Annotated in this window: 109 protein-coding genes, 2 tRNA genes and 2 pseudogenes (1 of these 113 only partly in view); 39 read left to right on the top strand and 74 right to left on the bottom strand. The window is 62.4% G+C overall.

The window, feature by feature from the left end:
• From H5P29_RS32325 to H5P29_RS07520, 6 genes are all read right to left on the bottom strand, one after another.
• Positions 1-586, bottom strand: partial view of an ATP-binding cassette domain-containing protein gene (locus H5P29_RS32325; RefSeq protein ID WP_154386182.1) — the 5' portion only. Its footprint begins 1,451 nt before the window's first position; only the first 586 of its 2,037 coding nucleotides appear in the window; it begins with the start codon at positions 584-586; the stop codon falls past the left edge of the window.
• Entirely contained in the window at positions 586-2,181 is a 1,596-nt protein-coding gene (gene livM / locus H5P29_RS07540; protein ID WP_067956637.1) for a high-affinity branched-chain amino acid ABC transporter permease LivM, read from the bottom strand. Before livM ends, H5P29_RS32325 begins: the two co-directional genes overlap by 1 nt.
• A gap of 4 nt (positions 2,182-2,185) precedes the next feature.
• Positions 2,186-3,088: a branched-chain amino acid ABC transporter permease gene (locus H5P29_RS07535; RefSeq protein ID WP_154386183.1), complete on the bottom strand. Its 903-nt coding sequence runs from the start codon at positions 3,086-3,088 to the stop codon at positions 2,186-2,188.
• Between the two features lie 345 nt (positions 3,089-3,433).
• Positions 3,434-4,435 carry a 4-hydroxyproline epimerase gene (locus H5P29_RS07530; RefSeq protein ID WP_067956631.1) on the bottom strand — a complete coding sequence of 334 codons (1,002 nt, stop codon included), beginning with the start codon at positions 4,433-4,435 and terminating at the stop codon, positions 3,434-3,436.
• A 14-nt stretch (positions 4,436-4,449) separates the two neighbouring features.
• Positions 4,450-5,703 (bottom strand): FAD-binding oxidoreductase, encoded by a 1,254-nt coding sequence (locus tag H5P29_RS07525; protein ID WP_154386184.1) that lies wholly within the window; start codon positions 5,701-5,703, stop codon positions 4,450-4,452.
• 34 nt (positions 5,704-5,737) lie between these two features.
• Positions 5,738-6,631 carry a dihydrodipicolinate synthase family protein gene (locus H5P29_RS07520; RefSeq protein ID WP_067956627.1) on the bottom strand — a complete coding sequence of 298 codons (894 nt, stop codon included), beginning with the start codon at positions 6,629-6,631 and terminating at the stop codon, positions 5,738-5,740.
• Between the two features lie 115 nt (positions 6,632-6,746).
• Here H5P29_RS07520 and H5P29_RS07515 point away from each other — a divergent pair, with 115 nt between their 5' ends.
• On the top strand, positions 6,747-7,394 hold the full coding sequence (locus tag H5P29_RS07515) for a GntR family transcriptional regulator (RefSeq protein ID WP_154386185.1): 648 nt from the start codon (positions 6,747-6,749) through the stop codon (positions 7,392-7,394).
• Positions 7,395-7,408: 14 nt separating this feature from the next.
• On the opposite strand, the gene H5P29_RS07510 is transcribed toward H5P29_RS07515, so the two are convergent.
• Positions 7,409-7,729, bottom strand: a complete 321-nt coding sequence (locus H5P29_RS07510; protein ID WP_246670817.1) for a hypothetical protein — start codon at positions 7,727-7,729, stop codon at positions 7,409-7,411.
• A 160-nt stretch (positions 7,730-7,889) separates the two neighbouring features.
• The gene (locus tag H5P29_RS07505; protein ID WP_185910300.1) at positions 7,890-8,477 is read right to left on the bottom strand and encodes a hypothetical protein; all 588 of its coding nucleotides are present in this window, start codon (positions 8,475-8,477) and stop codon (positions 7,890-7,892) included.
• A gap of 85 nt (positions 8,478-8,562) precedes the next feature.
• Between H5P29_RS07505 and H5P29_RS07500 the strand changes: the two genes are divergently transcribed.
• Entirely contained in the window at positions 8,563-9,111 is a 549-nt protein-coding gene (locus H5P29_RS07500; protein WP_154386187.1) for a hypothetical protein, read from the top strand.
• A 1-nt stretch (position 9,112) separates the two neighbouring features.
• The gene (locus tag H5P29_RS07495) at positions 9,113-9,340 is read left to right on the top strand and encodes a helix-turn-helix transcriptional regulator (protein ID WP_154386188.1); all 228 of its coding nucleotides are present in this window, start codon (positions 9,113-9,115) and stop codon (positions 9,338-9,340) included.
• 85 nt (positions 9,341-9,425) lie between these two features.
• On the opposite strand, the gene H5P29_RS07490 is transcribed toward H5P29_RS07495, so the two are convergent.
• Positions 9,426-10,922, bottom strand: a complete 1,497-nt coding sequence (locus H5P29_RS07490; RefSeq protein ID WP_067956617.1) for a CoA-acylating methylmalonate-semialdehyde dehydrogenase — start codon at positions 10,920-10,922, stop codon at positions 9,426-9,428.
• A gap of 176 nt (positions 10,923-11,098) precedes the next feature.
• On the opposite strand from H5P29_RS07490, the gene H5P29_RS07485 reads away from it, so the two are divergent.
• From H5P29_RS07485 to H5P29_RS07475, 3 genes are all read left to right on the top strand, one after another.
• Positions 11,099-11,980 (top strand): LysR family transcriptional regulator, encoded by an 882-nt coding sequence (locus H5P29_RS07485; protein WP_154386189.1) that lies wholly within the window; start codon positions 11,099-11,101, stop codon positions 11,978-11,980.
• A gap of 84 nt (positions 11,981-12,064) precedes the next feature.
• Entirely contained in the window at positions 12,065-12,670 is a 606-nt protein-coding gene (locus tag H5P29_RS07480; protein ID WP_246340712.1) for a transcriptional regulator, read from the top strand.
• 4 nt (positions 12,671-12,674) lie between these two features.
• Complete coding sequence (locus tag H5P29_RS07475) at positions 12,675-13,073, top strand: VOC family protein (RefSeq protein WP_154386190.1); 399 nt, start codon at positions 12,675-12,677, stop codon at positions 13,071-13,073.
• 2 nt (positions 13,074-13,075) lie between these two features.
• Here the strand turns inward: H5P29_RS07475 and H5P29_RS07470 are convergent, their stop codons facing one another.
• The 10 genes from H5P29_RS07470 to H5P29_RS07425 all read right to left on the bottom strand — a co-directional run bounded on the left by H5P29_RS07470 (position 13,076) and on the right by H5P29_RS07425 (position 23,096).
• On the bottom strand, positions 13,076-14,329 hold the full coding sequence (locus H5P29_RS07470) for a D-amino acid dehydrogenase (RefSeq protein WP_154386191.1): 1,254 nt from the start codon (positions 14,327-14,329) through the stop codon (positions 13,076-13,078).
• 107 nt (positions 14,330-14,436) lie between these two features.
• On the bottom strand, positions 14,437-14,979 hold the full coding sequence (locus tag H5P29_RS07465) for a GreA/GreB family elongation factor (protein WP_185910299.1): 543 nt from the start codon (positions 14,977-14,979) through the stop codon (positions 14,437-14,439).
• A gap of 103 nt (positions 14,980-15,082) precedes the next feature.
• On the bottom strand, positions 15,083-15,499 hold the full coding sequence (rnk, locus tag H5P29_RS07460) for a nucleoside diphosphate kinase regulator (RefSeq protein WP_067956606.1): 417 nt from the start codon (positions 15,497-15,499) through the stop codon (positions 15,083-15,085).
• A gap of 310 nt (positions 15,500-15,809) precedes the next feature.
• On the bottom strand, positions 15,810-16,328 hold the full coding sequence (locus H5P29_RS07455) for an RNA pyrophosphohydrolase (RefSeq protein WP_067956604.1): 519 nt from the start codon (positions 16,326-16,328) through the stop codon (positions 15,810-15,812).
• A 6-nt stretch (positions 16,329-16,334) separates the two neighbouring features.
• A complete protein-coding gene (locus H5P29_RS07450; RefSeq protein ID WP_185910298.1) occupies positions 16,335-17,489 on the bottom strand; it encodes a divergent polysaccharide deacetylase family protein in 1,155 nt (384 codons plus the stop codon).
• 111 nt (positions 17,490-17,600) lie between these two features.
• Positions 17,601-18,929, bottom strand: a complete 1,329-nt coding sequence (locus H5P29_RS07445) for a S41 family peptidase (protein WP_154386194.1) — start codon at positions 18,927-18,929, stop codon at positions 17,601-17,603.
• Between the two features lies 1 nt (position 18,930).
• On the bottom strand, positions 18,931-20,250 hold the full coding sequence (locus H5P29_RS07440) for a murein hydrolase activator EnvC (RefSeq protein WP_154386195.1): 1,320 nt from the start codon (positions 20,248-20,250) through the stop codon (positions 18,931-18,933).
• Between the two features lie 568 nt (positions 20,251-20,818).
• On the bottom strand, positions 20,819-21,301 hold the full coding sequence (rlmH, locus tag H5P29_RS07435) for a 23S rRNA (pseudouridine(1915)-N(3))-methyltransferase RlmH (protein ID WP_067956598.1): 483 nt from the start codon (positions 21,299-21,301) through the stop codon (positions 20,819-20,821).
• A gap of 17 nt (positions 21,302-21,318) precedes the next feature.
• Positions 21,319-21,696: a ribosome silencing factor gene (rsfS, locus tag H5P29_RS07430; RefSeq protein ID WP_154386196.1), complete on the bottom strand. Its 378-nt coding sequence runs from the start codon at positions 21,694-21,696 to the stop codon at positions 21,319-21,321.
• A gap of 167 nt (positions 21,697-21,863) precedes the next feature.
• On the bottom strand, positions 21,864-23,096 hold the full coding sequence (locus H5P29_RS07425) for an MFS transporter (protein WP_246670818.1): 1,233 nt from the start codon (positions 23,094-23,096) through the stop codon (positions 21,864-21,866).
• A gap of 229 nt (positions 23,097-23,325) precedes the next feature.
• Between H5P29_RS07425 and H5P29_RS07420 the strand changes: the two genes are divergently transcribed.
• A complete protein-coding gene (locus H5P29_RS07420) occupies positions 23,326-24,156 on the top strand; it encodes an AraC family transcriptional regulator (protein WP_067966027.1) in 831 nt (276 codons plus the stop codon).
• Positions 24,157-24,199: 43 nt separating this feature from the next.
• On the opposite strand, the gene H5P29_RS07415 is transcribed toward H5P29_RS07420, so the two are convergent.
• From H5P29_RS07415 to obgE, 4 genes are all read right to left on the bottom strand, one after another.
• Positions 24,200-24,796, bottom strand: a complete 597-nt coding sequence (locus H5P29_RS07415) for a nicotinate-nucleotide adenylyltransferase (protein ID WP_067956595.1) — start codon at positions 24,794-24,796, stop codon at positions 24,200-24,202.
• A gap of 87 nt (positions 24,797-24,883) precedes the next feature.
• Positions 24,884-26,170 (bottom strand): glutamate-5-semialdehyde dehydrogenase, encoded by a 1,287-nt coding sequence (locus H5P29_RS07410; protein WP_154386199.1) that lies wholly within the window; start codon positions 26,168-26,170, stop codon positions 24,884-24,886.
• 3 nt (positions 26,171-26,173) lie between these two features.
• Entirely contained in the window at positions 26,174-27,322 is a 1,149-nt protein-coding gene (proB, locus tag H5P29_RS07405; protein ID WP_154386200.1) for a glutamate 5-kinase, read from the bottom strand.
• A 6-nt stretch (positions 27,323-27,328) separates the two neighbouring features.
• The gene (gene obgE / locus H5P29_RS07400) at positions 27,329-28,366 is read right to left on the bottom strand and encodes a GTPase ObgE (protein WP_067956589.1); all 1,038 of its coding nucleotides are present in this window, start codon (positions 28,364-28,366) and stop codon (positions 27,329-27,331) included.
• A gap of 114 nt (positions 28,367-28,480) precedes the next feature.
• On the opposite strand from obgE, the gene H5P29_RS07395 reads away from it, so the two are divergent.
• On the top strand, positions 28,481-29,341 hold the full coding sequence (locus H5P29_RS07395; RefSeq protein WP_154386201.1) for an endonuclease/exonuclease/phosphatase family protein: 861 nt from the start codon (positions 28,481-28,483) through the stop codon (positions 29,339-29,341).
• A 9-nt stretch (positions 29,342-29,350) separates the two neighbouring features.
• On the opposite strand, the gene H5P29_RS07390 is transcribed toward H5P29_RS07395, so the two are convergent.
• The 3 genes from H5P29_RS07390 to rplU form a co-directional block, all read right to left on the bottom strand.
• A complete protein-coding gene (locus H5P29_RS07390) occupies positions 29,351-29,938 on the bottom strand; it encodes a GNAT family N-acetyltransferase (RefSeq protein WP_067956586.1) in 588 nt (195 codons plus the stop codon).
• Between the two features lie 120 nt (positions 29,939-30,058).
• Complete coding sequence (gene rpmA, locus H5P29_RS07385) at positions 30,059-30,328, bottom strand: 50S ribosomal protein L27 (RefSeq protein WP_055974797.1); 270 nt, start codon at positions 30,326-30,328, stop codon at positions 30,059-30,061.
• A gap of 24 nt (positions 30,329-30,352) precedes the next feature.
• Entirely contained in the window at positions 30,353-30,784 is a 432-nt protein-coding gene (gene rplU / locus H5P29_RS07380) for a 50S ribosomal protein L21 (RefSeq protein ID WP_067956584.1), read from the bottom strand.
• 444 nt (positions 30,785-31,228) lie between these two features.
• On the opposite strand from rplU, the gene H5P29_RS07375 reads away from it, so the two are divergent.
• The 3 genes and pseudogenes from H5P29_RS07375 to H5P29_RS32915 all read left to right on the top strand — a co-directional run.
• Positions 31,229-31,318 (top strand) — tRNA-Ser (locus tag H5P29_RS07375).
• A 105-nt stretch (positions 31,319-31,423) separates the two neighbouring features.
• On the top strand, positions 31,424-31,954 hold the full coding sequence (locus H5P29_RS07370) for an NADAR family protein (protein WP_185910297.1): 531 nt from the start codon (positions 31,424-31,426) through the stop codon (positions 31,952-31,954).
• A gap of 198 nt (positions 31,955-32,152) precedes the next feature.
• A pseudogene (locus H5P29_RS32915) lies at positions 32,153-32,413 on the top strand (autotransporter outer membrane beta-barrel domain-containing protein); the annotation flags it as partial.
• Between the two features lie 294 nt (positions 32,414-32,707).
• Here H5P29_RS32915 and H5P29_RS07360 read toward each other — a convergent pair.
• From H5P29_RS07360 to rfbA, 7 genes are all read right to left on the bottom strand, one after another.
• A complete protein-coding gene (locus H5P29_RS07360) occupies positions 32,708-33,574 on the bottom strand; it encodes a D-amino-acid transaminase (protein WP_154386203.1) in 867 nt (288 codons plus the stop codon).
• Between the two features lie 90 nt (positions 33,575-33,664).
• Positions 33,665-34,921 (bottom strand): glycoside hydrolase family 99-like domain-containing protein, encoded by a 1,257-nt coding sequence (locus tag H5P29_RS07355; RefSeq protein ID WP_246787031.1) that lies wholly within the window; start codon positions 34,919-34,921, stop codon positions 33,665-33,667.
• On the bottom strand, positions 34,918-35,760 hold the full coding sequence (locus tag H5P29_RS07350) for a glycosyltransferase family 2 protein (RefSeq protein ID WP_067956572.1): 843 nt from the start codon (positions 35,758-35,760) through the stop codon (positions 34,918-34,920). The genes H5P29_RS07355 and H5P29_RS07350 overlap by 4 nt, the downstream gene beginning before the upstream one ends.
• A 217-nt stretch (positions 35,761-35,977) precedes the next feature.
• On the bottom strand, positions 35,978-36,862 hold the full coding sequence (rfbD, locus tag H5P29_RS07345; protein ID WP_185910296.1) for a dTDP-4-dehydrorhamnose reductase: 885 nt from the start codon (positions 36,860-36,862) through the stop codon (positions 35,978-35,980).
• Positions 36,859-37,938, bottom strand: a complete 1,080-nt coding sequence (rfbB, locus tag H5P29_RS07340; RefSeq protein WP_246787030.1) for a dTDP-glucose 4,6-dehydratase — start codon at positions 37,936-37,938, stop codon at positions 36,859-36,861. The genes rfbD and rfbB overlap by 4 nt, the downstream gene beginning before the upstream one ends.
• Positions 37,935-38,498 (bottom strand): dTDP-4-dehydrorhamnose 3,5-epimerase, encoded by a 564-nt coding sequence (gene rfbC / locus H5P29_RS07335; protein ID WP_154386206.1) that lies wholly within the window; start codon positions 38,496-38,498, stop codon positions 37,935-37,937. Before rfbC ends, rfbB begins: the two co-directional genes overlap by 4 nt.
• Positions 38,491-39,372, bottom strand: coding sequence for a glucose-1-phosphate thymidylyltransferase RfbA (rfbA, locus tag H5P29_RS07330; protein ID WP_185910295.1), 882 nt, complete (start codon positions 39,370-39,372; stop codon positions 38,491-38,493). The genes rfbC and rfbA overlap by 8 nt, the downstream gene beginning before the upstream one ends.
• A 274-nt stretch (positions 39,373-39,646) precedes the next feature.
• On the opposite strand from rfbA, the gene H5P29_RS07325 reads away from it, so the two are divergent.
• The 3 genes from H5P29_RS07325 to H5P29_RS07315 all read left to right on the top strand — a co-directional run bounded on the left by H5P29_RS07325 (position 39,647) and on the right by H5P29_RS07315 (position 41,892).
• Positions 39,647-40,240 (top strand): ankyrin repeat domain-containing protein, encoded by a 594-nt coding sequence (locus tag H5P29_RS07325; protein ID WP_210252527.1) that lies wholly within the window; start codon positions 39,647-39,649, stop codon positions 40,238-40,240.
• Between the two features lie 10 nt (positions 40,241-40,250).
• Positions 40,251-40,721, top strand: coding sequence for a nucleoside deaminase (locus H5P29_RS07320; protein ID WP_154386209.1), 471 nt, complete (start codon positions 40,251-40,253; stop codon positions 40,719-40,721).
• A 79-nt stretch (positions 40,722-40,800) separates the two neighbouring features.
• Positions 40,801-41,892 (top strand): CaiB/BaiF CoA-transferase family protein, encoded by a 1,092-nt coding sequence (locus H5P29_RS07315; protein ID WP_154386210.1) that lies wholly within the window; start codon positions 40,801-40,803, stop codon positions 41,890-41,892.
• 115 nt (positions 41,893-42,007) lie between these two features.
• Here H5P29_RS07315 and H5P29_RS07310 read toward each other — a convergent pair whose 3' ends face one another.
• From H5P29_RS07310 to H5P29_RS07285, 6 genes are all read right to left on the bottom strand, one after another.
• Positions 42,008-42,406 carry a F0F1 ATP synthase subunit epsilon gene (locus H5P29_RS07310; RefSeq protein ID WP_067956560.1) on the bottom strand — a complete coding sequence of 133 codons (399 nt, stop codon included), beginning with the start codon at positions 42,404-42,406 and terminating at the stop codon, positions 42,008-42,010.
• Between the two features lie 104 nt (positions 42,407-42,510).
• A complete protein-coding gene (gene atpD, locus H5P29_RS07305; RefSeq protein ID WP_067956557.1) occupies positions 42,511-44,058 on the bottom strand; it encodes a F0F1 ATP synthase subunit beta in 1,548 nt (515 codons plus the stop codon).
• A 64-nt stretch (positions 44,059-44,122) separates the two neighbouring features.
• Positions 44,123-45,007 (bottom strand): F0F1 ATP synthase subunit gamma, encoded by an 885-nt coding sequence (locus H5P29_RS07300; RefSeq protein ID WP_067956556.1) that lies wholly within the window; start codon positions 45,005-45,007, stop codon positions 44,123-44,125.
• Positions 45,008-45,023: 16 nt separating this feature from the next.
• Entirely contained in the window at positions 45,024-46,553 is a 1,530-nt protein-coding gene (gene atpA / locus H5P29_RS07295) for a F0F1 ATP synthase subunit alpha (protein ID WP_067956554.1), read from the bottom strand.
• Positions 46,553-47,113 (bottom strand): F0F1 ATP synthase subunit delta, encoded by a 561-nt coding sequence (locus H5P29_RS07290; protein WP_182574251.1) that lies wholly within the window; start codon positions 47,111-47,113, stop codon positions 46,553-46,555. Before H5P29_RS07290 ends, atpA begins: the two co-directional genes overlap by 1 nt.
• A 238-nt stretch (positions 47,114-47,351) precedes the next feature.
• A complete protein-coding gene (locus tag H5P29_RS07285; RefSeq protein ID WP_067956549.1) occupies positions 47,352-47,747 on the bottom strand; it encodes a DUF4345 family protein in 396 nt (131 codons plus the stop codon).
• Between the two features lie 127 nt (positions 47,748-47,874).
• Here H5P29_RS07285 and H5P29_RS07280 point away from each other — a divergent pair, with 127 nt between their 5' ends.
• Positions 47,875-48,393: a cyclopropane-fatty-acyl-phospholipid synthase family protein gene (locus H5P29_RS07280; protein ID WP_185910294.1), complete on the top strand. Its 519-nt coding sequence runs from the start codon at positions 47,875-47,877 to the stop codon at positions 48,391-48,393.
• Here the strand turns inward: H5P29_RS07280 and H5P29_RS07275 are convergent, their stop codons facing one another.
• Entirely contained in the window at positions 48,394-50,577 is a 2,184-nt protein-coding gene (locus tag H5P29_RS07275; protein WP_154386213.1) for a primosomal protein N', read from the bottom strand.
• A 90-nt stretch (positions 50,578-50,667) separates the two neighbouring features.
• On the opposite strand from H5P29_RS07275, the gene fsa reads away from it, so the two are divergent.
• Positions 50,668-51,321 (top strand): fructose-6-phosphate aldolase, encoded by a 654-nt coding sequence (gene fsa / locus H5P29_RS07270; RefSeq protein WP_067956544.1) that lies wholly within the window; start codon positions 50,668-50,670, stop codon positions 51,319-51,321.
• A 60-nt stretch (positions 51,322-51,381) separates the two neighbouring features.
• Here the strand turns inward: fsa and H5P29_RS07265 are convergent, their stop codons facing one another.
• Positions 51,382-51,819, bottom strand: a complete 438-nt coding sequence (locus H5P29_RS07265; RefSeq protein WP_067956542.1) for an Lrp/AsnC family transcriptional regulator — start codon at positions 51,817-51,819, stop codon at positions 51,382-51,384.
• A 133-nt stretch (positions 51,820-51,952) separates the two neighbouring features.
• Between H5P29_RS07265 and H5P29_RS07260 the strand changes: the two genes are divergently transcribed.
• Positions 51,953-52,843, top strand: coding sequence for a DMT family transporter (locus tag H5P29_RS07260; protein WP_154386214.1), 891 nt, complete (start codon positions 51,953-51,955; stop codon positions 52,841-52,843).
• A 7-nt stretch (positions 52,844-52,850) separates the two neighbouring features.
• On the opposite strand, the gene H5P29_RS07255 is transcribed toward H5P29_RS07260, so the two are convergent.
• From H5P29_RS07255 to leuS, 3 genes are read right to left on the bottom strand one after another with little or no spacing between them, the layout of a single operon-like run.
• On the bottom strand, positions 52,851-53,981 hold the full coding sequence (locus H5P29_RS07255; protein ID WP_154386215.1) for an AAA family ATPase: 1,131 nt from the start codon (positions 53,979-53,981) through the stop codon (positions 52,851-52,853).
• A gap of 24 nt (positions 53,982-54,005) precedes the next feature.
• Positions 54,006-54,569: an LPS assembly lipoprotein LptE gene (lptE, locus tag H5P29_RS07250; protein ID WP_154386216.1), complete on the bottom strand. Its 564-nt coding sequence runs from the start codon at positions 54,567-54,569 to the stop codon at positions 54,006-54,008.
• On the bottom strand, positions 54,556-57,186 hold the full coding sequence (gene leuS / locus H5P29_RS07245) for a leucine--tRNA ligase (RefSeq protein ID WP_154386217.1): 2,631 nt from the start codon (positions 57,184-57,186) through the stop codon (positions 54,556-54,558). Before leuS ends, lptE begins: the two co-directional genes overlap by 14 nt.
• A gap of 143 nt (positions 57,187-57,329) precedes the next feature.
• On the opposite strand from leuS, the gene H5P29_RS07240 reads away from it, so the two are divergent.
• A complete protein-coding gene (locus tag H5P29_RS07240; RefSeq protein WP_067956533.1) occupies positions 57,330-57,992 on the top strand; it encodes a YggS family pyridoxal phosphate-dependent enzyme in 663 nt (220 codons plus the stop codon).
• Between the two features lie 75 nt (positions 57,993-58,067).
• Here H5P29_RS07240 and H5P29_RS07235 read toward each other — a convergent pair whose 3' ends face one another.
• Positions 58,068-59,168, bottom strand: coding sequence for a branched-chain amino acid ABC transporter substrate-binding protein (locus tag H5P29_RS07235; protein ID WP_371818652.1), 1,101 nt, complete (start codon positions 59,166-59,168; stop codon positions 58,068-58,070).
• 205 nt (positions 59,169-59,373) lie between these two features.
• On the bottom strand, positions 59,374-59,649 hold the full coding sequence (locus H5P29_RS07230) for an usg protein (protein ID WP_067956529.1): 276 nt from the start codon (positions 59,647-59,649) through the stop codon (positions 59,374-59,376).
• 308 nt (positions 59,650-59,957) lie between these two features.
• Here H5P29_RS07230 and acs point away from each other — a divergent pair, with 308 nt between their 5' ends.
• The 4 genes from acs (at position 59,958) to H5P29_RS07210 (ending at position 63,754) form a co-directional block, all read left to right on the top strand.
• Positions 59,958-61,913, top strand: a complete 1,956-nt coding sequence (acs, locus tag H5P29_RS07225) for an acetate--CoA ligase (protein WP_067966021.1) — start codon at positions 59,958-59,960, stop codon at positions 61,911-61,913.
• 153 nt (positions 61,914-62,066) lie between these two features.
• Positions 62,067-62,891: a creatininase family protein gene (locus H5P29_RS07220; RefSeq protein ID WP_182576180.1), complete on the top strand. Its 825-nt coding sequence runs from the start codon at positions 62,067-62,069 to the stop codon at positions 62,889-62,891.
• Positions 62,892-62,994: 103 nt separating this feature from the next.
• The gene (locus tag H5P29_RS07215; RefSeq protein ID WP_154386241.1) at positions 62,995-63,411 is read left to right on the top strand and encodes a MerR family transcriptional regulator; all 417 of its coding nucleotides are present in this window, start codon (positions 62,995-62,997) and stop codon (positions 63,409-63,411) included.
• Positions 63,359-63,754: a carboxymuconolactone decarboxylase family protein gene (locus H5P29_RS07210; RefSeq protein ID WP_185910293.1), complete on the top strand. Its 396-nt coding sequence runs from the start codon at positions 63,359-63,361 to the stop codon at positions 63,752-63,754. Before H5P29_RS07215 ends, H5P29_RS07210 begins: the two co-directional genes overlap by 53 nt.
• 282 nt (positions 63,755-64,036) lie before the next feature.
• Here the strand turns inward: H5P29_RS07210 and H5P29_RS07205 are convergent, their stop codons facing one another.
• The 4 genes from H5P29_RS07205 to H5P29_RS07190 form a co-directional block, all read right to left on the bottom strand.
• Complete coding sequence (locus H5P29_RS07205; RefSeq protein WP_154386219.1) at positions 64,037-65,401, bottom strand: pilus assembly protein; 1,365 nt, start codon at positions 65,399-65,401, stop codon at positions 64,037-64,039.
• A gap of 251 nt (positions 65,402-65,652) precedes the next feature.
• Positions 65,653-66,099 (bottom strand): thermonuclease family protein, encoded by a 447-nt coding sequence (locus H5P29_RS07200; RefSeq protein ID WP_067956518.1) that lies wholly within the window; start codon positions 66,097-66,099, stop codon positions 65,653-65,655.
• A gap of 60 nt (positions 66,100-66,159) precedes the next feature.
• Positions 66,160-66,426, bottom strand: coding sequence for a PepSY domain-containing protein (locus H5P29_RS07195; RefSeq protein WP_154386220.1), 267 nt, complete (start codon positions 66,424-66,426; stop codon positions 66,160-66,162).
• Between the two features lie 89 nt (positions 66,427-66,515).
• The gene (locus tag H5P29_RS07190; protein WP_154386221.1) at positions 66,516-66,728 is read right to left on the bottom strand and encodes a DUF1674 domain-containing protein; all 213 of its coding nucleotides are present in this window, start codon (positions 66,726-66,728) and stop codon (positions 66,516-66,518) included.
• A gap of 106 nt (positions 66,729-66,834) precedes the next feature.
• Between H5P29_RS07190 and htpX the strand changes: the two genes are divergently transcribed.
• From htpX to purH, 4 genes are all read left to right on the top strand, one after another.
• Entirely contained in the window at positions 66,835-67,851 is a 1,017-nt protein-coding gene (htpX, locus tag H5P29_RS07185) for a zinc metalloprotease HtpX (RefSeq protein ID WP_067956513.1), read from the top strand.
• Positions 67,848-69,251 (top strand): RsmB/NOP family class I SAM-dependent RNA methyltransferase, encoded by a 1,404-nt coding sequence (locus H5P29_RS07180; RefSeq protein ID WP_246787029.1) that lies wholly within the window; start codon positions 67,848-67,850, stop codon positions 69,249-69,251. Before htpX ends, H5P29_RS07180 begins: the two co-directional genes overlap by 4 nt.
• 90 nt (positions 69,252-69,341) lie before the next feature.
• A complete protein-coding gene (locus H5P29_RS07175; protein WP_067956511.1) occupies positions 69,342-71,063 on the top strand; it encodes a heparinase II/III family protein in 1,722 nt (573 codons plus the stop codon).
• Positions 71,064-71,219: 156 nt separating this feature from the next.
• Positions 71,220-72,836: a bifunctional phosphoribosylaminoimidazolecarboxamide formyltransferase/IMP cyclohydrolase gene (purH, locus tag H5P29_RS07170; RefSeq protein ID WP_154386222.1), complete on the top strand. Its 1,617-nt coding sequence runs from the start codon at positions 71,220-71,222 to the stop codon at positions 72,834-72,836.
• A 190-nt stretch (positions 72,837-73,026) separates the two neighbouring features.
• On the opposite strand, the gene H5P29_RS07165 is transcribed toward purH, so the two are convergent.
• The 3 genes from H5P29_RS07165 to H5P29_RS07155 all read right to left on the bottom strand — a co-directional run bounded on the left by H5P29_RS07165 (position 73,027) and on the right by H5P29_RS07155 (position 80,111).
• The gene (locus H5P29_RS07165) at positions 73,027-74,406 is read right to left on the bottom strand and encodes an MFS transporter (protein ID WP_154386223.1); all 1,380 of its coding nucleotides are present in this window, start codon (positions 74,404-74,406) and stop codon (positions 73,027-73,029) included.
• 113 nt (positions 74,407-74,519) lie between these two features.
• Positions 74,520-79,310, bottom strand: a complete 4,791-nt coding sequence (locus H5P29_RS07160; protein WP_067956504.1) for an NAD-glutamate dehydrogenase — start codon at positions 79,308-79,310, stop codon at positions 74,520-74,522.
• Positions 79,311-79,499: 189 nt separating this feature from the next.
• Complete coding sequence (locus H5P29_RS07155; protein WP_067966014.1) at positions 79,500-80,111, bottom strand: LysE family translocator; 612 nt, start codon at positions 80,109-80,111, stop codon at positions 79,500-79,502.
• Positions 80,112-80,316: 205 nt separating this feature from the next.
• On the opposite strand from H5P29_RS07155, the gene H5P29_RS07150 reads away from it, so the two are divergent.
• The gene (locus tag H5P29_RS07150) at positions 80,317-80,631 is read left to right on the top strand and encodes a YciI family protein (protein WP_067956501.1); all 315 of its coding nucleotides are present in this window, start codon (positions 80,317-80,319) and stop codon (positions 80,629-80,631) included.
• Positions 80,632-80,706: 75 nt separating this feature from the next.
• Here the strand turns inward: H5P29_RS07150 and typA are convergent, their stop codons facing one another.
• The 3 genes from typA to H5P29_RS07135 all read right to left on the bottom strand — a co-directional run bounded on the left by typA (position 80,707) and on the right by H5P29_RS07135 (position 85,702).
• Entirely contained in the window at positions 80,707-82,536 is a 1,830-nt protein-coding gene (gene typA, locus H5P29_RS07145; protein ID WP_067956499.1) for a translational GTPase TypA, read from the bottom strand.
• 132 nt (positions 82,537-82,668) lie between these two features.
• Positions 82,669-83,628 (bottom strand): small ribosomal subunit Rsm22 family protein, encoded by a 960-nt coding sequence (locus tag H5P29_RS07140; protein ID WP_067956497.1) that lies wholly within the window; start codon positions 83,626-83,628, stop codon positions 82,669-82,671.
• A 19-nt stretch (positions 83,629-83,647) separates the two neighbouring features.
• Positions 83,648-85,702: a M3 family metallopeptidase gene (locus H5P29_RS07135; protein WP_154386224.1), complete on the bottom strand. Its 2,055-nt coding sequence runs from the start codon at positions 85,700-85,702 to the stop codon at positions 83,648-83,650.
• A 130-nt stretch (positions 85,703-85,832) separates the two neighbouring features.
• Here H5P29_RS07135 and H5P29_RS07130 point away from each other — a divergent pair, with 130 nt between their 5' ends.
• Together H5P29_RS07130 and H5P29_RS07125 are read left to right on the top strand one after the other, a co-directional pair.
• Positions 85,833-86,309, top strand: a complete 477-nt coding sequence (locus H5P29_RS07130; protein ID WP_067956493.1) for a MarR family winged helix-turn-helix transcriptional regulator — start codon at positions 85,833-85,835, stop codon at positions 86,307-86,309.
• Positions 86,306-87,562: a multidrug effflux MFS transporter gene (locus H5P29_RS07125; RefSeq protein ID WP_067956491.1), complete on the top strand. Its 1,257-nt coding sequence runs from the start codon at positions 86,306-86,308 to the stop codon at positions 87,560-87,562. The genes H5P29_RS07130 and H5P29_RS07125 overlap by 4 nt, the downstream gene beginning before the upstream one ends.
• A gap of 80 nt (positions 87,563-87,642) precedes the next feature.
• Here H5P29_RS07125 and H5P29_RS07120 read toward each other — a convergent pair whose 3' ends face one another.
• The 5 genes from H5P29_RS07120 to H5P29_RS07100 are packed head-to-tail and all read right to left on the bottom strand — an operon-like array spanning position 87,643 to position 90,223.
• Entirely contained in the window at positions 87,643-88,047 is a 405-nt protein-coding gene (locus tag H5P29_RS07120) for a nuclear transport factor 2 family protein (RefSeq protein ID WP_067956490.1), read from the bottom strand.
• Between the two features lie 43 nt (positions 88,048-88,090).
• Positions 88,091-88,843, bottom strand: coding sequence for a DUF429 domain-containing protein (locus H5P29_RS07115; protein ID WP_067956488.1), 753 nt, complete (start codon positions 88,841-88,843; stop codon positions 88,091-88,093).
• Positions 88,840-89,742, bottom strand: coding sequence for a pyridoxal kinase PdxY (pdxY, locus tag H5P29_RS07110; RefSeq protein WP_067956485.1), 903 nt, complete (start codon positions 89,740-89,742; stop codon positions 88,840-88,842). Before pdxY ends, H5P29_RS07115 begins: the two co-directional genes overlap by 4 nt.
• Positions 89,742-89,963: a hypothetical protein gene (locus H5P29_RS07105; protein WP_154386225.1), complete on the bottom strand. Its 222-nt coding sequence runs from the start codon at positions 89,961-89,963 to the stop codon at positions 89,742-89,744. Before H5P29_RS07105 ends, pdxY begins: the two co-directional genes overlap by 1 nt.
• A 2-nt stretch (positions 89,964-89,965) precedes the next feature.
• Complete coding sequence (locus H5P29_RS07100; protein WP_067956482.1) at positions 89,966-90,223, bottom strand: hypothetical protein; 258 nt, start codon at positions 90,221-90,223, stop codon at positions 89,966-89,968.
• A 101-nt stretch (positions 90,224-90,324) separates the two neighbouring features.
• On the opposite strand from H5P29_RS07100, the gene H5P29_RS07095 reads away from it, so the two are divergent.
• The 5 genes from H5P29_RS07095 (at position 90,325) to ppa (ending at position 93,923) form a co-directional block, all read left to right on the top strand.
• Complete coding sequence (locus H5P29_RS07095; protein ID WP_067956480.1) at positions 90,325-90,960, top strand: LemA family protein; 636 nt, start codon at positions 90,325-90,327, stop codon at positions 90,958-90,960.
• Positions 90,961-91,140: 180 nt separating this feature from the next.
• Positions 91,141-92,001, top strand: coding sequence for a YgcG family protein (locus H5P29_RS07090; RefSeq protein WP_067956478.1), 861 nt, complete (start codon positions 91,141-91,143; stop codon positions 91,999-92,001).
• 6 nt (positions 92,002-92,007) lie between these two features.
• Complete coding sequence (locus H5P29_RS07085; protein WP_067956476.1) at positions 92,008-92,646, top strand: TPM domain-containing protein; 639 nt, start codon at positions 92,008-92,010, stop codon at positions 92,644-92,646.
• A gap of 129 nt (positions 92,647-92,775) precedes the next feature.
• Entirely contained in the window at positions 92,776-93,282 is a 507-nt protein-coding gene (locus H5P29_RS07080; RefSeq protein WP_067956474.1) for a GNAT family N-acetyltransferase, read from the top strand.
• 104 nt (positions 93,283-93,386) lie between these two features.
• Positions 93,387-93,923 carry an inorganic diphosphatase gene (gene ppa / locus H5P29_RS07075; protein WP_067956472.1) on the top strand — a complete coding sequence of 179 codons (537 nt, stop codon included), beginning with the start codon at positions 93,387-93,389 and terminating at the stop codon, positions 93,921-93,923.
• 57 nt (positions 93,924-93,980) lie between these two features.
• Here the strand turns inward: ppa and H5P29_RS07070 are convergent, their stop codons facing one another.
• The 3 genes from H5P29_RS07070 to H5P29_RS07060 form a co-directional block, all read right to left on the bottom strand.
• Entirely contained in the window at positions 93,981-94,589 is a 609-nt protein-coding gene (locus H5P29_RS07070) for a hypothetical protein (RefSeq protein ID WP_067956470.1), read from the bottom strand.
• Between the two features lie 95 nt (positions 94,590-94,684).
• A complete protein-coding gene (locus H5P29_RS07065) occupies positions 94,685-94,999 on the bottom strand; it encodes a DUF167 family protein (protein ID WP_067956468.1) in 315 nt (104 codons plus the stop codon).
• Between the two features lie 9 nt (positions 95,000-95,008).
• Complete coding sequence (locus H5P29_RS07060) at positions 95,009-95,299, bottom strand: YggT family protein (protein ID WP_067966013.1); 291 nt, start codon at positions 95,297-95,299, stop codon at positions 95,009-95,011.
• Between the two features lie 176 nt (positions 95,300-95,475).
• Between H5P29_RS07060 and H5P29_RS07055 the strand changes: the two genes are divergently transcribed.
• Positions 95,476-95,551 (top strand) — tRNA-Ala (locus H5P29_RS07055).
• Between the two features lie 242 nt (positions 95,552-95,793).
• On the opposite strand, the gene H5P29_RS07050 is transcribed toward H5P29_RS07055, so the two are convergent.
• From H5P29_RS07050 to H5P29_RS07035, 4 genes are all read right to left on the bottom strand, one after another.
• On the bottom strand, positions 95,794-97,581 hold the full coding sequence (locus H5P29_RS07050; RefSeq protein WP_154386227.1) for a recombinase family protein: 1,788 nt from the start codon (positions 97,579-97,581) through the stop codon (positions 95,794-95,796).
• Entirely contained in the window at positions 97,578-98,150 is a 573-nt protein-coding gene (locus tag H5P29_RS07045) for a DUF2924 domain-containing protein (RefSeq protein WP_154386228.1), read from the bottom strand. Before H5P29_RS07045 ends, H5P29_RS07050 begins: the two co-directional genes overlap by 4 nt.
• A gap of 5 nt (positions 98,151-98,155) precedes the next feature.
• Positions 98,156-98,596 (bottom strand): DUF3489 domain-containing protein, encoded by a 441-nt coding sequence (locus H5P29_RS32495; protein ID WP_246670821.1) that lies wholly within the window; start codon positions 98,594-98,596, stop codon positions 98,156-98,158.
• 166 nt (positions 98,597-98,762) lie between these two features.
• Positions 98,763-99,029 (bottom strand): hypothetical protein, encoded by a 267-nt coding sequence (locus H5P29_RS07035; RefSeq protein WP_154386229.1) that lies wholly within the window; start codon positions 99,027-99,029, stop codon positions 98,763-98,765.
• A gap of 315 nt (positions 99,030-99,344) precedes the next feature.
• On the opposite strand from H5P29_RS07035, the pseudogene H5P29_RS07030 reads away from it, so the two are divergent.
• Both H5P29_RS07030 and H5P29_RS07025 read left to right on the top strand, forming a co-directional pair.
• Positions 99,345-99,812, top strand: a pseudogene (locus H5P29_RS07030) (MucR family transcriptional regulator).
• A 370-nt stretch (positions 99,813-100,182) separates the two neighbouring features.
• Entirely contained in the window at positions 100,183-101,433 is a 1,251-nt protein-coding gene (locus H5P29_RS07025) for a Shedu immune nuclease family protein (RefSeq protein ID WP_154386230.1), read from the top strand.
• A gap of 380 nt (positions 101,434-101,813) precedes the next feature.
• On the opposite strand, the gene H5P29_RS07020 is transcribed toward H5P29_RS07025, so the two are convergent.
• From H5P29_RS07020 to H5P29_RS07005, 4 genes are all read right to left on the bottom strand, one after another.
• Positions 101,814-102,521, bottom strand: coding sequence for a hypothetical protein (locus H5P29_RS07020; protein WP_154386231.1), 708 nt, complete (start codon positions 102,519-102,521; stop codon positions 101,814-101,816).
• A gap of 326 nt (positions 102,522-102,847) precedes the next feature.
• Positions 102,848-103,660 (bottom strand): competence protein CoiA, encoded by an 813-nt coding sequence (locus H5P29_RS07015; protein WP_185910291.1) that lies wholly within the window; start codon positions 103,658-103,660, stop codon positions 102,848-102,850.
• 22 nt (positions 103,661-103,682) lie between these two features.
• Positions 103,683-104,858 carry a hypothetical protein gene (locus tag H5P29_RS07010; protein ID WP_154386232.1) on the bottom strand — a complete coding sequence of 392 codons (1,176 nt, stop codon included), beginning with the start codon at positions 104,856-104,858 and terminating at the stop codon, positions 103,683-103,685.
• 7 nt (positions 104,859-104,865) lie between these two features.
• A complete protein-coding gene (locus H5P29_RS07005; protein WP_185910290.1) occupies positions 104,866-105,870 on the bottom strand; it encodes a nucleoid-associated protein in 1,005 nt (334 codons plus the stop codon).
• 727 nt (positions 105,871-106,597) lie between these two features.
• Here H5P29_RS07005 and H5P29_RS07000 point away from each other — a divergent pair.
• A complete protein-coding gene (locus H5P29_RS07000; RefSeq protein WP_185910289.1) occupies positions 106,598-110,026 on the top strand; it encodes an AAA domain-containing protein in 3,429 nt (1,142 codons plus the stop codon).
• Positions 110,010-111,791 (top strand): phospholipase D-like domain-containing protein, encoded by a 1,782-nt coding sequence (locus tag H5P29_RS06995; RefSeq protein ID WP_154386235.1) that lies wholly within the window; start codon positions 110,010-110,012, stop codon positions 111,789-111,791. Before H5P29_RS07000 ends, H5P29_RS06995 begins: the two co-directional genes overlap by 17 nt.
• A 201-nt stretch (positions 111,792-111,992) precedes the next feature.
• On the opposite strand, the gene H5P29_RS06990 is transcribed toward H5P29_RS06995, so the two are convergent.
• Positions 111,993-113,207, bottom strand: coding sequence for a trypsin-like peptidase domain-containing protein (locus tag H5P29_RS06990; protein WP_185910288.1), 1,215 nt, complete (start codon positions 113,205-113,207; stop codon positions 111,993-111,995).
• Between the two features lie 54 nt (positions 113,208-113,261).
• Positions 113,262-113,999 (bottom strand): thermonuclease family protein, encoded by a 738-nt coding sequence (locus H5P29_RS06985; RefSeq protein ID WP_281406763.1) that lies wholly within the window; start codon positions 113,997-113,999, stop codon positions 113,262-113,264.
• Positions 114,000-114,162 lie beyond the last annotated feature (163 nt).

Genomic DNA, 114,162 nt, shown 5'->3' with positions numbered 1-114,162 from the left:
CCGGTTCGTCGAGGCAAAGCAGCTCTGGTCCGGTACACATGGCGCGCGCAATCTCGAGGCGGCGTTGTGCGCCATAGGGAAGGTCGCCCGCCGGATCGTCGGCACGGTCGAGCAGTTCGGCCTTTTCGAGCCAATGCTTGGCAAGCTCGACTGATTCAGCCGACGCCCTGCGGTAGCCGCCAAGGCCGACCAGGCCCATGACGGTAAATCCGGAGGCCTTCATCAGCTTGTTGTGCTGGGCAACCAGAAGATTCTCGAGCAGCGTCATGCCCGAAAACAGCCGGATGTTCTGGAAGGTACGCGCGACCTTGGCCTTGGCCGTGATCTGGAAGTCCGGCATGCGCTCGAGCAGGAATTCCCCGCCTTCGCGGCCGTTGAACCGGATCATGCCTTCGGTCGGCTTGTAGAAGCCCGTAATGCAGTTGAAGACCGTGGTCTTGCCGGCACCGTTCGGGCCGATCAGCGCGGTGATTTCGCCGCGCTTGGCCTCAAAGGACAGGTCGCCGATGGCGACAAGGCCACCGAATTTCATCGACAGATGCTCGACCTGCAGGATCGGCTTGCTCATGGATGCGCTCGCGTTCATCAGCCGTGTCCTTCCTTGGTGAAGGAACTGGAGACAGCTTTTCGTTCATGCAGGAAGGCCGTGGGTTCGCGGCTGCCGACGAAACCTCGCGGCTTCCACAGCATCACGATGACCATCGCCATGCCAAACAGCAGCATGCGGTAAAGCTCAGGCGTGAAGTCCGGCCCGAAAACGTGCTTGAGGAACTCCATCTCGCGCAGGATCTCGGTGCCGCCGATCATCACCGCGGCCGCGACCGCGATGCCGACCAGCGACCCCATGCCGCCGAGCACCACGATAGCCAGGATGATCGCCGATTCCAGGAAGACGAAGGATTCAGGCGACACGAAGCCCTGGCGCGCGGCGAAGAACGAGCCGGCGAAACCGCCGAACATGGCGCCTGTCGCAAAGGCGGTGAGCTTGGTGGTGGTGGTGTTGATGCCGAGCGAACGGCAGGCGATCTCGTCCTCGCGCAGCGCTTCCCAGGCGCGGCCGACCGGCATGCGGCGCAGGCGTATGGTGACGAAGGCAGTCAGCAGCGCCAGGCCAAGGATGAGGTAGTAGAGGAAGATCTTGTAGTAGGCGCCGGACTGGGCGATGCCGAGCACCTTGGCGATGTAGTTGGGATCGGAGACGTTGAACGACATCAGCCCGAAGAAGCTGACCTTCGGGATGCCGGAGATGCCGGCAGCACCGTTGGTGACTTCGCGCCAGTTGATCAACACGAGGCGGATGATCTCACCGAAGGCGAGCGTGACGATCGCCAGATAGTCGCCTCGAAGCCGCAGAACCGGGAAGCCGAGGATGACGCCCCAGAAGGCGGCCATGATGCCGGCCACCGGCAGCAGGATCCAGAACGACCAGCCGAGCTGCGTTGCCAAAAGCGCGTAGGCATAGGCGCCGACGGCGTAGAAAGCGACGTAGCCGAGATCGAGCAGCCCGGCGAGACCGACGACGATGTTCAGGCCCCAGGCCAGCATGACGTAGATCAGGATCTGGATGCCGAAATTGTCGACCCACTTGAGCGAACCCTGGAAGCCGCCAGCCATCGAACCCGTCAAGAGCGCCAGGATCAGGACGACAACGATTGGATAGGCGATCAGGACGCCGACGCCGAGGGCCGAAAAGTGGTTATGGATGAAGGCGCGGAAGTAGAACAGCACCGAGGCCAGCGCATAGATGATCGCCAGCGCGCGGAAGAAGCGCAGGTAACCAGCCAGGCCGGAACCGAAAATCCCGTCAAGCGAGCCGGCGAACAACAGAAGCACCGCCGCGACGACCAGCGCCCCAATGAAGTAGGGCAAGCGGAAGAACCGCGTCGCCACGCTGTCTGGCAGCAGCCCGCTGGCGACATCGACGATCTTCTGTCGCGCCATGAATGGCTGCGCATAGGCGACGTAGAGGAAGCGGCCGAGCATGACCAGACCGACGACGATGGTAAGCAGGCCCCAGCGCGGAACGAGGACCAGTTCGTTGCTGATGTTCTGGTCGGTCTTGAGGCCGATGAAGAGGAAGAAAAGGCCAAACGCGATGATACCCGCATAGAAGGCCTCGCGAAGGCCGTGCTGCAATGGGCTGGCGGTCTCTTCGCGTGAAGCTTGGGCGATATTGGCCATGTTGTCAGACCTTCTCGACTTCGGGCCGGCCAAGGATGCCGGAGGGCAGGAAGATGAGCACGATGGCGAGGATCGAGAACGCTGCAACGTCCTTGTAGTCGATCGAGAAGTAGGCCGACCACATGCTTTCGATGAAGCCGATCATCAGGCCGCCAATGACAGCTCCCGGCAACGAGCCGATGCCGCCAAGCACCGCCGCCGTGAAGGCTTTGACCCCGGGCACGAAACCGTCGGAGAAGGCAACGACACCGTAATACATGAGGAACAGGGTACCGGCGACGGCGGCAAGGGCTGCACCCATGATGAAGGTGATGGAGATGGTGCGGTCGACGTCGATGCCGAGCAAAGCTGCCATCTTGCGGTCCTGCTCGCAGGCACGCTGGGCGCGGCCGAGCGAGGTCTTGTTGACGAGGTACCAGAACAAAGCGAGCAGCAGGGCGGTGACCACGACGATGATGATCTGCTTCAGCGAAATCGAGATGCCGCCGACATCGTAGACCTGGCTGACCATTGGCGGGATCGGCTTGTTGCGCGGACCCTGGGTGACCTGAACGAAATTGGACAGCGCGATCGACATGCCGATGGCGGTGATCAGCGGCGCCAGGCGGAACGATCCGCGCAGCGGCCGGTAGGCCACCTTTTCGATCGTCCAGTTGTAGAGGCTGGTCAGGAGCATCGCCACGACCATCATGATCAGCAGGGCGATGACGACCGGCACCGAATAGAACATGGCGCCCAGGATCAGGAACACGATCAGGGCTGTAAACGCCCCGAGCATGAAGATGTCGCCATGGGCGAAATTGATCATGCCGATGATGCCGTAGACCATCGTATAGCCGATCGCGATCAGGCCATAGATGGACCCCAGCGTCAGCCCATTGACCAGCTGCTGGACGAAATATTGCATATGGATGCGGCTCCCCTGGAATGTCGCGCGATGCACGCATTCCTTTTGATATTTCCCCTAGTCCTAAAGTTTCGAGCCTGGATTGCAACGTGATTCTTCAACCCGTTGCGGCTTGCCGGACAGCGTTTTCCGCCGCCTCTGTTTTTTGTTGTCCAGGCCCTGGACTATCGCGAAACCTATCATTGGCTCAACGCAATGTCTTTGCCGTTTCCGGTGATTTTGCGCGCCATGATCGAAGAATGTAGCGCCAAGATACGTAACAGCAACAGGTTCTTGCGTCTTGCCGATGGTCTCTTTCCTATGAATGTCTAGACATATTGGCTGCTCCAGCTCCCTGCCATACGACTATTTGACTATGAACCCATGCGCGAACGGATCGCGATCGTCGATGAAGATGGTGTTCAATCCGGTCATCCGCGCCCACCCCCCGATCGAGGGAATGATCGCCTTCTTGCCGGCCACTTCGACCTCGCGCTCGACCCGCCCCTTGAACAGCGAACCGATGATCGATTCGTGCACGAAATCGTCACCCGCCCTGAGCTTGTCCTTGCCGTGAAGCTGCGCCATGCGCGCCGAGGTGCCGGTGCCGCAAGGCGAGCGGTCGATCGCCTTGTCGCCATAGAAGACCGCGTTGCGGGCATGCGCTTCGGCATGCTTCGGCGCACCCGTCCACAGCATGTGCGACAGCCGGTCGATGCCGGGATTTTCAGGATGCACAAACTGGTATTTTTCGTTCAGCCGCTGCCGCACGACAGGGCTCCAGGCGATGAAATCGCCGGCGGTGTAGTCGGCCATGTCGCGGTAGTTTTCCTGCGGCTCGACGATGGCGTAGAAATTTCCGCCATAAGCGACGTCGACCCTGATCTCGCCGAGTACAGGGCATTCGACCGAAAGCCCTTCGGCATAAAGGAAGGACGGCACGTTGGTGATGCGCACTTCCTCGACATAATCGCCGACCTGCCTGTACTCGGCAATCACGAGGCCGGCCGGCGTGTCGAGGCGCAGCGTGCCCGGCGTCTTCGGCTTGATCAGCCCGTGCTCGATCGCCATCGTCACCGTGCCGATCGTGCCGTGGCCGCACATCGGCAGGCAGCCCGACGTCTCGATGAACAGGATGGCGACATCGCAATCCTCGCGCGTCGGCGGATAGAGGATCGAGCCCGACATCACGTCATGGCCGCGCGGCTCGAACATCAGCCCGGTGCGGATCCAGTCGTATTCGGCAAGGAAATGCGCCCGACGTTCCATCATCGTCGCGCCTTCGAGGCGGGGGCCACCGCCCGCCACCAGCCGCACCGGATTGCCGCAGGTGTGGCCGTCGATACAGAAAAAGGAGTGGCGCGCCATGATGATACCTTGCGTCAGAAACGTTGGGCGGAAAAGGGGGTGAGATCGATCGCCGACTTTTGACCCAGCATGCGCTCGCGCACCAGCCGGCCGGTGGCCGCCGCCTGGGTGAGGCCAAGGTGACCATGGCCGAAAGCGTAGTGGACGCCGGCTTGGCTGCGCGAGCCGCCAATGACCGGCAGCGAATCGGGCAGCGACGGGCGGAAGCCCATCCATTCGCGCCCGCCCGAAGTATCGAGACCCGGTAGGAACTTGCGCGCCTTCTCCAGCATCGCCTTCGACCGCGCATAGTTCGGCGCCCGCGAGATGCCGCCCAGCTCGACAGCGCCGCCGACGCGCAGGCCGGTGGCAAGCGGCGTGATGACGAAGCCATGGCCGGAGAAGATCAGCTGTCGCTTGACGTCGAAAGCACTGGTGGGGAGCGTCGTGTTGTAGCCGCGCTCGGTTTCGAGCGGGATGACGTCGCCGAGCTGACGGGCGAGCAGATGCGACCAGGCTCCGGCAGCGATCAGCACCTGGCGGGCGAACAGCGTGCGGCCTTGCTTGAGCTGGATCAGGATGCGGTCACCAGCCGGCCGGACAAGCCCGACATCGCCCTTGACGAAGGAAGCGCCGCTGACCTCGGCATGACGCCAGATCGCCTTGCCGAGATCCTTCGGGTCGGACACCGTCTTCCAGCCGGGCACGAAGGTGCCACGCGTGAAGCGGTCGGCCAGCCCGGGCTGATAGTTTGCGAGTTCGTGCTTTTCGAGATGCCGGTAGGCGATGCCGAAGCGGTCACGCGCCGCCCAGCTCGGCAATGCCGCCTTGAACTCCGCCTCACGCTCGTAGAGTTCAAGCGAACCGTCCTCGCGCAGCATCGAGCCGGTACCCGAGCGCGCCATCAGCGACGCCCACTCCTGCTCGGCGAGCTTCATCAGCCCGGCCTGCGCGGCAAGGCTCGCCTCATAGTTGGCGGGCGCCCCGGCACGCCAGAAGCGGAAGAGCCATGGCGCAAGCTTGGGCAGGTAGGCAGGTGGAATGGTCAGCGGGCCAAGCGGGTCGGCCAGCCATTTCGGTACGTTGCGCATCATGCCCTTGTGCGCAAGCGGCAGGACATCGGAGAACGCAAACGCCCCGGCATTGCCGGAGCTGGTTTCCTCGCAGACGCCGGTGCGGTCAAAGACCGTCACCTTGCGCCCGGCCTCGGCGAGATAGGCAGCCGCCACGATGCCGACGATGCCGGCGCCGATGATGGCAATGTCGATCTCGTCGACCGCTGCACTCATGCCTTGCTCCCCTCCGAGCCCTGCCCTTACCAGATCAGAACGAAGGCAGTTTGGGGCGGACTTCCAGGGCGTCCTTGATGATCTTCTCGACCGCGTTGCGGCGCTCGCCCGACAATGGCTTGCGCGGCATGCGCACACGATCGTGGGAGCCGATCGCCAGCACCTCGGCAAGCTTGATGTTCTGGACCAGATAGGTCGAGACGTCGAGGTCGAGCAGCGGGCGGAACCAGCGGTAGATGGCGAGCGCCTCTTCGCGCCGGCCCTGCTTCATCAGCTGGTAGATGGCGACAGTCTCGCGCGGGAAGGCGACGACGAGGCCTGCAACCCAACCGATTGCGCCGACCGAAAGAGCCTCGAAGGCGAGGTTGTCGACGCCGGTGAACAGGTCGTAGCGGTTGCCCAGGCGGTTGATGATCTCGGTCGAGCGGCGGATGTCGTCGGACGATTCCTTTACCGCGACGAAGCGCGTGTCGGACGCCAGTTCCTCCATCTGGTCGACGGTGACGTCGACGCGGTAGGCGAGGCGGTTGGAGTAGATCATGACCGGCAGGTCGCCGGCTTCGGCCACGGCGCGAAGGGCCGCCACCGTCTCTTCCGGGTTGGTGTGGTAGATCGGGCTCGGCACCACCATCAGGCCGGACGCGCCTTCCCTAGAGGCGCGCTTGGCGATGGCCGCCGCCTCGCGGGTGCCGGCCTCGTTGACCGTCAGCAGCACCGGCTTGCCGGCGGCGACCTTCTGGGCGGTCTTCAGCACTTCGATCTTTTCGTCATGCGAGAGCATCGGGCCCTCGCCGAGCGAGCCGGCGACGATCAGGCCGTCACATCCGGCCTCCATCTGCAGCGCGAAGCAGCGCTCCATTTCGGCATGATCGAGGCGATCGTCCGCCGTGAATTTGGTGGTGACTGCTGGGATGACTCCGGCCCACATGGCGCTTTCTCCATCTGATATATCAGTGATATATGACTAGGCGACCAACATTGTCAATTGGCAATCGCATCTGATATATCAAAAATATATCATTGCGCTTTCAAGAGATTCGGTCATGCAAGCTGAGAAACTGGAACCGGCTGCGACACGGGCCTACCACGAGCTCGAACGGCTCATCGTCACCCTCGAGCTCGCCCCTGGGACCATTGCCACCGAAGGTTCTCTGATCGACAGGCTTGGCCTTGGCCGCACGCCGGTGCGCGAGGCGATCCAGCGCCTGGCCTGGGAAGGACTGGTCGAGATCAGGCCGCGCGCCGGCCTGGCGATTGCGCCGCTGCACCCCGGCGACTGGCTGCGCGTGCTCGACGCGCGCCGCGGCATCGAGGTCGTGCTCGCTCGCTCGGCGGCGCGCTTCGTCACCCGCGATGCCGCCAACCAGTTCCATGCCGCAGCCCTTGCGATGCAGAAAGCAGTGATCGCAGCCGACGTGCTCGGCTTCCTCGCGGCCGACAAGGCGCTCGACGAGGCGCTCGCCCTTGCCGCCGACAACGATTTCGCCGCCCGCCTCGCGGCACCTCTGCAGACCCACAGCCGGCGTTTCTGGTTCCGCTATCAGCGTGACACCGGCCTCGCCGCGTCCGCAGAACACCACGTCGCGCTGATCCGCTCGATCCTTGAGCACGACGAGGAAAGTGCAGCGCAGGAAGCCGAGCGGCTGATGGCGATGCTGCGCGCCCACGCCGAGGCGGCAGCGTCGCGGTAAGGCCGCATGATCGATCAATGCCTCGGTTCGGCTTCCCTGACCTCGTCAACGGCGCTCTCCCAGCCGTCGCCGGCGGCGAGCACACAGCTGCGGCCTCTGACATCCGACAACAGCACGGTCCAGGTGCCATCGTCGGAGATGTAGATTTCGACGATGGCCGCGTCGCTGGCGACGCCGTAACCAAGGCGCCGCTCGTGAAAACTGTCCGTCAGGCCGGCCACGATCGCGTCATGGTCGCTGCAGAACAGCTCTGCAACTGCCGGGGTGGCCGGCAGCATCAGCGCCAAGCCGACGGCCGCCAGCCCGCTTGTGTGGAATGCGGGCACGAGCGCCATTCGACACCTCCTTGCCGCCGCATCTGTGCGGGAAGGTAACGACCCATCTTAACACGAAGGGCCAGTGGAAGCCCCGGAAGCATTGGGCCTTCCGTCATTCCGTCCAGGCCCTCGCACCCGGGGCATATTGCTGCACACCGCCGCAACAAGCGGCGGCACGTCAGCCCTGTCGGGGATCACACAATGGCAGCTTTGCGATGGCGTCGTCCGTCAGCAGTTTTCTCAGGTTTACCGACGACACCAGGAAGTACTGTTCGTCCGCCTGGCTGCGCATGAAAATCTCTGCCGCGAGCGCGCCGGGGTTGATGGCACCGTCGCGGCATCCACCCTTGATCGTCACGGATATGCTGCCCTTGCCGTCCTTCCGGCCGGTCGCCTTGAAAGCGCGCGCCTTGGCCTGCGCGGCGGCGAGCCGGGCCAGGTCCGCCTGCGCGACGCGAGCGACCTGGATCCTTTCGAAGGAAGGGCTGGCCGACACGCCCGGCGCATTGTCGCCTGATACGATTTCGAGCGGCAAGGCCTCGTTGACCGGTCCATAAGGTGCCGGCGCCTCCATCGCGAAATGCAGCACGACATCGCCGGTGCGCAGCTTGAGCGGAACAGGCATGACGGCTGCGACGCTCATCTGCTCCGGCGCGATCTCTAGAGGATCAAGGGCTGCGAGCCTGGTCAGCGCCATCGGATTGAGCAAAGCGCAGGCAGACAGCGTCAACAGCGAGGCCAGCCCTGCAATCGAACGTCCACGCACCGACATAATGCCTCCATATGGTTGTTTGACAGCACTGACTTATTGTTTTACGATAATTTTTGCAAACAGAATTTGAGAGGCCGAAATGGAGACTGCCCGCGAGCGCGCCCGTTTGCTGAGCCGGCGCATGGAAAAGCTCATCCTCGTGCTGATGGCCATTCTCGGCCTGTTCGCCCTCTACGGGCTGGTACTGGCCTGGTCCGACCCGACCTGGATCGGCACGTTCGTGATCGAAAGGCTGGCACTTCCGAGGCCGCCGCTGCTCTCGACCTCGACGATGCTGTTGCTGGCAGCGGCATTTCTCGCACAGGCCGGATTGCTCGGATGGGCGCTGCAGACGCTGCGGGCGGCGTTCCGCGAGATCGGCCTGCATGACATCGTCGGCGCAGAAAGCGCGCGCCTGATGCGCCTGTCAGGCGTGGCTTTTCTGACCAACGCGATCGCCATGGCGTTGGCCCCGCCGCTGGTCTCGCTCATCGTCAGCCTCGACATGCCGGCCGGCCAGCGGTTCCTGGCGATCAGCTTCGGCACGCACGAACTGCTGGCCCTGATCCTGTCGGGCATACTGATCGTCTTTGGCCACCTCCTTGCGGTGGCCGCCGAGGTCGACGACGACAACAAGCGGTTCGTCTGACATGCCGGTCATCGTCAATCTCGACGTCATGCTGGCGCGCCGCAAGATGCGTTCCAAGGAACTCGCCGCCAAGATCGGCATCACTGAGCAGAACCTGTCGCTGCTGAAGTCCGGCAAGGTGCGCGGTGTCAGGTTTTCGACGCTCGCCCGCATCTGCGCCGAGCTCGATTGCCAGCCGGGCGACCTGCTGGAGTACCAGCCGGGACCGGAAGAAGAGGACGAAACGTAAAACGGGCGCCCAATGGGCGCCCGTTCATTTTCCCGCTAGAAACGGTCAGTTCATCGTCGGGATGATGAACTCCACGCCGTTGGGCTTAGTTCATCGTCGGAATGACGAACTCCGCACCGTCCTTGACGCCCGACGGCCAGCGCGAGGTCACCGTCTTGGTCTTGGTGTAGAAGCGGAACGCATCCGGACCGTGCTGGTTGAGGTCACCGAAGGACGAAGCCTTCCAGCCGCCGAAGGTGTAGTAGGCGATCGGAACCGGGATCGGCACGTTGATACCGACCATGCCGACCTGGACGCGTGAAGCGAAATCGCGGGCGGCGTCGCCGTCGCGGGTGAAGATCGCCACGCCGTTGCCCATCTCGTGGTCGTTGGCCAGCTTGATGGCGTTCTCGTAGGTCGGCGCGCGCACCACCGAGAGAACCGGGCCGAAGATCTCTTCCTTATAGATGCGCATATCGGCGGTCACATGGTCGAACAGACAGCCGCCCATATAGAAACCGTTCTCGTAGCCCTGCATCTTGAAGCCGCGGCCGTCGACGACGAGCTTGGCGCCTTCCTTGACGCCGATGTCGACGTAACCCTTGATGCGCTCCAGCGCCTCACGGGTGACGACCGGGCCGAAGTCGGCGGACGAGTCGGTCGACGGGCCGACCTTCAGGCTCTCGACGCGCGGGACCAGCTTTTCCATCAGCCGTTCGGCGGTGTCGTGGCCGACGGGAACGGCCACCGAGATCGCCATGCAGCGCTCGCCGGCCGAGCCGTAGCCGGCGCCGATCAGCGCGTCGACGGTCTGGTCCATGTCGGCGTCGGGCATGATGATCATGTGATTCTTGGCGCCGCCGAAGCACTGCACGCGCTTGCCGTTGGCGCAGCCCCGGCTGTAGATGTACTGGGCGATCGGCGTCGAGCCGACGAAGCCGACGGCCTTGATGTCGGGATCGTCGAGGATCGCGTCGACAACCGTCTTGTCGCCGTTGACGACGTTGAGGATGCCTGCCGGAAGGCCGGCTTCGAGGAACAGTTCGGCGATGCGCAACGGCACGCCCGGGTCGCGCTCTGACGGCTTCAGGATGAAGGCGTTGCCGCAAGCAATCGCCGGCGCGATCTTCCACAGCGGGATCATCGCCGGGAAGTTGAACGGGGTGATGCCGGCGACGACGCCGAGCGCCTGGCGCATCGAGTAGACGTCGATGCCGGGGCCGGCGCCGTCGGTGAACTCGCCCTTCATCATGTGTGGAGCGCCAATACAGACTTCGACAACTTCAAGGCCGCGCTGGATGTCACCCTTGGCGTCGGCAATGGTCTTGCCATGCTCGCGCGCCAGAAGCTCGGCCAGCGAGTCGTATTCCTTGTGCACCAGCTCCAGGAACTTCATCAGCACGCGGACGCGGCGCTGCGGATTGGTGGCCGCCCAGGCAGGCTGTGCTGCCTTGGCATTCTCGACGGCGGCGCGCAGTTCCTGCGCCGAGGCGAGTGCCACCGTGGCGCGTACCGAACCGTCCATCGGCTGCAGCACGTCCTGCTTGCGCCCGCTGGTGCCGGCGACATGCTTGCCGCCGATGAAATGACCGTAATCGACCATTGCTTCTCTCCCAATTCTTTGTTGATGGCTCATTGTCCCGCTTAACGCGCGCCTTTGCAACGCGAGGGTGAACGCAACCGTTGTGCAGAAAATAATGTCCGACGGGAGCTTGAATGCGATTTCATGCATAGTAGGGTGCACGGATCGTAGCCCTTCGCCCGAGGTCGGAACCACCGATGAACTGGGATGACGTCCGCATCTTCCTCGCCGTCGCGCGCACCGGCCAAATCCTCGGTGCGGCACGGCGGCTCGAGCTCAACCACGCAACCGTATCTCGGCGCGTGGCAGCCCTCGAAGAGGCGCTGAAGACAAAACTCTTCCGCCGGCTGACCACCGGCAGCGAACTGACGCCCGCCGGCGAGCGCTTCCTCGAAGTCGCCGAGCGCATGGAAGCCGACATGCTGACTGCCCGCGCCGAAATTTCGGGCGAAGGCGACGAAGTGTCGGGCACGGTGCGCATCGGCGCGCCTGACGGATTCGGCGTTGCCTTCCTGGCGCAACGCCTGGGCACGCTGACCGCCCAGCACGCCGACCTGCGCATCCAGCTCGTTCCGGTCCCAAGGACATTTTCACTGTCGCGGCGCGAGGCAGACATCGCCATCACCACCGAGCGGCCGAGCGAAGGCCGACTGGTGGCGGCAAAGCTTGTCGACTATTCGCTCGGCCTGTTTGCTTCCCGCGCCTATGTCGAACAATACGGCCTCCCCACCTCGCGCCCCGAGCTTTCGGCCCACCGCCTGATCGGCTACGTACCCGACCTCGTGGTCAGCTCATCGCTCGACTACGCCGCCGAGTTCAGCCCGTCATGGGAGTCCGCCTTCTCGATTTCGTCCGCGCTCGGGCAGGTCGAGGCGGTGCGCTCAGGCGCTGGCATCGGCATACTGCACACCTTCATTGCCCGCAGGATTGCCGACATCGTGCCGGTAACGGCGATCCCGCCAATCCGCCGCGCCTACTGGCTTGTCTATCACGAGTCCGTCCGGCCTTTGCGCCGCATCCAGACGGTGGCGGGCTTCATCACCAAAGCTGTGGAACGCGAGCGGGCGCTGTTCATCTGAACAGCCTTCCGACAAGCTCACACATCCGCTAACGTCGGTACTCCAACCGAGGAAACCGATTTGCTGCCCCGTCCCTACGCAGAATTGCTGCGCAAGGCCCGGCGCGCCACGAGGCGCGCCGATGAGGCCGAAGATCTGTTACAGACGGTTCTGGTCGCGGCGGTCGAGGCGGGGCGCACCGACCTGTCGAATGTCGAGAACCGGCGCTGGCTTGAAGGCGCATTGCGACGCCGCGCCGCCTTCGACGCGCGTTCGGCAGTTCGGCGCAGAAAACGAGAACAACCTTTCGCAGCCATCAGCTGCGAGCCAAAGCCCCAAGAAGCCTTGCCGGTCAGGTTCGTCGCGACCTTGCCCCCTGGCTTGCGCACGACGACGCTGCTGGCGCTGACAGGCCATACGCGGCAGGAAATCGCCTGGCTGCAGCACCTCGCCGATCCGGCCTTGCGGCAGCGCATCGCAGAAATCCGGCGGCGCTGGTTGGCCTATGGCGGTGGCTCCTTTGGGGAAATTCCGGGCCTGACCGGCACTCTTGCCTTCGGCAGCATCAGGCGTTCCCTGCTCGCTTTGGCCAGGCAACCGGGCGCCCTGCTCGCCAGCCACGACCCCGACGGGCACCTTTTTGTCGTCGGCACCTCACAAAACCCGGCGGCACGGCAACTCAACAGGCGTGCAACCGACCTCACGGAGTGACCATATGTTCGGCAAAAGCAAACTCGGTAACATCTGCTACTACGTCTCGAACATCGACAAGACCGAAGCCTTCTATCGCGATGTCATGGGTCTCGAGGTCCAGCGCATGGAAGGCGACGCCGACACCGGCGGCGACTGGCTGCTCGCCAATACCGCCAATGGCGTCGACCTGATCTTCTTTGCGATGGAGTCCCGGCCCGGCAACTCACCGATCATCGTCTTCGAGATCGCCGACGGCGGCATCGATGACATCGTGTCGACGCTGGCCGACAATGGCGTGACCATCGTCACCCCGGTGAGCCACGCGCCGGGCGGATGGTCATCCGAATTCACCGATCCCGACGGCCACGTCATCTCGATTTACCAATCGGCGGAGGCGCCGCGCTCGCTGAAGGTGGCCTGACGTCAGGCCCAAAAGCGCTCAGGGCCAAGGCCGCTGATATCGATCTCCGGCTCGCGGCCGGAGATCATGTCGGCAAGGATTTTCGCCGAACCGCAGGCCATGGTCCAGCCTAGCATACCGTGGCCCGCGTTGACGTAGAGGTTCGGCAGCTTGGTCCGTCCCAGAACCGGCGGACCGTCAGGCGTCATCGAACGCAAGCCGCACCAAAAGCGCCCTTCGCGCAGATCGCCGGCATCCGGAAACAGCTCGCTTAGCGCACGCTCGAGCGGCACCCGACGCTGCTCGTGCAGGGTCAGATCGAAGCCCGAAATCTCCACGGTGCCGCCGATGCGGATGCGGTCGCCAAGCCGTGTGACCGCGACCGTGCCGGCAACATCGATAACACTCGAGGCAGGCGCTGCATCGACGTCGGCGATCGGCACCGTCAGCGAATAGCCCTTCAGCGGATAGAGCGGCAGGCGCTGGTGCAGCTTACGCATGAAGCGTTCGGAATAGCTGCCCGCCGCCAGAACGAACGCGTCGGCGTCCTCATGGCCGTTGACCGTGACGCGCTGAACTTTCCCGGCCCAGGCATCGATCGAAAAGACCTTCTGCCCGAACTTGAACACCACACCGCGCGCGGCGCACAACTCGACCAGGCGCTCGGTAAACAAGCTGCAATCACCGGTCTCGTCGTCAGGCAGGCGCAGGCCGCCAGATAAGCTGTGGCGCGAGCGAACAAGACCGGGCTCCACTTCAACGCATCCCGCCGCATCGAGAATTTCGTACGGCACCTCGAGCCTGTCGAGCACGGCGACATCCGCAGCGATGCCGTCGAGTTGTTCCTGGGTGCGAAACAGTTGCAGCGTGCCATGACTGAGCTCGTCATAGGCGATGCCGGTGCCTTCGCGCAGCACCCGCAACATGTCGCGGCTGTATTCGGCGAGCGGCACCATCAGCGACTTGTTCGCCTGGTAGCGCTCGGCCGTGCAATTGCGCAGCACCCGGGCCAGCCACATCCACATCTTGGGGTCGAATTTCGGCCGGAAGGAAAAGGAGTCATCCTTCATGGCGAGCCATTTCAGCGCCTTGAGCGGCAAGCCAGGTGTTGCCAGAGGCGAGGCACAGCCGGAGGCAATCTCGCCCGAATTGGCATAGCTGGCTTCTTGCGCCGGCCCCTTCTGGCGGTCGTAGACGACCACCTCGTGGCCGGCCTCGGCAAGATAGTAGGCAGTCGTCACCCCGATGACGCCGCCGCCGACGACTATGACCTTCATTGCGCCCCCAGATACAGGCTCCGACATATCAGGTCGATTTCGGAGCGTGCATATTCCCGATTTGCGGCTGCTTCGAGCACTCTCCGAAGCGCGGCAGACGGCGCCGGTCAGGCCGCAGACGGGCCCGGATCATCGCCATTTGTCGAGATGTGCCGGATTTTTCGCGGCACGCCAAGAGCTTGCGGCTCATCGGCGCTGAACACCAGCACTGGAAAGCGGCGTTCAGATGGGTCGGGACGAAGGTCCGGCGTCGCGATGCCCGGCCGCGCCGCCTCGGGCTGGTAGTGAATCTCGTCGACGCAGATGGTCTCGGTTGCACCGCGGCCGCAGTCGATCGATATCGACTGGCCCTTGCGCAGGCCGAGCAGGGCAAGCCCGCGCGGCACGGTGATCGGGATGATCTGCCCGACCATGCCGTCCATCGGCCCATGCGCCACGATCCGGGTATGCGGCGCGCCACCATCGACGCTGAAGGTGACGCGGCTGTTCAGCGTCACCACGTCGGCGTCGGCCTCATTCGAAAACACGACCTGGGCCGAAGCGAGCTTCCGGCGCAACAGCGCCACCAGCGGACCGCCCGACCAGGCGAGGCGGTCGAGCATCGTCTTGACGATGGCAAAATCCTTGGTCGTCAGCTGACATTTGGACATGGCTTGTCTCCGCAAGCACCGGGTGTTGCCCGGCATGCAGCGCCAAGGCGTCAAGGTGGACGCGCAGGCGGGATTTCAGGAGTGGGCTGGCAGGAGCGCGCCGTCAGTTGGCGTCCGCACGGGGCGCTTCGACGGTCACGATCTCCAGTTCGAGACGGCGCCCGTCGCGCGATGTCCAGGCAACTGACTGACCTTCGCGGAGACCGATCAGCGCTGCACCCACCGGTGTCAGGATCGAGACCTTGCCTTCGGCGATGTCGGCCTTGCCGGGATAGACCAGCGTCACCGTCTTGACCTCGCCGTCGCCGCCGCGGAACGTCACGGTCGAGCCCATGCGCACGACATTGGCCGGGATGCGGCTAAGCGGCTTGATCTTGGCGCGCTCCATTTCGGCGAGCAGTTCCTCGGCGATTCCAGGTAGACGTTCGAGGCTGGATTCGGCGAGGCCGGTCAGCCTGGCATGATCGTTTTCGCTCACCACGATCTCATGTTCGCGGCGCTGCTTGATGTTCTGGCGCAATGGATACTCCACGGATTCTCGTCCGGCCGTGGCGGAAACGCTCACGACCGGTCCGTCCGCGCAAAAGCGGACGTGCCCAAATGTTCAGACCGTTCCGCCCAGCGGCCCGGTGCTCATGATTTCATGCATTGAAAAGTGCCCCGCAGGCTCGGACGTCGCACAGCGACCGAGCCGGGGCTAGGATCCCGCGATGGGGCAGACCCGGAACAAGGCAAAGCTGCCAATATGAGCGTAAGTGCACATGGCCGGAGGGTCGCCGACCCCGCCCTGCTTGTCAAGGGCGGCCGGCCAGATGCTATCCGGCCAAGTATTATCCGGCCAGGTGCCTGAACGCCGCCACGACCTCGTCATAGACCTTGCGCTTGAACGGCACGATCAGTTCCGGCAGCTCGAACATCGGCTTCCACGCCCAGCGGTCGAATTCGGCCGAATGGCCGCCCGGCGGCGGGTTGATGGCGATCTCGCTTTCCTCGCCCTCGAAGCGGAAGGCGAACCATTTCTGCGTCTGGCCGCGATATTTGCCCTTGAGGGCGATGCCGAGCAGATGCGGCGGCAGGTCGTAGTTGATCCAGTCGGGCGCCTCTGCAAGCAGGCTGACGCTGCGCATGCCGGTCTCTTCATAAAGCTCGCGGAGTGCGGCCGGATACGGATCTTCACCCTTGTCGATGCCGCCTTGCGGCATCTGCCACAACTGGTCGGTATCAGACAGTTCGCTGTCCGGCTCGGCGATGCGGTGGCCGGCCCAGACCATCCCCCTCGCATTCAGCACCATGATGCCGACGCAAGGACGGTAGGGCAGATCTGCGGGCGCTTTCAGGGTCTTCGACATCAAGTCCTATCCTCGTTCGGGGTCGCTCGCGACAGCCGAGATCGGCACGATCTCGATGCCGCGCTTGCGTGCCTCGCTTGCCCACGAGGCCACGGCGTCGACGGTGACGTCGAATGCATTGCCGGTGCCGATGGCAAAGCCCTTTGCGCGCGCCGTCCGCTCCAGCTCGTCGAGCTTGTCGAGGATCGCGCCGCGATCCTGAACGCCGTCGATGATGGCATCACCAGCAGCAAACGGCACGCCGTTCTTCAACGCTGTCTCAGGTGCGAGGCTTCGTGCCGATGTGCCGTCGTCGACATAACCGATGCCACGCTTGCCGAGCTCGGCCATCATCACGCCCATCGCCTCGGGGTTCGTCGAGAAGCGCGCCCCCATGTAGTTCATCACGGCGGTGTAGTTTGTCGTCCGCGACAGCGTCCAGCGCAGGTTCTTGAGGATCTCGTCGGCACCGGCCTCGACGGTCAGCGTGTTGCGACCGGGATTGATGTTGGGAAAATCGAACGGCTCGAGCGGCACCTGCATGACGATCTCGTGGCCCTCGCGCCGCGCCGCCTGCATCCATCGGCCAAGGCTGTTGCCCTGCGGCGCGAAACCGAGCGTGATCTCCGGCGGCAGCTTGCCGATCGCCGTCTGGGTTCCGGTCTGCGACAGTCCGAGCCCGCCGATCACGATCGCCACCCGCGCGCCACGCGCACCGGACCAGGCCCGGGCATAGACGTCGAACGGACGGCGCCCGTCGGCGGCGCGGATCGGCAACGGCCCGGCGGGGCTGGCCTCGATCAGTGCCTTCTCCGGCAAATGGGCGACGCGCACATTCTGCCCGACGGCAGAGGGATCGCGGACGACGACGGCACCACCCTCGCTCTCTGGCGGGTTGACGCGGATGATCTGCGGGCCGCCGCTCGGCGTCTGTGCCGGCTTCGGTTTGGCCACGGGTTGTGCGGGCGCCGCGGCAACCACCTCGGGCGTAACCACCGCAACGACTTCAGGCGTGCGATAAGGCTTCTGGCGAAAGGCGATCGACGCCGACGCCGCCACCAATGCCAGGACGCACAGGCCGGCAAGCAGCGGCCCCTTGCGCAGCCAGGCAGAGCGCTTGCCAGTCGGACGGCGCGGCGCCTGTCCAAGCGGACGGTCGATTTCCTTTTCGATCTGCACCACGCCGTGCCCTGTGGCCGAAGCCAGCCTCCCCGAATCAAACTGCCGGAACCTTGCGGTCCCGGCAGCATGGCATTGTCACGTAAAGCAGGCCAGCGCTTCGCCGGTCGCCCCTTACTGCTGGTTCATCACGGCCTTGTCGGGGTTGGGCGGGAAGGCCGGATCGGTCTTCTGTCCACGCAACAGCTCCAGTGCGTAATTGAGCTGCAAGTCGTCCTTCGGCTCCGGCGGCACATAGGCTGCCGAGCCCGAACCCTTGTCGCTTTCCTCGGCCCCCTTGATATGGCCCTTGAGTTCGGACTCGCCACGGGTCACGTCGCGGCCCTGCAGGTCTGCCGGCAGCGGCTGGTCGACCTTGATGTCGGGCGTGATACCCTTGCCCTGGATCGACTTGCCTGACGGCGTGTAATAAAGCGCCGTCGTCAGCCTGAGCGCGCCGTTCTCGGCCAGCGGGATGATGGTCTGCACCGAACCCTTGCCGAAGGACTGCGTGCCCACCACGGTGGCGCGGCGCAGATCCTGCAACGCGCCAGCCACGATTTCCGAAGCACTCGCCGAACCGCCATTGATCAGGACGATCAGCGGCTTGCCGTCGATGTCGTCGCCGGGACGCGAGTCGAAGCGGGTGATGTCCTTCGGATCGCGGCCGCGGGTCGAAACGATCTCGCCGCGGTCGAGGAAGGTGTCGGAAACGCTGACCGCCTGGTCGAGCAGGCCGCCCGGGTTGAGGCGCAGGTCGAGCACATAACCCTTCAACTTGTCCGCCGGGATCTGCTTCTTGATCGTCGTGATCGCGTTTTGCAGGTCGTCGAAGGTCTTTTCGGTGAAGGAGGTGACCTTCAGGTAGCCGACATCGTTGTCGACGCGGAACTTGACCGCCTTGACCTTAATGACGTCGCGCATGATCGACAGCTCGATCGGCTTGTCGGCGCCTTCGCGCAGGATCGTCAGCTTGATCGGGGTGTTGATCAGGCCGCGCATCTTTTCGACGGCGTCGTTCAGCGTCAGGCCGCGAACTTCCTCGCCATCGATCTTGGAAATGTAATCGCCGGCCAGCACGCCTGCCTTGGCGGCGGGCGTGTCGTCGATCGGGGTGATGACCTTGACCAGCTCGTTCTCCATCGTCACCTCGATGCCGAGGCCGCCGAATTCGCCCTTGGTCTGGACACGCATGTCCTTGGCCGCTTCAGCGTTGAGATATGACGAATGCGGATCGAGCGAGGTCAGCATGCCGTTGATGGCGTTCTCGATCAGCGACTTTTCGTCCGGCGGGGTCACATACTGACCGCGCACGCGTTCGAAGATGTCGCCGAAGATGGCGAGCTGGCGGTAGGTTTCGGAACCCGCCGCATTCGCTGTCGAGCCGGGCGCACCGTACACCAGGCTCATCGCGGAGCCTCCCATCAGCGCCCCGGCAAGCAGAAGCGACAGTTTACGCATCATTTCATGTCCTTCCAGAGGTGCGGTCCGCCCACCACGGGGTCGGATCGACGGGTTTTCCATCCTTGCGGAACTCGACATAGAGTTCCGGCGTCGCATTTGCATTGTCCGAGGCTGAGGTGCTCGCCACCCTCGCCTCTCCCATCGCACCGATCGGCTCGCCTGCTAGTACGGACTGACCCGGCGCGACGCTGATTCTGCTCATCCCCGCCAAGACGACATGATAGCCGTCGCCGGCGTTGAGGATCAAGAGTTGACCATAGGAGCGGAAAGGCCCCGCATAAAGAACGCTTCCATCCGCCGGAGCGGTGACGATGGCGCCCGATTGTGTCGCAACCATGTCCCCAAGCATGGTGCCGCCGATGCCATCGTCGGCGCCGAAGCGGCGTTTGATACGCCCGGCGACCGGTAGCGCCACCTGCCCCTGGAGCAAGGAAAATGGAGCGGAAGCAACAAGTTGGTTGGCTTCCGGCACCACCGGAACGACCGGTTCGTTTGCTGCCTTGGCTGCCTCCGCGGCAGCCTTTCGAGAGGCCTCTGCGTCGGCGGCCTTCTTCGCCGCCTGCTTGTCGAGCGAGGCGATCAAATCTTTGAGACTTTCGGCTCGCGCTGCGAGTTCGACTGAATTTTTCGTCTCTTCGGCAAGCGCTGTCTCGGATTCCGAGCGTAGCCGGTTCTTGGCTTCGAGCAGCAGGTCCAGTCGCGCCTTTTCGCCGGCCTGCGCCGTCATCGCGGTTGTCAGGCGGTCACGTTCCGCCTCGATCGAGGCCACAACCCGTGACAGCTCCTTGAGGTCGGCCATCAGAATCTCGGTCTCGGAGCGCAGCTCAGGCACCACGGCGCCGAGAAGGATGGCGCTGCGGATCGACGACAGCGCGTCTTCCGGCTTGACCAGGATCGCCGGCGGCGGATTGAGGCCCATGCGCTGCAACGCGCCAAGCACCTCCGCCAGCACGCCGCGGCGCATGTTGAGCGAGGTGCGGATGCCCGCCTCCTGCTCTTTCAGCCCTTCGACCTTGCCGGCGATATCTTCGATGTCTTGGGCGAGCTTGCGCTCAGTCTTTGCCGACTGGATCAGCGCCGCGGTGATCGAGGCGTGATCCTTCTTCACCTGGGCAATCTCGGCCGCCAGCTTTTCGCGCCGCTCGGCTGAAACCTCGATGACGCGCGACAGGTTCTCGAGTTCGGACCGCGTACGGTCCGGGTCCGGCAAGGGCGGGCCTACCTGGGCCAATGCGGCTCCGCAGGCGAGCGCGATCCAGCCTGCGGCGACGATGCCGCGGCATGGTTGGAGCCACGACTTCACTGGGGAATTCCGCGCCATGCGATGATCCGGTTGTATGCTTGCGACCTTAGCGGCGGCATCGTTAACGAACCATCAACCATGTTCACCGGGCACGACCGCGGGCGGACTTTTGCCCAGCCATTTTGTCAAATTCCGGACGCTGCCATTATTTTCCTGTTCGAATTTGTATAGTGGACGCGATACGCCTTGTCGGAGAACCCACATCACAAGACCAAAGAGGTTCCTCTCACTGGCATGTATCTGCTCGGCACTTATCGCAGCGACGGATGCGTTGACCATCGAGAGCCGCGCCATAGGCGACGTATATTCGCTCTACGAATACTTGTCTGGTCAGGACCTTACCGGGGCAGCCCAAGAAAAGCTCGCAGCCTTGGCGTGCCGGAAAAGGACGACGCCGCCTTTGTACTTCGGCACCAGCGTTTTCTGCTGCAATATGCAGACCTTGTGCGGTAATCCAAACGAGCACGTGGTCTACTATTCCCGAACCAGAGGCGCATACATGGTGCCGGATCCATTTGCTGAACGGTTCGCCAGATCCTGCCCGGAAATGCTAACTGACAAGGCGCTTGCCGACATGTCAGCCCATTCACGCGCGATGATAGGGATGCCCTGAAAGAATGGTCGCCGCGCGATAGAGTTGCTCGCCAAGCATGATGCGGACCATCTGGTGCGGCCAGGTCGCGGCACCGAACGAAATCAGCATCTGGGCTTCGTTGCGCAGCGCCTCGTCGTGGCCGTCAGGACCGCCAATGGCAATCATCACGCCGCGCTGGCCGCCGTCGCGCAGCGACGACATCTTGTCGGCAAATTGCTGCGAGGAGAGATTCTTGCCGCGTTCGTCGAGCAGGATGAGTGCGGTTCCCGGCGCCATCTGGGCGCGCAGCCTATCGGCTTCTTCGCGCCGCCGCTCATCAACGGTCTGGGCACGGCTTTCTGCGATCTCGGTAACTCCGGAAAAATCGAGGCCGAGCGGGCCGCCGCTTTTCGAGAACCGATCGAGATAGCGGTCGGCGAGTTCCTTCTCGGGGCCGGCTTTCATCCGGCCCACGGCATGTACCCAGACTTTCATCCCTGGCGTCTAGCGGCTCAATGAACCGTTTCTTCCTCGAGATCCGGCGCCTGCCACATCTTTTCGATGTTGTAGAACTCGCGGATTTCGGGCCGGAAGACATGGACGATGATATCGCCTGAATCGATGAGGACCCAGTCGGCACCTGACAGCCCCTCGACGCGGGCGGCGCCGAGACCGGCATCCTTCAGCGCTGTGAGGAGATGATCGGCAACCGCCGCGACATGACGGTGCGATCGACCCGAGGCGATGACCATGTAGTCGCCGAGGCTCGATTTCCCCTGAATGTCGATGGAGACGATGTTTTCGGCCTTGGAGTCTTCCAGACTGTCAAGGACTGTCTTGAGGGCGCGGGCAACGGCGTCGAATTCGCCTACCCCGGCCGGCGAAGGCATGACTTCCGCCTTCTTCCGAAGTGCTGTTCTCAGTGTCTTTCCTTTCCGACAGGAACAACCAAATCACCCTGAACTCGGGCGACACCATTTAGATAGGCAGAGTTAGGCTACAGTTTCAAGACAGCGACAACAAGTTGATCGTCCCGGCAGCCCTCGCGCCAGGGTTCCTATGGCTCGGTCGACGGCGGCAGCTGGGCCGACATCGGCGCAAAGCTGCCAGCATCGGCCTCCGGCACCGCCGGACTGATACGCAGGCGCCAGAGCACGAAAGCGGTGAACAACGCCGCGATGGCAGTGGCGACATACATGAAAGCCTGGGTTCCGTAGAAAGCCGTCAGCAAGGTGCCGAGGCCGGGAACGATGAAGCCCGACAGCGACCAGGCAAACAGCATGCTGCTCGACAGTGCCACGAGGTCGTCCTTGTGGGCGCGGTCGCTGGCATGCGCGCTCGACAGCGAGTAGATCGATTCGCTGGTGCCGCTCCACACGACATAGATCGCGACCATCAGCGGCAGGGCACTGCCGTCGAAACGGTTTGCCGCAATCCCGGCGATCACCACCAGGAGCCCCGCCGCCACCAGCACATAGCGCCGGTCGGTTCGATCGGAGATCCAGCCCAGCGGGATCTGGAACAGGAGCGTACCGAGGGGCATGGCAAACAACAGCGTCGCCACCTCCTGCTGGCTGAAACCGCTCGCCGTGGCGTGGATCGGCGCGAAGCCGGCGATCATCATCGACAGACCACCAACCGCAAGCATACCGGCGACGCCGACGGGAGAGATCCGCCACGCCCGCGCCAGCGCCACAGAGGCCGCCAGCGGTGGCGGCGGCTGCCGCAGCCGGGTCAGCCCGACGGGCAGGATCGAGATGGCGGCGGAGGCCACGCAAAGCAACGGCGCCTGCGCGGTTGCGATGTCGACGAAGCGCAGCAGGAACGAACCGATACCGAGGCCGACGACATAAGCGACGTAGAAGATCGCCATGACCCGGCCGCGTATGTCGTTGCCGACGGCGTCGTTAAGCCAGCTCTGCGCGACGATGAACAAGCCGCAGATGGCAAAGCCATAAAGCGCCCGAGCGGCGATCCAGACGAAGGGGAACGTGCCCGCAGCGACGGCAACGTTGGACAGCACGATCAGGGCGGAAAACACCATGTAGGCACGGGCATGGCCGACACGGCGCACCAGCGCTCCGGTGAGCAGGCAGCCGGCAAGGCCGCCCGCCGACAGGCCGGTCAGCATCGTGCCCGCCCAGGTCGGCCCATAGCCCGCGGCCCCCAGGCTGACAGGGATGTAGCCGAACATCAGGCCGTTGCCGACGGCGAGCAGCGCCATCGCCAGGATCACACCGGCAACGGCGATCGCCGGCGTGTGGTCGCCCTCTTCGACTTCGCTGATCATCCCGTGCCGTTGTTCCATGCAGCCAGTTTCGCGGCTGCGATACATTGGCGCCGCTGCATTTGCGACATCGGCCGTGCAGGTTCAGCCAATAGTCCGGACTGGATCAAGACGGGCCGACCGGCGTTATTGCCATCGACATCGGCGCAAAAAAGCGCTGTGCAGCAAGCACGATCAAATGGACTTCCCCGCAAGCAGGCATATCGGGGTCGTCCTCATGCCGGAAACAACAATGACCCCTGTTCAGAAAGCCATCTGGTACATCGAGAGCCACTACCTCAAGGACATCGGCCTCGATGACATCGCCGCCGCTGGCGGGGTCTCGCGTTTTCACATGTCGCGCGCCTTCGCTGCCGCCACCGGCCAATCGGTCACGGGCTATATCAGGGCCCGCCGCCTGATCGATGCCGCGCTGGCGCTGGCCAAGGGCGCGCCCGACATTCTGGCGGTCGCGCTCGACGCCGGTTACGGCTCGCATGAGGCGTTCACCCGGGCCTTCCGCGATCGCTTTGGGCAGACGCCCGAGGAGGTGCGCGCCAATGGCTCCGTTTCACAGACCCAATGCCTGGAGCTTCTCAAAATGGACGAGACCTTCGTCGAAAATCTCGCCCCGTCGCGCTTCGTCGATGGCGGCCCCCTGCTCATAGCCGGCTTCGGCCAGCGCTACACCAGCGAAACGAGCCTGGCGATCCCGTCGCTGTGGCAGCGCTTCGGCCCGCATTTTGGCAGCGTGCCCGGCCAGAAGAACCATGTCGGCTATGGCGTCTGCTGCAATTTCGACGACGACAGTTTCGAGTACATCGCCGGCGTCGAGGTCAAGGATTTCGCCGACCTGACCTCGGAGTACACCCGTCTGCGCATCCCGCCGCAGCGCTATGCGGTGTTTGCCACCACCGACCACATTTCGATGATCCGTCGCATCACCCACACGGTGTGGAGTAAGTGGCTGCCGACATCGGGGCATGAAGCCGCAGACGGTCCCAATTTCGAGCTCTACCCGGAGAGCTTCGACCCGGCGACGGGCAATGGCGGCTACGAGATCTGGATCCCGATCAAAGGCTGACGCAATTCCAGGAAAACTGTACCGCGGTTTTCCGTCCGGACGGCTAGGACTTGCCCTTGGCCGTCCCGTTCCTCAGCGCCGTCGACGACAGCAGGGAACGGGGTCCGTGGATGAAGGTCCAGGCAGGGGCCTTCATCCGCGCCAGCAGCGGCGCGTCGCCCTCGTCGACACGTGCATAGTCGAAGGTCTTGGCGACCACAGACGACAGGAATGACAGCGTCGCCCCCGGCCGGTCGATGACGGCGATCGGGAAGGTCGTCGCGATCTGCCGCCAGCGCTGCCAGCGATGGAAATCGCGCAGATTGTCGGCGCCCATGATCCAGACAAAATCGACGCCCGGGTTGCGCGCCTTGATCAGCGCCAGCGTGTCGGCGGTGTAGCGCACATTGTGGCTCGCCTCGAAGGCGGTGACCTTGATGCGCGGGTTTTCCGCGATCTGCTCGGACAGTTCGATGCGTCTGGCCAGCGGCGCCAGCTCGCGTGTGCTTTTCAGCGGATTGCCTGGGGTGACCATCCACCACAGCTGGTCGAGTTGCAGCCGGCGCATGGCGATTTCAGCGACGAGGCCATGGCCGGCATGCGGCGGGTTGAACGACCCGCCGAACAGCCCGACCTGCATGCCTTTCATGGCATGCGGCATGCGAAGGTACTTTTGGGAAACTGGCGGCTCCGAAGGCAACAGCAACTTTAGGCCCCCTGAGCCGTCACACCAGCCCGATGCTTTCCGTCACGGCCGAAGCTGGCCGTTGCCGCGCACACGGTATTTGAACGAGGTCAGTTGCTCGACGCCGACCGGTCCGCGCGCATGCATCTTGCCGGTGGCGATGCCGATCTCCGCACCCATGCCGAACTCCCCGCCGTCGGCGAACTGGGTTGAGGCGTTGTGCAGCAGGATCGCCGAATCGATCTCGTTGAAGAAACGTTCGACGGCCTTCGCATCCTCGGCAACGATCGCCTCGGTGTGGTGTGAGGAGAACGTCTCGATATGCTCGATGGCGCCGGCGACCCCGTCGACAAGCTTCACCGAGATGATGGCGTCGAGATATTCGGTCACCCAGTCGGCATCGGTCGCCGGCTTGGCGTCGGCAAAGGCCGTGACCACATCCGCGTCGGCATGAATTTCACAGCCTGCCTTGCGCAGCGCTTCGAGCACCGGAATCAGATGTGTCGCCGCAACTGCGCGATCAACGAGCAAGGTCTCTGCCGCGCCGCAGATGCCGGTGCGGCGCATCTTGGCGTTGACTGCGATCGCCACTGCCATGTCGAGCTTGGCCGATTTGTCGATGTAGAGATGGCAGATGCCCTCGAGATGGGCGAATACCGGCACTCGCGCCTCGGTCTGAACGCGTTCGACAAGGCTCTTGCCGCCGCGCGGGATGATGACGTCGAGATTGCCCGACAGGCCCTTCAGCATTTCGCCGACGGCGGCACGGTCGGCCACCGGCACCAACTGGATCGCGTCCTCGGGCAGGTTGGCCGACTTCAGTCCCTCGGCGAGGCAAGAATGAATCGCCAGCGACGAGTTGAGCGAATCCGAGCCGCCGCGCAGGATAACGGGGTTGCCGGCCTTGAGGCACAGCGCACCGGCATCCGCCGTGACATTGGGACGGCTTTCATAGATCACGCCGATGACGCCGAGCGGGGTGCGCACGCGCTCGATATGCAGGCCATTGGGGCGGTCCCATTCGGCAATCACTTCGCCGACCGGGTCCCTGAGATCGGCAATGGCGCGGATGCCGTCGGCCATGTCGCGGATTCGGCCCGACGTCAGCTTCAAACGATCCATGAACGAACCGCTGAGACCGGCTTCTTCCCCGTTCTTCACGTCGATGGCGTTGGCTTCGAGGATCTCGTGCTCGCGATGCAGGATGGCTTCGGCCATGCCGATGAGGGCAGCATGCTTGCGTTCGGCGGAGGCGACAGCGAGTGGGCGGGCGGCGGCACGAGCCTTGCGGCCGATATCAGCCATCAGCCGCGCCGTATCCTCATGGGACTTCTCATGCGCCTTCAGCATGTCCTACCCTTCCGCTTGCACCGCAACCTTGTCCGTATGGCTGACCACGAGGTCGTCACGATGGATCATCGCCGAGCGTGCCTCGTAGCCAAGAACGGTTTCGATCTCCGCCGTCTTCAGTCCAGCGATCCTTACGGCATCCGCAGCGTCATAGGCAACCAGCCCGCGCGCGATCTCGCGCCCCTCGGGCGACAGAATCGCCACCGTGTCGCCGCGTGAGAAATTGCCGCTGACAAGCTTCACACCGGCCGGCAGCAGCGACTTGCCCGACAGCAGCGCACCGACGGCACCCGCATCGACGGTCAGCCGTCCTGCCGGCTCGAGCTGGCCGGCGATCCAGGTCTTGTAGCCCTTCACCGGATTGCCGCTCGGCCGAAACAGGGTGGAGCGTTCGCCGCGTTCGATCGCCATCAGCGGCGACAGCCGCGTGCCGGCGGTGATGATCATCGCCGTGCCGGCCGCAGTGGCGATCTTGCCGGCGTCGATCTTCGTCCGCATGCCGCCGCGCGACAGTTCGGAGGCAGCTCCCCCGGCCATCGCCTCGATATCAGGCGTGATGCGGTCGACGACCGGAATGAATTTGGCATTCGGGTCGCTTGCCGGCGGGGCGGTGTAGAGCCCGTCGATGTCGGACAGCAGCACCAAAAGATCAGATCCCATCATCGTCGCCACACGCGCCGCCAGGCGATCATTGTCGCCATAGCGGATTTCGCTCGTCGCCACCGTGTCGTTTTCGTTGATGACCGGCACAGCATCCATCTTGAGCAGCGTCGATATGGTGGCGCGCGCGTTCAGATAGCGCCGGCGCTCCTCGGTGTCGCCGAGCGTGACCAGAATCTGGCCCGACTTCAGCCCCTTGCGGCCGAGCTCTTCCGCCCAGGCGCCCGACAACGCGATCTGGCCGACGGCCGCGGCGGCCTGACTCTCTTCCAGCTTCAAGGCGCGCTTGCCGAGACCGAGGATGGTGCGGCCAAGCGCGATCGCGCCCGACGAGACGACCAGCACGTCGGCGCCGCCTTCGGCGAGCGTTGCGATGTCGTCGGCCATCGAGGCCAGCCATTCGCGCTTGAGACCGGTCGAGCGGTCGACAAGCAGCGCCGAGCCGATCTTGACTGTGATGCGCTTGTAGCTTCGAAGCGTAGGGATCGTCATGGCAGTCTACTTCGTCCAGCGCGCGTCGGAGGGCGCCACCTCGCCGCTTGCCTGACGTGCCTCTTCGACCACGCTCATCAGCGCGCGCAGCGTCTCCTCGACGCCCTCGCGCGTCGCCGCCGACAGGAGGATAGGCGCGCGCCCAGCCGCGCGTTTCAACGATGCCATCTTCTTCTTGCGTTCATCTGGATCGAGCGTATCAGCCTGGGAAAGTGCGACCACTTCGAACTTCTCGTCGAGACCGTGGCCATAGGCCTCAAGCTCGCGGCGCACCGTTTTGTAGGCCTTGGCAGGGCTTTCTTCCCGCGCCGAGACCAGATGCAGCAGCACGCGCGTGCGCTCGACATGGCCAAGGAAACGGTCGCCGATGCCAACACCTTCATGCGCGCCCTCGATCAGACCGGGAATGTCGGCGATGACGAACTCGCGGGCGTCGATGCGGGCCACGCCCAGGCCCGGATGCAGCGTGGTGAAGGGATAGTCGGCAATCTTCGGCTTTGCCGCCGTGACCGAGGCAAGGAAGGTCGACTTGCCGGCATTGGGCAGGCCGACGAGGCCGGCATCGGCGATCAGCTTGAGCCTGAGCCAGACCCACATCTCCTGGCCTTCGAGGCCGGGATTGGCTCGCCGCGGCGCCTGGTTGGTCGAGGTCTTGAAATGCTGGTTGCCGAAACCGCCATTGCCGCCCTTGGCGAGCAGATAACGCTGGCCGACCTGGGTCAGGTCGCAAATCAGCGTCTCGTTGTCTTCTTCATAGACCTGCGTGCCGACCGGGACCTTGAGCGTGATATCGGCCCCCTTGGCGCCGGTCATGTTGCGGCCCATGCCGTGAATGCCGGTCTGCGCCTTGAAATGCTGCTGGTAACGATAGTCGATCAGCGTGTTGAGACCATCGACGACCTCGAGCCAGACGTCGCCACCGCGGCCGCCATCGCCACCGTCGGGGCCGCCGAATTCGATGAACTTTTCGCGCCGGAACGACACTGCACCCGCGCCACCGTTGCCGGAGCGGATGTAAACCTTGGCCTGATCGAGAAATTTCATCGGACTCTTCGTCTTCTGCTGCTATTTCGTTGTTTCAGCGCACTTGCCATAGCGCAAGGCGCGGCGAAGGGCGAGAGCGGATTGGGCCGCGAAGCCCGTATCGAAAGGACGTAGATGAAACTGGTCACCTACAACACCCAGTATGGCGTCGGCCGCGACGCGCGCTACGACCTCGACCGCATTGCCCGCGCCGTCGACGGCGCCGACATCGTGTCGCTGCAGGAGGTGACCCGCAACTTCATGCGCAACGACATGGCCGACATGGTCGACGGCCTTGCCCGCCTGCTGCCCGACTACTTCCATGTCTACGGCGTCGCCATGGACATCGACTTCGGCATGCTCGGCACCGACGGCAAGCCCGCCAACAAGCGGCTGCAGTTCGGCAACATGGTGCTGTCGCGCTGGCCCATCGTCGCGTCGCGCAACCTGCTCCTGCCGCGCAGCAAACGCCTCAGCCGCGGCAACCTGCAGCGCTCGGCGCTGGAAGCGCTTGTTATGGCACCGTCGGGTCCGCTGCGTGTCTACTCCGTACACACCGACCACGTCAGCCAGGAGGAGCGCATCGCCCAGATCCGTCACCTCAAGGAACGGGTCTACGCCTTTGCCGCAGAAGGCGGCGTCCTCACCGGTGCTGCCGAATACGGTTTCCCCGAGCTCCCCAGCCCCGAGGAATTCGTTCTCATGGGCGACTTCAACATGGTGCCGGGCTCGCCCGAACATCTCGTCATGACCGGCGTGCCCGACCCGGTGGAAGGTCCACAGATCGTCGCCCATCACCCTGTCGACGCCTATACGCTGGCGGGCGGAGTTCCGGATGGGTCGGTCTCCTGGACCGACACGACCCATCCGGAAAAAACCCGCCTCATCGACTACGTCTTCGTTCAGGCCAACATGGCCGCCAAGGTCAAATCCGTCCGCATCGACAGCGATGCGGCAGGTTCCGACCACCAGCCGGTGTGGGTCGAGCTGGCCTGAGCCGTCCGCCTAGAACCGCGCCCACGACCTGAGGCTCGCCCAGGTCTTGCGGTCGAGCCGGTAACGCTCGACAGGGACCTGGCCGGCGACGATCGAGTTCAGCATGCCCTGGCCGGCATACTGGAAGCCGCACTTGTGGATGACCCGCCGCGACGCCGGGTTGATGACCCGGCACGAGACGTTGAGCACGGCAACATCGGTTGCCCGGAAGGCGAGATCGACGAGCGCATGCGCGGCCTCGGTGGCATAGCCCGACTTCCAGTAGGGTTCACCGATCCAGTAGCCGAGCTCTAGCCCGCGGTCGGTGACGTTTAGCCCGGCCGAACCGACGAAGGCACCGGTGTCGGCGATGGTGATGGCATAAACCACCCCGCCGCGCCTGCTACGCGCCATCGACAGGAAGGCTCGCGCCTCGGCCTCGCCGTAGGGATGCGGCATCCGCGACAACATCTCGGCGATGTGGCGGTTGTCGGCCAGCTGCACCAGCTCGGGGATGTCGTCCTCGTGCGGTGGCCGCAGGACCAGGCGCTCGGTCAGCAATATCGGACAGTCGATCGACAGCCTTTCGTCTTCGCTGTCTTCCTTCTCGGCAACCATGTGAAATCCTCCAGGAAAATGAAAAAGGGGAGATGGAAACCCATCTCCCCTGATCCTTTTCCTGGCTTGGCCAGACACCGGTTCCCGAGATGGGGCGCCGGTGTTGTAGTGCGGAACCGGCTACTCCGCGGCCTTGAGAATCGGATTCACCGATACGTAGGTTCGGCCATTGGCTTTTTTGTTGAAGGTCACGGCGCCGGCTTCGAGCGCAAAAAGGGTGTGATCCTTGCCCATGCCGACGTTGACGCCGGGATGCCAGGTGGTGCCGCGTTGACGAACGATAATGTTGCCCGGAATCACGGACTCGCTACCGAACTTCTTGACGCCAAGGCGCTTCGACTCTGAATCGCGACCGTTGCGCGACGAACCGCCAGCTTTCTTATGTGCCATGGATGTTCTCCTTCAGCGCTCTGATTACTCTGATTCCGCGACGGCTGCAGCCTTTTTCGGCGCTGCCTTCTTCGCGGGCTTTTCTGCAGCTGCATCAGCTGCGGCTTCGGCCTTCACTGCCGCCTTCTTCGAAGGCTTCGCACCGCCGGTCAGGATCTCGGAGATCCGGACAGTGGTGTGGTGCTGGCGGTGACCGCGGGCGCGACGCGAGTTCTGGCGGCGACGCTTCTTGAAGGCGATGACGGTCTTGTTGCGGCCGTGCTCGACCACCTCAGCCGTCACCACTGCGCCCGCGACGAAGGGCGCGCCGATCTCGGCGTTTTCACCTTCGCCAACGGCGAGCACTTCAACGAATTCCACGGTGTCGCCGGCGGCGCCGACGAGCTTCTCAACCTTGATCACATCATTGGCGGCAACGCGATACTGCTTACCGCCCGTTTTGATGACTGCGAACATTTTGTGCCTTTCGCTGTTCGGTCGGCCTTTTCGGCCGTCTTTTTGTCAGTCGTTACGGGTTCATGACAAACGGCGCAGAGGACCCTCCACGCCGATTGCAGGGGTCCCGTAACCGAAGGTTGCCATGAAGTCAAGGCGAACACCTTGGCAAAGCTGCGCTTTCGAGCCCGGCCAGGCCTCCCGTGCAGACGCGAGCCTCACGCAGTCCAGTCCCGGATACAGGCTTCAGCTCAAGCGAACAACTGCCGAGGCGACGCCCGCATAACCCAAACGCCCGTGAAGCCAGTCTCTCTGACCGAGATTTTCCACCGGGCTGACGCAGCGTCCATCTGGCTAAATCGGCTCAATGAAAAAGATACGCCAACTCGGTCACATTTGGCCTTGTGCGACAGGCCATGAGCCGTTATCTACTGCGCCGCGCCGGCAACGGCCGATCACGACCGCGGAGAGGTGGCAGAGTGGTCGAATGCACCGCACTCGAAATGCGGCATGGGTGCAAGCCCATCGGGGGTTCGAATCCCTCCCTCTCCGCCAGACACCGCCGCTTCTACGCTTAAAGCCCTAAATATCTTGAGGCCGCAACGGCGGCTTCCTGCCTTCATTGCCGATGTTCGGCATTGCTGCTTTAGAGTGCAGATTATGGTTCATGATCGCGCCCACCTTGAGACAGCGTTCCGTGCCAAGGCACGCCTGAAGTTCCTTTTCTTCTGGGGGCACCAGCCTGCAAAAGATGGACGGATAACTGCCTCACGCTTCAGCCAGTGGTGGTCTGCGGCCTTTGAGGTGGCCAGCATCCGCTATCCCACGGCTGAGAAGGCGCGGCTGTTTGGCGACCAAGAAGCGGTGCAGCACGTCCTTAAGGCGCGAAGTCCCAAGCAGGCAAAGCAGATCGGTCGCGAGGTGCGCGGTTTTGATGAGGCGCGTTGGGATGGAGAGAAGCGCCGCATCGTCACTGAAGGAAGCTTCGCAAAGTTCTCCCAAAACAAGGCGCTCGGGGCATTTCTGCTGTCTACCGGCAATCAGATTCTAGTTGAAGCAAGCCCGGTGGACCGCGTGTGGGGCATCGGCTTGGCCGCTGATGACAAGCGAGCAGCCAATCCACTCCTGTGGCGTGGCGACAATTTGCTCGGCTTCGCGCTCATGAACGTGCGAGACCGCATTAGAGTCTGATACCGCCTTATAGCCCTGATCTGTATGTCCGCTAACCACTCCGCTGTAGATCTACTCGACCGATATTACTCTCCAGCTGTCTTCATTTGGATCCCAGCGTGTGCAGCGGCGGAAGGTTTGCGGATGACATAAAGATCCTGGTGTTCCCACCAACCGGCAGATTCGTAGGTTAGGTACTCAGCGCCGGAAAGTTGCGCGATTTGCCCATCGACAAAACCCTTCGCCAATCTCGCCTCCGTCAATCTCCACACGGATGGCTTTGCCGAACAGGGCGGCGCTGCGGCTCTCACCGTCGCAAGGGATTCGACCGACGTCACCTTCACCACCGTCGGGTTGCGCGCCTCGACCGCATTTACAGTGGCCGGCATAGAAACCAGGGCACGCGGCATGCTCGGCTGGCGCCACGCTTTCGGCAACATGTTTCCCTCGTCAGTCAATGCCTTTGGCTACTCCAGCGCTTTCTCTGTCGCGGGGGCACCGATCGCCAGAGACAGCGCCATTGCCGAGGCCGGCTCGACTTCGACATCTCCGCGGCTGCAAGCGTCGGCCTTGCCTATCATGGCCAACTGGCATCCGACGCACAGCATCACAGCTTCAAGGCAAACCTTGCGGTGCGGTTCTAGCCGTCTTCATGCACGCCATGCCGACCATGGACGACTACCAGGACCTGAAGATGGTCGTGTATCTTCGGCAGCCGCGACGGCGTTTGCCGGCCCAGCTGGCTACGGGCCCGGATGGGTCAGCCCTTGCCCGTCAGCGTGCGCTCGCGCGCGCATGGTCGATATAGATCTCGCGCAGCCGCGTGACGACTGGTCCCGGCTTGCCGTCGCCGATCGGCTTGCCATCGATGCGGGTCACCGGCATGACGAAGGTCGAAGCGCTGGTGATGAAGGCTTCGGCAGCAGCCTGGGCTTCCTCGACGGTAAAGCGGCGTTGCTCGAGCGTCAGGCCGCCCTCCTCGGCCAACTGGACAAGCGCCTGCCGCGTACAGCCGGGCAGCGTGCGCTGGCTGTTGGCGGGTGACACGATCTTGCCGTCATGGGTAACGATATAGGCGGTCGACGACGCACCTTCGGAGACATGACCGTCCTCGACCATCCACGCCTCGTCGCAGCCCTCCGCCTTGGCCTCGCGCTTGGCCAGGACCTGCGGCAGCAGGGACACGCTCTTGATGTCGCGCCTTGCCCAACGCAGGTCGGCCAGCGTCTTGACGGCAATGCCGGTCCTTGCTGCGGCAACATCGACAAGCACCTTCGCCTGCGTCAACAGCAGGAGTGTCGGCTCCAGCTCCTCGCCGAACAGGAAGTTCCGCTCTTCGGCGCCCCGCGTCAGTTGCAGGTAGACAAGCCCTTCCTGCAGACCGTTGCGCTCGATTAGACCGTGCTCGATCTCTTCGATGGCAGCGGTGGTGATGGGCAGGCGCAAGCCAAGTTCACGGGCCGAGCGCTCCAGACGCGCCATGTGCAGGTCGCTGTCGACTAGCTTGCCGTCGAGAACCGCCGTCACCTCGTAGATGCCGTCGGCAAACAGGAAGCCGCGATCGAAGATCGACAGTTTGGCCTCAGCGGCCGGCAGGTAGCTGCCATTCAGCCAGACGATGCGGTCTTGTCCACCGGCCATAGGTACTCTCCAATGCAAGTGAGATGTCAGCGCGCCTTGTACAGGCCCAGCGCCCCGATGGAAATTGCCTTATGCGAGACGGCGCCGCTGTCACTTATGGTTCCGAAGGGCTTCCGCGCAGGCCTCGAGATAGGCGTAACCATATCTCAGGTCGGGTTCGAGATACGCCCCCTCGCCCCACTCGTTCCAGGCATTGATGAAGACAAGGCGCTCGTTTGCAGGATTGGCCTGCGCGCGCTCCATCGCGTCCCCGAGCCATTGCTCGAAGAGATCGGGCGTCGAGCCATGGTAGATCTGGGCAGACGTCGGACGGCGCGCGCTGTTGTCCCATGACGGCATGACGCCGGGATGGACGACGCCTGCCTCGACCGACTTCACCTTTTCCGCTGCCACCACATCGGCGTAGCGTCGAATACGACCGCTGTCCCGGAAGCGTGAGACGGACAAGCTGCTTTCGATACTCGGCGTGCGGATGTTGTGCGGCGGAAACTCGGACAGCGCATCGAAGCCGTGGTCGCGATGCGCACTGAAATCAAAGGCATTCGTCGCGATCAGGTAGATCCCAGGATATCCGAGCTTGGTCATCTCTGCGCGCCAGCGTGCGATGGTGGCTTTCATGTCCGGGAAGAGGCTCGCGCGATAGACGGTGAAAACCGGCTTGCCGTCGATTTTCAGATAGCGGGGATCGCGGAAATATTTGTCGAGGCCGCGAATGACCGCGATGTCGTCCTCCGCCGAATGCCGCTGCGCCAGAAGCACGTCCTGCTCGCGCCCGGACCAGCGTCGCGACCAGGTTTCGTTGGCCCAGCACAGGGAGAATGGCAGGTCGAGATCGGCGGTTGCCAGATAATGGTCCAGCGGACCTTCCAGCAGACGCCGACCACCAAACCAGTAGAAATGAAAACAGAAGGCTGAGATGCCGTAGAGCTTGGCCAGTTCGACCTGCCGGCGCATGACTTCAGGCAACCGCAGGTCATAATAGCCCAGTTCTCCCGGCAGCCGCGGCTGGTAGTGACCTTCGAAGACAGGGAACGCGCGCGCAACGTTGCGCCATTCGGTGAAGCCGCTCCCCCACCACTCGTCGTTCTCCGCCGTCGGATGAAACTGCGGCAAGTAGTACGCCACCAGGCGGACGTCGGTCGCGGCCGGCTTTTCGCTTGCTATCGGCTTATAGTCACCGGCCGGATAATGGCCAAGGAGATTGCGGACCTGTGTCTCGTGTAGCCGGTCCGACGGCTGTGACCTCGCCAGCCATCGGGACGGCTGCGCGATCCGCCGCAACTTTCCCCAGACTCTGCGCAAGAAGGATGGCCTTTCACGCCACGGGGCGCCTGACAGAGCGTTCACTGGCGCTTCCCGAAACTGCCCATAGGGCCGCCATTCAATCCGTTTGCAAATCCCAGAAGCTTGGAGCGTCGCGCACTGGAGAACAGCACATGCGGCCACAGCAGCTTCAGCCATGTACGGAAACGTTCGGCAGGTACGTCAAGCGGCATCTGGTGCTTGTTCATGACATAGACCAGCGACCGGCCCATCGCTTCACCCTTGACGCGGCCCGACTCGACCGACCGCGCGCTGGAGCGGCCTTCCGCATGGTCGACGGCAGCACCTGCAGCAAGCCGCAGCTCGACACCGACCCGCAGCAGCCGCACGCTGAGGTCGTCGTCCTCGTGGAACAGGAAGATGTTCTGGTCGAAGCCGCCAACCTGCTCGAAATGCTTGCGCCTGATGAAGATGCAGGCGCCATGCAGGACCGGGATGGCGCAATCATGGTTGGGTGGCGCCCCGTGCCAAAAGTCGGACGCCGGCAGCAGTCGCGACCACCGTCTGAAGCGCCGGCGCGAGCCCGAATAGAAACGCGGATTGAAGGCGGCGTCGGGATGGGCAGCGGCTGCAGCAACAAGCGCCTCTATCGCGCCCGCCTCGAAGCGAAGGTCAGGATTGGCAAGCAGCAGGAATGGCGCATTGCCGGCGGCCGCGCCGACATTGCAGGCGCTGCCGTAGCCGACATTTTCCTCGATCTCGATGACCTTCGCCCCGGCAGCCTCGGCAAGCGTCACGGAGTCGTCGACGCTGGCGTTGTCGACGACAACAACGTTTGCACAACTCGGAACAGTCGCCAAAAACACTGGCAAGACCGAGCCGCTGTTGTGGGTAACGACGATCAGATCCACTTCCGGTTTCATAAAGTCGTCCGCATCAACTTGACTTAACGTAAATGTCGACTCCTACCCAAAGCAGTGAGCTTTTCCTCGTCTCGCATCTATGCAGCGAAACGGCTGTCCGGACAACATTTGTACAATCACAGCTTCTTTCCGCCGTAGCAATCGGGTGATCAACCAAACGGGAACCTTCCGGCAACGGGCAACTGGCGTTCGCTTTCGAAAGCGCTCAGGGTCAGATTCACCTGTTTGCAGATCCGACCAGTTCCGTGACCAGGCCCGCGACCCGCTCTCGCCACTCGCCGGCACGGTAGCCGAAATCGCGGGCAAAGGCGTCCGAGCTCAGTTGCGAATTCGCCGGCCGCGCGGCCTTTGCTGGCCATTGCTCACTGCCGACAGGTTCTGCAAGCGCGGATGGTCCGCCGAGCGACGCACTGACAGCAAAGACGTGAGTGGCCAGCTCAAACCAATTGGCGCGGCCCTGGCCGGCGAGATGGTAGAGACCGTGCGGAAAGCCGCCTCGCTTGTGCCACGAGGCAGCTGCCGCCAGCAAGCCGTCGGCGAGATCACGGGCCTCCGTCGGATTGCCGAACTGGTCGGCCACGACCTGCAGCCTGTCGCGTGTCGCCGCGAGCGTGAGCATCGTCTTGACGAAATTGCGGGCATGGCGGCTGACGACCCAGGCCGTGCGCACCACCAGGTGGTCCGGATTGCCGGCACGGACGGCTTCCTCGCCCGCCAGCTTGCTGCGGCCATAGACCGTCTGCGGGTTGGGCATGTCCGTCTCTGAGTAAGGCTGCGCCGCCTTGCCATCAAACACGTAGTCCGTCGAAACCTGGACGATCGGGATGCCCGCAAGCCTGGTCAGTCGAGCCAATTCCGCCGGCGCCTCGGCATTGATGCGAAATGCGCGCTGGGGTTCGTCTTCCTGCTGATCGACGCCGGTGTGCGCGGCGGCATTGATGACCATATCAGGCGCGACCGATTTCAGGACCGGGGCAAAAGTCGCGAAATCTTCAAGGTCGAGGTCAGGCCGACCGACAAGGACGATATTTGCTTTTCCCTTGGCGCGCTCGGCAAGCGAGAGCGCCAATTGGCCGGATGTTCCGGTAACCAGAATCTTCACTTGGCAGCGACCAGTCCCTGGCGGGTTCCGTCGAAGCGCTGCTCGCGGATCGGGCGCCACCACCAGCCATTGGCGAGATACCAGTCGACGGTCCGGGCGAGGCCGGTCTCAAAGGTTTCCAGCGGCGTCCAGCCCAGTTCCTGCTCGCTCTTGGTCGGATCGATCGCATAGCGCCGGTCATGTCCGGGCCGGTCGGTAACATAGGTGATGAGGTCGAGATGCGAGCGGCCGCCATTGCGGGGGCGGCGTGCATCAAGCAGGGCACAGATGGCTTCGACAACTTCGAGATTGGTGCGTTCGGCACGTCCGCCGATGTTGTAGCTCTCACCAATCCGCCCCCCGGTCATGACCGCTTCGAGTGCCCTGGCGTGATCCTCGACGAACAGCCAGTCACGGATGTTTGCGCCTTTGCCATAGACCGGCAGCGGCTGCTCATCCAACGCGTTGGCGATGACCAGCGGGATCAGCTTTTCCGGGAAGTGGTAGGGCCCGTAGTTGTTCGAACAGTTGGAAAGGACAACCGGCAATCCGTAGGTCTCGTGCCAGGCGCGCACGAAGTGATCGGACGCCGCCTTCGATGCCGAATAAGGCGACGACGGCTTGTAGGGCGAGTCCTCGGTGAAGACGCCGGAATCGAAAGGCAGGTCGCCGAACACCTCGTCGGTCGAGACGTGATGGAAGCGGAAGCGCTTGCGTGCCTCCTCCCCAAGGCTGCGCCAGTGGTCGAGCACGGCCTGCAGCAGGCTCGCCGTGCCAACGACATTGGTGGTGACGAAGGCCATAGGCCCGTCGATCGATCGGTCGACGTGGCTTTCTGCCGCCAGGTGCATGACGAGATCGACGGCTTCGTCTGCGAGAATCTTGCGCACCTTGTCGGTGTCGCAGATGTCGGCCTTCCGGAAGACATAGTTCGGATTGCCATCGAGATCACGCAGCGACGTCAGATTGCCGGCATAGGTCAGTTTGTCCAGGTTAACGACGCGGTACTTGCCGCTTGCCACCAGATGCCGGCAGACGGCCGAGCCGATGAAACCGGCGCCACCGGTGACCAGCACAGTTTGAGGGACGTTTTTCACGGGTAGACAAATCCGGTTTCGACATCAGTCAGCAAGGGGGCGGCAGCATCCTTGTCCGACAGGATCAGCTCTTGTGCGGCTACCGGCCAGTCGATCGCGATGTCGGGGTCATCGAAGCGGATCGAACGGTCATGCGGCTGCGAATAGGGTGCCGACACCTTGTAGGCAACTTCGGTGTCGGGCTCGAGCGTAACAAAGCCATGCGCGAAGCCCTTGGGCACCAATATCTGATTCCATTCTTTGGCGGAAACCGTCAGCCCCACCCATTTGCCGAAGGTCGGCGAGCCCACGCGAATGTCGATGGCGACGTCGTAGATCGATCCGCGCAGGACCCGCACCAGCTTGTCCTGTGCAAAGGGCGGCTTCTGGAAATGCAGCCCCCGCAACACGCCGCGCTCCCGCGACAGCGAGTGATTGTCCTGCACGAAATCGACGGCGATGCCTGCCTGGGCAAGCTTCCCAGCATTCCAGGTCTCGGAAAAGAAACCGCGTGCGTCATCGAACCTGGGGACGCGTATTTCGCAAACGCCGTCCAGGCCGAGCTTGCTCACCTCAACCATGACTGATTTCCCAGACTCGGCGCTCGAGATAGCGGGCATAGTCGGTCTTGCCGAGCTCGGCGGCACGGCGCAACACGTCCTCTTCGCTGACCCAGCCGAGTTCGAAGCCGATCTCTTCCGGGCACATGATCTTGATGCCCTGGCGATGCTCGATGGTGCGCACGAAGGACGACGCCTCGTGGAGGCTGTCATGAGTGCCGGTATCGAGCCAGGCGTAGCCCCTGCCCAGGCGGACGACATGCAACGTATCGCGCTCGAGATAGGTGCGGTTGACGTCGGTGATCTCCAGTTCGCCACGCGCCGATGGCTTGATCGACGAGGCAATTTCGACCACCGAATTGTCGTAGAAATAGAGACCTGTCACCGCCCAGTTCGAGCGCGGCTGCGCAGGCTTTTCTTCGATCGACAGGGCACGCTGGGTCTCCCGGTCGAATGACACGACGCCATAACGCTGCGGATCCTCGACATGGTAGGCAAAGACCGAAGCGCCGCTCTCGCGGGCAACGGCTGCCCGACAGCGCTCCGACAGGCCGTCGCCATAGAAGATGTTGTCGCCAAGTATAAGCGCCACCGGGCTGTTGCCGATGAACTCGCGTCCGATGATGAACGCTTCGGCCAAGCCGTTGGGAGAAGGTTGGACGGCATAGGAAAACGACACGCCAAACGCCGAGCCGTCGCCGAGCAACTGCTGGAACTGCGGCAGATCGCGCGGCGTCGAGATGATAAGGATGTCCTGAATACCCGCCAGCATGAGAACGCCGAGCGGATAATAGATCATCGGCTTATCATATATCGGAAGTATCTGCTTCGATACTGCAAGTGTTGCAGGGTAGAGTCGCGTGCCACTACCGCCCGCAAGTATAATTCCCTTCACGGTACATCCCTGGTGTCGTTGCCTTCTGACCCCCGTCCCGGCTGACAAACCGCAATAGACCGTATGGGACGCACAAACAAGACATCACCTTCGTCTGCCACAATCACGAACAGATTTGGTTTCAGAAGGTAAAACTTGCGGAGCGGAACCCGCTATCCAGCCGCTCGGCCACACGTATCGAAAGATTAGGAACATGAACCGCCTATTGCTCAAGATCGCCTCTGTCCTGGCATTCGCCGCCATGGCATGGATTGCACCAGCCGCAGGAGAAAACATGCTCGAACGTGAATTGCATGCAAGCGCGAGCAAGGGTGACGCGACAGCTGTCCGCGACCTGCTTGCAAAGGGCGCCAGCATCGACGCACGCGACGACAGCGGCCGCACCGCACTTCTGCTCGCCACCCACGGCAACCAGATCGAAGCTGCCAGGGTGCTGATCGACGCAGGCGCCGACGTCAACGCCAAGGATGCCATCAATGACAGCCCGTATCTTTATGCCGGCGCACGCGGACACCTCGAGATCCTGAAGATGACGCTGGCCCACGGCGCCGATCTCAAGAGCATCAACCGCTATGGCGGCACCGCCCTGATCCCGGCCGCCGAACGCGGTCATGTCGAAACCGTGCGCACGCTGATCGAGGCCGGTGTCGAGGTCGACCACGTCAACAAGCTCAACTGGACGGCTCTGCTGGAGGCGATCGTACTCGGCGATGGCGGTCCCCGCCACGTCGCGATCGTCAAGTTGCTCGTCGACGCCGGTGCTGACGTCAACCTTGCCGACGGCGACGGCGTAACGCCGCTGCAGAACGCACGCAAGCACGGCTTCACCGAGATCGAGAAGGTCCTGGTTGCCGCCGGCGCCCGCTGAGGAGGCCGAATTGGACAAGTCGAGTGAGTTCCTTTGCCAGGCAATCGAGCTGGCGCGCGCGAACATTTCGAGAGGTAGCCGTCCTTTTGGAGCGGTTGTGGTCAGGAACGGAGAGGTCGTCGCCAGTGGCGTCAATGAAGTGCTCTCGTCCAATGATCCGACTGCCCATGCCGAAATGTCGGCCATCCGGGCGGCAAGTCAGGCCCTGGCCTCGCCACGGCTCGACGGTTGCACAGTCTATGCAAGCGGCCATCCTTGCCCGATGTGCATGGGCGCGATGCGCATGGCCGGCATAACCGAAGTCGCATATGCATATTCGAATGACGACGGCGCGCCCTATGGCCTGTCGACGGCAGCTGTCTATGCCGACCTGGCGCGGCCAGCGACCGAACAGACGATGAAAGTCGCATATCTCCCGGTGCGCCCGCGGGACCACCAGCATCTTTACGCCGAGTGGCAGGCTGCACAGTCCCAATCCTAGGCTCTTCACCCCAATCCGGCCGGAAGGTTTCACAAGCCCCTCCGCCAGCCTCTCGTTTTCGCCACAAGGAGTGCGGACCATGACCAAACCGGCAACCGGCCCGCTTGCCGGGCTTCGCGTCGTCGAATTCGTCGGTCTCGGACCTGCACCCTTCGCCGCCATGCAGTTCGCGGACATGGGGGCCGACGTCATCCGCATCGCGCGCCCGGAGGCCACGCCAAAAATTCCCGATCCGATTTCGGGACGCGGGCGTCCAACCGTGGAGGCCGATCTCAAGGATCCCGTCCAGGCCGAGATGGTTCGCACACTCTGCGACAGTGCCGACGCCCTTATCGAAGGGTTCCGGCCGGCTGTCATGGAACGGCTGGGGTTGGGACCTGATGTCCTGCTGGAACGCAATCCGCGTCTCGTCTACGGCCGCATGACGGGGTGGGGGCAGACAGGTCCGCTGGCAACCCATGCGGGCCACGACATCAACTATATTGCCATATCAGGCGCGCTCGCGGCGATAGGCCCCGCCGGCCATCCCGTGCCGCCGCTCAACCTCGTCGGCGACTTCGGCGGCGGCGCCATGTTCCTCGTCTCCGGCATGCTCGCGGCCCTGCTGTCGGCGCAGCGTACAGGCACCGGGCAAGTCGTCGATGCTGCCATTTGCGACGGCACCGTCCAACTGATGACCATGGCTTACGACCTGGCCTCCGCCGGCCAGTGGCAGCCCCAGCGCGCAGCCAATCTGCTCGACGGCGGCGCGCCCTACTACTGCACCTATGAATGCGCAGACGGCAGGCATATCGCCATCGGTCCGATCGAACCGCAGTTCTTCGAACTGTTCCGCCAGGCCATCGGGCTGGACGACACCGCCCACGCCCTGCGCGCCGACCGGCGCAATTGGCCAGCACTGAAAGACGAGATCGCAGCGCTGATCATCAGACGCCCAAGCTCCGAATGGCTGGCTCTGCTGGAACACTCCGACGCCTGCGTTTCACCGGTGCTCGACCTTCACGAGGCGGCGCAACATCCTCATCTCATCGCCCGGAAAAGCTTTGTTCAACTGAACGGGCTGACACAACCAGCTCCGACCCCGCGCTTTTCCGGCACGCCGACCGAGGCGCGCGCCCGACCTCGAGAGGTGCTGCCGCTGGCCGAGGCGGTCAGGGCGTGGAGCGGCTAACTCCAGCTCGCGAGCTCTCCACCCCAGCCGACAGACCCCCAAAATGCAAAAAGCCGCCGGTGGAGCCGACGGCTTGAGCAATTCTGTCGAACGTGCCTGACCCGGCGAGAAATCCTCAGATCGCGGCTTCCAGGGTCGAAAGGTGGTTGAGATAGGCTTCCGCCTTGGTGCGGGCCTGGTCTTCCTTGGCGTCGGCGACGTCCTCGCGTGCGTCCTGGATGCGCCGCAGCAGTTCGGCGCGGTCGATGTCCTTCACCGGCGTCGCCGATTCGGCAAGCAGCGTGCAGCCTGCCGGGACGATGTCGGCGAAACCGCCAAACACGACGTAGCGCTCTTCCTTGCCGCCAACGGCCTTCACCGTCACGACGCCCGGCTTGATCGTGGTCATGACAGGCGCATGGTTGGCCATGACAGTCATTTCGCCTTCCGCACCGGGAATGACGACGGACTCGACCTGCTCCGAAACGAGCAGACGCTCGGGCGAGACCAGTTCGAATTTGAATGCTTCAGCCATGGTGTCTCACAAATGCTTGGACGGAGTTCCGAGCAGACCTGCCCGCAACTGGGCAGTCATCGGTGCAACAGCGCGGACCATGGGCCCGCGCTGCGGCGTTATGATTATGCCGCTTCCGCAGCCAGGCGCTGGGCCTTCTCGATCGCCATGTCGATACCGCCGACCATGTAGAAGGCAGCTTCCGGCAGGTGATCGTACTCGCCGTCAACCAGGCCCTTGAAGCTCTTGATGGTGTCTTCGAGCGGAACCAGCTGGCCGGGCGAGCCGGTGAACACTTCAGCGACGAAGAACGGCTGCGACAGGAAGCGCTCGATCTTGCGGGCGCGGGCGACCGTGACCTTGTCCTCTTCCGACAGCTCGTCCATGCCCAGGATGGCGATGATGTCCTGCAGCGACTTATAGCGCTGGAGGATTTCCTGGACGCGACGGGCGACGGAATAGTGCTCTTCGCCGACGATCAGCGGATCGAGCATGCGCGAGGTCGAGTCGAGCGGATCCACGGCCGGGTAGATACCCTTTTCCGAGATCGCGCGGTTGAGAACCGTCGTCGCGTCAAGGTGCGCGAACGAGGTTGCCGGCGCCGGATCGGTCAAGTCGTCGGCGGGGACGTAAATCGCCTGCACCGAAGTGATCGAGCCCTTGTTGGTGGTGGTGATGCGTTCCTGCATCGCACCCATATCGGTCGACAGCGTCGGCTGATAGCCCACGGCCGAAGGAATACGGCCGAGCAGAGCCGACACTTCCGAACCCGCCTGGGTGAAGCGGAAGATGTTGTCGACGAAGAACAGCACGTCCTGGCCCTGGTCGCGGAAGTGCTCGGCGATGGTCAGGCCCGACAGGGCGACGCGGGCGCGCGCACCGGGCGGCTCGTTCATCTGGCCGAACACCAGGGCGCACTTCGAACCTTCGGTCGAGCCGTTGTTCTCGTGCGGGTCCTTGTTAACGCCCGACTCGATCATTTCGTGATACAGATCGTTGCCTTCGCGGGTGCGCTCGCCGACGCCGGCGAACACCGAGTAGCCACCGTGCGCCTTGGCGACGTTGTTGATCAGTTCCTGGATCAGAACGGTCTTGCCGACGCCGGCGCCGCCGAACAGGCCGATCTTGCCGCCGCGAGCATAAGGAGCCAGCAGATCGACGACCTTGATGCCGGTGACCAGGATCTGTGCTTCGGTCGACTGGTCGACATAGGCAGGCGCTTCCTGGTGGATGGCGCGCTTGGACTTGGTCTTGACCGGGCCGGCTTCGTCGACCGGCTCGCCGATGACGTTCATGATGCGGCCGAGCGTCTCGTCGCCAACCGGAACCATGATCGGCGAACCGGTGTCACGGACGGCCTGGCCACGAACGAGGCCTTCCGAAATGTCCATGGCGATGCAGCGGACGGTGTTTTCGCCCAGGTGCTGTGCCACTTCGAGGATAAGGCGGTTGTCGCCATTCATCGTCTCGAGCGCGTTCAGGATCGGCGGCAGTTCGCCGTCGAACTGCACGTCGACGACAGCGCCGATGACCTGCGAGACGCGGCCCGCGCCGGAGGCGACGACCGCCGACTTTTCGACCTTGGCAGCGGCCGCCTTGGCAGGCGCCGCCTTCTTTGCTGCGGGGGCCTTTTCCGCCGCCGGAGCGGCTTTCGGAGTAGCTGCTTTAGCCATCGTTTAACCTCTGTGTCCGTTCGTTGTTTCACGCGGACCCGCCTTGCGGCGAGCCATCACGTGGCTAGAGCGCTTCGGCGCCCGAAATAATCTCGATCAGTTCCTTGGTGATCTGGGCCTGACGCTGGCGGTTGTACGTGATCGTCAGCTTGTTGATCATGTCGCCTGCGTTGCGCGTGGCATTGTCCATCGCGCTCATCTTGGCACCCATCTCGCCGGCAGCATTTTCCAGCAGCGCCCGGAAAATCTGCACCGAGATGTTGCGCGGAATGAGATCGCCGAGGATTTCGCCCGGCTCCGGCTCGTATTCGTAGACCGCACCGCCGCTGGTCGCGGCATCGGCGCCGGCCGAAGGAGCGGCGGCAGGAATGACCTGCTGCGCGGTCGGAACCTGGCTGATCACCGACTTGAACTCGGAGTAGAACAGCGTGCAGACATCGAAGCCGCCCTGGTTGAACAGGGTGATCACCTTCTTGGCGATCATGTCGGCATGGACGAAGCCAACCTGCTTGGCGTCGCGCAGTTCGACGCGGTCGATGATCAGCGAGGCGAAGTCGCGACGCAGGACATCGTAGCCCTTCTTGCCGACGGTGATGATCTTGACCGTCTTGCCCTGGCCCTGGAGCTTGCGGACATGGTCGCGAGCCAGACGCGAAATCTGGCTGTTGAAGCCGCCGCACAGGCCGCGCTCGGCCGTGCAGACGACGAGCAGATGCACGTCGTCCTTGCCGGTGCCGGTCATCAGCGCCGGAGCATCGCCACCGCCACCGACAGCCTGGGCGATATTCGCGAGAACCGCACCCATGCGCTGCGAGTAGGGACGCGCGGCTTCCGCAGCTTCCTGGGCGCGACGCAGCTTCGCCGCGGCGACCATCTGCATCGCCTTGGTGATCTTCTGCGTCGCCTTGACCGAGGCGATACGGTTGCGGAGGTCTTTTAGCGAGGCCATGCCTTATCCGTCAGTGTCAGGCGAAGTTTTTCGCGAAAGCGTCGATGTGCCCCTTGAGCTTGCCGCGGAGATCGTCGCTAAGCGCCTTCTCCGTACGGATGCCGTCGAGAACGTCTTTGCCTTCCGAGCGCATGTAAGCCAGCAGGCCCTGCTCGAACTTGCCGACCTGGTTGAGGGCCAGCTTGTCGAGATAGCCGTTGACGCCGGCGAAGATCACCGCCACCTGCTCTTCGGTCTTGAGCGGCGAGAACTGCGGCTGCTTGAGCAGCTCGGTCAGGCGCGCACCGCGGTTGAGCAGACGCTGGGTGGCCGCGTCGAGGTCGGAACCGAACTGCGCGAAGGCAGCCATTTCGCGGTACTGCGCGAGCTCGCCCTTGATCGAGCCTGCAACCTGCTTCATCGCCTTGATCTGGGCCGACGAGCCGACGCGCGACACCGACAGACCGACGTTCACGGCAGGACGGATGCCCTGGAAGAACAGATTGGTCTCGAGGAAGATCTGGCCGTCGGTGATCGAGATCACGTTGGTCGGGATGTAGGCCGAGACGTCGTTGGCCTGCGTTTCGATGACCGGCAGAGCGGTCAGCGAGCCGGCGCCGTTTTCGTCGTTCAGCTTGGCCGAACGCTCAAGCAGGCGCGAGTGCAGGTAGAAGACGTCGCCCGGGTAAGCTTCACGGCCCGGCGGGCGGCGCAGCAGCAGCGACATCTGGCGATAGGCGACGGCCTGCTTGGACAGATCGTCATAAGCGATCAGGGCATGCTTGCCGTTGTCGCGGAAGTATTCGCCCATGGCGCAGCCGGCGAACGGAGCCAGGAACTGCATCGGGGCCGGATCGGAGGCGGTGGCGGCGATGATGATCGAATATTCGAGCGCGCCGCGCTCTTCGAGCACCTTCACGAACTGCGCGACGGTCGAGCGCTTCTGGCCGACGGCGACGTAGACGCAGTAGAGCTTTTCCTTCTCCGGACCAGCGACGTGGATCGCCTTCTGGTTCAGGATGGTGTCGAGAATGATGGCGGTCTTGCCGGTCTGACGGTCACCGATGACCAGTTCGCGCTGACCGCGGCCGACCGGGATCAGGGCGTCGATGGCCTTGAGGCCGGTCGACATCGGCTCATGCACCGACTTGCGGGGGATGATGCCGGGCGCCTTGACGTCGACGCGGCGACGCTCCTTCGCCTTGATCGGGCCCTTGCCGTCGATCGGGTTGCCGAGCGCGTCGACGACGCGGCCGAGCAGCTCCGGACCGACCGGGACGTCGACGATCGCGCCGGTACGCTTGACGGTGTCGCCTTCCTTGATGTCGCGGTCGGCACCGAAGATGACGACGCCGACGTTGTCGCTTTCAAGGTTCAGCGCCATGCCGCGGATGCCGCCCGGGAACTCGACCATTTCGCCCGCCTGGACGTTGTCGAGACCGTAGACGCGGGCGATACCGTCACCCACTGACAGAACCTGACCGACTTCGGTAACTTCGGCTTCCTTGCCGAAATTCTTGATCTGGTCTTTCAGAATTGCGGAAATTTCCGCGGCGCGGATGTCCATCAGCCGACCTCTTTCAGTGCAAGCTTGAGCGAATTGAGTTTGGTTTTGAGCGACGTATCGATCTGGCGCGAGCCCATCTTCACGATCAGGCCGCCGAGCAGCGAAGGATCGACCGCGACCGAGATCGCCACGTCCTTGCCGGCGACACTCTTCAGCGCCGACTTGAGTTCCGTTTCCTGCGCCGCGGTCAACGCATGCGCCGAAGTCACCTCTGCCGAGGTCTCGCCACGATGCTCGGCGGCGATCTGGCGGAACGCCTTGATCATGCCGGGCAGTGCGAACAGGCGGCGATTGCGCGCCACGAGGCGGAGGAAATTGCCGGCCAGGCCGGTGATCTTGGCCTTGTCGGCGATCGCCGAGATGGCCCTTTCCTGATCTTCGCCGGAGAACACCGGGCTCTTGATCAGGCGATCCAGATCAGCACTGCCGTCAAGCAGCACCGCGAAACGACCGAGGTCGGCTTCTACCTTTGCAACAGCGCCTGCTTCGAGTGCGAGATCGAACAACGATCCCGCATAGCGCTCAGCAACACCGGAGATTGGCGAGGAAGATTGGGTCACGGACCGTCTTTTCTCTTGTCTGACAGGCCGCAAGATTGTTGGCGCGAGTGTGAGACTCTAGCTAAATCTTTGACCTTACTGCGTTTTTTGACCCCGGAGCTCGCGACAGCCGCATCCCCCCGGCCGAAAGTCGATTGCCGTCTAGCACAGGCTTTTGAGGACCGCAACACGTCCTCTAACAGGCTTTTGAGGCACTATTGTCGCATCTTGCGCATCGGAGCTGTGGCTTGACGGCGATTCACGGCCAGAAGCCGAAAACAAACCCAAGGGGTAGGGCCGCCAGCGCCAGTTCGACAACGATCGCCACCCAATTGTATGGGGTGTTGGCACCGTCCGACATCATGGCGACGATCCGGCCGAAGGCCGTGAACAGCCACGACACGCCGAGCGCCATGTAAAGCAATGGCTGGGCTAGCAGAATCGCGCACAGCCCAACCCCGAGGAAGAAGCCTGCCATAGTGGCGCGGCCCTGGGCGATGGCTTCCGGATTGTCCGGCCTTGCCTGCAGCCTGAGCAGGCGGAAGGCGATTCTCGGGGCAAAGAACAGGATGACGCCGAACAGCAGCGTGACCGCCGCCGAGCTCCACGCCAGCCACTCGCCCTGGCTCGCCGGCCACGGAAATGCGAACTCCATATTTCCCCTCCGGTCAGGCCTCGAATCCACAGGGATCATATCCGACGGTGTGTCGAGCGCCAGAGCGCAACTGGTGTGAACGGCCGAAACAAGTATGCTGCGGTCGGCGGGCCTGATGGAGGGGACCATGGCCATACCGGCGCGAATAGTCTGGGCGATCAGTCACCTCGGCATTCAGCCAAGCGACAGGCTGCTGGAAATCGGCTGCGGGCGGGGCATCGCCATGGCTGAAATCACGCCGCTGCTGACCGATGGTCACATTACCGGGCTCGATCGCTCGGACAGCGCCGTAAGCTCCGCCGACGAGAGAAACCGCGCGGCGATATCGGCCGGCAAGGCAGCGTTGGCGCAGGGGGCACTCGCGGATTGGAGCGGTGGCGGTCGGCACTTCGACAAGATCTTCGCCATCAACGTCAACCTGTTCTGGCTGGAGGCGGCGCGCGAACTCAAGCTGATCCGGTCGCTGCTCGCCCCGGAGGGCAAACTGTACCTGTTCTTCGAGCCGCCAAGCGCCGGCCAGATCTCAGCTATCGCGCACGCCATCGAGGTGCGCCTCAAGGCGGGCGGCTATGTGCTGGAAAAAACCATGTACGGCCCTGCAGCGACGCCGCCGCTGCTCGGCATGATCACCCGGCCCATGACCTGATCACAGGAAACTCTGCGGATCGATGTCGACCTGCACGCGCACCGATCCGCGCAGCTTGGGCCCGGCGGCAAGCAGCGCGCGGATGTAGCCCTGTATGTCGGCCTTCCTGTCGGCCTGGACCAGCAAACGGAAGCGATGGCGGCCGCCGATGAGCGCCAGCGGCGCCTCCGCTGGCCCGAGCACATGGACATCCTGCGCCACCTGGGCTGCGCGGCGCAGACCACGCGCATGGCTCTCGGCCTCGGGCCGCGTTGCCGCGCTGACGATGATGCCGGCGAGCCGGCCGTAGGGAGGCAGGGCGGAACGCTCGCGCTCGGCGATCTCACGATCGTAGAAGGCCTCCGAATCGCCCGAGACAATCGCCCGCATGACCGGATGGTCGGGCTGGAAGGTCTGCAGCAGGCCAAGGCTCTTCTTGCCGGTGCGCCCTGCCCGGCCGGTCACCTGCGACAACAGCTGATAGGTCCTCTCGGCGGCACGCGGGTCGCCATTCGCGAGGCCAAGATCGGCGTCGACCACGCCGACCAGCGTCATGTTCGGAAAGTTGTGCCCCTTGGCGACGAGCTGGGTACCGATGACGATATCGGCTTCGCCATTGGCGATCGCCTCCAGTTCCAGCCTGAGCCGTTTCACGCCGCCCAGCATGTCCGAGGACAGCACGATGGTACGCGCGTCGGGGAAATGCGAAACCACTTCCTCGGCAATGCGTTCGACGCCCGGCCCGCAGGCGACGAGATGATCGAAGGTGCCGCATTCCGGGCAGGCCTCGGGCCGCTTCTCGTTGTGGCCGCAATGGTGGCAGACCAACTGGCCACGAAAGCGATGCTCGACCAGCCAGGCCGAACAGACCGGGCAGCCGAAGCGGTGACCGCAGACCCGGCAGAGCGTCAGCGGCGCATAACCGCGCCGGTTGAGGAACAGCAGCGACTGCTCCTGCCGGCCAAGGGTTTCGCGCATCTTGCCGAGCAGCACCGGCGACAGGAAGCCGCCGCGCGCCGGTGGCGAGCGCCGCATGTCGACCGTCGCCAGCTGTGGCAGCGCCGCCTCGGCGAAACGGGCTGAAAGCACCGAACGCGCATACTTGCCCTGCTCGGCGTTGACCCGGCTCTCAACCGACGGCGTGGCTGACGCCAGCACGACAGGAAAGCCGCCGATATGGCCCCGCACCACCGCCATGTCGCGGGCATTGTAGAAGACGCGGTCCTCCTGCTTGTAAGCAGGGTCATGTTCTTCGTCGACGACGATCAGCCCGAGATTGTTGAACGGCAGGAACAGGGCCGAGCGGGCGCCAGCCACCACCCGCACGCCACCCTCGGCGACCTGGCGCCAGACGCGCTCGCGCATCCGCGGCGGCAGGTCCGAATGCCACTCGGCGGGCTTGGTGCCAAATCGGTTCTGGAAGCGCTCGAGGAAGGCCTGCGTCAGCGCGATTTCAGGCAGCAGGATCAGCACCTGCTTGCCTTTGTCGAGCGCCGCCGCCACCGCTTCGAAATAGACTTCCGTCTTGCCCGAGCCGGTGACGCCGTCGATCAGCGTGACCGCAAATTTGTCGGCCTCGACCTGGGCGCGCAAGCTTGCCGCGGTTGCCTCCTGGTCATTGGTGAGCTCTGCGCTGGTGTAGGACGTATCGGGCGGCGCCACCACCGGGCGCGGCGGGATCATCACCGTCTCGAATACGCCTTGCGCCCTCAACCCGTCGATGACGGTGGAGGAAACGCCGGCAGCATGCGCCAGGCCCGAGCGCGTCCAGGCTATGCCGTCATTGGCCATTTCGAGCACACGGGCGCGCGCCGCAGTCATTCGGTCGGGCTCGCCGTCGCTGCGCTTGAGCCCTTCCGTCCAGGGCTCCGGATCGAAGGCCTCGGGCGCGCGCAGGATCATTCGCGCCACCATGCCGGGCGGCGACAGGGTGTAGTGGGCGATCCAGTCGACCAGCCGGCGCATCTCGTCATTGACGGGGGGACAATCGAAGACATGCGCAATCGGCCTGAGCTTCTTCGGATCGACCGCTTCGACCGGTCCGTCCCAGACAATGCCTGCCACCTCGCGCGGGCCGAGCGGCACGCGCACGATCGAGCCGGGCACCACCTGCATGCCGTCGGGAACGGCATAGGAGTAGGCGCGCTCGGCCGGCATCGGCACCAGCACGGGGGCGGCCCTGGTTCTTGGCGAATCGGCGGTCATGACGCGTGACCTTGCCCCGAACTTGGTTTAGAGCAAAGGCCGACATGTGCGGTGTGCCTGAGGCACCCTTCCATCACCAAGGAGACAGTTATGAAGTTTTTCGTCGACACCGCCGACGTGAAGGACATCCGCGAGCTCAACGAGCTCGGCCTTCTCGACGGCGTCACCACCAATCCGTCGCTGATCCTCAAATCCGGCCGCAACATCGCCGAAGTCACCAAGGAAATCTGCGACATCGTCGAAGGCCCGGTCTCGGCCGAAGTCGCTGCCACCGAATATGCCGAGATGATGAAGGAAGCGGCGGTGCTGTCGAAGATCGCCGACAACATCTGCATCAAGGTGCCGCTGACGCTGGACGGGCTCAAGGCCTGCCGCGCGCTGACCTCGGAGGGCCGCATGGTCAACGTCACGCTGTGCTTCTCCGCCAACCAGGCCCTGCTCGCCGCCAAGGCCGGTGCCACCTTCATTTCGCCCTTCATCGGCCGTCTCGACGACATGGCCGTCGACGGCATGGAGCTGATCGCCGAGATCCGCCACATCTATGACAATTACGGCTTCGACACCGAGATCCTGGCCGCTTCGATCCGCTCGACGGAGCACGTCAAGCGCGCCGCCCTGATCGGCGCCGACGTCGCCACCATCCCGCCGGCAACGCTGAAGGCACTGGTCAAGCACCCGCTGACCGACAAGGGCCTCGAGATGTTCCTGGCCGACTGGGCCAAGACCGGCCAGAAGATCGGCTGATCTTCCAGCCAGAACGACGAAAGCCGGCGCCATCAGCGCCGGCTTTTTTGTGTCTGCTGCTCAGAGAAGCGGCGGCAGCCTGCGCTTGACCGGCTGCGCCTTGACGATCGAGCTGCTGGTTTCCGCCTTGTCGGCGATGCGGTCAAGGATCGTGTCGAGCTCGTCGATGGAGCGGATGTGCAGCCGCCCGACGAAGCAGTCGTCGCCAGTCACCTTGTCGCATTCGGAGAATTGCGGGATCTGCTGGATCAGGTCCTGCACCACATGCAGCTTGCCCGGTAGCGGCCGGATGCGGACGATGGCCTGCAGCGTGTAGCCAAGCGCCGCCGGGTCGACATCGACAGTAAAGCCGCGGATGACGCCACGCTCCTCCAGCCGCTTCAGCCGTTCCGATGCGCTCGGGGACGACAGCCCGACCCTCTGGGCCAGTTCCTTCAGGGAAATCCTGGCGTCCTCGACCAGGGTTTCGACCATGCGCCGGTCGATGTCATCAAGCATTTTTCACCTCAAAGGCAAAATCATTCATCAACCTTACATTATCAGGGAGAACCGAGAAAGCGTCTCTTCAATGCCATGTTTTTCCGCCCTGCGACCGCGCAGAATGTGCCCAGCCTAACAAGGGAGCAGGGACATGTCGGACAAGATGCGCGGAACCGTCGAAATGACCGCCGCCATGGTGATTTCGGGAACGATCGGGCTGTTCGTCGTCCTGTCCGGCCAGCCGGTGATGGATGTGGTGTTCTGGCGCTGCGCCTTCGGCGCCATCACCCTGCTGATCGTCTGCGCCGCACTCGGCCTGTTCAGGCCCGAGGTGATGACGCGCCGCCAGATTGGCTGGGCCGCGGCCGGCGGTGTCGCTATAGTCTCCAACTGGATCCTGCTGTTCGCGGCCTTCCCGCGCGCCTCGATCTCGATCGCGACCGCCGTCTACAACACCCAGCCCTTCATGCTGGTGGCGCTCGGGGCAACGTTGTTCGGCGAGCGGCTGACGCTGACCAAGCTGAGCTGGCTCGGCATCGCCTTTGGCGGCATGCTTTTGATCGTCCAGTCCAAGCCGGACGCCGGCGCCGTCGGCACCGACTATCTCTCCGGCATCCTGCTGGCGCTGGGTGCTGCCTTCTTCTACGCCATCGCGGCGATCATCACCAAGAAGCTCAAGGGTGTGCCGCCGCATCTGATTGCGCTGATCCAGGTGACCGTCGGCATCCTCATGCTCGCGCCCTTCGCCAACTCCGCCGCGCTTCCGGTCGACGCGAAGACCTGGACGCTGCTTGTCGCGGTCGGCGTCGTCCATACCGGCGTGATGTACATCCTGCTCTACGGCGCGATCCAGAAGCTGCCGACGAACCTCGTGGGGGCGCTGTCCTTCATCTATCCAGTCGTTGCGATCCTGGCCGACTTCCTGGCCTTTGGCCATCGTCTGCAGCCGCTGCAGCTGCTTGGCGCCGCAGCGATCCTGATCGCCGCCGCCGGGATGACGCTCGGCTGGACGTTGGTGAAGCGGCGCGTTGCGCGTGCCTGAGCCGGCATCAATCGTCGTCGGGCATCTGCCCTGTCGCGCGCATGCCTTCGATCGTCGTCGCACCTTCATTGCGCACCACCGTCAGCGCCCGCGACCCGGTGCGGTCTCGGATCAGGTCGGCAAGCTCGCGCGAATGTGTCACCACCCACACCTGCGTGCGCTCGGCGGCCCGCGCGACCATGTCGGCGAGTGCCGGCATCATGCGCGGATGCAGGCTCGACTCGGGCTCGTTGAGCGCAATGAGTTTCGGTAGCCTGTAGGACAAAAGCGCACCCGCCAGCGCCAGGAAGCGGGTCTGGCCGTCCGACAGTTCCTGCGGCCTGAACACACGCTGCGGGAATTCGGGCAACACCAGCCCGAATGTCGCGGTTTCTCCCGGCACGGGCACGTCGAGTTTTGCACCGCCAAGCGCATCGGCGATACAGCGGTCGAGATCGACGGTGTCCTCGCGGATATGCCTCAGCGTTGCAAAGACGGCCGCCAGATTTGCCCCGTCCTCGTCGAGCATGGGCGACGTCGTTGCAAGTGCTGCCCGCCGCACCGGCGAATCCGTGTCCGTTCGGAAGCCGTGATAGAATCGCCAGCCGGCAACGGCGGCGCGCATGTCGCCAACCTCGGGATAGCGGCCAGCGCCGCCGAGCAGAGCCAGCGCGGTTTCTGAGTTCAGGACACGTTCGGGGTGCTCGAACCGGCGACCGTCTCCGTCGCGGGCAAAAATGGCCTGCCCCTTGCGCGACATCATCTCGACCGGTCGACGTCCTGCCTCGATGGTCAGGCTCTCTTCCTTGACGTGCGGTTCAAAGGCGAAACCCGCCGACAGCGGCGGCGGCAGACCGATCTCTACCTTGTAGGCATAGCACACGGCCGTCTCGTCATCGACGAATTGAGCGTCGATGATCACGCGGGCCGGCTGCCCGATGCGGCGAGTGCCCGACCACAGGGCTGAGTTCATGCCGCCCTCGCCGGCGATCTCGCGCGCCAGCGTTCCCTCGGCGGACGCCTTGATGAGCTGCAGCGCCCGATAGAGATTGGACTTGCCGACACCGTTCTCGCCGACGAAAATCGAGACTTGGCCGATGTCGAGCCGGATCGATCGCAGCGATCGATAGCCTGCGGCCGAAAAGGATGTCAGCCGCATCGACCCATCCCTTTGAAGAGGGCGTCAGCCCTTGGACATGTCCTGGGCGATGGCCAGCCTGAGCAGTTCGGCCAGTTCGCGCGCCGCACGGTTTTCGGCATCACGCTGCGCCCGCAGCGTGGCGAACTCCTGGCGCGGCCGGTCGAACGACGCCGAGACGTTGCGCTTGCCCGAAGCGATACGCTTGCCGGTCTTGATATCGGTGATGATATAGGTGCCGGTCAGGGTCATCGTGCCGGTGGTGGGCTCGTCGTCCTTGGTGGTCACGGCGGCGAGCAGCGCCGATTCGCTCAACGCTGTGACCGCCAGATCCATCGTGTATGGCGCCGCTGCTTGCTGGCCGGCACCGCCATTGAACATGAAGATCAGATGGTTGCGGACTTCCTGGCCATAGCGGGTGTTGACCGGCTTGATGTTGATCGAGGCCAGTTGTGTCGCCGTGCCGGCCTCGACACCCGCCTGTGCCGGACCGTCCGAATAAAGCGGGCGCACGGTGCAGGCAGATGCCAGTGCAAGCGTGGCAACCAAAGCCAGACGCGCAGCAACACGCAACGAACGGGCAGAATTCCGCGCCTCAGGCAACGACATTGACGATCCTCTGCGGCACAACAATCACCTTGCGCGGCGACTTCCCATCCAGCGCCTTCTGCACTGCTTCCAGTGCCAGCGCCGCTTTTTCGACGGTCAATTGATCTGCGTCGCGGGCGATTGTCAAATCAGCTCTTTTCTTGCCGTTGATCTGGACCGGATAAGTGATTTCGTTGTCGACGACGAGTGCTGCATCGAACTTTGGCCACGGACGATCGGCAACCAGGCCATCGCCCTGCAGCGCTGCCCAGCACTCTTCGGCCAGATGCGGCATCATCGGCGCGATCATCACGATCAGGATGTCGACAGCCTCGCGCAGCGCCGAGACCATCTCGGCCGAAGCCTTGCCGGCGGCAGCGTCGGCAAGCGGCCCCTGCAGCGTGTTGGTCAGCTCGTAGATGCGCGCAACGGCCTTGTTGAAGGCGAGCTTGCCGATGTCCTCGCCGACCGACTTCAGCGCCTTGTGCGCCGCCTTCGAGACGGCCGCCGCATCGCCTTCGCCGGCTGCCCTGGCTTCCGCTTGGGCCAGCACCTCCGCCGATTCGGACACCAGGCGCCAGACGCGTTGCACGAAACGATGCGCGCCCTCGACGCCGGCCTCGGTCCACACCACGTCACGTTCGGGCGGCGAATCGCTGAGCACGAACCAGCGCGCAGTGTCGGCGCCATAGCTCGCGATGATGTCGTCGGGGTCGACAACGTTCTTCTTCGACTTCGACATCTTCTCGATCGAGCCGATCTCCACCGGCTCGCCGGTCGCAATCAGCGTCGCCCGCCGCTTGCCGTCGGTCTCCTCGATCTTGACGTCGCTTGGCGAAACCCACTCGCCGTTCGGGCCGCTGCCGAGACGGTAGGTCTCATGCACGACCATGCCTTGCGTGAACAGGCCCTTGAAGGGTTCGGACAGGTCGAGGTGGCCGGCCTTGCTCATCGCGCGGGTGAAGAAGCGCGAATAGAGCAAGTGCAGGATCGCATGCTCGATGCCGCCGATATACTGATCGACCGGCAGCCACTCATTGGCGGCCTTCGGATCGGTCGGTTCGTTTTCCCAAGGTGCGGTGAAGCGCGCGAAATACCATGACGAATCGACAAACGTGTCCATCGTGTCGGTCTCGCGGCGTGCCGCCTTGCCGCATTGCGGGCAGTTGACGTGGCGCCAGGTCGGGTGACGGTCGAGCGGATTGCCCGGACGGTCGAACTCGACGTCGTCGGGCAGCCTGACAGGCAGATCGGCCTTCGGCACCGGCACGACACCGCAATCCTCGCAGTGGATCATCGGGATCGGGCAGCCCCAGTAGCGCTGGCGCGAAATGCCCCAGTCGCGCAGGCGGAACTGCACCTTGCGCTCGCCCATCGGGCGATTGCCGATCGAGATCTGCTCGAGACGGGTGGCAACGTCGTTGAACGCCGCCTCCGGCTTCATGCCGTCGAGGAAGCGCGAATTGATCATCACGCCATCGTCGGTATAGGCCTCCTCAGTGATCTGGAAGGTCGCGGCATCGCCGCCCTCCGGCATCACGACAGGAACCACCGGCAGGCCATACTTGTTGGCGAAATCGAGGTCGCGCTGGTCGCCCGAAGGGCAGCCGAAGATGGCGCCCGTACCGTAGTCCATCAGCACGAAATTGGCGACATAGACCGGCAGCGTCCAGCTCGGGTCGAACGGATGGACGACGCGGATGCCGGTGTCCATGCCCTTCTTCTCGGCCGTTTCAAGCGCTGCAACCGACGTACCCATGCGGCGCACGTCGTCCATGAAGGCGGCGAGCTCAGGCTTGCTCTCGGCGGCCTTCCTGGCCAGCGGATGGTCGGCCGAGATCGCCATGAAGGAGGCGCCGAAGATCGTGTCCGGACGCGTCGTGTAGACTTCCAGTTCGTTCTCACCCGCAGGTGCGGTACCGGCGGCCAGCGGCCAGCGGATCAGCAGGCCCTCCGAACGGCCGATCCAGTTGCGCTGCATCAGCTTGACCTTCTCGGGCCACTCGTCGAGGCCGTCGAGCGCGTCCGACAGGTCCTGTGCAAAATCGGTGATCTTGAAAAACCACTGCGTCAGTTCACGCTGTTCGACCAGTGCGCCGGAACGCCAGCCGCGTCCGTCGATGACCTGCTCGTTGGCGAGCACGGTCATGTCCTCGGGATCCCAGTTGACCTTGGACGACTTGCGGGTGACCAGTCCCTTCTCGACGAAGTCGATGAACAGCATCTGCTGGCGGTGGTAATAGTCGACGTCGCAGGTGGCGAACTCACGGCTCCAGTCGAGCGACAGGCCCATCGACTTCAGCTGCGTGCGCATCGTCGCGATGTTCTGGTAGGTCCAGTCCTTGGGATGGACCTTGTTCTTCATCGCAGCGTTTTCCGCTGGCATGCCGAAGGCATCCCAGCCCATCGGATGGAGCACGTTGTAGCCCATGGCGCGGCGGAAGCGCGCGACGACGTCGCCCATCGCGTAGTTGCGGACGTGGCCGACATGGATGCGCCCCGACGGATAGGGGAACATTTCCAGCACGTAGTATTTCGGCCGGGGATCGTCGTTGTCGGTCTCGAAGAGCTTTGCCTCGCCCCAGGCCTTCTGCCATTTGGGTTCGGACGCGCGCGGATTGTATCGTTCGGTTGCCATCGGATGTTTTTCACTTAAAAGCGTGCATGGACCGGGGCGAAAACCCGCGGTTCAGGAAATCGTTGCCGGGTGTTCATCATGGATTCCCGGACCCGTCAACTCCGGCAGGCTGGAGGCGGGCAAAAAGCAGCAGGGCCAGCGGCATGGAAAAGTCGGTCGAACAGCTCACTCTGGTGAAGCATAAGATAGGTGCGGCCGAGCGCGAGGCCAACAGGCCAGAGGGCTCGACAGTGCTGGTGGCGGTCTCCAAGACCTTCGATGCCGAGCACATCCGCCCCGTCATCGAGGCCGGACAGCGCGTCTTCGGCGAAAACCGCGTCCAGGAAGCGCAAGGCAAGTGGCCGCAGCTGAAGGCGGAGATTTCCGACATCGAGCTTCATCTGATCGGCCCGCTGCAATCCAACAAGGCCAAGGAGGCGGTCGCCCTGTTCGACGTCATCGAGACTGTCGACCGCGAGAAGATTGCCGCCGAGCTCGCCCGGGAAATCGAGAAGCAGGGCCGGTCGCCGAACCTCTACGTCCAGGTCAACACCGGCTCCGAACCGCAAAAGGCTGGCATCGAGCCACGCGAAGCGGTCGCCTTCGTCAAGCGCTGCCGCGAGGTCCACAACCTCGCCATCGAAGGCCTGATGTGCATCCCGCCGGCTGACGAAAACCCCGGCCCGCATTTTGCCCTGCTGGAAAAACTGGCGCGCGAAGCCGATGTCGCGAAGCTTTCGATGGGCATGTCGGGCGACTACGAACTTGCGATTGCATTCGGCGCCACCAGCGTGCGGGTCGGCTCGGCGATCTTCGGCACCCGCTGAGATGCCAGCAGCCACGAACACAAAAGGCCGGGATCTGCTGCATCCCGGCCTTTTCGTTTCTACCTAGCCCGGAAGTTACTCCGCGGCGACGATCTTGCCGCCTTCCCACTTGAACAGCGAGAAGCTCGGCGAAGTCAGGTCGCCGGTTTCGCCATAAGTAAGGTTGCCGATGGCGGTGGAGATCGGCTCGCCCGACTTGAGCGCGGCGGCAACAGCTGCGGCGTCGTCGGCCTTGCCGGCCTTTTCGATGCCGGCCTTCAGCACCTCGACGGCAGCATAGGCGTTGAGGGTGAACGCCTCGGCGGGAATGCCCTTGTCGGTCAGAACCTTGACCGCCTCGGCCGAGGCCGGGTTCTTCAGTGCGTCGGTCGCATTGGTGAACAGCGTGCCGGCAGCGGCTTCGTTGCCGATCGCCCAGAACTCGGTGTTCGACAGGCCTTCGCCGCCGATGATGACGGCGTTGACGCCACCGTCCTTCAGCTGGCGCGCCAGAAGGCCACCCTCGGGGTGATAGCCGCCGAAGTAGATGACGTCGGCATTGTCGGCCTTGAGACGGGTGATCAGTGCCGAAAGGTCCTTTTCGCCCGGGTTGAGCGAGTTCTGCTGCACTTCGGTCAGACCGCCGGCATTGATCGCCTTCTTGAAGGCTTCGGCCAGGCCCTTGCCGTAGGTGCCCTTGTCGTCGATCACGGCGACGCGCTTGTCCTTCATGTTCTTGAGCACGTAGGCAGCGGCAACTTCGGCCTGCTGGTCGTCACGGCCGCAGGTGCGCAGCACGTTGGTCAGGCCGCGTGCGGTCAGGTCCGGCGCGGTTGCCGTCGGCGTCACCATCAGGATGCCGTTTTCGGCAAAGACGTCCGAAGCCGGGATCGCAACGCCCGAAGTCACCGGGCCAACGACATATTTCACGCCTTCGCCAACCAGCAGGTTGGCAGCCGAGACGCCCTGCTTTGGATCGCCGGCATCGTCGGCAAGCTTCAGCACGATCTTCTCGCCCAGGATGCCACCCTTTTCATTGATGACATCGACGGCGGCCTGGGCGCCGTTCTTGACCTGGTCGCCATAGGCGGCGACCGGACCGGTCAGCGGGGCGACGAGGCCGATGGTGATGTCGGCATGCGCGGCGGAGCCGAAGGCCATCAGCGCGGCGAGCGAGACGCCCGCAAGGATCTTCATGTTCATCGTAGTTCTCCCTTATACCCGCCGATCTCAAGGATTCGACGGGAACTCTGGAGGGCGGGATAGCGGCCCGGGGAGCGTCCTGCAATCGGCCCAGCGCCGCAAAAGCCGCAATTGATTTGTGCCAGAACCTTGCGCAGGCGACCGTCATCGCGTGAAAAATCGCTGTCGATCAAAGAGATAGGCGAACCGACGGGAAGGCTCAGTGCAGCAGCACGAACTCGCCGTCGACCTTGCGCCATTCGTTGGGCGCGATCAGCTTGCGGTGGGTGTAGTGCACCGAGTGCAGCGGGCCTTCGAGCTTTGTCCGCCAGAACTCGATGAAGCCGAACAGGACGGGAAATTTCGGCGCCAGGTCGTAGTCCTGCCAGATGAATGTCTGCAGCACATGTGGGTGGTCGGGCAGGTGATAGAGGATTTCGGCCGTGGTCAGGCCGTAGCCCTTGAGCATCAGTTCCAGTTCAGAAGCGTCGCGCATGCTGGCCTTCCGTATCGAACAGCTCCTCCACGGCCAAAGTCTGCGCCGCGATGGTTAACCGTCTGCTAAAACAACGGAATGCGCATATGATAGTTCCAAGAAATCAGCACTTTAGCACTCGACCTCAGCCATTGCTGATAGCTATATAGCGGCGGCGATTTGCCGCTACGGAAAGACCACAGCCAAATCCAAGGTCTAATATTGTGAGGCGGCGCGAATTGCTAATAATGCGCGCCAACGCGGCTCCAACGCCGCCGTCCGCCGGCCGCAAGGAGCCGTCGGATCGTTTCCGGGAGGAAGGGAGAGAAATGTCCGAAGTCCGTGTCCACCGCGTTCAGCCGGCGTGGAAGAAGAATGCGCTGATCGACAACGATACCTACCTGAAATGGTATGGCGAGAGCGTCAAGAACCCCGACAAGTTCTGGGGCAAGCACGGCAAGCGCATCGACTGGTTCAAGCCCTACACCAAGGTCAAGAACACCTCCTTCGACGGCAAGGTGTCGATCAAGTGGTTCGAGGACGGCCTGACCAACGTCTCCTACAATTGCATCGACCGCCACCTGAAGAAGCGCGGCAACCAGACCGCCATCATCTGGGAAGGCGACAACCCTTACGACGACAAGAAGATCACCTACAACGAGCTCTACGAGCATGTCTGCCGCCTCGCCAACGTGATGAAGAAGCACGGCGTCAAGAAGGGCGACCGCGTCACCATCTACATGCCGATGATCCCCGAGGCTGCCTATGCGATGCTGGCCTGCACCCGCATCGGCGCCATCCATTCGATCGTCTTCGGCGGCTTCTCGCCCGATGCGCTGGCCGGACGCATCGTCGACTGCGAATCGACCTTCGTCATCACCGCTGATGAGGGCCTGCGTGGCGGCAAGGCGATCCCGCTCAAGGAAAACACCGACAAGGCAATCGACATTGCCGCCAAGCACCATGTCATGGTCAAGGACGTGCTGGTGGTGCGCCGCACCGGCGGCAAGGTCGGCTGGGCGCCCGGCCGCGACCACTGGTACCACGACGAGGTCCGCTCGGTGAAAGCCGAATGCAAGCCCGAGAAGATGAAGGCCGAGGATCCGTTGTTCATCCTCTACACCTCGGGTTCGACCGGCAAGCCCAAGGGCGTGCTGCACACCACCGGCGGCTATCTCGTCTACGCCTCGATGACCCACCAATATGTCTTCGACTACCATGACGGCGACATCTACTGGTGCACGGCCGATGTCGGCTGGGTCACCGGCCACAGCTACATCGTCTATGGCCCGCTCGCCAACGGCGCCACCACGCTGATGTTCGAGGGTGTGCCCAATTACCCCAGCGCCTCGCGCTTCTGGGACGTCGTCGACAAGCACAAGGTCAACATCTTCTACACCGCCCCCACCGCCATCCGCGCTTTGATGGGCGCCGGCGACGAGCATGTGAAGAAGGCTTCGCGCAAGAGCCTGCGCGTTCTGGGTTCGGTCGGCGAGCCGATCAATCCGGAAGCCTGGGAGTGGTATTACAACGTCGTCGGCGAAAAGAAGGTGCCGATCGTCGACACCTGGTGGCAGACCGAGACCGGCGGCATCCTGATCACGCCGCTGCCTGGTGCAACCGACCTCAAGCCGGGCTCGGCGACGCGGCCGTTCTTCGGCGTCAAGCCGGAGCTCGTCGACAACGAAGGCAATGTGCTCGAGGGTGCCGCCGACGGCAATCTCTGCATCACCGATTCCTGGCCGGGTCAGATGCGCACCGTCTATGGCGACCACGAACGCTTCATCCAGACCTATTTCGCCACCTACAAGGGCAAGTATTTCACCGGTGACGGCTGCCGCCGTGACGCCGACGGCTACTACTGGATCACCGGCCGAGTCGACGACGTCATCAACGTCTCGGGTCACCGCATGGGCACCGCAGAGGTCGAGTCGGCGCTGGTCAGCCACGACAAGGTTTCGGAAGCCGCCGTCGTCGGTTACCCGCACGACATCAAGGGCCAGGGCATCTACAGCTATGTCACGCTGATGTCGGGCATCGAGGCGACCGAGGACCTGCGCAAGGAGCTCGTCGCACATGTCCGCAAGGAGATCGGCGCCATCGCTTCGCCCGACAAGATCCAGTTTGCGCCGGGCCTGCCCAAGACCCGCTCGGGCAAGATCATGCGCCGCATCCTGCGCAAGATCGCCGAGGACGATTTCGGCGCGCTCGGCGACACCTCGACGCTGGCCGATCCGGCCGTCGTCGACGACCTCGTCGCCAACCGCCAGAACAAGCGGGCCTGATGAACCTCCACCCCCCGCATCACCGATGCGGGGGTTTTTGCTTCGGCGATGCACGGACCGCTGGTCCAATGACTGCTCGCAGTCACCCATTGACAACTCCTCGCATCAGAAAAAAAATTTTCCTATACGAAAATTCCTGAGAGGAGCTGCCAGATGGCACGAGAAGTTGAGTGGGCGCGCATGACCGCGCCGGACCTGCGCGAGATCGCCGCGCGCGGCAACGCCATGGCGATCCTGCCGGTCGGCTCGCTGGAGCAGCATGGCCCGCATCTGCCTGTCATTACCGACACGGCCAGCGCCGAGGCCGCCGCCCGGCGCGGCGCGCGCCTGGTCGCCGATGAGGTGCCTCTCGCCGTGCTGCCCGGCCTCTGGCTTGGCATGAGCGAACACCATCTGCCGTTCGGCGGCACGATCAGCCTCGACTACACCGCCTATTTCCATGTGCTGAAATCGATCGTCCGGTCGCTGAAGGCTATCGGCTTTACCCGGTTGCTGATCGTCAACGGCCATGGCGGCAACATCGACCCGCTGGCGATGTCGACACGCGAGCTTGCCGTCGAGTTCGCCATGCCGATCGTCTACACCACGCCCTGGATGCTGGCGCCGGCGGAGACGGCAGCATTGTTCGAGACCGACAACGGTCCCAAGCATGCCTGCGAAGGCGAGGCGTCAGTGATGCTGGCGATCTCGCCCGACACGGTGAAACCGGACAAATTCGAGTTGGCCTTCACCAACGAGGCCGGCAAGAACGAGGCGCCGCATGGTGCCCATCGCTTCTACTCGTTCTCCGAGCGCGCGCCCAATACCGGCACATGGGGCGTTCCGGCCAAAGGCACGGCCGAGAAGGGCGAGCGCTTCCTTGATCTGCAGGCGCGCGAACTCGCCAAGCTGATCGTCGACCCGGTGCTGTGGACCAAGCCTGACGCTGTCTGGCGGCCGGGTCGCGGGCTCGACACGCGCGCCGGACGCGCCGACTGAGCAGGCAAAGCGCCCGCGCCCGGCAGGCATGAAGGACAGGCCTTGACTTAGAGTGCGCTCGAACACCTAGCATCGCGAGCGTCGTAACGAGACAAGGTTGATGATGAAGATCGGTGAGCTTGCCAGGCGCAGCGGTTTGACCGCTTACACGATCCGCTACTACGAGCAGATCGGGCTGTTGCCCGTGGCCGACAAGGACGCCTCGGGGCAACGCGACTATGACGCCTCGATCCTCACCTGGATCGAGTTCCTCGGCCGGCTCAAGTCCACCGGCATGCCGATCCGCGAGATGCTGCGTTATGCCCGGCTTCGCCAGCAGGGTGAGGCTAGCGAAGCCGAGCGTCGCCTCCTGCTGGAAAGGCACCGCGACAAGGTCCTGGCCAATGTCGCCGATCTTCAGGCCAACCTCCTCGTTCTCGACGCCAAGATATCGGGCTACGCCGATGCAGAACAAAGGATCGAGACCAATGGACAACAACAACGAAAGCCGCTTCGAGCGCGGCACGCGCGCACTCTCTGACATCGACGGCGAAGGCGGCCGGAAGGTCGTCGATTCTCTCGCCGACATTGCCCCCGATTTCGCCCGCTACATCATCGAGTTTCCGTTCGGCGACATCTATTCACGCCCCGGCCTCGACTTGAGGTCGCGCGAGATCGCAACGATCGCCGCCCTGACCGCGCTCGGCAATGCTGCGCCGCAGCTCAAGGTGCATATCCAGGCGGGACTGAATGTCGGTTTGAGCCGCGACGAGATCGTCGAGACCATCATGCAGATGGCGGTCTATGCCGGCTTTCCGGCGGCCCTCAACGGCCTGTTCGCCGCACGCGAGGTGTTCCAGGAAAAGCACAGTCTCGCAGCATGATGTCGTACCAATGGTCTAGTGCCATGGTCGCACTTGCCAAATCGATGGAAAGACCCCACCTTCTTCAAGTGTTCAACGAACTGAAAGGAGGTGATCCGATGTCGAGTGATTTCGTTTTCCAGAACGTGGCCTCAGCGGATTGCCCTTTCGGGAAGCAGTCTTCCCGTTAAGGCGCGAGATGCGCGGCTGGTAACAGCCTGAGCCGCGCCATGGACGGAAACACGGAAAGGCCGCCTCTTCGCAAGAAGGGCGGCCTTTTTCCTTTCGGCGCATACCGTCCTGCTATTTGGTCAGCACCAGCCGCTCAATGTTCTGAGCGATTGTCTGAAAAGCGGTATCGAGTTCCTTGCCGTTCGAGGTCTCGAAATAACGCTTCACCACACCGTCTGGCGAAGCACAGTCTTTCATGGTCTTCTTCGCAGCCGCGGTGTCGAGCTTGAAGCCGATGGTGAAAATCTCGATGCCCTTCTTGCGCATCTCTTCGCATAGCGTCTTGGCTGCGGTGCGGGTGGCGGTCTTGCCACTCGCATTGTAGGCATCCTGCCATTTGGAGGCATCCGCGTACGACAGGTTGAATTCGCCGTCGGTCATCAGGATGGCGAACTTTGCGACCTTCTCGGGATCGGCCTTCTCCGGCCGCTCCGACTTCTGAAAGACACCGGCCCAGTTCTCGGACAAGGTGTACCAGGCCCACTGAATGCCGATATGCCCGGCGGTGCCGCCATTGGCAACGAAAGCCTCGATCTCGGTCTTGAGCTTCTTGCCGTCATCGGTGAGCGGCACCACCTTCGCGCCAGGGCAGGCGGGGGTGTCGTAGTTTTCGGAATAGGCGTCGATCAGAAAATCGCGATTGACCATCGCCAAGTCAGGCCCCGCATCGGTGTACTGGTAAAACCCCTTGCGCTCGGTGGCGCAGTTGTCGGGACGCGTCGAGCTCGAAACCGCCTTCGCGTCGGTATTGGCAGGCGCTTGTTTGCGGTCCGCCTTACTACGCTCCACGAAGACAGAGCTTGACGCCAGATCGCCTGTGTTGACGGAGTTTGCGTAGGGCACCAGCGACATGCGCACGCGCGGGTCGCCTGACGGCGTCTTCTCCCCCTTCAGGAAGCTGTCGACCGCATTCTTTGCCGCCGTCTTCAGATCCTTGATCTTCTGACCGTCCATCGACTTGGTGACATCGAGCATCATCGCCACTTCGATGCGCTTGTCGGAATAGAGTGACGCCGTCGACGCCGCGACACGCTGACGGTTGGACGTGCCGAACAACGGGAAGAACACATTGACGTCGATGTAGGCCGACGCCTCCACCGTGCCGGCGAGCTTGTCGACTGTCACCTTGTTCAACACGACCTTTTCGCCCGGCGCCAGCAGACGGCCAGCATTGGCCTCGAGAAAGGCCCGGACTGTGGCGTCCGCATCCTCGAGCTTGATCTTGCCGGTCGTCAGATCGCGGGCGGTCGACGTCACCGCGGCATCAACCGCCTGCGACAGACCCGACTTCACGTTGAACAACTGCGCGGTGTTGATGCCGTAGCCGGCTGCCATGGCGAGAATGGAAATGGTGACGCCGCCAAGAATGGCAAAGTTGCCGCTGCTGTCTCCGGTGAAACGCCTTGCCGCCCGTGCCAGTGCCTGAAATTTCCGCATGTCCTGCCCCGCCGCCTGTGTGCCTCTGGCAAGGGCAAAGCAGGAAATCGGCCGCAGCCGCCCATTCAGCCGGGCACGGCGGCATCACCGCATCAAGTCATTGATTTTCATTGAGATCAGTGATCCACATGGTGAATGTGGGGTTAACCCGCTTGCAAACCGGCGGGCTTGTTTACCGCTCATTCACCATGGTGACGGCAGCACCGCTGGCGCCGCCTCACTTCGGCACACAGAGCCTGTGCCAGATCGGGTCACCTACACCAGCTGTCCCGCTTGCCGCCGCCATAAGCGCGCACCAGCCCGTCTTCGAGCATTGCCTTGGCGACCCCCTCACCGTCTCCGGTGCTGACGTCGGCAAGCACACGGCCGTAATATTTGGCGCCACCGATATTGGAGAGACTTATCGGGCCCTCAGCGACAAGCCGGGCAAGGGCTGCTCGTGCCGCCAGTGCCGCGGTTCGTTCATCCACGCACCGGCTTTTCATCTCCGGTGCGTCGATGCCACGAATGCGGATGTTCACCCGCAGCGTCTGCCCGGGCCAGATCTCGGCCTCGGCCAGGAGCGTGTCGCCGTCGATCACCTCGACGACGCGCGCGCTGACCGGCCCGGCGAAATTGTCCCGCCGTTTGGCTTCTACGGGAGAGGCAAGGCCGACACAAACCAGCACCGAAATAACCTTGAGCGGATTCGAATCCATTCAAGGTATTTATTCCTATGTCGTCGATTGAGCAATACGCCGAGAGCAGGCGTTGCGAAACTACAACCTCGGCTCGCCGCTGACAGGATCGACCTTGATCTCCACCTTGGCCTTGTCGGATGTGTAGTAGGTCACGTCGTAATAGCCTTCGCTCTCCCAATCGATCTCGGAGATGTAGTGGAACTGGTCGCGCTGCTCGATCTTGGCGATGATCTCGGACAGCTTGAGCGAATTCTGCGGCGGCACCGCCGGTTCCTTGGTCTGCGCCTGCGCGGGCACGGCACCAAGCAGCACAACAAGTGCGAGTCCCGAAATCCTCCTGGTCATGGCAGCTCCTTGCACGGTCCCTTGGAGAACGACCGGCTCGCGATTTCGGTTCCATCGCAGTCGTGCAAGGAAGACCCGACCCGACCGCGTCAGAAGTCGCTGGTCAGGCCCTTGATTTCCCAGTCGCCATAGCGCCCGGGCTCCTTGCCGCCACGGCCGCCGATCTCGAGCGGCAGCTTGGCTTCTTCGGCCTTGTAGGCCTCGCGGCGCGCTTCCGCTTCGGCGAGCGCACGCTTGGCCGCCGGCGAAAGCTGCCGTGGCGCAGGCGTTTCCAGATCGGTCTGCGGCTTGGCGTCGTCCATGGGATTCCTCGGAAATGATTGAAACGCACCCTCGTCTCTCCCATCATATAGCGAAGCGCACAGCCGTGATCGACCCTGGCGCGCGCGGAAAAGGACGGAGTGAACGATGAACATGATGCGGACGGCGATGCTTCTGGCGACCATGACGGCGCTGTTCATGGGCGTCGGCTATCTGATCGGCGGCTCCGGCGGCATGACCATCGCCTTCCTGATCGCTGCAGGCATGAACCTGTTCAGCTACTGGAATTCCGACAAGTTGGTCCTGCGCATGAACAATGCCATCGAGGTCGACGAGCGCAACGCACCTGAATATTACGCCATCGTGCGTGCCCTTGCCGCCAATGCCGGCCTGCCGATGCCCAGGGTCTATCTGATCGACAGCCCGCAGCCCAACGCCTTTGCCACCGGCCGGAATCCCGAAAATGCCGCCGTCGCCGCTTCCACCGGCCTGTTGCAGCGCCTCAGCCATGAGGAAGTCGCCGCCGTGATGGCGCACGAGCTCGCCCATATCGAAAACCGCGACACGCTGATCATGACCGTTACCGCGACCCTTGCCGGCGCGATCTCGATGCTCGGCAACTTCGCCTTCTTCTTCGGTGGCAACCGCGACAACAACAATCCGCTCGGCTTCGTCGGCGTTCTGGTGGCAATGATCGTGGCGCCGTTTGCCGCCATGCTGGTGCAAATGGCGATCAGCCGGACCCGCGAATATTCGGCCGACAGGCGCGGCGCCGAGATCTGCGGCAATCCGCTCTGGCTCGCCTCGGCCCTTGACAAGATCGCCCGCAACGTCGAACGCATCCACAACCCCGAAGCCGAGCGCAATCCTGCGATGGCTCCCCTCTTCATTATCAATCCTCTATCCGGCGAGCGCATGGACAATCTTTTCTCGACCCACCCCAATACAGAAAACCGCATCGCCGCCCTGCAGGCGATGGCGAACGAGGGTGTCGGTCGTCCAGCCCAGCGTACGGCACCCCAGCCGACGGCGCAGTCCTCGGCACCTTCCGGCCCGCAGGGTCCGTGGGGCGGTCGCCCTGCCGAGCAGGCGGCGCCCGAACAGCCACGTCCGTCCGGCCCCTGGGGCCGCAATCCGACCGGGCCGAAAGGCCCGAGGTCGTGAGCGGCGGTCAGCGCGACGACAAGCGAAACCGCGCACGCTCAGGCAATGCCAAGGGCAGTCGCCCGTCCACCGTTCCCGATGTCCCCGGCATCGCTGCGCGCATGGCGGCCGCCCGCCTGCTTGCCGCGACGATCGACGCCGGGACCCCACTCGACGGCCTGACCGATCACGAACACGGCCACCCGCAGTTCCGCGCGCTCGACATGCGTGACCGCGGGTTGGTCCGCGCCATCCTGGCCACCGCGCTTCGTCATCGAGTCACCATCACCAAATTGCTGGCGCGCCGGCTGGAAAAGCCGTTGCCGGCCAACGCGACTGTTCTCACCCACATCCTTCATGTCGCGGCAGCCCAGATTCTGTTCCTCGACATTCCCGACAGCGCCGCCGTCGACCTCGCCGTCACCCACGCCAAGGCCGACCCGCGCACCGTGCGCTTCTCCGGCCTGGTCAATGGCGTGCTGCGCACCCTTGCGCGTGCCAAGGACGCCGAACTGCCCGAAATGCTGGCAACGACAAGTGACGCGCCGGACTGGTTCGTCGAGCGCTTGACGGCGGCCTACGGCCCCGAACAGGCAAAGCTGATCCTCGCCGCGCATCGCATCGAGGCGCCGGTCGATTTCACCGCCAAGGCGGATCCGGCCATGTGGGCGGAGCAACTGGGCGGCACCGTGCTGCCCACCGGAACGATCCGTATCGAACGCCTCTCCGGCCCCGTCGCCGAACTCCCGGGCTTCGCCGAAGGCGCCTGGTGGGTCCAGGACGCCGCTGCCGCATTGCCGGCAAAGTTGTTCGGCGACGTCACCGGCCAGCGCGTCGCCGACCTCTGCGCTGCCCCCGGCGGCAAGACGGCACAGCTCGTGCTCACCGGCGCCAGGGTCACAGCGGTCGAAGCCTCGAAGAACCGCCTCGCCCGTCTTGCCGGTAATCTCGAGCGCCTTGGCCTCGACGCCGACAAGGTCAATGCCGACATTCTCACTTACGAGCCGGCCGAGCTGTTCGATGCCGTCCTGCTCGACGCGCCCTGCTCGTCCACCGGCACGGTGCGCCGCCATCCCGACGTGTTGTGGACCAAGTCGCCTGCCGACATCACCAAGCTCGCCGGCGTCCAGCGCGCTTTGCTCGACCGCGCCGTCAAGCTGGTGAGACCTGGCGGCAGAATTGTCTTTTCCAACTGCTCGCTTGATCCCGAGGAAGGCGAAGCGCTCGTTGCCGGCTTCCTCGCCGATCACAAGGCCAAGGTCGAACTTGACCCGATTCGGACAGGCGAGGTCGCAGGCATCGACGATTTCGTCACCGCCACCGGCTTTTTGCGCACCACGCCCGCTGGCCTCGACATCGGCAATCCCGCCATCTCCGGCCTGGATGGCTTCTTTGCAGCAAGGTTCCGACGCATCGCCTGATCAACACGGCGTTTACGAAAAATTCACCCTCGCGCCCGCCATTGAAACAACCTAATTTGTGTACGACGTGGGGTTGCGTCAGGAGGGGTATTGTCGATCGCGACGGACAACACGACGCGTCTTTGGGCTCTCGTTGCCAAGGAGTTCTGGCGTAAGACGCGCCGGCGCCTGCGCGCCGGGCCGGCCTACAGCTGGCGCTACTCCGGGCGCACGCCCGAACGCGTGCTTATCGCGCCGCCGGATCTGCGCCTGGCCGATCCCCAGATCGCGCTCGAAATCTACTATGGCCGCTTTCCGCTGTCGGGCCATCTTGTCGAGACCGGCGGCCAGTCGCCCTTCCTGATCGACGTGCCCAATCGCGGCTGGCAGCGCAGCCTGCATGGCTTCCGCTGGCTGCGCCACATGCGCGCCGCCGGCACCGAGCTGGCGGCCGCCAACGCCCGCGCCCTGGTGTCAGACTGGATCGCGCTGCATGGCAGCCGGATTTCCGGCATCGCCTGGGAACCGGCAACCACCGCCAAGCGCGTCATCGCCTGGCTGCAGCACTCCTCGGTCGTGCTGCAGGGCGCCGAGTTCGCCTTCTACCGGTCTTTCCTGCGTTCGCTGGCAATGCAGATCCGTTATCTCCGGTCGATGTCACCCGAGATGCCCGACGGCAAGGACAGGCTCCGCGCCCGTGTTGCGCTCGCCTTCGCCGCATTGTCGCTGCCGGCGCCTGTCTCGGCGCTGCGCTCGGCCACGCGCAACCTCGCCGAGGAGCTCGACCGCCAGATCCTGCCCGACGGCGGGCACATCTCGCGCAATCCGATGGCGGTTCTCGAAATTCTCGCCGACCTTTTGCCGCTGCGCCACACCTACGCCAACCAGGCCGAGCAGCCGCCGCTGGCGCTGATCAATGCCGTCGAGCGCATGCTGCCGGCACTGCGCTTCTTCCGCCACCAGGACGGCAGCCTCGCCCGCTTCAACGGCATGGGCGCCACCATCCATGACCGCATCGTGGCGATCCTGCGCCATGACGACACCGCCGGCTCGCCGCCGCTGCACGCCACCCATTCCGGCTACGAGCGCCTCGCCATGGGCGGCACGACGGTGATTGCCGACACCGGCACGGCACCGCCGATCGACGTGTCAAACCAGGCCCATGCCGGTTGCCTTGCCTTCGAGATGTCGTCGGGCCGCCAGCACTACATCGTCAACGCCGGCATCGACACCTATGGCGCAGCCGATCTCAGGCCGCTGGCGCGGGCCACCGCGGCTCACTCCACCGTCACCATCAACGACACCTCGTCGGCCAGCTTCGCCCATTCGCAACGCGTCAGCGGCGTGCTCGGCAGCCCGCTTTTTGGCGGACCGAAATCGGTGCCGACCCAGCGCTTGGACAAACCCGGCATCCATGGCTTCGTCGCCCGCCATGACGGCTACGCCCAGCGCTTCGGCCTCCATCACGAGCGCGAGCTGAGCCTGTCGGCCGGCGGCAGCATCCTGTCGGGCTGCGACCGCATCCTTCGTGCAGGCAAGACGCCGATCAAGAATGATGGCCGCGATCTCGTCACCATCCGCTTCCACGTCCATCCCGACGTCCAGCTGTTCCGTGACCAGAAGGAGCGACTGGTGTTGACCGGGCCTGATATCGACACCTGGGTCTTCACCTCGCCTGATGTTGGGTCCGAGGTCGAGGAATCGATCTATTTCGCTGGTCTCGGCGGTCCCCGCCGCTCCCGCCAGATCGTGCTGTCGTTCAAGGCTTCGGAAATCTCCGAGGTGCATTGGCAGTTCTCGCGCACGCGCATCATCAGCCGCCTCGACGGCTAGAGCCGTCCAGGATTGCGGAGGCACCTTGAGCGCCTGATCGGCATCACCTCGGGAAATAGGCCGCATGCGCCGCTGCGCGCCTTGATTTCCGGGCCTCATGTGCTAGGCCGCCCGCAAGCGAAGTTTCCGCTCCCAACTTTGAAGGGCCCGCCACCCATGGCCGTCGTTTCCAAGAAGATCCCCGCACCCGACCTCGTGCCGATCCGGCGCGCTTTGCTGTCGGTCTCCGACAAGACCGGGCTGATCGAATTTGCCAAGTGCCTGACCAATGTCGGTGTCGAACTGGTCTCCACCGGCGGCACCGCCAAGAGTATTTCGGCCGAGGGCATCGCCGTCCGCGACGTTTCCGAACTCACCAAGTTCCCCGAGATCATGGACGGCCGCGTCAAGACGCTGCATCCGTCGGTGCATGGCGCATTGCTCGGCGTCCGCGACGACCCCGAGCACGTCGCTGCCATGGCCGAGCACGGCATCGAGCCGATCGACCTCGTGGTGGTCAATCTCTATCCCTTCGAGGAGGTCCGCGATTCCGGCGCTCACTACGCCTCGATCGTCGAGAACATCGACATTGGCGGCCCGGCCATGGTTCGCGCCTCGGCCAAGAACCACGCCTATGTCGCCATCGTCACCGACCCGGCCGACTACAAGGACGTGCTCGACAGCATCGTCGCCAACAATGGCTGCCTGACCTACGAGTTCCGCAAGAAGCTCGCCGCCAAGGCCTTTGCCCGCACCGCCGCCTATGACGCGGCGATCTCGGGCTGGTTTGCCGAGGCGCTCGAGATCGAGACGCCCGACTGGCGCGCTTTCGGCGGCAAGCTGCAGAGCGTCATGCGCTATGGCGAGAACCCGCATCAATCGGCCGGCTTCTACCTGACCGGCGACAAGCGTCCCGGCGTCGCCACCGCGACCCAGCTCCAGGGCAAGCAACTGTCCTACAACAACATCAACGATACCGACGCCGCCTTCGAGCTGGCCGGCGAGTTCGACCCCGTCCGCACCGCCGCCGTCGCCATCATCAAGCACGCCAATCCGTGCGGTGTCGCCGAGGGCGCAACACTGACCGAGGCCTATGCCCGGGCGCTCGCCTGTGACCCCGTCTCGGCTTTCGGCGGCATCGTTGCGCTCAACCGCATACTCGACGCCGAGGCGGCCGAGGAGATCGTCAAGATCTTCACCGAAGTCATCATTGCGCCGGATGCTACGCCGGAGGCCCAGGCCATCGTCGCTGCCAAGAAGAACCTGCGGCTGCTGGTGACAGGCGGCCTGCCCGATCCGGACCGAGCCGGGCTCTCGGTCAAGTCGGTCGCCGGCGGCCTGCTTGTCCAATCGCGCGACAACGCCGTCGTCGATACGCTCGACCTCAATGTCGTGACCAGGCGACAGCCGACCCAACGCGAGATCGAAGACCTGAAATTCGCCTTCCGTGTCGCCAAGCACGTCAAGTCGAACGCCATCGTCTATGCAAAGGATCTTGCCACGGTGGGTATCGGCGCCGGCCAGATGAGCCGGGTCGATTCATCGCGCATCGCCGCCCGCAAGGCGCTGGATGCCGCGGAAGCCGCCGGCCTCGCCGAACCGCTGACCAAGGGGTCGGTGGTTGCCTCCGATGCCTTCTTCCCCTTCGCTGACGGTCTGCTGTCTGCCGTCGAGGCGGGCGCCACTGCTGTCATCCAGCCAGGCGGCTCGATGCGCGACGACGACGTCATCGCCGCGGCAGATGCCCATGGTATCGCCATGATCTTCACCGGCGTGAGACACTTCAGGCACTGAGGGGCAGATACCTTCTCCTGTTGCGGGAGAAGGCAGTGAGCGGAGCAAAGCCGGACGAGGGGTTCTGGACGGAGTGAGGTGTTGCCAGAAAAGCGGCGAGCGCCGAAACCTTGAGACGCACCGCCTCGTCCAGCACCGCTATCCGTCGTCTTCGGTGACAGCTTCTCCCACAGGGGGAAGATAATATCCGCTATTCCACCTCGTCAGCCGGATAGGGCGTGCGCAACAGCACTGCCAGCCCGACGACGAAGAATATGATGATCATCGCCATGCCAAGCCGTGGCGAGCCGCTCAGGGCGGTGACTGTCGCGACCACGAACGGCGCGACGAAGCTGGTCGCCCGGCCCGACAGCGCATACAGACCGAAATAGCGCCCTGCCTCATCGGCCGAGACACTGCGGGCCATATAGGAGCGCGACGACGCCTGCACCGGGCCGAAGGCAATGCCGACCAGCAGGCCGAAGGCAATGTAGGCCTTCTCGGCGGGCGTGCCGAACAGCCCGTTGGTATCGGCACCAGGCATCTGCCACAGGCCGAACAGCGTGTAGCCCGGTCCGGTGGAGACGATGCCGATGGTGGCGATCGTCAGCAGCACCAGCGAAAACACCACCACGACCTTGGAACCGAAGCTGGTGTCGAGACGGCTGGCAACCAGGCAGCCAAAGATGGCGACGACATTGAGAATGATGCCGTAGATTCCGATTTCAGTGATTGTCCAACCGAACATCGCAGCCGCGAACGCGCCACCAAGACCGAGCAAGGCGTTGACGCCGTCCTGGTAAATCATGCGGGCGACGAGGAAACGGAAGATGCCGGTGCGCTGGCGCACCTCGCCGATCGTCGACTTGAGCTCGGAAAGCCCCAGCCGCACGGCCGGCCGGATGGCGATGCCCTTGCCGCTGTCGGGCGTAAAGAAAAACATCGGCAGGATGAAGACGAGGTACCACAATGCTGAAATCGGGCCTGTGGCGCGAGCATCCTCGCCTGCCACCGGGTCCAGCCCGAACAGCGGGGCCGACCCGATGATGGTCTTGCCGCTCTCGGGCGACGCAGCCAAGAAACCGACGACGAAGATCAGCACGATCATGCCGCCGAGATAACCAAGGCCCCAGGCAATGTTGGAAATCTTGCCGATCTCCTCCTTCGAAACAAGGCGAGGCATCATCGAATCGTTGAAGACGATCGAGAACTCCGCCGCCACCGAAGCGAGCGAAAACAGCAGGACGATCGGCACCAGCGGCGATCCGGGCTCGGCATACCAGAGCAGGCACAGGCTGATGATCTTGATCGCGGCAAAGAATGCGATCCATGGCTTGCGCGGGCCGGTCTGGTCGGCGATCGAGCCAAGCACCGGCGACAGGATGGCGATGACAAAACCGGCTGCAGCAATGCCGTAACCCCAGGCTGCCTGGCCCATGGCCGGATCGGTCGCCATGCGCGAGACGAAATAGGGACCGAAGATGAAGGTGGTGACCACGGTGAAGAACGGCTGCGCCGCCCAGTCGAAGAACATCCATCCCCAGACGCCACGCCGAGGCGTGCGTTGAACCACCATCGTGTCAGCCATCATCCCTCCGCGCGCGCCGCATCAGCGCGTTGTCTGGAGCTATAGCGTAGTTCGCTTGCGTGGTCCTTGAGGAAAATGCCTGCCACGGTTGCCGTGGCAGGCGCCGTTGCAAGGGCTCAGCGTCCCGACAGGTCGCTCATCAGCCCGGCCGCCACCGTCAGGCGCGACACGGTGATGTCGCCACCCTCCGTCAGGGCCTGCAGCCTGTCGCGGGTACGGTTGGTCCTGTCGCCGCCGGCGTCGAGCCATGCAGCGACCGGATCGGCAGCCTTGCCGAAACCGGTCAATGCCGCAACCGCGATGCCGCGTCGCGCCGCACCGATGGTGTCGGATGCACGCGACAGCGCCAGCCCCTCATAATAGTCAGAGGTGGCGATCGCATGCGTTGCATCCTCGATCCGCGGAATGCGGAACGCCTCGCTGACGCCGAAGAACGCCTTCGCCGCTGCCAGGATGTCGGCCTTGGCGGTCTTGGCCACCAGGGCGATGTCGGGCACCAGTTCGCCTGCCTCGAGCAGCGACAGCCGCTCGGCCAGTTTCTCCGGCGCACCGGCGGCGGCAAAGCCAGCCTTGCGGTTTTCGATGCGCTCGCGGGTGAAGGCAGGCAGCATGCCTGAGAACTTCGGCTCCAGTGCTGCGCGTGCTTCCTGCAGCTCGGCGATGCGGCTCGCCAATGGCGCGTCGCTGTGCTCGTTGCGCAGATACCAGCCGCTGGTACCGAAGATCAGCCGGCTGACCGCCTGATACAGGTCGAGCTGCAGCGTGCCGTCGACGACATTGTCGAGCGCGTCGATCTCGCGATAGAGCGCCGGCAGAGCAAAGCCATCGCGCACGACGGCAAAAGCCCGCACCACATCGGCCGCCGAACGGCCGCTGGCCTCCTGCAGCCGGTTGACGAAGGATGGCCCACCACGATTGACGAGATCGTTGGCGACGACACGCGCGATGATCTCGCGGCGCAGCCGGTGACCACCGATCTCGGCGGCATATTTCTTGGCCATGCGCTCGGGGAAGTAGCCGAGCAGATCACGTTCGAAATGGGCTTCGTCGGGCACGTCGCTGGCGACGATGTCGGAGAACAGCACGATCTTGGCATAGGCGAGCAGCACGCCAAGCTCGGCCCGGGTCAGCGGCTCGCCACGCGTCTGGCGTTCGGCCAGAGCAGGCGGCCATGGCAGGTTCTCGACGGCGCGGTCGAGCAGTCCGCGCGCCTCGAGCGCGCTCATGAAGCGGCCCTGATGCGCGATGTCCTGAATACCGCGCTTGGCCGCAACCGACAGCGCCAGCGTCTGCTCGTAGTTGTTGGCCAGCACCAGCCCGGCAACCTCCTCGGTCATTTCGGCGAGGAACTTGTTGCGCGCCGGCCGCTGCAGCGTGCCCTTGCGCATCGCCGAAGCCAGCGCGATCTTGATGTTGACCTCGACGTCGGACGAATTGACGCCGCCCGAATTGTCGATGGCGTCCGAGTTGCAGCGCCCGCCCTTGAGGCCGAACTCGATGCGCGCCCGTTGGGTTGCGCCGAGATTGGCACCCTCGCCGATCACCTTGACCCTGAGGTCGGTGGCGGTGACGCGGATCGCGTCGTTGGCGCGGTCACCGACTTCCTGGTTGGTTTCGCCGGTCGCCCTGACATAGGTGCCGATGCCGCCGAACCACAACAGGTCGACCTGCGCCCGCAGGATGGCGTTCATGATCTCGGTCGGCGATGCGGTCGTCTTGGCGAGCCCGATCGCCGTTGCCGCCGCATGCGGCAGCGTCACCGACTTCTGGGCGCGCGAAACGATCACGCCGCCTGCCGACAGCTTGGACTTGTCATAGTCCTGCCAGCTCGAACGCGGCAGGTCGAACATCCGCTTGCGCTCGGCAAAGGACGCGGCCATATCGGGCTCGGGATCGATGAAGATGTCGCGGTGGTCGAAGGCGGCGATCAGCTTCGTTTGCTCGGACAACAGCATGCCGTTGCCGAAGACGTCGCCCGACATGTCGCCGACGCCGACGACGGTGAACGGCGTCGTCTGGATGTCGCGGTTCATCTCACGGAAGTGCCGTTTGACCGCTTCCCAGGCGCCACGCGCCGTGATGCCCATCTTCTTGTGGTCGTAGCCCGCCGAGCCGCCCGAGGCGAAGGCGTCGTCGAGCCAGAAGCCGTGCTTCTCGCTGATGCCGTTGGCCGTGTCGGAGAAGGTCGCCGTGCCCTTGTCGGCGGCAACGACGAAATAGGGATCGTCGATATCGCGGCGGACAACACCCACCGGCGGCACCACCTTGTCGCCGTCGAGATTGTCGGTGATCGACAGCAGGCTGGAGACGAAATTGACGTAAGCAGCCTTGCCGGCCTCGAACACCGCGTCGCGGCTGCCGCCCACGGGCAGGCGCTTGGGGAAGAAGCCGCCCTTGGCGCCGACAGGCACGATGACGGCATTCTTGACCTGCTGCGCCTTGACCAGGCCAAGCACCTCGGTGCGATAGTCCTGGGCACGGTCAGACCAGCGCAGGCCGCCGCGCGCCACCGCGCCGAAGCGCAGATGCAGCCCCTCGACCTCCGAACCATAAACGAAGATCTCGCGCCACGGCCGCGGCTCTGCCAGGCCTTCGACGCTGCGCGAGTCGAGCTTGATCGCCAGCGATTGGCCACGCTCCTTCTTACCCGCCACGAAGTGGTTGGTCCTGAGCGACGCCTCGATCAGGTTGACGTAGCGCCGGATGATGGTGTCGTCGTCAATATTGGGGACCGCCTCGAGCGCGTCCTTGATCTTGGCCTTGAGGTGCTTGGCGGTGACCAGGCCGTCCTGTTCCTGTGCCGGATCGAGCCGGGCGAGGAAAAGCGCGTGCAGGCCGCGCGCGATATCGGGATAGCGGTTCAGCGCTGCCGCGATGAAATCCTGGCTCTGCGGAATGCCGGCCTGCTGCAGGTAGCGGCCATAGGCACGCAGGATAAGAATCTCGTTGGAGCCGAGACCTGCCGTCTGCGCCAGCGCGTTGTAGCCGTCATTGTCGGCGTCGCCGTTCCAGACCGACAGGAACACCTCTTCGAACAGCGCGCCACTGTCGGCGAGGTCGATCGGCTGGCCGTAGGCGTTCTCCAGCTCCATGTCATGGATGAAGATCTGGTCTTCGCCCTTCTCGCCCAGTTCGAATGTGCGCTCGCTGATGACGCGGAAGCCCATGTTCTCGAGCAGCGGCACGCGCCGCGACAGCGCCACCGGCGCGCCGTGGTGATAGATCTTCAGCGAGGCCTGTGCGGGCGCCTGGCCGGTATCGCGATAGCAGTCGATGACGATCGGGTTGGATGCGCCGATCGAGGCGATGCGCTCGGCATCGACAAGGGCTGCCGCCGGCGAGAAGCTGTTCTGGTAGTCCTGCGGGAAGTGGCTGGCGAGCCTGACGAAAGATGCGGATGAGCCGGCCTCGGCTGAGGCCTCGCGCAAGCCGTCATCCCAGGTCCGCACCATATCGCGGATTGCCGCCTCGATGGCCGTCTGCTCGACCTTGGGCGTCTTGCCGCCGGAGCGGCCGATGATGAAATGGACACGCGCCAGCCCGCCCTCGGGGAAAGCCGGGTAATAGGCCGACAGGCGGCCTTCGAACACGGTCTTGAGATAGGCGCCGATCTTCTCGCGCACCACCGAATCGTAGCGGTCGCGCGGCACGAAGACGAGGATCGAGACAAAGCGATCGAACTGGTCGACACGCACCAGCGCACGCACGCGCGGCCGTTCGATCAGGCCGAGGATGGCCTCGGAATGCTTGCGCAACGTCGGCACGGCGACCTGGAACAGCTCGTCGCGCGGATAGGATTCAAGCACGTTGATCAGCGCCTTGCCGGAATGGTCGGCAGGGTCGAAGCCCGACTTCTGCACCACGGTTTCGGCCTTGGAGCGCAGATAGGGAATCTTCATCACCGAGCGCGTGTAGGCGGTCGAGGTGAACAGGCCGACGATGCGCAGTTCGCCCGACAGCTGCCCCTTGGCGTCGTAGGTCTTGATGCCGATGTAGTCGAGATAGGCGCGGCGGTGCACCGCCGACTTGGCATTGGCCTTGGTGACGATCAGCGGATCCGGGCCATGCAGAAAGGCGCGGATTTCGGGTGTCGTCGACGTCGCGTCGATGGTGTCACGGCGCAGCACCAGAACGTCGGGGTCGGCGAGGATGCCGAGGCCCGGCTTGTCGGAGCGTTCCAGTACGCCACTCTTTTCGCCGCCCGAATATTTGAATTCGCGCATGCCGAGGAAGGTGAAATTGTCGTCGCGCAGCCATTCGAGGAAGGCGATCGCCTCGGTCACCGCGTTCTTGTCGAGCGGGATCGGCGCATAGCGGAATTCCGAGATCGCCTGGTCGAGCCTGGCCAGCATCGGCTTCCAGTCGGTGACGGCGGCGCGCACCTGCCCAAGCAGCTTCTTCAGCCGCTCGCGCAACGCTTCTGCGGCTTCCTTGCCAAGCGGCGGAATGTGGACGTGAATGACGCTGACCTTGTCGGCCGCCTCCTCGCCCTTGTGGCCGCCATCGCTCAGGATCTCGTCGACGCCGGTGCGGCCATGGCGCACGTGGATGACCGGGTGGGTGACAAGCACCGGCTCGCCGGCGGCTTCGGTGATCTCGCCGAGCACCGAATCGAACAGGAACGGCATGTTGTCGTTGACGACGGTGACAACAGTGACCGGCCGGTCATGACGGACGACGCTGCCGTCGGTCTCGATGTCGATGACCGAAGAACCTTTGCGGTGCTTGAGCACGGCCTGCTCGGCGAGCTGTGCTGCGCGCTCCAGCATGCCCGGCTCGTAATCGGCCACGTCCTCGGCCGGCGCTCGGGCGAGCAGCAATTCGTGCAGCTGGGGAGGTCTGTTGGAGGATTTGGAGGCGGATGCAGTCTTGGCGGATTTCGCCTTAGACTTCACAGATGCGGCCATGACGCTAGTTTCTCCCGTCCCGTCACATGCTTTTGCGACTATCGTAGCAGATGGCCTGCCTTTAGCGACAAAGGTTTGACGGAAGGTAGGCAAAAACGCCTATCGGGCAGGCAGAAATTGCCTGCAAAATAGGCTGACGCAGCGTCCCCAAGGCTCGCTGCGTACCTGGCCTGACAAAACTTTGGCCTTTTACCTCGCGGCAATCGCCGCGGCCGCACCCGCCATGGTCGTGGCACTCACCCGATTCGCAATCTGCATCGCCCGCTTGCTCCGCAAAAGCTTGCGCGCCTGTGCTGCTGCGAACACCCAGGCGAGGTCGATGGCGATCAACACCGCCGCCATCGTCAGCGTCAGTTCCAGCCAGCCGACGACGCTCACCGAAGCCAGGTCGATGATCGTCGGCAACAGCGCCAGATAGAACATCATGATCTTGGGATTGCCGAGCGTCACGGCCATGCCGGCAGCGAAAAGCTTGAGCGGAGAATCCTGGCTCGGCATCTCGCCTTCGCGCGTGTCGACGGGGGCCGTCCACATTTTCCAGGCGAGGTAGACGAGATAGGCGACGCCAGCCCACTTCACCACGACGAAGGCCATGTGAAAGGACTGCGCCACGAAGGCGAGGCCAAACACCGCCAGCGAAAGCCAGATCGCCTCGCCGATCCACATCGCCGCCAGGAACGGCAACACGTCACGAAAGCCCTTCGAGATGACCCGTGCCACCAGTGCTGCAATGGAAGGCCCGGGCGAACCGGCGGCAACAAGCAGAGCACCGGCAAAGATCAGAAGCGAAGTCGGTTCCATCGTCATCCCCGAATGGCTGGTCGCGGAACCTTACGGCATGCGCCGCAACTTGCAACCGCCAGACGAACCAGGCGCCTATGCCATCAACTTTGCGAGATCGGACAGGAAAGCAGGTTGTCCAGGACAGCCTACAGGCAAATGAATAGCTCGCGCGCCGGCACGATGTCGGGTGGCCGGCACCTCGGCACGCCACGGAGGAGATGTCATGGCCAAGTTTCTCTTCGTCTATCACGGCGGCGCCATGCCGCAATCGGAGGAAGAAGGCGCCAAGGTGATGAAGGCCTGGATGGACTGGTTTGCCGGCTTGGGCGCTGCCGTCGTCGATGGCGGCAATCCGGTCGGCAAGTCTCAGACGGTTGCCGCCAACGGCGCTGTTACCAATGACGGCGGCGCCAATCCGGTCAGCGGCTATTCGGTGTTCGACGCCAAGGATCCCGCCGACGCCGCGCGCATCGCCAAGGGCTGCCCTATCCTCCACGCCGGTGGTTCGGTGGAAGTCGCACCCATCATCGAGATGTAGTCGGGGTCGCACCCACGCCCCAAAGCAAAAAGGGCGCCTCCATTGGAGACGCCCTCTTGATTTGTGCCGCGTGGCTTATGCCGCGCCGGCGGTCTTCGACGACTTCTCGAAGCGCTTGCGCTCGTTCGGGTCGAGATAGAGCTTGCGCAGGCGGATGGTCTTCGGCGTCACTTCGACCAGTTCGTCGTCCTGGATCCAGGCGAGCGCGCGCTCGAGCGTCATGCGGATCGGCGGCGTCAGGCGCACTGCTTCATCCTTGCCGGCGGCGCGGATATTGGTCAGCTTCTTGCCCTTCAGCACGTTGACCTCGAGGTCGTTGTCGCGGCTGTGGATACCGATGATCATGCCCTGGTAGACCTTCACGCCGGCGTCGATGACCATCGGGCCGCGGTCTTCCAGGTTCCACATGGCGAATGCAACCGACTCACCCTGATCATTGGAGATCAGAACGCCGTTGGTGCGACCGGGCAGCTCGCCCTTGTAGCCCTGGTAGGAGTGGAACAGGCGGTTCATGACAGCCGTGCCACGCGTATCGGTGAGCAGTTCCGACTGGTAGCCGATCAGGCCGCGCGTCGGCGCATGGAACACCAGACGCTGGCGGTTGCCGCCTGAAGGACGCAACTCGACCATCTCGGCCTTGCGCTCCGACATCTTCTGGACGACGACGCCGGCATGCTCTTCATCAACGTCGATGACGACTTCTTCGACGGGCTCGAGCAGGTCGCCGTTCTCGTCCTTCTGCATGACGACACGCGGACGCGACACGGCAAGCTCGAAGCCCTCGCGGCGCATCGTTTCGATCAGCACGGCCAGCTGCAATTCGCCACGGCCGGAGACGTAGAACGAATCCTTGTCGGCCGATTCCTCGATCTTGAGGGCGACGTTGCCTTCGGCTTCCTTGAGCAGACGGTCGCGGATGACGCGGCTGGTGACCTTGTCACCTTCGGTGCCGGCCAGCGGCGAGTCGTTGACGATGAAGGACATGGTGACGGTCGGCGGATCGATCGGCTGCGCATGCAGCGGCTCGGTCACGGCCGGGTCGCAGAAGGTGTCGGCGACGGTTCCCTTGGAAAGGCCGGCGATGGCAACGATGTCGCCTGCCTGCGCTTCTTCGATCGGCTGACGCTCGAGACCACGAAAGGCGAGGATCTTGGAGACGCGGCCGGTTTCCAGCAGCGAACCGTCATGGTGCAGCACCTTGACCGGCTGGTTGGACTTCAGCGTGCCGGATTCGATGCGGCCGGTGATGATGCGACCGAGGAACGGGTTCGCCTCGAGAATGGTGCCGATCATGCGGAACGGGCCGGGGTGAACCGTCGGTGCCGGTACGTGCTTGAGCACGAGGTCGAACAGCGGCGCCAGGCCCTGGTCCTTCGGGCCTTCCGGATTCTCGGAAACCCAGCCATCGCGGCCCGAACCGTAGAGGATCGGGAAGTCGAGCTGTTCGTCGGTGGCGTCGAGGGCTGCGAACAGGTCGAACACCTCGTTGATGACTTCCTGATGGCGGCCATCAGGACGGTCGATCTTGTTGATGACGACGATCGGCTTCAGGCCGACCTTGAGCGCCTTGCCGACCACGAACTTGGTCTGCGGCATCGGGCCTTCGGCAGCGTCGACCAGAACAATCGCGCTGTCGACCATCGACAGGATGCGTTCGACCTCGCCGCCGAAATCGGCGTGGCCAGGGGTGTCGACGATGTTGATGCGGGTGTCCTTCCAGTCGACCGAAGTCGCCTTGGCCAGGATGGTGATGCCGCGTTCCTTTTCGAGATCGTTCGAATCCATCGCGCGCTCGGCGACGCGCTGGTTTTCACGGAACGAGCCGGATTGCTTGAGAAGCTGGTCGACGAGCGTGGTCTTGCCATGGTCGACGTGCGCGATGATCGCGATATTGCGGAGGTTCATATGTCTACTCGGGAGCGTTGCGGGCACTGCCTGTCGACGCGCCGCGTTTCGTGTGGCCGGGCTCATACAGCTTTTTTCGCAAATGCGAAAGGGGGGCAGGCAAATCGGCCGATTTTCTGCCCGCCGGTAAGCCTACAAGAAGTCGCCCCAGTCGGCCCGTCGTGCCGACCTGAACAGCTCGCCATCGCGCTTGGTCAAGAGCTTTTCCTCGATCGAGCCATTTTCCAGGCACAGTTTGAGCTGGACCTTGCCCGATCCGCCGCGCGCCGGCGCCAAGACCCGGGCGCGGAATGGTTCAGCCGGCATGCGCGACGCGGCCAGGAAAATGTACTTCTCGTCTTCCCACGGCACCTCGCCACGCTTGGTCAGCCGATGCAGCCGCGAGCGCGCCACGCGGCGCGAAAAATGGCACCAGTCGGGCTCGACGATCGGGCAGGCGTCGGCATGCGGACAAGGTGCAGTCAGATGTGCGCCGAGATCGATGAGGCGCTGTCGCACCGCCATCATGCGCTGCCAGCCGGCCGGCGTGCCGGGCTCGACCACGACAAGCAGGCCATCGGTGGCAGCCCACAGGCGCTCGACCAACGCGAGCCCCTCGGCCGGCGACAACTCGTCCAGCACATAGGCCAGCGTCACCAGATCGGCCTTGTCGGCCTCGAAGCTCTTGGCGGCATCCGCCACGCGCCAATCCACATGCGCAACGCCCGAATGCGCCGACAACGCAAGGCCAACCTTACGGATCGCCTGGCTTGCCTCGAGCATCGTCGCGGAATCGATGCTCGGCCAGCAGTCCGAAGCCGCCCAAAGTGCCGTGCCTGGACCGGCACCGACGTCGAGCAGGCTTTTCGGCGCAAAGTCAGGCATCAGCTCGGCGGCACTTTCGAGACTCGCCCTGACGGCCGCAAATGTCGCCGGCAGCCGCGTCGCCAGATAGGCGTTGGCGAACATCTCGTCCGACAGATGCAGTTTTCCATCGCGCAACTCGGCGCGATAGCGGCTCGACAAGGTGTCGGCAGCCCGCTGCAACTCGCCAAGCGGCACGCCTTCCAGCGCCCGGTCGACCGCCGCCCGCAATGCTGCCGGTAGTTCCATCGGCCTGCCCGTCCGCGGCCTAGACGAGGCCGCGCTTTTCCATCATCGCCTCCGGCGACGGCAACTTGCCGCGGAAGGCCTTGTAGAGTTCTTCCGGATCGGCCGAACCGCCTGCCGCATAGATGTGCTTGCGCAGCTTCTCGGCCATGCCGGGATTGAAGGCGTCGCCGGTTTCCTCGAAGGCGGCGAAGGCGTCGGCGTCGAGCACTTCCGACCACATGTAGGAGTAGTAGCCGGCCGAATAGCCCTCGCCCGAGAACACATGCAGGAAATGCGGCGTACGGTGACGCATGACGATCGCATCCGGCATGCCGAGCTTTTCCAGTGTCTCGGCTTCGAAGGCGGCGGGCTCCGTCGGTGCGTCCGGCCGGGCATGATAGGCCATGTCGACAAGCGCCGACGAAGCGAACTCGACGGTGGCAAAGCCGGCGCCGAAAGTCTTGGCAGCCAGCATCTTGTCGAGCAGAGCCTTGGGCATCGGCTTGCCGGTCTTGTAGTGCAGCGCATGCTTTTCCAGCACCGCCGGCACCGTCAGCCAGTGTTCGTAGAGTTGCGACGGCAATTCGACGAAGTCGCGGCTGACCGAGGTGCCCGCCACTGACGGCCAGGTGACATCGGTCAGCATGCCATGCAAAGCGTGGCCAAATTCATGGAACAGCGTCTTGGCCTCGTCGAGCGACAGCAGCGCCGGCTCGCCGGCCTTCGGCTTGGCGGAGTTCATGATGTTGTAGATGATCGGCGTCGAGCCCTTGCCCAGCCTGTAGCCTGACTGCAGCGCACTCATCCAGGCACCCGAACGCTTCGACTGGCGGGCAAAATAGTCGGCGAGGAAGAGCCCGCGCGTGCTGCCGTCGGCGTTGAACACCTCGAACACCCTGGCATCGGGATGCCAGGCGGCAACATCGGGCACTTCCTTGAAGGTGATGCCGAACAACCGCGTCGCGACATCGAAGCAGGCCTTGATGACGTTCTCGAGCTGGAGGTAGGGCTTCAGCTCGGCCTCGTCGAAGGCGTATTTCTCCGCCCGCAGCTTCTCCTGATAGAAGCGCCAGTCCCAGGCGGCGAGCTTGTCGTTGCTGCCGGCGGCCGCTGCAAGGCGCTGCAGTTCGGTCTCGTCGGCGGCGGCCTTCTCGCGCGCCTTGTTCCACACCGGCTCGAGCAGCTCCATCACCGCCTTGGGGGTCTTTGCCATGGTGTCGTCGAGCTTCAGCGCCGCATAGCTGTCATAGCCGAGCAGCCTGGCCTTTTCGGCGCGCAGGCTGAGCGTATCGCGCACAATGCTGGCATTGTCGGTCTCGCCACCTGTTTCGCCGCGTCCCGCAAAGGCCTTGAATGCCTTTTCGCGCAGGTCACGCCGCTCGGAGAACGTCGTGAACGGCTCATAGATCGAGCGTGACAAGGTGACGGCGTACTTACCCGTCTCGCCGCGCGCCTCGGCAGCCTGGCCCATCGCACCACGGACAAATTCCGGCAGGCCGTCGAGATCGCCTTCGTCGAGAAACAGCACCCATTCCCTCTCGTCGGCCAGAACGTTCTGGCCGAACTTGGCGCCAAGCGAGGCAAGCTCTTCCTGGATAGCGGCAAGCCGCTTCTTGCCCACCGGGTCGAGCTTGGCACCCGAACGGACGAAGCCTTTCCAGGTTTTTTCCAGCACCCTCAGCGTCTCAGGGTCTAGGCCGAGCGAAGCGCGGCGGGAGTAGAGATCGTCTATGCGTGCAAACAGCTTCTCGTTCATCGAGATCGCCGAGAAATGGCGAGCCATCTTCGGCGAGATCTCACGCTCCATCGCCTGGATCGCGTCATTGGTGTGGGCACCGGCGCGGCACCAGAAGATCGAGGACACGCGGTCGAGCGCATCACCTGCGAGCTCCATTGCTTCAAGCGTGTTGGCGACCGTCGCTTGTTCCGCATTGGCGGCAATCGCATCGATCTCGGCGGCGTGCGCGGCAAGCGCTGCATCAAACACCGGCCCGAAATCGCTGTCCTCGATCCTGGTGAAATCCGGCAGGCCGAGCGGCCCGGTCCAATGGGTCAGCGGATGACGCGCGAGATCGATGTTCTGGCTGGCGGACATGAATGGCTTCCTCGATTGGCATTCGGTTCGGACAGCCTCGATGTAGGGCCGGACCGGTAACTGCGCAACCGCATTGACTCGTCGCCTCACGTAAACTAAGTAACCCATATAATAAGGATTACTTACTAAAATGCCTGCCAGTCCGGAAACCGACACTTTCGGCTTCATCGTCAACGATCTCTCGCGCATCATCCGCGCCGAGATGGACCGCCGCACCACTGAAGCCGGCCTCGGCCTGACCACCGGCGAGGGCCGGGCGCTGCTCAATGTCAGCCGCACCGGTCCGATCAGGCAGACGGCATTGGCCGAGCGGCTGGGTGTCGAAGCGATGACCCTGAGCGGTCTTGTCGACCGGCTAGAAGCCAAGGGTTTCGTCGAGCGCCAGCCCGATCCGGCCGATCGCCGTGCCAAGCTGGTCACCCTCACCGAAGCCGGGTCCACCGTCGTCAGGCAGATCGAGCCGATCGCCGCCGCGATCCGAAGCGAGGCAGCGCTTGGCATCGATCCGGACGACTGGCAGCGCCTTCTCGTTTCACTGCGGGCAGCCCGCACCAACCTGCTCGCCACGCGCACCGAAGCGCTATCGGGCGAGGACACGGCGGCATGAACATGCGCACCGATATCAGCCAGGCGCTGGACCTTGTGGAAACCGCACCGATCATGAGCGAGCGCCGGGTGTCGCTGATCGGCGGCCTGATGGTTGCCATCGGCCCGATCTCGCTGGCGCTGTTCACGCCGGCCATGCCCGAGATCGTCCAGGCCTTCGGCACCACCGAAGCTGCAGTCAAGATGACGCTGTCGCTCTATTTCGGCGGTTTTGCCTTTGCCCAGCTCGTCTGTGGCCCGCTCTCCGACGGTTTTGGCCGCCGCCCGATCACGCTCGCCTTCATGGCGATCTATCTTGCCGCAAGCGTTCTGGCGCTGATGGCGCCGAACATCGAAACGCTCGTCGTCGCGCGCTTCCTGCAGGGCGTCGGCGCCGCCGTCGGTGTTTCGGTGGCGCGTGCCGTCGTTCGCGACGTCTTCACCCACGAACGCTCCGCCCGCATCATGAACATGATCGGCATCCTTTTGGCCCTCGGCCCGGCCATCGCGCCAACCCTCGGCGGCCTGACCATGGAGTTGTTCGGCTGGCATGCCATCTTCGTGGTGATGGTGCTGCTCGGCGTCGTCGTCATGCTGGTGGCGATCTTTGCCCTGCGCGAAACGGTGACGCGCGACCTCAGCCGCATCAGGCCGAAAGCCCTCGTTGCCTCCTACGGCTCGCTCTTCCGCAGCCCCTATTTCGTGCTCTGCTGCCTGGTCATCGCCGGCACGACCGGCGCGATCTACACCCAAGCGACCGTGCTGGCCTTCATTCTGATGGAGCGTGTCGGCCTCACGCCCACCCAGTTCGGCGTCGGCATGCTGATGCAGACCGCCAATTTCATGGCCGGCGCGATCGTCATGCGCATCTTCATGAAGCGTTTCGGCGCAGCAAGGATGGTGCCCGTCGGCCTGGTTTTCGTTGCCATCGGATCGATCGCCATGGCCATCCTGCTCAGGACCTATGAACCCAGCTTCCTGCTGGTCATGGTTCCGGTCGGCATCTACGCCTTCGGCATCGCCATGATCTCGCCGGCGATGATGACGGCGGCGATGGCGCCCTTCCCCGAAAATGCCGGGGCGGCATCCGCCATGATGGGCTTCTTCCAGATGGGCGCGGGAATGGTTGGCGGTGCAGCGGCGGCATTGATGGGTGACCCGGTCAATGCGCTCGCCACCGTGATCCCGATCATGGGCCTCCTTGCCATCCTGTCATGGCTGATCTGGCGCCGTCTGCCGGAGCCGTCGCTGATGGCACGGCTGAAGCAGGGCTAGAGCAGCAGCAGTTTTCCGTCCGGAATTGCGCAGGACATGGAGACAGAGAGCTTCCGCAACCGACGAAAAGCGGAAACGCCCTAGAAGCCGTCGCAATTCTCGCCGATCGTCATCTGCGTGTTGGCGACGATGAGGCCGTTCCTGGCGGTAAATGTCTCGCGCGTCGTCATGTCATTGTTGGGGAAGTCGTAGCAGGTACGCACCACGGTCGTTTCGCCCATTTCCGCTTCGATCTTGTGGCGGATCTTGGCGCCTTTCACGGCAACCTGCCATTCATCCATCGAGGCGATGAACTCCGCCTTGCTCTGGGTCACGCCAATATCGTCGAGCCGTATCGTCGCATTGTCGGCCAACAGTTGCGACAAGGTCGGACCATCCGCCTTGAGCAGCGCCTGATACCAACGGTCGACGATGCTCTCCTGCGCCACGGCGCCGGCAGCCACCAGCAGCGCCAGGACTGCTGCAATCGTACGAACGGGCAACATCGCACGCCTCCCTGTCGGACAGGAGAATTGTCGGACGAGAGCATTAAACCCAGATCGCGACCGGAATGCCATTGATATCGCGCCCGGGCGGCGACGGAAAGCTCATGGTCTCGCCGCGACGGTGCCGCTCGGCGATCAGCATCATCGCGCAGGCATCGAGGAAGTCGTCAGCAGCCGCACCGCGCGGCGCAGGCTGGTCGAGAAAGCCGCGGCCATGGCCGACGCGCGCCAGAAGCGTTTTCCGCTCCGCCATGCCGTCGGGATTGACGCGACCCTTGATCTTCTTCGGCAGTCTCATCGCCTGCCCGCCATTCAGCCGCCAGAACGCCACTTCGGGATGGGATTCGATCACGCGCTCACGCAGCTCCGGCCTCGAGATCATCAGCGCGTCGATCTCCCGTATCTTGGAAAATATGCCGAAGGCCTGGATCGAGACGCCGCGTGGCGGCTCAGAGGTCCTCATAGCGACCTCGCTCGACCGGCGATGCGCGGCGTACCAGGCCTCGAGGTCGGTGAACTCGGCCGCCTCGGCATGGACTGCCGCGCGCGACGGGATCGAAAACACGCTCGATTGCCGCTGACCGAGCAAAGGCCGCACCAGCATCTCGGGACCACGACCACCCTTGGTGGTGAAGTCAGGCAGGCCGATCGGCATGTCGACCGCCACCACCGCATCGTCTGGAATTGCCGCCAACAGCGCGTCGAAGCTGCCGAACACCTGAGCTCTCGTTCCGGCGTCGTCGCGGATCACCGCGACCCATCCGGCCTTGCAGCCGTCGACGCCGGCAACCGTCACGCCCCAGAATCCTGGCCGGGTTTCCGGCTCCGCGAGGGATGGATGAGCGTGCGCAGCTCGACCATCGCCATCGGATGCGACAGGCTTTGCGCATCGGTTTCGAGCTGCAGCTCGTCGCCGCCGCGCTTCGACGTGCGCGCCAGGATCTCGTAGACGGCGGCCGTGGTCGACTGCAGCGCCTTGGATGGCGTGTGCCCGGCCAGCAGTCGCGCCAGAAAGACGGCAGCACTCAGGTCGCCGAGCCCGTTCGGCGGGCGCTCGACCGTGCGGTGCTCGGCCAGCAGCGCCTGCGTCTGGGTGACCAGCAAATTGCCCGTGCCGTTGGCCATCATCGCCGGCGCCGAGGTGACCAGCATCGTTGCCGGCCCGAGCCCGAGGGCAGTCGCCATTGTCGAACGCATGTCGTCGGCCTTGGCACCCGCCAGCCATTCGAGCTCATAGCGATTGGGCGTGGCGATATCGGCCAAGGGCAGCAACCTGTCGCGAATGCCCGCGGCCAGCGTCTCGGCGACATAGAGCCCACCCTTGTCGCCGATGACGGGATCGCAAACATAGAGCGCCTTCGGATTTCTCACCTTCACCGTTTCGACCAGCGAGGCCACAGCTTCCACCTGGCCTGGCTCGCCGAGATAACCCGACAGCACCGCAGCGACTTCGCCGAGCCATGGCGCCCGTTCAAGATCGGCCATGAAGGCGGCGAATTGTTCTGTCGGCGGCACGATGCGCGTCGCGCGGCCATGGCCGGGATGCCACGGCAAGATCACCGTCGGTACGGCCCAGACCGGGTGGCCGAGCGTCTCCAGCGCAAACACCGCCGCGCGGTTGCCCACCGACCCGCGCGCGACATGGCTCGACACGACGATGACCGCGCGTGGCGCTCCGGACTGTTCAGTGCTCATCAGATTTTCACCAGTGCAATGTAAGACAACAACCAGAAGAAAAGCGCGATAGCCAACACAGCACCCAGCAGCATGTAGAGGCCATTGGGCGTCTCGCCTTCTTCTTTCGCAGCATATCTGTGGCGTGCGACAAACGAACGTCCGCCATGGTCGCTCTCACGCGACAGCCGTTTGAGGATGCGGCGAGATTGCGCCGGCCCCTCATCCTCACTGCCTGTCACCACTATCCGCCTCGAACCAGATAATTGATCAGCCACAGAACGAGGCCGATGGTCAGGAGAAAACCGAGGATGCGGCCGATGCGCGTGCCGATGTGCTCGATCGGATCGGCCTTGTCGACGTCGGCGGCGCCGAGATGATTGCGCATTTCGCTGGCCTTGCGCGCCACGAACGACGCGCCGCCAGGGTCGCTCTCGCGTGCTATGCGGTCGAGAATGCGGCGCGATTCCTTCTCGCCGTCGCTGTCTCTCGGTGACGCCATCGTCAAAAACTCCTGGCATCATCGCCAAATCGAACGCCGGTTTTCTCCGGGCGCGTTTGTGATAATGCTGTCGGATCAGTTGCTTTGTCGAGGACAAACAGATGCGCATGCAAGCTTCGCCGGCACTTCCTGCTTTCCGTCTGCTTCCGGCTTTCGTTGTTCTGGCGATCGTCATGCCGTTGCTGTCGGCCTGTGGCTACAACACCATCCCGACCCAGGAAGAGCAGGCGAAGGCGGCATGGAGCGAAGTGCTGAACCAGTACCAGCGCCGCGCCGACCTCATCCCCAACCTGGTCGAGACGGTGAAGGGTTATGCCTCGCATGAGAAGGACACGCTCGAAGGCGTCGTCGAGGCCCGCGCCAAGGCAACCCAGGTGACGGTGACGCCGGAAACGCTGACCGACCCCAACGCCTTCAAGGCTTTCCAGGACAACCAGGCCGGCCTGACCAGCGCGCTGTCACGCCTGCTCGCGGTTGTCGAGAACTACCCCGACCTCAAGGCCAACCAGAACTTCCTCGCTTTGCAGGCCCAGCTCGAAGGCACCGAAAACCGCATCGCCGTCGCCCGCCGCGACTACATCGAGACCGTTCGCATCTACAACACCTCGCTCAAGACCTTCCCCGCCATGATCTGGAACACGCTCTGGTTCCGCAACCAGCCGTTCCAGAACTTCACCGTCGCCGAAGATAAGCTCGAGGCGCCCAAGGTGAATTTCGGCACCGGCCAGGGCGGGTAATGACGGCGTCACGCGCCCAATGAAGTGGCGGAAATGACCTTGAGCGCAGGCGCCTGCACCCCCCCCTCTGGCCTGCCGGCCATCTCCCCCACAAGGGGGGAGATCAGCTGGCCGCGCAGGCTGCGCTCATTGCACATATCGAACGTCCAGCATGCCGGCCGACGCTGCCAATCTCCCCCCTTGCTGGGAAGATGGCCGGCAGGCCAGAGGCGGGTGCACAAGCACGTCCCTGCCCTTCTCGCATTGCTTCTGCTGTTGTTTGCGGCTCCCGTCCTCGCCGCCGAACTGCCCATCCTCACCGGCCGTGTCGTCGACGACGCCGGCATCATCGACGCCGCCACCGAAGCCGAGCTGGTCCAGAAACTCGCGGCCTTCGAGCAGAAATCCTCCGACCAGATCGTCGTCGCCACCATCCCCAGCCTCGACGGCGAGGAGATCGAGCCCTATGCCAACCGCCTGTTCCGCGCCTGGAAGCTCGGCCAGGCCGGCGAGGACAATGGCGTGCTGCTGATCGTGGCGCCCAACGACCGGCGCATGCGCATCGAAGTGGGTTACGGCCTGGAAGGTGTGCTCACCGACCTGCACACCAAGCTGATCATCGAGAACACCATGGTGCCGGCCTTCCGCGCCGGCGATTTTTCGGGCGGCATTTCCAAGGCGGTCGACGACATCGTCATGGTCGTCGAGGGCGATGGCGCCGAACTCGAGGCACGCGCCAAGCGCAATGAGCAGACCGGCGTTGCCGGCTGGAGCGAAGACGACATCATCTTTTTCGTCTTCATAGCGCTTTGGGCGACTCTTTTCTTTGGCGGCATGGCCATGGCCATCCTGCCGCGCATGTATGGCCGCAGGCTCGGACCCGGCCGCTACGAGTGGCTCGGCATGACCTTCAATTACAACCAGCGCTCCGGCTCGTCGTCATCAGGCGGCGGCTGGTCCTCGGGTAGCGGCGGCGGAGGCTGGTCGTCGGGCGGCGGTGGCGGCGGATTTTCCGGCGGGGGCGGGTCCTCCGGCGGCGGCGGTTCATCGGGGAGCTGGTAGAACGACATGACCCAGACCACGCTCCCCCCCAGCGATCACGGACGCATCGCCGCGGCCATCCGCGCCGCCGAAGCCCAGACCTCGGGCGAGATCTACTGCGTCGTCGCCCACCGCAGCGATGGCTACTTCTTTGCCGCGGCCTTCGCCGTCATCACGGGCATCCTGCTGGTCAGCCTCGCCGCCGCCTTCGCGCTCGAACACTGGTGGGTCGCCGTCCGGCTGCCGCATTTCGTCATCGTTCAGCTGCTGGCGGCGGCGGCTGCCTGCGCGCTGTTGTGGTGGCTGCCTGGCCTGCGCATCCGGCTCATCCCGCGCGGCCTGCTCTACCGCGCCGCCCACGCCAACGCGCTCAGGCAGTTCTTTGCCCGCAACGTGCATCTCACCACCGCACGCACCGGCGTGCTGATCTTCGTGTCGCTGGCCGAACGTTATGTCGAGGTCGTCGCCGACGCCGGCATCCACGCCAAGGTTCCGCAGGATGCCTGGGACGGCATCGTCCGCGACCTCACCGCGGAAGCGCGTGCCAACCGTCTCGCCGACGGTTTCGTTGCGGCCATCGCCACGGTCGGCACCCTGCTAGCCCGGCATTTCCCGGTGTCCTCAGCCGACGTCAACGAACTCGACGACCACCTCGTCGAGATCTGACCGCATAGCCCTGGTGAGTCCATTTGGACACACCTGCACCTGATCCTCGATCCGGATCATATGAAACGCCATTCCGGCTGCGTGCGGACTCTTTGCAACTGTCGCGGCGCGGTTTATGGTTAAGAAACTATGAACACGCTGACGATCGACATCAGGAAAGCCGAGCCCCGCGACGCGGATGCCATCGCCGAGGTGCATCACGAGGCCTGGCGCGGCGCCTATTCAGGCATCATCCCGCATCGTGCGCTGACCACCATGATCAACCGCCGCGGCGGCGAATGGTGGGCCAACGCCATCCGCCGCGCCGCAACCGTTCTGGTGATCGAGATCGGCGGCAAGATTGCCGGTTATGCCACGCTCGGCCGCAACCGCGCCCGTGAACTCAAGCAGCAGGGCGAGATCTACGAACTCTACCTCCGCCCCGAATGCCAGGGCATCGGCCTCGGCAGCCGCCTTTTCGCCGCCGCCCGCCAGCGCCTCGCCGACCACGGCCTCAAGGGCATGGTGGTCTGGGCGCTCGAGGAGAACGACAACGCGCTCGCCTTCTATTCCGGTGCCGGCGGCCGCGACATCGCCGAGGGCGTCGAGGTTTTCGACCACAAGGCGCTGAAGAAGGTCGCTTTCGTCTGGGAGTGATCCGGAAAGCAAGCCTTTCGTCGCAGTCTCCTGACATCAATATTGCATTGCACACGCGGCCCAAGGCGTTTATCGGGAGGCACCTTTAATTCTGGAGCTTCCCCATGCGCATCGATGCGATTTCGATCGGCAAGAATCCGCCTGAAGACGTCAACGTGATCGTCGAAGTGCCTGTCGGCGGCCAGCCGATCAAGTACGAGATGGACAAGGAAGCCGGCACGCTCGTCGTCGACCGCTTCCTCTACACCCCGATGCACTATCCGGGTAACTACGGCTTCGTGCCGCACACCCTTTCCGGCGACGGCGACCCGATCGACGTGCTGGTCTGCAACACCCGCCAGCTCATTCCCGGCTGCGTCATCAACGTGCGCCCGATCGGCGTGCTGGTCATGGAAGACAATGCCGGCCAGGACGAAAAGGTTATCGCCGTTCCGTCGCCCAAGCTGACCCGCCGCTACGAGAACGTCTTCAACCACACCGACCTGCCCGAGATCACGCTGCAGCAGATCGAGCACTTCTTCGGCCATTACAAGGATCTCGAGCCCGGCAAGTGGGTCAAGATCGGCGGCTGGCACGATGCGGCCTACGCCAAGAAGATGATCGTCGAGGCGATCGAACGCGCCAAGGCGCTGAAGGCCTGAGGCTTCTGTTTCAAGGTCAGTGAATACCGGGCGCGGTTCGGCAGTGCCGGCCGCGCCTCAATTCTTTGTCTTGCCTTCAGAATAGAACACCGGCATCGGATCGCCGACGAGCACCCTCTCGTCCGAGCCGCAGGCAAAATCGCGAGCCTGTTCGTCGGCGATCTTGCGCGCCAGCTCATTGGCCTTGGGTTCACCGGTCGCCAACACCAGCCCAACGACGCAGCCATCGGCCTTGCCCGGCTGCCCGACCTTCGCCACCACCAGCACCTCGATTTCCTTGTCGCCCTCGGCAGGTTCCGCCTGGACGTACCAGCGGCGGATGGTGGCGAACGGGACCACCTTGCCGTCATGGCTCGAAATGCGCCACTCGGCCTTGCCGGCACTTCTGTTGAACGTCTCGAAGCTCTGCCACGGGATGTCGACGAAATCGGCGGGCGGGAAACCGTAGAACACCGATTCCCTGAGATCGGCTGAAAACATCAGCACCGGATAGCCGCGATATCCCGGACAAACCATGTTGGCATAGTCGCCGTCATCTGCGCCGGCCTTGTCGAAGAGCACGCAGTCCGCCTCGGTGTTGGTCTCGACATAGGCGCTCGAGATCTCTTCCGCCACGGCCTGGTGCAACGGCATGGCAAGGGCCAAGGCAAATACAAGCTTCCGCATTCCGCGCTCCCCTCCGAACCTGCGATGCCCGCAACATCCTGCGCGCATGCAACCGGAGTATGTCGCGCCCGAGCCACGTTATCCAGAGCGCGGGCTCAGCGCCTGGCGAGCTCCATCATGAGCTTGGCCAGTTCGCCTGTGTTGCCTGCCACGCGAATGGTCTTCAGTCGCGAGGTTGCGCCGGCGACCACTTTTATGGAGTTTCTCGGAATGCCCAACTCGGCTGCGAGCAGCTTCTCAAGCGCTGCGTTGGCCTTGCCTTTTTCTGGCACGGCGCGCACCCGCGCCGCGAGATGGCAGCGTTCGTCGGCCGCCTGCTCAACACCTTCGACAGCATCCTTCGAGGAACGCGGCGTCAGCCTGACATAAAGCTCGACGCCGTCATCACGCTCCTTGAAGAAGCTGGCCACCACCAAAGGTCAGATGACGAGCGGAGCCACCGTGGTGAGGATGAACTGCCTGACGAAGAACAGCGCAAGCAGAAGCACGATCGGCGAAATGTCGATGCCGCCAAGGTCTGGCATCAGGCGACGGATCGGCCGTAGCGCCGGCTCGGTCAGCCGGAACAGCATATTGCCGATGGTGCCGACCACCTGGTTGCGCGGGTTGACCACGTTGAAAGCATAGAGCCAGGAGAAGATCGCCGAGGCGATGATGATCCACCAGTAGAGGTCGAGGGCCAGAACGATGGTCTGAATGAGGGCGAGCATGCCGATCTCCAATGAATTGCCGACATTTAGCCATTGCACGCCTGAGCGGCAAGTCCCGCCTGACAGACCGTGCGTTCCGCGACTGCCGCACCTGCCGGAATGTGATTTCGCCCCTACGTCAACTGCTCGCTTGACAGACGGCTTCGAGCGCCAATAAATGCGGCCATCCGCTGGACGGGGCTGTAGCTCAGCTGGGAGAGCGCGTCGTTCGCAATGACGAGGTCAGGAGTTCGATCCTCCTCAGCTCCACCAGCGGAATATTGGCAAACTGCCATTTCTCCCCTCACTCAGAATTACCTCAACTTTCCCGTGGCTTAGCGCGGAGAGAGACCGAAAGACTGGTCTCACCGGGCCCTGAGAGCAGCAAGTCCGGGGCATTTGCGAGCGCCGTCTCTGTGGCCGTTTTCCGTGACCAATTCGCGGGACAAGTAATTATGCCTGCATCGCAAGGATGCAGGCATAACTGTGAGCTTGAACAGTGTATTGTTGGAGTTCTAGCTACGAAGCTGAGCGGCCTGTGCTGACCAATCCTTGGAAAGATCCAGCCGCGCTAGGGTGCGTGCGGACAGCTCGACTGGCTGGAGGCCCGTCAGTATCTCTTGGGTAAGCTGCGGAGAGAGGAATGCCAGCGGTAATAGGCGACTAATCTCGGCCGGATGCACATCGAAGTGATCTGCGATCTCGACAAGAGTGATCCCGGCTCGCTCGGTCAGCATTGCAAGGTAGAGTTGGGCCTTGGCAATGAGGGATATGAGCGGTGCGGCCGGTTGCCGGGCCGGAGCATTTTCGGGATCGAGGATTAGCCGCGCTTCGATTCCGCGGCGCTTAAGAGCGATCGGAGCGAAGAGGGTTTCTACAACACTGGAATCTGTCGAGCTGGCCTCCTCAACCAATTCGGTTTGATCGCTGTCATTGATCAGCATCCGGACCACGGTTGCACGATCAACGTCAAAGCGGATCTCCGTTGCAGAGAGTGTGATCCGTTTGAACAACATTTGCAGAATGGCCTTTGCCTGGACATTCGTTTGACAGGACGCCATGCGGTCGGCGATCTGTGATGCGCCGCTCAAGCCTGAAAGAACCATATCTGGCGAGGTATCTGCAGCAATCCACTCCGAGAGCTTGATCTGATCAGACAGTAGCCTCTTTGCGAACAAGCGGACGACGTTTTCCAGCTCCGAAGCCGGAATGCGCCAGCCGCCCTCATCACGACGATCCTTCGGCAGGAGTCTGCTCGAGATGTAGTAGCGATAGCGTTTGCCATGGTTGGTCGCATGGGTTGGCCGCAGCCGATCCCCCGTCTCATCAAAGACAATCCCTGACAGCAAATGTGTGTCTGGATGAACGGATGAACCCTTCGCTCGGACAGCGCCCAGCGCCATCAGTTCTTGGACCTTGTTGAACAACTCATTGTCGACGATGGGTTGGTGTTCACCGTCATAGATGTTGCCGAGATGACGTAGCTGGCCAATGTAGAGCGGATTGGCCAGCATCTTGTAGGCCATGCCTGCATGCATCCGGCGGGTGAAAGGAACGGCGCAATCGGCCTGTGGTGTTTGGGCGTCGCTGTCCGCCTGCCAGTTTACCTCAGCTACAAGCGCCGGCACCGACCGGAGTTGCACATAGCGTTCGAACAAGCCGCGCACGAAACCGGCTTCGGGCTGCTTGATGACCAGTTTCCTTTGCTGCACCGCATAGCCTAGCGGCACAGTACCTCCCATCCACATGCCCTTCTTCTTGGAGGCGGCGATCTTGTCACGGATGCGCTCGGCAGTGACCTCTCGTTCGAACTGGGCAAAGGACAAGAGCACGTTAAGCGTGAGCCTGCCCATTGAGGTGGTCGTGTTGAACTGTTGCGTGACGGACACGAACGAGACACTGTTGTCGTCGAAGATCTCGACGATACGCGAGAAGTCCATCAGAGAGCGGGTCAGCCGGTCGATCTTGTAGACCACCACGACATCTATCTTGCGATCGCGGATGTCCTGGAGCAGCCGCTGCAATGCCGGTCGCTCCATGGTACCGCCCGAGATGCCTCCATCATCATAACGGTCAGCGACCAGTTTCCAGCCAAGCCCCATTTGCGAGGCGATGAAGGCGGCACAAGCTTCACGCTGAGCGTCGAGTGAGTTGAACTCCTGATCGAGACCTTCCTCACTCGACTTACGGGTATAGATCGCACAGCGCAGCTGCTGTTTCGATATACCGAGCCTGGCCTGATCCGATGGCTGCAGGGTGCTACCATACCCGTGACTACGTGACTGTCTTGAAGCGGTACTCATCGCGTCACCAGTCCGAAGAACCTTGGCCCCGACCAGTGGGTTCCAGTGATCTTGCGGGTGACTGCAGTCAGCGAGGAGTAGAGCTTGGCTTCGAAGACATAACCACCTTCGATCACGTCGACGACATGTGTTCGGCCGTTCCAATCGCGGATCAACCTGGCTCCCGGCTGCGCATCGCGCCGCTTCGGCTTGGACAAGCTTCCATTGCCCGTTTTGGCTCCAACTGCAGCCGACGGCGGTTCACTGCGACTTGTGCTGTATGCATCGTCTGCAAGGGCGACGGTAGATCGGGCGCCATCAGCTTGCTGGACGTGCTGATCGGCGCGGCGATCGGCCAACGTCTTGCTGACGTCCGCCATGGCGATCTTGAGGCGGCGGCGCGTCTCGGCGGAGTAGCCGCCGAGACGTTTGGCCTGGAGATGCCAGGCGGCCGACCGGATCAGGAGTGCGCGGCGCATACCGGTCGGGGGCAAGTAGCCATGTTGCTTTTGCCAACGGGCGCCAAGCTCGTCCCGCGAGAGGTTGTCCAGTTCCGCAAGCTCCTGCTCCAACCTGCTGTCCGCTTGCATGACCTTCAGGCCGCCGCCGCGGTGTCATCGATGCGATAGCGTCGCAAGCCGTCTTTGCTGGTCTCGCTGGTGAGGTTGAGGCCGAGCTTCTTCTTCACTGTTCCGGAGAGAAAGCCGCGCACCGAATGGGCCTGCCAGCCGGTTGCCTCGATGAGCTGATGGAGCGTCACGCCCTTGGTCAGCCTGAGCTTCTTCAGCACCACATCCGCCTTGGTTTCGGTTGGCCGGGTCTTCTTGACCTTGGTCCCTGATATCCCGGATGTAGTCGCGCCCTTCGGCATCGTCGTCCCACGCTTGGCCTGTGCCTTGCCCTTTGGAGCAGGCGCGGCAGCTGGGCTCGGGGCACTGGCCGCGCTCGTGCCTGCCTCACCCGTCATAGCGTCACTGGCAGACTCTGCCCGCATGAACTCGACTACATCCGAGGTCGAGGTTTTGGAAATGGACATGGTCTTTCTCCGCAAATCACAACGCCGAACCATTCGGCGCCGGTACTGACGGAAGCCCGCATCGAGCGGGCGAAAGACTTTTGGGCGGCGGTGGCCTTCTCGTCTCATCGGGGCAAAAGCGTCACCCCGTCTTAAGCAATCATGCTTGTTTGGACTGGAAGTCCACTCAGGTTGCCGATCGGCGCTGCGCTGCGTGCACGAGGTCGAAAGCATCTCGCCAACTGCTTGATACGCGTCCAATTGCGTCGCTGCCAACCTCTGCCAACACGGTAAGGGCTGTCGGCTCGATGTTGTCTAGTGCAACCGCCAGGACCGTCAGATTTGAGATCACCGCATTCAGCCGTCGCAGCTCCGGCTCGATTCCAGACAGAACTGTGCGGAGGAGGGCATCGCCGTCATCCTTCAGCTGGGTCTTTACTTCTTCCTTCGGCATGAGTGCCTCCGCCATTGCGTTCGACACCATACATGCTTGCTGTTGCCTAGAAGTCCAGTTGGAGATGACCAATTGTGCAGAACAAATTCTGACGCCTAATTATAGTTACCATACGTCGCACATATTTGAGTCAAGCAGCATGTGCAAAGATCCATTCTATCAGCTCACATCCGATCTATGTTGCGGATGATAGCGCCATACGGAGACCCTTGTGCTATTCGGCAAATTCGTTGATTCGATTTCAGTTGCCGACATCAATAACCTCTATTAGACAGCATTCGTGACCTCTCAAACATTATTCAATAAGGCATGGCCATGTCCGACAAAATTGCCGAATCCACGCTTCTGCTGCCCCTAACTGCAGATATTGTTGCTGCCTAAGTATCGAACAATCCTGTGCCCGCCGCCGAACTCGCTGGTCTGATCAACCAGGTGCATCAGTCAGTTCAGGCATTGTCCACTGGTTCGAGCACCGAACCAGCCGGACCAACCGAAGTCCAGAAGCCAGCTGTCCCCATTAAGAAGTCCGTCACTCCGGATTACATGATCTCACTCGAGGACGGCCAGAAATACAAATCCATCAAACGCCATCTGATGTCCAAGTATGGCATGACGCCGGCAGACTATCGCGCCAAGTGGGGTCTCCCGAGCGACTACCCGATGGTGGCTCCCAATTACTCAGCGGCGCGCTCCGAACTTGCCAAACAGCTGGGACTCGGGCGGAAGCCGGCCAAGAACAAGCAAGCTCCCGCCAAGGCGAGCCGCACCGCAAAGAGCAAGTGATCCGTGCGCGGCCAACGTTCAATCTGAATTGGCTACTGGGGACGGGACATGCTTCGCGCATTATCGAGGGAAAGGGACGCCGTTGCCAACGTCGGTGTCCGCCGGCGGCTGATGGGCGCCGTCGGCGGTCCCGAGCTCAACAGCCGCGTCTAGTACTTTGATGGTTGCGTGCCGATCCGATTCATAAAATCGGTGAGGCGTTTCGAACAGCACCACATAGCCTGCGCGACAGTTCGTTCTGCCTATCGGGTGCGGAACTACCTCCTGCGGGGCAACGGCTTCGACCGGCCAGGGCTCGACAACACCTAATCGCTTGGCGGTGGATCGATCCGTCGACTAGGGTGCCCTAAAATTGCTTGGGGGGGGGCAGATGCTTAAATTCGTTCGCACAGAGAAAGGTCTCGATTTCAAGTATCAAGCTGACTACGGAGGAAACGCTTGGGTCCGGGAGAATTTGAAGGACAAACGCGAGGTCCTTATCTCAAGCGTGTTCTATTTCGAGCCAACGGATCTCATCAACAAACCACCGAATTCCAGCACTACGATCGGCGACTTCACTTACGAATTTCGCTTCGGCACCTACGACGGCGAATACATCAAGATTCCTGGGTGCAGGCTTGGCATCGACAACGATGTGCTGATCGTCTCCAATATGGAGTTCAAAAGATCGTTGTTCGCCGCCGAGCGGAACATCTCAATTTTTGGTCGGCTGGCGAGCTTACTGGATCACACGGATCCAATCGTCGTCGGGGGGGCTCGTATAGACGCAATTCCGAGGGCCGTATTTGAGGAACTGCAAGGCAAGTTCCCGAACACTTACGAGCTGGACCGCTACGCTGACGCGCGGGTGTCCACCGTCCTATCGCAATACCTCGACGGGATGAAGGACGCGCGAGGCCGGTACGAAACCTACCTGAACAAGAAATTGGCCGGCAAGGCCGGTGCGAAGCTCGATCTCGAAGCCCTCAAGAAGCAGGAGATTGAGAAATACATCCTGATCCGCGACCTCATCGAGGATGCGCTCGCCACGAAGATGGATATGTCCGAGAGCGAATGGCAGTCGCTTATGATGTCGTTCCTTCTGCTGCTGTTCCCGAAGTACATCAAGGTACTCGAGAACGTCACCATCCACGACTACTATAGCGATCCCACTAAGAAGACGGATCGGCACATCGACATCGCCCTGGTCGATGCAAACGGAAATCTCGACGTTATCGAGGTGAAGAAACCCTTCGAGGACAAGATCCTCCGAAAGAGCCAATACCGCGGCAACAACATTCCAACCTCTGAGCTAAGCGGCAGCATTATGCAGGCGGAAAAGTACCTCTTTCACCTTTCGAAATGGGGCGTTAAAGGCGAGAAGACCCTCACCTCCAAGTACGCGGCCGAGCTGCCAAAAGGGATGACAGTACGCATCTCCAACCCTAAAGCGATCATCATCGTCGGCCGCGACCAGATCGGCGGCGCCAACATGACCGGCGGTCAGCTCTTGGACTTCGAGGTCATCAAACGCAAGTACGCGAACATGATGGACATCATCACCTATGATGACCTTTTGCGCCGGCTGAACAACACCATACTGGCGCTCGGGGGCGACGCCGCAGGCAAATTGAAGTCCTAGTGCTCCCATTCCACATTAGGAGGCTCGACCAGCCGTTGGTCATGCAGAGCACGCCATTCTTGTCGCTCAGGTACCGCCGCATCGGCCTTATCTTGCAGTGCGACGCAGATGAACTCGAAGTCGTCGTTGAGCTCCTCGATCCGACCGATGCGGAGTCGTCGCTCATGGATTGAGCGCGGCCATTTTCAGCGTTCACGGGTCCGCGCAACTGTCGCCATCCCAGGCCGGACCACCCTTATCCTCGATTGGGACCTGTATCCAGAGCCGGCCCCAGTGCGGGACAGGAGCGCCTGGTCCCAATAGGCCCAGGAGTTGCGGGTGAACACAACACCTCGCCGCTCCGGAGTACCTCATCTCGGTATCCATCAAACCGGAGGTGCCTACTTCCCCGCAGCGCGGAGCCACCAAGGCGACGCGTGAATGTCAAGGGGTGACGCTAGGCAATGCGGGCAGTGAAAGAGGTTCGCGGCAACCTCAACCCCAGTAGATGATCGGTCGCAATGCAAGCAAAACCAGATATCGCTCACCCCATGACCTAAGGGGTGCTCGGCTAGACCTGCGCTGTCCGGTACGGTTGAGCGGCGAGGCCAATCTGAGGCGATCCGGGCGTGGACCATTTTGCGCCAACTCGAGGCTACATCGAGCGCGGCATTCCGGAAGTCCGTGTCATCGATCGGGTTTGCCTTAAGTCTATGATCGGTAACGCGGAAGCGAGGGGGAGCCAAGGGGGCCTCAGGCAAGGTGAGTTCCCAACCTCGTCCCCATAAGCGAACATCGTCTGCCTGAGTGCTCACCCGATAGCTGTGCCCCTGCAGTTCGCCCTCGAACCTGTCAGCGCCGAGTGCACTCCAGGGATCAGTGTCGATGGAAATCAACGGGTTTTCGGCAAGTACCACCGCCTCAGCGGTGGCCAGATCCTCCGGAGACGGGCGCCATCCTTTCTTTTCTGCACTGGTGAGGGCGTTCCAATGTGGGTAGCCCAAGGCCTGTGCAACTACTTCCAGTGCGCTGACGTGTTTGATCCGCTTGGCATGCGCGATATTTCGTGCCGCGGTCTTTAGTTCTTTCAATTGATTGCTATTGCTCATGATCCATTCCTATCGAGGTCACGGATCCTACAAGTGCCCACTGCTGATAGACCCGTCCCAGAGGGAATGGTTGGTTAAGACTCAGCGAAAGCGCACTGCGAGGCTTTGCATGGTGGGCACACAGGCCTGTGCGGGAGGCCATCCTCAAGTTGCCGTCAGCAACAAAAAACGTCAAGCCACTTTGCTGGAGTAACTTAGGACCACAGCTGTCTATCCACACTCGGCACTGGTCCGGGCTGCTCTGCGCCTAAATTACTGCTATTCGGGGCGACGTTCTCAGAGTCCGAAAGCCGAGGTTCTCAGGTCAGTGAAGGTCTACCAATTCTCTATTCGGAAGATCTAGGATGAAATCTCGTAGCAATGTCGCGAGCTTGCGTTTCTACCATTGCGTCACGAAGAAATTTCTTCTTTGAAACCCGGTAAACACATTCAATCCTGTTAAAACCGTATCTTTGAAGCTGTAGAAGCCATTCATCGCCAAAGTCGATGTAAACCGGACATTCGGCATCAAGCCATGTCTTTCGAGGCTTCACCCAACTATATTGCTGATGCCCGCGATACGTTGCGATGAGATGCTCGACCTTGTGCAAGCCATGTAGCTCGACCAGGCCTCCGCTTCCGTGATCCGGGTTTTCCGAGAGCCGCCAGAAGATGCCGCCATTTGCCCCGTCCCTTCCACGCCCAGCCTTGTACCAGACGAGATCCTTGGCTTCTACGTTATCCGGGTCGGGCAAAAGATGGTGTAGATCAAACTGGTTTCTGAACCCTCTGCCATCCACGATCCAGACGAGATTCTGATAGAATGCTTCACGCGATTGGCGTTCCGCATCAGTCATAGCCGAATGCTGGACCTCAATCACAATGCCTGTCGGAGTGATGATATCAGCGCGGTGAATTTCGCCATCTGGTGCGGTTCGCGTTTGCTCTCGGCACTCTGCGGGAAAGAGTGTTTTCCATTCCCGGTGCCATTCGGTTTCGTTTTCCCACCAAGGGTCGCAGTCGGGGCGGAAAGCGTGCGCCCAATGGTGCATAATGTGGGGACCGCATTTGGCGACCATGGCGGCTCCGCAGGTAGCGCAATTGCCTTTCGTACCGGGCCGGGCCTCGCTCAGCTGGTTATCGACAAGAGCAAACTGCACTGTGTCCTCCGTTCGCTGCCGACTAGAAGCACGCCCAGGGCTCGAGTGTCGAAAGGCGTAAGAATATCCACCAAGTCAGAGCTACCCCAGACCAGCAAGCGATAATGATCAATCGCAGGATCCATCGATGTGTAATGATACGGGTACCAAGCTTTGTGTAGAGCGATAGAAACTGGTCCGCAATCGTGGCGTAATCCCTGTTAAGCTTTGCCTTTTGCCGCACAAGGTCACCTTCTATATTGCCCAACGTCATTAGCTGATTGTAGACCGCGACCGACAGGAGGAGAACGAAAAGGGTTGCTCCGATCGAAATCGCGAGGTTCGCCCAGAATTCTACTCCACACGTCGTTGCCGTCTTGAGCTGTGTCGCAATGATTACCGTCGCTACCGGAACGCCCATGACCTGGTTTTGGATGTCGTGGAAAGTCTTGTGGATTTTGTTGGTGTATTCGTTGATGGCTTCCTCAGTCTTACTTTTTATTTTCTCATAGGAGAATTCTGAGGCGAAGAGTTTGTAGCCGTCCTGGGTCTTCGAAACTAGTTCACGCAGATGTTTGAGCAGAAACCTAAAGCGTTCAGTCTCTGGCTGATGTCGGCAGAGCTCAATGACGTTCGAGGCCAAAATGGCCGTTTTCTGATCCTTGTGAATTTTCTCGAATACGAAGTCTTCAAGCTCATCGACTACCGCCGGCTTGACCTCACCAAGATCGGCAGCCCTGTAGAGAAACGGAATGCGCAGCCGACCAGGTCCGAGGAAGATGGCTTCAGCCTGAAATGGGTCAACGAGCGCCGCAGCTTCTGAGATTGCCCGGATGAGCCTCTGCGTGTTCCGGTACTTCACAACCGAATCTGGAACATCGGCGTCGTTGTAAGCGAATCGCTCGCTAATCAAATAGAATCGTGATGGCTCTTTGATACGGTGCGATGGCGCTGCAAGCAGACCGTCCACACTCCGCGCGAGCGAACCGAGACCTGAACGGGGCGGCGAAATCTCCACGGAAAGCGTTCCGCTAAGCACCAACTGGTCCGATGAGCTGCGGATGGTAATCCCAGAATCCCTGAAGGCACCGTCATCGGCGTCTATCAGCTTCAGCGTCTCGAGGACGGAGTGGTCTCGAATGTGAAGACGGCCAACCGATTCCTCGGTAGAGAAGGCCGTATTCCTGTACAGTGGGATTAGCTGATCAAACGTGATCATCGACATCCTACTCCCGGTCGCGTTCGAGTTCCTGCACTAGTTGATCTGGCAACTCGGTAAACGTCACCGTCTTCTTGTCCGGATCGTAAACGATCTTGCCCTCGGCCAGAGCGCGCCGGTCGAATTCCATGGACCACAGCGGTGTCTTAGCGGTGAACTTCACCATCGCCCTGAGGGCGCGCCGGTTCGGAACGAAACCGTCGCCCAATGCAATGTCCGGGTCACCCAGCGCCTTCGCCAGCTCGTCTGGCTTTTCCGGGAACAGCTCGTTCGAAAAAGCTTCAAAATCGAGTGGAACTCCGTCACGGACATGCCGTTCGCAGATGTCATATGCCTTCTGCAGAAAAGCCTGCTTATCCTTGACCACGCCTTTCGCAGGGTCTGCGAAACCCTCCAGCACGCGGATGAGCGTCTTGGTATCTTCTTTGTCTTGCACCGTGGTGTCGCAACCAAGAAATTCCTTGAAGTACTCGGCGACGTCTCCCTTTCCTTTCAGGAAGCCGATGTAGCGGTCAGCGTCATTCAGCCACGCTGTTATGTTCACCCGACCGGCGAACCGGAAACCGTCGAGATCGAGATGTTTGACGTCGGCGATGTCGAGATCGTTCGTAAGGGCCGCGCCAAGTTTGTCGTTGATGATGGCAACCATCAGGTAGACATGATCATCCCTTTCGATATGGGCGAACAGCACATGGCCGCCTGTCGCTCCGGCCTTCCGACGCGCCTGGGTGGTCAGGGTAGTCATTAGCTTTTGAGTGAGCGTTGCGAAGTCTCTGTAGATGCCCTTGTGAAAGTCGGCGATGAATGTTTGGGCCGGGTAATCGTTGACGTTCTCCGAAAACCGTCCATGTGCCTTCGAGGCTCTGTTCGCATACAGCGTATGGAGATCATTGACGACACGCACTACCGTCTCGGAAACATCCAATTGATCCTTTCCTAGGATGGTCTCAAAGTCGGCAGGCCCCTTGCGCCGCAAATCATGAACCGCGACCTGAACCACACTATCGACCATCGAACCCCCCCTTTTGCTACCCAACATTTTTGACCGCCCAGAGCCGCTGCTTCAAGCCCTGTACGAGTTATACTCAAAACAATTCGCTAGACCTGATAGGTATTGGGACTCCATTCTTTGGGAGGAGATATTGGGCTCGAGTATTGATATCTCGACAGGTCGCTTTCTGTAGAAAAATGCGTTCCAGCTCGGCCAAATGTGCAACCATCCGTATGGCCTTTTGGGCCGCCTTAGCGCTATCAATTACAGATCCCTGAAAGGGTCGTCTACGGAGTGTTCGCTTCAGCCAAGTACTCTCCCGAACCGTCAACTTGCGGTCCCCGGTCTCCCGTTCGCCTTCGCTCTCCATCTCGGCCTTTCAGGTTGATCTTTCCCCTGCCAAGTAGACATCGCAACCGGGTCAGACTAACTATGGCGCCTCTCGCACGTCGATGCCGCGGCACACAACCGTCCAGGCATTTGTGCGAGAGTAGGGAACCGGGCGAAGAAATTGCTGTATCATTTAAAGCTTGGCGCCAGCTATCGTGGATAGCGATTGGCCTAGTTTCATCTTGTCATTCTACCGATCATCATAGCATAATCGGGTATGGCGAAACGATCACAAAGAAAATCATCGGGGCTTTTGAGCGGATTTTCGCTCAGCAAGACAGTTTTGGTGCGACCGGATCGGAAGTCTGGCAGACCCGGCCTTCGCGAGGGCACTGACAATTCCGGCCGACGTATACTGTTGAAATACTGGCCCCGAGAGAAGGGCGTTGACGACTCTGATCTTGAGGAGATTTGGCGGAGCGAAATACGACAATTGCAGCGGTTAGCTGCTGCACCGAATGCGGATGAATTCCTAGTGCGGATGGTGGCAAATGGTCTCGACGAGGCGCAATTTTACATAGTCCTAGATGCAGGTGAGTCGCTACCGTTGCAAGCAGCTATCGACAACGCGTCCTCTATTGTATTGCAAACGACGCGACAACCTTATTCACGCTCGCTGCTATGGAGCAATTTTGGAAGACTTGTTCGCGGCCTAGAAATACTGCATTCACAGGGGATAATTCATCGCAATATCGATCCATGGTGTGTCTTAACGAACTTGCGGTCGACGCCGGATTTTCGCCTTACTGGTTTCGAATGGTCTATGCGGATTGCGGTGACGGCGCATAGTGAAAGGCGGGGTAGTCCCGCCGCGATACGGCAACGCCCTGCCTCTTCATTCGCAGCAGATTGGGCGGATCTAGCCTTTGTCTTTGCAAACGTTCTCGAAATCCCGCTTCAGCGACTAGCAGATATGACAATCGTTCCCTCGGCTGTCGTAGAGCACACAACCGCCGCCGAGGTTCGGCTTCTTCGGACAATGATGGGCCTGCTACCTGTTGACAGGCTCGACTCTGAGGAAATCCAGCGCCAACTCGCAGGCATTTCATCATCTCTGAGGGATGAGCTTGCAACTGATGAGACGCGGTACTTTTGCGCCATGGACCTCGGCGAAAGGAGCCGATTAACGACAAGGATTCGAGAAGCGCTCGACTACAGCATAGATGTCGACGAATTTGCAGAACAGATGCAATTCGTGATCGACGATATTGGCTTAAGTCCGCTCGTGCTCGGATACAACAAGGAAGTCGGAGGGGACATAAACATTCTTCTCTGCGGCGATAGGCTGAATTATCGGCTGCGCCCATGGAAGCGCCGAGGATCGACAGACCCCGAAAGTTGGGCGTTTGGCTTAATCGAAGATGCGGACCCCCAGCCTCCTTTGCCTATGTCGATTCAATTTTCGACAGTTGTTCAGGCGTCATCGATCGCGTTCAAGAGAGCGCAGGATGCTCAGAATGAGTTCCCAAAACTGCGCGGTCGGGCGCTCGCTTGGGACGCTCTGGTTACAGCTAGTGACAAGAATGCGAGAGTAAAGTCTCCGACTCAGCGTGTGCTGCAAGCTTTGTCTCTACTGCTACGACTAGAGATGGCGTACGCCGCAACCTTGATATACCCCATCCGAGTTTTGACGCGCCCAGAGAAGGCGCCCTATGGCGATCGGTACCGTATCGAGGTCTCAGATGAGCCCGATAGCGATCGTCAGGCCCTTGCGGATGCACTAAAACTTGATGCACCTGCAGTGCGCCTTCAAAAGCTTCTCGCGCCTGATGTACCGAACGAGGATATCAAGCAGAGCATCGAGTGGGCTTTACTTGATTCCGGTTCCTTTGGAACACGCGCAAATGTGACGAAGTGGCGGGTTGAAACTGCGCCATCGACCGAGACGGACGGCATATTCACCCTAGAAGGGACTTCTCCACCCCATATTGTGGGAAGGGGATATCTCACGCCCGCTGAAACCACAGGAAACCTAACTCAGCTAAAAAGGCGACAGAAGGCTTTAAGCGTGCTCGCCAACCATGGTGAGCTTCTCCAGGTCCTCGTTGACCAGCGAAACAATATTACTGACAGTCAGGAAAAACTAGACAAGACGGACGAGGCTTTCGCGAGTCTCGACGAATCAAAGAAGCTGGCACTCGAAGACATTGTGTCGACAGTCCCATTCTTTATGTTGCAGGGACCGCCCGGTGTAGGGAAAACGTATCTTGTCACCGAGTTAGTGCGGCGAAAACTGCTCGATGAGCCGACAAGCCGAATACTCTTGTCGGCACAAAGCAATTCGGCGATCGACCATCTCATGGACGAGGTCGCAGACCTCTATAAGGCTGGTAATGCCCCCGTAATGGTCCGGGCTCGTGCGGCAGATGATGAGAAAAGCAGTGGGCCTCTGGAGATTTCGACCCAGGCTACGTCGCTGCTAAAGGCGTTGGCTGACAGTGATCTTGTACGGGACGCTGACACTTTGGCGCAACGCATACGAATAATGGCGGACGCATCATCCAGCGCCTCAGGTACGAGCCGCAGTGTGGCTGCTACTGATAGGAGAGCGTTTGAGAGTTTGCTCCTGCGCTCAGCCAACATCGTGGCGGCTACGACAAACTCACCCGCACTGGAAACGCTCATTGAAGAAAAGGGGTTCTTTGATTGGACAATCGTCGAGGAGGCGGCAAAGGCTTCCGGGACTGACCTCATTCAACCTCTACTCCTGTCTTACCGCCGATTGATGATTGGAGATCACCTCCAACTGCCCCCATTCGACCTCGATCGAATGAAAAATCTGCTGGCCGATTCAACAGCCGTTCATAGTGGAATTCTAGCTTCGAAGAAGGTGCTAGCGCGGTACCTAAAAGACGTCACGATAGATGAGTTTGTCGACGATGAGGATCGTCCATTGGATGATCTCGGCTCAACGTGCTCGGACGCTCTTAGCTTTCTGACTATGTTCGAGACCTTCATCAAACGAGAGTACGCTCGATTGGAGCGCCGACCTCAAAGCAGACGAATTGCACGAAGACTAAATGAACAGCATCGAATGCACCCCGCAATTGCAAGGGTGGTGTCAGAAACATTCTACGAGGGCGATCTAAAAACATTCGCGAAGAAGGAAATAGAGTTCCTCTCATTCCCACCTCCAATCGTATTTGATGATTCTACCGCCACGCCGAATAGCCCAATTGTGTTTGTTGATCTGCCATATTCCCGAAAAGCTTTGCCGGGGACCGATTATGGCGACTCGGAGAAGCCCTTTCGCGTTAACCGCTCTGAGGCCCAGGTGTGTTCCAAAGTTTTGGGATCGCTTAGAGTCGCCGCAGGCCTGCCGAAAAAGCCGACCCTAGCTATTCTGTCGCCATATATGGAGCAAGTGAAGCTCTTAAGATCGACCCTTGGGGCATCGAAGATCGAAGCTCTGGAGAAGACCTTCAGGCCCGAGCGTGGCGGAGACTTTTTTGGAACTGTCGATTCGTTTCAAGGAAGAGAGGCCGATTGTGTGGTTGTCTCTCTGGTCAGAAACAACGAACACACGAACCCGGTAAAAGCGCTCGGCTTCGTAGGTCGAAGCAACCGAATGAATGTTTTGGTCAGCCGGGCAAAGCACAAATTAATAGTCGTAGGTAGCCTAGGATTCATTGATCACGTCCTGAACGCAGCCGGAAACAGGTCCGATCCTTCACTCGACTTTTTTCGCCGATTGAGGGCGGCTATCAACGAAGGGACTAATCGGCAAGTATCAGCGTCGGACAAGGCAGCGGAGATCAGCATAGTCGATCATGAAAAATTCAGCTGACCCGGAAAGCCCGGCGATACACATCGTATATCCCCTCTTGCGTGGCGTACGAAAATTCAAAATCGAGAAAGGCCGCAGGTGGAGCGTCGTCGAGCACTTGATGTTGCGGGCCATTTGCGGGACCGGCTTCACAACAGATGACCTCTCTCGAAAGTCCAACTTACCGCGACGGGTGATTGTCGAAGCTCTGACCCGGCTTATGCGCGCAGGGTGGGTCGAGTTGAGAGTCTCCGGCAAGCAAATGCTGTTTGTTGCGACACCTCTAGGTCAAAAGAATGCAAAGCTTGAAGCACTACCTGCGGTTCTGGTGCCAGACGCCAGATGGATCAGTTACTACCTCGACGACCTTACCGGCTGTGTCTTCCGCTGGCGAGAGGTTACAATCAAGACAAGGAAGGACCTGCCGGCCAGCAATGCGGGCCAATATGTCCACGAGATTCAGCGTAAAGGAGTTCTCGAGAATCTCAGTGAGATTTACCGCACGCTAGAAGGCGGAGACGAATTAATAGTCGGCTCGTACCCTTCCGCTTCTGGGTTGGTGCCGACGTTCGGGCTTGTCACTTTTCGAAACGGGATTCCGGAGGGAATGCCGAAAAGTGCTTCAACTGAGTTCCTAGACACCATTGCTGAGGCCTACGCGGACGCTGAAAAGGAGATAGCTCGGCGTGGTAAGCGCGTACCGGCGCCAGTCATATCCGGTTTGGCCGACCCCTCGGCCGGATCGCGTTCACGAACTGGCGTATTCGACAGCGCCGACCTGATACTGGATAACCGTGAACACTTGGAAATCTTTGAAACGATGTTAGCCCGCGCACAAGACAGGGTGATCATCCATTCGACTTTTGTATCAGAGAACGCGCGACAGCGCGTCCAAGCGATTCTTGCTGCTGCCTCGAACCGGGTGCGAATAGACATTTTTTTTGGACAGAGCGACGACCCATCAGGTGCCGATAGTACAAGTCAGGCGGCATTGAAAGAGTTTGCCGGCTGGATAGCAGAGAGCCCATTTAAAGATTATGTGCGCCTCCACCACTCCACCACCGGATCGCACGCCAAATTTATCATTGCAAATGACCGCAAACTTGGTTGGGTCGCCGTGGTAGGTTCTTGCAATTGGCTAGCCACGAAATTCGACAGTTTCGAAGCCTCCGTTCGATTGCGCGATAAGCCGCTGGTTGCGGAGCTTGTGAACGCGCTATCCATGATGTCGGTCGGAAGGAAAGGAATTTGGAACGATGTCGCTCAAGAGCTGGCGGTTCTGAGTCGGAAGATTCAGAGTGTCGGCGAATCGAGTGGGCGAAAAGTACCATTGCGTCTTTTGTTTACAGGGGACCACGCCCAGATTCCGATTGAAGCGCGAAACAACTTCACCCGTCGTGCATTCGTCACGAGCCACCGAATGGGAGTTGCGGGTAAGGCGTTGACCCTCTATCCGCTTATGGCTGCTTCCACAGAAGATAAAGTTGGCGGGATGGAGCTAGCTGCGTACTACGGCAGAACAACTGGAATTCTGACGGGAAGGGATGCAGCAATGATCGCGCGCGAGTATGCTGCCGCCGGACTCACACTGCGTGCAGTTGAAAGACCGCGACTGCATGCAAAGGTCTTAGGCTGGGACTCTAATTCCCTTGCCGTTACAAGTCTAAATTGGCTGTCAGTTGATCCAAGCGAAAAAAAGTTTCGAGAGATTGGCGTGTTCGTCGAGTCGACTCGCGTGGCGGATATGTTTTTCGATAGGTTGGAGTCATCGCAGTGGGGTTTCTGAAAGAATCCTCCAGGACATTTGAGGGTCAATTCCGTGCCGCTGCCCGAGACGATCATGCAGAGATAGCGGCCGTATCGCTCCGCAAAAGGCTGGTTTTGGGAAGCCTTAATGGAGCCAGGTACGACCGAAACGAGGTCGGCTTTAACTGATCCCCCGGCCAAACCGGCCCGGCAGCAAACGGCCCCAGAGCCGTCACTCAGCCTAACGAACACCAAGATCCACGCCCGCTGCCTTGGTTAGGTGTCCAAGCGAACTTTTCAGCCAGCAGGCCTTTTGTTTGCGAACATAGGCAAAAGCCTTGCACTGATAATCAATCTCGCAAGCCAGGTAACACCCTGTGAAATCGCTATTGCGTAGCTGCTTGTAGTCACCACCGGCCATGTCCTTGCCGGCCGCGACGGTGAAGGTCGAGATCTTAATCCGAGAGCTCAGCTCTTCAGCCACATTGGCGAATGCGTCGTTGTTGCGAACGAGCAAGCGCGCGTCGCTCTTCAAGAAGCAAAACTGAGCCTTCTTGTTGTAGGTCGTCGCTCGGCAGGAGGGGTCCGCCTCGCAGGCATTCTGGCACTGCATTTGCGACACCGAGCGTAACGTGGCGTAGTCGAAGCCGATGACGTCATGATTGTCGAGATAATTAAAGCTGCGTGTGAGTGGAGTCGCCGCAGGCGCCTGCTGTGATTGCACTGGCTGCGTCGAGGCTACCTGCACGCTGCCATGACACAGGACCTGGACGACGGCCGGGGCGACACGCTCGGCCAGATCTGCGGTGGAAAGTGGCGACTGGCCCGCTTCCGCCGTCTGATACGAGATATCTCTGCTTTGCAAGAAGAGCTCGAGAACATTCACCCGGAGGGCAAAGTTGACGTTCTGCGGAAGTATGCCGGTCTCTCCGACAAACTTTGAACCGAGCACCGCAGTGGCAACCCCGAGGATTGCCCCCTTATGGTCAACCACTGGTCCGCCGGAATTGCCGGGTTGAAGAGGCGCTGAAATTTGCATGTAGCGCGTGTCGTTGTCGATTCCGACCAGCGAGTTGATATTGCCGGTGGTCACCTTAATGGAATCGGAGAGCACGCCATGGAGCGGAAAACCAAAGGCGGCGATATCCTCGCCCAAGCGGGGCTGTGAGGACTGCAAGTGAAGGAATGGCTTGCCGGTGCCGCCGACCAGTTTCACTGCCGCAAGATCGTTCTGTTTGTCGATCTTCCATTCGGTCGCTTCGCCAAGCGAAGGGATGGTGGCACGCTGGCACCCTTCAAGCACATGGGCATTGGTGATGAGCCAGCCATCGCTGTTTATCAAGAACCCGGTGCCTGAACTCGTCACGTCCGATTGCGCTGTCGCTTGGGTCGCAAGTCCGCAAATCAAAGTTGCGGCAACAAACAGCCGCCCGACACAATTACCGAGTTCGCGCACGATATTCCCCCAAGCAGCCCAGGACACTATAACCAGACACTCGACTGGCTCAAGTCACTGGCGGGCCGGCCGCCAGCCAGCTTGCTGCGCTTCCACTTCTGAACAGAACCAGCGCTCGCCTTTTGAGGCAGTGACCTTTGTCTTCGCGTAAAATTTCTGGTCTGGCATGTGATAGATGCGATCGCCCTCGGCTGCGATGTTCCCCTTGATCCGACAGGATGACGACACCAGGCCATAGCGCGGCGTCGTTGTGGCCGGCTCCTCTGGTACATGGACAATCGCGGGTTCAGCAGTCTTGCCTCGTTGTTGGGCGCGCCAATCCCATGGTGGTTGGAATGAGCCCGACCAGACGCCAATGCGCTCTTTCTTGGCGGCGCTCTGATGAGATGCGTAGGTCCCATTGCTATACCGCGGCCAGTCAAGCGCGTGGCCGTTGCGGGCCAGCCATTCAGCAATGTTCTTGCCATCAGCGCGGCGGCAATTGCCAACAAAGCGGCCATAGCGATCACGGTCGACGAATTCGCAATGGGTCGGAGAGGATCGTTCGAGATACTCTGCAAGGGCTGCGGCTGCGAGTGAGCCACACCGATAGTTCGCGCCCTTTGCATCCTTACAGATTTGGGCTGATTCCGGTGCGTCAATACCGTTGATACGGACGCGTTCGCCACGGATTTCGATGGTGTCACCATCGACAACCGATGCTCGGCCGATAAGCGGCTGAACTGGGGTCTTGAGATGAGTAGGCGGCCGCTGATCAAATCCGAAATAGCCTGTCGCGGCCGACGCCAGCAACAGTAGGCTCACCGTAGCTGTTGATCGGGCACGGGGTAGGTTCCACCGCGGTCGCTTCGGAGCGGCCACCATTCGGAGTGGTGTTCGAGGTGACGAGAAGTGCAGCGACCGCTTCATATCCAACGCCTGTTTCCTGGAAAAACTACCCTTTGGTCTTTGCAAT

Source organism: Aminobacter sp. MDW-2, from assembly GCF_014250155.1.
Taxonomy (GTDB): domain Bacteria; phylum Pseudomonadota; class Alphaproteobacteria; order Rhizobiales; family Rhizobiaceae; genus Aminobacter; species Aminobacter ciceronei.
This window is presented reverse-complemented; position numbering and strand designations above follow the sequence as displayed.

Coding starts and splice junctions, on each gene's coding strand:
- livM (WP_067956637.1), bottom strand. CDS start 2,181: ATGGCCAATATCGCCCAAGCTTCACGCGAAGAGACCGCCAGCCCATTG.
- H5P29_RS07535 (WP_154386183.1), bottom strand. CDS start 3,088: ATGCAATATTTCGTCCAGCAGCTGGTCAATGGGCTGACGCTGGGGTCC.
- H5P29_RS07530 (WP_067956631.1), bottom strand. CDS start 4,435: ATGGCGCGCCACTCCTTTTTCTGTATCGACGGCCACACCTGCGGCAAT.
- H5P29_RS07525 (WP_154386184.1), bottom strand. CDS start 5,703: ATGAGTGCAGCGGTCGACGAGATCGACATTGCCATCATCGGCGCCGGC.
- H5P29_RS07520 (WP_067956627.1), bottom strand. CDS start 6,631: ATGTGGGCCGGAGTCATCCCAGCAGTCACCACCAAATTCACGGCGGAC.
- H5P29_RS07515 (WP_154386185.1), top strand. CDS start 6,747: ATGCAAGCTGAGAAACTGGAACCGGCTGCGACACGGGCCTACCACGAG.
- H5P29_RS07510 (WP_246670817.1), bottom strand. CDS start 7,729: ATGGCGCTCGTGCCCGCATTCCACACAAGCGGGCTGGCGGCCGTCGGC.
- H5P29_RS07500 (WP_154386187.1), top strand. CDS start 8,563: ATGGAGACTGCCCGCGAGCGCGCCCGTTTGCTGAGCCGGCGCATGGAA.
- H5P29_RS07495 (WP_154386188.1), top strand. CDS start 9,113: ATGCCGGTCATCGTCAATCTCGACGTCATGCTGGCGCGCCGCAAGATG.
- H5P29_RS07490 (WP_067956617.1), bottom strand. CDS start 10,922: ATGGTCGATTACGGTCATTTCATCGGCGGCAAGCATGTCGCCGGCACC.
- H5P29_RS07485 (WP_154386189.1), top strand. CDS start 11,099: ATGAACTGGGATGACGTCCGCATCTTCCTCGCCGTCGCGCGCACCGGC.
- H5P29_RS07475 (WP_154386190.1), top strand. CDS start 12,675: ATGTTCGGCAAAAGCAAACTCGGTAACATCTGCTACTACGTCTCGAAC.
- H5P29_RS07470 (WP_154386191.1), bottom strand. CDS start 14,329: ATGAAGGTCATAGTCGTCGGCGGCGGCGTCATCGGGGTGACGACTGCC.
- H5P29_RS07465 (WP_185910299.1), bottom strand. CDS start 14,979: ATGTCCAAATGTCAGCTGACGACCAAGGATTTTGCCATCGTCAAGACG.
- H5P29_RS07455 (WP_067956604.1), bottom strand. CDS start 16,328: ATGTCGAAGACCCTGAAAGCGCCCGCAGATCTGCCCTACCGTCCTTGC.
- H5P29_RS07445 (WP_154386194.1), bottom strand. CDS start 18,929: ATGATGCGTAAACTGTCGCTTCTGCTTGCCGGGGCGCTGATGGGAGGC.
- H5P29_RS07440 (WP_154386195.1), bottom strand. CDS start 20,250: ATGGCGCGGAATTCCCCAGTGAAGTCGTGGCTCCAACCATGCCGCGGC.
- rlmH (WP_067956598.1), bottom strand. CDS start 21,301: ATGAAAGTCTGGGTACATGCCGTGGGCCGGATGAAAGCCGGCCCCGAG.
- rsfS (WP_154386196.1), bottom strand. CDS start 21,696: ATGCCTTCGCCGGCCGGGGTAGGCGAATTCGACGCCGTTGCCCGCGCC.
- H5P29_RS07425 (WP_246670818.1), bottom strand. CDS start 23,096: ATGATCAGCGAAGTCGAAGAGGGCGACCACACGCCGGCGATCGCCGTT.
- H5P29_RS07420 (WP_067966027.1), top strand. CDS start 23,326: ATGACCCCTGTTCAGAAAGCCATCTGGTACATCGAGAGCCACTACCTC.
- H5P29_RS07415 (WP_067956595.1), bottom strand. CDS start 24,796: ATGCCGCATGCCATGAAAGGCATGCAGGTCGGGCTGTTCGGCGGGTCG.
- H5P29_RS07410 (WP_154386199.1), bottom strand. CDS start 26,170: ATGCTGAAGGCGCATGAGAAGTCCCATGAGGATACGGCGCGGCTGATG.
- proB (WP_154386200.1), bottom strand. CDS start 27,322: ATGACGATCCCTACGCTTCGAAGCTACAAGCGCATCACAGTCAAGATC.
- obgE (WP_067956589.1), bottom strand. CDS start 28,366: ATGAAATTTCTCGATCAGGCCAAGGTTTACATCCGCTCCGGCAACGGT.
- H5P29_RS07395 (WP_154386201.1), top strand. CDS start 28,481: ATGAAACTGGTCACCTACAACACCCAGTATGGCGTCGGCCGCGACGCG.
- H5P29_RS07390 (WP_067956586.1), bottom strand. CDS start 29,938: ATGGTTGCCGAGAAGGAAGACAGCGAAGACGAAAGGCTGTCGATCGAC.
- rpmA (WP_055974797.1), bottom strand. CDS start 30,328: ATGGCACATAAGAAAGCTGGCGGTTCGTCGCGCAACGGTCGCGATTCA.
- rplU (WP_067956584.1), bottom strand. CDS start 30,784: ATGTTCGCAGTCATCAAAACGGGCGGTAAGCAGTATCGCGTTGCCGCC.
- H5P29_RS07370 (WP_185910297.1), top strand. CDS start 31,424: ATGGTTCATGATCGCGCCCACCTTGAGACAGCGTTCCGTGCCAAGGCA.
- H5P29_RS07360 (WP_154386203.1), bottom strand. CDS start 33,574: ATGGCCGGTGGACAAGACCGCATCGTCTGGCTGAATGGCAGCTACCTG.
- H5P29_RS07350 (WP_067956572.1), bottom strand. CDS start 35,760: ATGAAACCGGAAGTGGATCTGATCGTCGTTACCCACAACAGCGGCTCG.
- rfbC (WP_154386206.1), bottom strand. CDS start 38,498: ATGGTTGAGGTGAGCAAGCTCGGCCTGGACGGCGTTTGCGAAATACGC.
- H5P29_RS07325 (WP_210252527.1), top strand. CDS start 39,647: ATGCTCGAACGTGAATTGCATGCAAGCGCGAGCAAGGGTGACGCGACA.
- H5P29_RS07315 (WP_154386210.1), top strand. CDS start 40,801: ATGACCAAACCGGCAACCGGCCCGCTTGCCGGGCTTCGCGTCGTCGAA.
- H5P29_RS07310 (WP_067956560.1), bottom strand. CDS start 42,406: ATGGCTGAAGCATTCAAATTCGAACTGGTCTCGCCCGAGCGTCTGCTC.
- atpD (WP_067956557.1), bottom strand. CDS start 44,058: ATGGCTAAAGCAGCTACTCCGAAAGCCGCTCCGGCGGCGGAAAAGGCC.
- H5P29_RS07300 (WP_067956556.1), bottom strand. CDS start 45,007: ATGGCCTCGCTAAAAGACCTCCGCAACCGTATCGCCTCGGTCAAGGCG.
- atpA (WP_067956554.1), bottom strand. CDS start 46,553: ATGGACATCCGCGCCGCGGAAATTTCCGCAATTCTGAAAGACCAGATC.
- H5P29_RS07285 (WP_067956549.1), bottom strand. CDS start 47,747: ATGGAGTTCGCATTTCCGTGGCCGGCGAGCCAGGGCGAGTGGCTGGCG.
- H5P29_RS07280 (WP_185910294.1), top strand. CDS start 47,875: ATGGCCATACCGGCGCGAATAGTCTGGGCGATCAGTCACCTCGGCATT.
- H5P29_RS07275 (WP_154386213.1), bottom strand. CDS start 50,577: ATGACCGCCGATTCGCCAAGAACCAGGGCCGCCCCCGTGCTGGTGCCG.
- fsa (WP_067956544.1), top strand. CDS start 50,668: ATGAAGTTTTTCGTCGACACCGCCGACGTGAAGGACATCCGCGAGCTC.
- H5P29_RS07265 (WP_067956542.1), bottom strand. CDS start 51,819: ATGCTTGATGACATCGACCGGCGCATGGTCGAAACCCTGGTCGAGGAC.
- H5P29_RS07260 (WP_154386214.1), top strand. CDS start 51,953: ATGTCGGACAAGATGCGCGGAACCGTCGAAATGACCGCCGCCATGGTG.
- H5P29_RS07255 (WP_154386215.1), bottom strand. CDS start 53,981: ATGCGGCTGACATCCTTTTCGGCCGCAGGCTATCGATCGCTGCGATCG.
- lptE (WP_154386216.1), bottom strand. CDS start 54,569: ATGTCGTTGCCTGAGGCGCGGAATTCTGCCCGTTCGTTGCGTGTTGCT.
- leuS (WP_154386217.1), bottom strand. CDS start 57,186: ATGGCAACCGAACGATACAATCCGCGCGCGTCCGAACCCAAATGGCAG.
- H5P29_RS07240 (WP_067956533.1), top strand. CDS start 57,330: ATGGAAAAGTCGGTCGAACAGCTCACTCTGGTGAAGCATAAGATAGGT.
- H5P29_RS07235 (WP_371818652.1), bottom strand. CDS start 59,168: ATGAAGATCCTTGCGGGCGTCTCGCTCGCCGCGCTGATGGCCTTCGGC.
- H5P29_RS07230 (WP_067956529.1), bottom strand. CDS start 59,649: ATGCGCGACGCTTCTGAACTGGAACTGATGCTCAAGGGCTACGGCCTG.
- acs (WP_067966021.1), top strand. CDS start 59,958: ATGTCCGAAGTCCGTGTCCACCGCGTTCAGCCGGCGTGGAAGAAGAAT.
- H5P29_RS07220 (WP_182576180.1), top strand. CDS start 62,067: ATGGCACGAGAAGTTGAGTGGGCGCGCATGACCGCGCCGGACCTGCGC.
- H5P29_RS07215 (WP_154386241.1), top strand. CDS start 62,995: ATGAAGATCGGTGAGCTTGCCAGGCGCAGCGGTTTGACCGCTTACACG.
- H5P29_RS07210 (WP_185910293.1), top strand. CDS start 63,359: ATGGACAACAACAACGAAAGCCGCTTCGAGCGCGGCACGCGCGCACTC.
- H5P29_RS07205 (WP_154386219.1), bottom strand. CDS start 65,401: ATGCGGAAATTTCAGGCACTGGCACGGGCGGCAAGGCGTTTCACCGGA.
- H5P29_RS07200 (WP_067956518.1), bottom strand. CDS start 66,099: ATGGATTCGAATCCGCTCAAGGTTATTTCGGTGCTGGTTTGTGTCGGC.
- H5P29_RS07195 (WP_154386220.1), bottom strand. CDS start 66,426: ATGACCAGGAGGATTTCGGGACTCGCACTTGTTGTGCTGCTTGGTGCC.
- H5P29_RS07190 (WP_154386221.1), bottom strand. CDS start 66,728: ATGGACGACGCCAAGCCGCAGACCGATCTGGAAACGCCTGCGCCACGG.
- htpX (WP_067956513.1), top strand. CDS start 66,835: ATGAACATGATGCGGACGGCGATGCTTCTGGCGACCATGACGGCGCTG.
- purH (WP_154386222.1), top strand. CDS start 71,220: ATGGCCGTCGTTTCCAAGAAGATCCCCGCACCCGACCTCGTGCCGATC.
- H5P29_RS07165 (WP_154386223.1), bottom strand. CDS start 74,406: ATGATGGCTGACACGATGGTGGTTCAACGCACGCCTCGGCGTGGCGTC.
- H5P29_RS07160 (WP_067956504.1), bottom strand. CDS start 79,310: ATGGCCGCATCTGTGAAGTCTAAGGCGAAATCCGCCAAGACTGCATCC.
- H5P29_RS07155 (WP_067966014.1), bottom strand. CDS start 80,111: ATGGAACCGACTTCGCTTCTGATCTTTGCCGGTGCTCTGCTTGTTGCC.
- H5P29_RS07150 (WP_067956501.1), top strand. CDS start 80,317: ATGGCCAAGTTTCTCTTCGTCTATCACGGCGGCGCCATGCCGCAATCG.
- typA (WP_067956499.1), bottom strand. CDS start 82,536: ATGAACCTCCGCAATATCGCGATCATCGCGCACGTCGACCATGGCAAG.
- H5P29_RS07140 (WP_067956497.1), bottom strand. CDS start 83,628: ATGGAACTACCGGCAGCATTGCGGGCGGCGGTCGACCGGGCGCTGGAA.
- H5P29_RS07135 (WP_154386224.1), bottom strand. CDS start 85,702: ATGTCCGCCAGCCAGAACATCGATCTCGCGCGTCATCCGCTGACCCAT.
- H5P29_RS07130 (WP_067956493.1), top strand. CDS start 85,833: ATGCCTGCCAGTCCGGAAACCGACACTTTCGGCTTCATCGTCAACGAT.
- H5P29_RS07125 (WP_067956491.1), top strand. CDS start 86,306: ATGAACATGCGCACCGATATCAGCCAGGCGCTGGACCTTGTGGAAACC.
- H5P29_RS07120 (WP_067956490.1), bottom strand. CDS start 88,047: ATGTTGCCCGTTCGTACGATTGCAGCAGTCCTGGCGCTGCTGGTGGCT.
- pdxY (WP_067956485.1), bottom strand. CDS start 89,742: ATGAGCACTGAACAGTCCGGAGCGCCACGCGCGGTCATCGTCGTGTCG.
- H5P29_RS07100 (WP_067956482.1), bottom strand. CDS start 90,223: ATGGCGTCACCGAGAGACAGCGACGGCGAGAAGGAATCGCGCCGCATT.
- H5P29_RS07095 (WP_067956480.1), top strand. CDS start 90,325: ATGCGCATGCAAGCTTCGCCGGCACTTCCTGCTTTCCGTCTGCTTCCG.
- H5P29_RS07085 (WP_067956476.1), top strand. CDS start 92,008: ATGACCCAGACCACGCTCCCCCCCAGCGATCACGGACGCATCGCCGCG.
- H5P29_RS07080 (WP_067956474.1), top strand. CDS start 92,776: ATGAACACGCTGACGATCGACATCAGGAAAGCCGAGCCCCGCGACGCG.
- ppa (WP_067956472.1), top strand. CDS start 93,387: ATGCGCATCGATGCGATTTCGATCGGCAAGAATCCGCCTGAAGACGTC.
- H5P29_RS07070 (WP_067956470.1), bottom strand. CDS start 94,589: ATGCGGAAGCTTGTATTTGCCTTGGCCCTTGCCATGCCGTTGCACCAG.
- H5P29_RS07060 (WP_067966013.1), bottom strand. CDS start 95,299: ATGCTCGCCCTCATTCAGACCATCGTTCTGGCCCTCGACCTCTACTGG.
- H5P29_RS07050 (WP_154386227.1), bottom strand. CDS start 97,581: ATGAGTACCGCTTCAAGACAGTCACGTAGTCACGGGTATGGTAGCACC.
- H5P29_RS07045 (WP_154386228.1), bottom strand. CDS start 98,150: ATGCAAGCGGACAGCAGGTTGGAGCAGGAGCTTGCGGAACTGGACAAC.
- H5P29_RS32495 (WP_246670821.1), bottom strand. CDS start 98,596: ATGTCCATTTCCAAAACCTCGACCTCGGATGTAGTCGAGTTCATGCGG.
- H5P29_RS07035 (WP_154386229.1), bottom strand. CDS start 99,029: ATGCCGAAGGAAGAAGTAAAGACCCAGCTGAAGGATGACGGCGATGCC.
- H5P29_RS07025 (WP_154386230.1), top strand. CDS start 100,183: ATGCTTAAATTCGTTCGCACAGAGAAAGGTCTCGATTTCAAGTATCAA.
- H5P29_RS07020 (WP_154386231.1), bottom strand. CDS start 102,521: ATGAGCAATAGCAATCAATTGAAAGAACTAAAGACCGCGGCACGAAAT.
- H5P29_RS07010 (WP_154386232.1), bottom strand. CDS start 104,858: ATGATCACGTTTGATCAGCTAATCCCACTGTACAGGAATACGGCCTTC.
- H5P29_RS07005 (WP_185910290.1), bottom strand. CDS start 105,870: ATGGTCGATAGTGTGGTTCAGGTCGCGGTTCATGATTTGCGGCGCAAG.
- H5P29_RS06995 (WP_154386235.1), top strand. CDS start 110,010: ATGAAAAATTCAGCTGACCCGGAAAGCCCGGCGATACACATCGTATAT.